The 110,868-nt window shown below is 63.8% G+C and carries 115 protein-coding genes and 2 tRNA genes (2 of these 117 running past the window's edge); 43 read left to right on the forward strand and 74 right to left on the reverse strand.

Annotation, left to right across the window (positions count from 1 at the left end; genetic code table 11):
- From DXH78_RS02515 to DXH78_RS02530, 4 genes are all read right to left on the reverse strand, one after another.
- A protein-coding gene (locus DXH78_RS02515; RefSeq protein WP_147292561.1) for a hypothetical protein crosses the window boundary here: on the reverse strand, positions 1–220 show its start. Its footprint begins 488 nt before the window's first position; the window shows 220 of its 708 coding nt (coding positions 1–220); its start codon is at positions 218–220; its stop codon lies off the left edge, out of view.
- A 77-nt stretch (positions 221–297) separates the two neighbouring features.
- Positions 298–1,317, reverse strand: a complete 1,020-nt coding sequence (locus tag DXH78_RS02520; RefSeq protein WP_115515582.1) for an Hsp33 family molecular chaperone — start codon at positions 1,315–1,317, stop codon at positions 298–300.
- A gap of 157 nt (positions 1,318–1,474) precedes the next feature.
- Entirely contained in the window at positions 1,475–2,410 is a 936-nt protein-coding gene (gene argF, locus DXH78_RS02525) for an ornithine carbamoyltransferase (RefSeq protein ID WP_115515583.1), read from the reverse strand.
- Complete coding sequence (locus tag DXH78_RS02530; protein ID WP_245416838.1) at positions 2,407–3,633, reverse strand: aspartate aminotransferase family protein; 1,227 nt, start codon at positions 3,631–3,633, stop codon at positions 2,407–2,409. The genes argF and DXH78_RS02530 overlap by 4 nt, the downstream gene beginning before the upstream one ends.
- A 507-nt stretch (positions 3,634–4,140) precedes the next feature.
- On the opposite strand from DXH78_RS02530, the gene DXH78_RS02535 reads away from it, so the two are divergent.
- Complete coding sequence (locus tag DXH78_RS02535; RefSeq protein WP_115515585.1) at positions 4,141–4,629, forward strand: GcrA family cell cycle regulator; 489 nt, start codon at positions 4,141–4,143, stop codon at positions 4,627–4,629.
- 90 nt (positions 4,630–4,719) lie between these two features.
- Here the strand turns inward: DXH78_RS02535 and phoB are convergent, their stop codons facing one another.
- The 8 genes from phoB to DXH78_RS02575 all read right to left on the reverse strand — a co-directional run bounded on the left by phoB (position 4,720) and on the right by DXH78_RS02575 (position 12,689).
- Entirely contained in the window at positions 4,720–5,424 is a 705-nt protein-coding gene (phoB, locus tag DXH78_RS02540) for a phosphate regulon transcriptional regulator PhoB (RefSeq protein ID WP_115515586.1), read from the reverse strand.
- Positions 5,425–5,438: 14 nt separating this feature from the next.
- Positions 5,439–6,155 carry a phosphate signaling complex protein PhoU gene (gene phoU / locus DXH78_RS02545; RefSeq protein ID WP_115515587.1) on the reverse strand — a complete coding sequence of 239 codons (717 nt, stop codon included), beginning with the start codon at positions 6,153–6,155 and terminating at the stop codon, positions 5,439–5,441.
- Positions 6,156–6,188: 33 nt separating this feature from the next.
- The gene (pstB, locus tag DXH78_RS02550) at positions 6,189–7,004 is read right to left on the reverse strand and encodes a phosphate ABC transporter ATP-binding protein PstB (protein ID WP_115515588.1); all 816 of its coding nucleotides are present in this window, start codon (positions 7,002–7,004) and stop codon (positions 6,189–6,191) included.
- On the reverse strand, positions 7,001–7,864 hold the full coding sequence (gene pstA / locus DXH78_RS02555) for a phosphate ABC transporter permease PstA (protein ID WP_210209497.1): 864 nt from the start codon (positions 7,862–7,864) through the stop codon (positions 7,001–7,003). The genes pstB and pstA overlap by 4 nt, the downstream gene beginning before the upstream one ends.
- A gap of 2 nt (positions 7,865–7,866) precedes the next feature.
- Entirely contained in the window at positions 7,867–8,889 is a 1,023-nt protein-coding gene (gene pstC / locus DXH78_RS02560; RefSeq protein ID WP_115517684.1) for a phosphate ABC transporter permease subunit PstC, read from the reverse strand.
- Between the two features lie 164 nt (positions 8,890–9,053).
- Positions 9,054–10,103 (reverse strand): phosphate ABC transporter substrate-binding protein PstS, encoded by a 1,050-nt coding sequence (gene pstS, locus DXH78_RS02565; RefSeq protein WP_115515589.1) that lies wholly within the window; start codon positions 10,101–10,103, stop codon positions 9,054–9,056.
- Between the two features lie 249 nt (positions 10,104–10,352).
- Positions 10,353–11,561, reverse strand: coding sequence for an ATP-binding protein (locus tag DXH78_RS02570; protein WP_115515590.1), 1,209 nt, complete (start codon positions 11,559–11,561; stop codon positions 10,353–10,355).
- Positions 11,562–11,630: 69 nt separating this feature from the next.
- Complete coding sequence (locus tag DXH78_RS02575) at positions 11,631–12,689, reverse strand: putative bifunctional lysylphosphatidylglycerol flippase/synthetase (protein ID WP_115515591.1); 1,059 nt, start codon at positions 12,687–12,689, stop codon at positions 11,631–11,633.
- A gap of 310 nt (positions 12,690–12,999) precedes the next feature.
- Between DXH78_RS02575 and DXH78_RS02580 the strand changes: the two genes are divergently transcribed.
- Positions 13,000–13,983 (forward strand): PDR/VanB family oxidoreductase, encoded by a 984-nt coding sequence (locus DXH78_RS02580; protein ID WP_210209498.1) that lies wholly within the window; start codon positions 13,000–13,002, stop codon positions 13,981–13,983.
- 6 nt (positions 13,984–13,989) lie between these two features.
- Here DXH78_RS02580 and DXH78_RS02585 read toward each other — a convergent pair whose 3' ends face one another.
- From DXH78_RS02585 to DXH78_RS02600, 4 genes are all read right to left on the reverse strand, one after another.
- Complete coding sequence (locus tag DXH78_RS02585; RefSeq protein ID WP_168192685.1) at positions 13,990–14,292, reverse strand: c-type cytochrome; 303 nt, start codon at positions 14,290–14,292, stop codon at positions 13,990–13,992.
- A gap of 99 nt (positions 14,293–14,391) precedes the next feature.
- A complete protein-coding gene (gene hutX, locus DXH78_RS02590; protein WP_245416709.1) occupies positions 14,392–14,913 on the reverse strand; it encodes a heme utilization cystosolic carrier protein HutX in 522 nt (173 codons plus the stop codon).
- Between the two features lie 34 nt (positions 14,914–14,947).
- The gene (hmuQ, locus tag DXH78_RS02595; protein WP_115515593.1) at positions 14,948–15,292 is read right to left on the reverse strand and encodes a heme-degrading protein HmuQ; all 345 of its coding nucleotides are present in this window, start codon (positions 15,290–15,292) and stop codon (positions 14,948–14,950) included.
- A gap of 74 nt (positions 15,293–15,366) precedes the next feature.
- On the reverse strand, positions 15,367–17,589 hold the full coding sequence (locus DXH78_RS02600) for a TonB-dependent hemoglobin/transferrin/lactoferrin family receptor (RefSeq protein WP_115515594.1): 2,223 nt from the start codon (positions 17,587–17,589) through the stop codon (positions 15,367–15,369).
- A gap of 277 nt (positions 17,590–17,866) precedes the next feature.
- On the opposite strand from DXH78_RS02600, the gene DXH78_RS02605 reads away from it, so the two are divergent.
- The 4 genes from DXH78_RS02605 to DXH78_RS02620 are packed head-to-tail and all read left to right on the forward strand — an operon-like array spanning position 17,867 to position 20,925.
- Positions 17,867–18,073 (forward strand): hemin uptake protein HemP, encoded by a 207-nt coding sequence (locus DXH78_RS02605; protein WP_115515595.1) that lies wholly within the window; start codon positions 17,867–17,869, stop codon positions 18,071–18,073.
- A gap of 16 nt (positions 18,074–18,089) precedes the next feature.
- Positions 18,090–19,046, forward strand: coding sequence for a heme/hemin ABC transporter substrate-binding protein (locus DXH78_RS02610; protein ID WP_115515596.1), 957 nt, complete (start codon positions 18,090–18,092; stop codon positions 19,044–19,046).
- Entirely contained in the window at positions 19,043–20,131 is a 1,089-nt protein-coding gene (locus DXH78_RS02615) for a FecCD family ABC transporter permease (RefSeq protein WP_115515597.1), read from the forward strand. Before DXH78_RS02610 ends, DXH78_RS02615 begins: the two co-directional genes overlap by 4 nt.
- A complete protein-coding gene (locus DXH78_RS02620) occupies positions 20,128–20,925 on the forward strand; it encodes a heme ABC transporter ATP-binding protein (protein ID WP_115515598.1) in 798 nt (265 codons plus the stop codon). Before DXH78_RS02615 ends, DXH78_RS02620 begins: the two co-directional genes overlap by 4 nt.
- Before the next feature lie 17 nt (positions 20,926–20,942).
- Here the strand turns inward: DXH78_RS02620 and DXH78_RS02625 are convergent, their stop codons facing one another.
- Positions 20,943–21,875 (reverse strand): LysR substrate-binding domain-containing protein, encoded by a 933-nt coding sequence (locus DXH78_RS02625; protein WP_115515599.1) that lies wholly within the window; start codon positions 21,873–21,875, stop codon positions 20,943–20,945.
- Positions 21,876–22,090: 215 nt separating this feature from the next.
- On the opposite strand from DXH78_RS02625, the gene DXH78_RS02630 reads away from it, so the two are divergent.
- Genes DXH78_RS02630 through DXH78_RS02645 form a run of 4 tightly spaced genes read left to right on the forward strand, consistent with a single transcriptional unit; the run spans position 22,091 to position 26,591 of the window.
- A complete protein-coding gene (locus DXH78_RS02630; protein WP_115515600.1) occupies positions 22,091–23,755 on the forward strand; it encodes an FAD-dependent monooxygenase in 1,665 nt (554 codons plus the stop codon).
- Between the two features lie 12 nt (positions 23,756–23,767).
- The gene (locus tag DXH78_RS02635; RefSeq protein WP_115515601.1) at positions 23,768–24,799 is read left to right on the forward strand and encodes a TRAP transporter substrate-binding protein; all 1,032 of its coding nucleotides are present in this window, start codon (positions 23,768–23,770) and stop codon (positions 24,797–24,799) included.
- Positions 24,796–25,287 (forward strand): TRAP transporter small permease, encoded by a 492-nt coding sequence (locus DXH78_RS02640; RefSeq protein WP_115515602.1) that lies wholly within the window; start codon positions 24,796–24,798, stop codon positions 25,285–25,287. The genes DXH78_RS02635 and DXH78_RS02640 overlap by 4 nt, the downstream gene beginning before the upstream one ends.
- Positions 25,284–26,591 (forward strand): TRAP transporter large permease, encoded by a 1,308-nt coding sequence (locus tag DXH78_RS02645; RefSeq protein ID WP_115515603.1) that lies wholly within the window; start codon positions 25,284–25,286, stop codon positions 26,589–26,591. The genes DXH78_RS02640 and DXH78_RS02645 overlap by 4 nt, the downstream gene beginning before the upstream one ends.
- A gap of 116 nt (positions 26,592–26,707) precedes the next feature.
- On the opposite strand, the gene DXH78_RS02650 is transcribed toward DXH78_RS02645, so the two are convergent.
- The 10 genes from DXH78_RS02650 to DXH78_RS02695 all read right to left on the reverse strand — a co-directional run bounded on the left by DXH78_RS02650 (position 26,708) and on the right by DXH78_RS02695 (position 37,454).
- Positions 26,708–27,400: a 4-carboxy-4-hydroxy-2-oxoadipate aldolase/oxaloacetate decarboxylase gene (locus DXH78_RS02650; RefSeq protein WP_115515604.1), complete on the reverse strand. Its 693-nt coding sequence runs from the start codon at positions 27,398–27,400 to the stop codon at positions 26,708–26,710.
- Between the two features lie 144 nt (positions 27,401–27,544).
- Positions 27,545–28,267, reverse strand: a complete 723-nt coding sequence (locus tag DXH78_RS02655; protein ID WP_115515605.1) for a PIG-L deacetylase family protein — start codon at positions 28,265–28,267, stop codon at positions 27,545–27,547.
- Between the two features lie 27 nt (positions 28,268–28,294).
- Positions 28,295–28,966, reverse strand: coding sequence for a GntR family transcriptional regulator (locus tag DXH78_RS02660; RefSeq protein WP_115515606.1), 672 nt, complete (start codon positions 28,964–28,966; stop codon positions 28,295–28,297).
- A gap of 75 nt (positions 28,967–29,041) precedes the next feature.
- A complete protein-coding gene (locus DXH78_RS02665; RefSeq protein ID WP_115515607.1) occupies positions 29,042–29,464 on the reverse strand; it encodes a GlcG/HbpS family heme-binding protein in 423 nt (140 codons plus the stop codon).
- Between the two features lie 36 nt (positions 29,465–29,500).
- On the reverse strand, positions 29,501–30,202 hold the full coding sequence (locus DXH78_RS02670) for a response regulator (protein WP_115515608.1): 702 nt from the start codon (positions 30,200–30,202) through the stop codon (positions 29,501–29,503).
- The gene (locus DXH78_RS02675; protein WP_115515609.1) at positions 30,199–32,865 is read right to left on the reverse strand and encodes a sensor histidine kinase; all 2,667 of its coding nucleotides are present in this window, start codon (positions 32,863–32,865) and stop codon (positions 30,199–30,201) included. Before DXH78_RS02675 ends, DXH78_RS02670 begins: the two co-directional genes overlap by 4 nt.
- 22 nt (positions 32,866–32,887) lie before the next feature.
- A complete protein-coding gene (locus DXH78_RS02680; RefSeq protein WP_115515610.1) occupies positions 32,888–33,490 on the reverse strand; it encodes a K(+)-transporting ATPase subunit C in 603 nt (200 codons plus the stop codon).
- A 71-nt stretch (positions 33,491–33,561) separates the two neighbouring features.
- Entirely contained in the window at positions 33,562–35,634 is a 2,073-nt protein-coding gene (gene kdpB / locus DXH78_RS02685; RefSeq protein ID WP_115515611.1) for a potassium-transporting ATPase subunit KdpB, read from the reverse strand.
- Positions 35,635–35,651: 17 nt separating this feature from the next.
- Positions 35,652–37,355 carry a potassium-transporting ATPase subunit KdpA gene (gene kdpA / locus DXH78_RS02690; RefSeq protein ID WP_115515612.1) on the reverse strand — a complete coding sequence of 568 codons (1,704 nt, stop codon included), beginning with the start codon at positions 37,353–37,355 and terminating at the stop codon, positions 35,652–35,654.
- Positions 37,356–37,364: 9 nt separating this feature from the next.
- The gene (locus DXH78_RS02695) at positions 37,365–37,454 is read right to left on the reverse strand and encodes a K(+)-transporting ATPase subunit F (protein ID WP_115515613.1); all 90 of its coding nucleotides are present in this window, start codon (positions 37,452–37,454) and stop codon (positions 37,365–37,367) included.
- Positions 37,455–37,733: 279 nt separating this feature from the next.
- Between DXH78_RS02695 and DXH78_RS02700 the strand changes: the two genes are divergently transcribed.
- A complete protein-coding gene (locus DXH78_RS02700; protein WP_115515614.1) occupies positions 37,734–38,150 on the forward strand; it encodes a DUF2177 family protein in 417 nt (138 codons plus the stop codon).
- Here the strand turns inward: DXH78_RS02700 and DXH78_RS02705 are convergent.
- Genes DXH78_RS02705 through DXH78_RS02715 form a run of 3 tightly spaced genes read right to left on the reverse strand, consistent with a single transcriptional unit; the run spans position 38,147 to position 40,192 of the window.
- Positions 38,147–38,953 (reverse strand): DUF1295 domain-containing protein, encoded by an 807-nt coding sequence (locus DXH78_RS02705; protein ID WP_115515615.1) that lies wholly within the window; start codon positions 38,951–38,953, stop codon positions 38,147–38,149. The genes DXH78_RS02700 and DXH78_RS02705 overlap by 4 nt on opposite strands.
- 4 nt (positions 38,954–38,957) lie before the next feature.
- Entirely contained in the window at positions 38,958–39,617 is a 660-nt protein-coding gene (locus DXH78_RS02710) for a ChrR family anti-sigma-E factor (protein WP_115515616.1), read from the reverse strand.
- Complete coding sequence (locus tag DXH78_RS02715; protein ID WP_245416710.1) at positions 39,614–40,192, reverse strand: sigma-70 family RNA polymerase sigma factor; 579 nt, start codon at positions 40,190–40,192, stop codon at positions 39,614–39,616. The genes DXH78_RS02710 and DXH78_RS02715 overlap by 4 nt, the downstream gene beginning before the upstream one ends.
- Before the next feature lie 193 nt (positions 40,193–40,385).
- On the opposite strand from DXH78_RS02715, the gene DXH78_RS02720 reads away from it, so the two are divergent.
- From DXH78_RS02720 to DXH78_RS02730, 3 genes are read left to right on the forward strand one after another with little or no spacing between them, the layout of a single operon-like run.
- Positions 40,386–41,735, forward strand: coding sequence for an NAD(P)/FAD-dependent oxidoreductase (locus DXH78_RS02720; protein WP_115515617.1), 1,350 nt, complete (start codon positions 40,386–40,388; stop codon positions 41,733–41,735).
- Positions 41,732–42,565: a DUF1365 domain-containing protein gene (locus DXH78_RS02725; RefSeq protein ID WP_115515618.1), complete on the forward strand. Its 834-nt coding sequence runs from the start codon at positions 41,732–41,734 to the stop codon at positions 42,563–42,565. Before DXH78_RS02720 ends, DXH78_RS02725 begins: the two co-directional genes overlap by 4 nt.
- Positions 42,558–43,883 carry an SAM-dependent methyltransferase gene (locus DXH78_RS02730; RefSeq protein ID WP_115515619.1) on the forward strand — a complete coding sequence of 442 codons (1,326 nt, stop codon included), beginning with the start codon at positions 42,558–42,560 and terminating at the stop codon, positions 43,881–43,883. Before DXH78_RS02725 ends, DXH78_RS02730 begins: the two co-directional genes overlap by 8 nt.
- 113 nt (positions 43,884–43,996) lie before the next feature.
- On the opposite strand, the gene DXH78_RS02735 is transcribed toward DXH78_RS02730, so the two are convergent.
- The 12 genes from DXH78_RS02735 to DXH78_RS02790 form a co-directional block, all read right to left on the reverse strand.
- Positions 43,997–45,028: an ABC transporter substrate-binding protein gene (locus DXH78_RS02735; protein WP_245416711.1), complete on the reverse strand. Its 1,032-nt coding sequence runs from the start codon at positions 45,026–45,028 to the stop codon at positions 43,997–43,999.
- Positions 45,029–45,063: 35 nt separating this feature from the next.
- Complete coding sequence (locus tag DXH78_RS02740; RefSeq protein ID WP_245416712.1) at positions 45,064–45,387, reverse strand: hypothetical protein; 324 nt, start codon at positions 45,385–45,387, stop codon at positions 45,064–45,066.
- A gap of 3 nt (positions 45,388–45,390) precedes the next feature.
- Positions 45,391–46,149: an ABC transporter ATP-binding protein gene (locus tag DXH78_RS02745; protein ID WP_115515620.1), complete on the reverse strand. Its 759-nt coding sequence runs from the start codon at positions 46,147–46,149 to the stop codon at positions 45,391–45,393.
- On the reverse strand, positions 46,146–46,955 hold the full coding sequence (locus tag DXH78_RS02750; protein ID WP_245416713.1) for an ABC transporter permease: 810 nt from the start codon (positions 46,953–46,955) through the stop codon (positions 46,146–46,148). Before DXH78_RS02750 ends, DXH78_RS02745 begins: the two co-directional genes overlap by 4 nt.
- Positions 46,952–47,728 (reverse strand): ABC transporter permease, encoded by a 777-nt coding sequence (locus tag DXH78_RS02755; RefSeq protein WP_115515622.1) that lies wholly within the window; start codon positions 47,726–47,728, stop codon positions 46,952–46,954. The genes DXH78_RS02750 and DXH78_RS02755 overlap by 4 nt, the downstream gene beginning before the upstream one ends.
- Positions 47,725–48,510 (reverse strand): FadR/GntR family transcriptional regulator, encoded by a 786-nt coding sequence (locus tag DXH78_RS02760; RefSeq protein WP_115515623.1) that lies wholly within the window; start codon positions 48,508–48,510, stop codon positions 47,725–47,727. The genes DXH78_RS02755 and DXH78_RS02760 overlap by 4 nt, the downstream gene beginning before the upstream one ends.
- 502 nt (positions 48,511–49,012) lie before the next feature.
- The gene (locus DXH78_RS02765) at positions 49,013–49,744 is read right to left on the reverse strand and encodes an ABC transporter ATP-binding protein (protein WP_168192686.1); all 732 of its coding nucleotides are present in this window, start codon (positions 49,742–49,744) and stop codon (positions 49,013–49,015) included.
- Positions 49,725–51,533 carry a branched-chain amino acid ABC transporter ATP-binding protein/permease gene (locus tag DXH78_RS02770; protein ID WP_115515625.1) on the reverse strand — a complete coding sequence of 603 codons (1,809 nt, stop codon included), beginning with the start codon at positions 51,531–51,533 and terminating at the stop codon, positions 49,725–49,727. Before DXH78_RS02770 ends, DXH78_RS02765 begins: the two co-directional genes overlap by 20 nt.
- Positions 51,533–52,390, reverse strand: coding sequence for a branched-chain amino acid ABC transporter permease (locus DXH78_RS02775; RefSeq protein ID WP_115515626.1), 858 nt, complete (start codon positions 52,388–52,390; stop codon positions 51,533–51,535). Before DXH78_RS02775 ends, DXH78_RS02770 begins: the two co-directional genes overlap by 1 nt.
- A gap of 15 nt (positions 52,391–52,405) precedes the next feature.
- Positions 52,406–53,596 carry an ABC transporter substrate-binding protein gene (locus DXH78_RS02780; RefSeq protein ID WP_115515627.1) on the reverse strand — a complete coding sequence of 397 codons (1,191 nt, stop codon included), beginning with the start codon at positions 53,594–53,596 and terminating at the stop codon, positions 52,406–52,408.
- Between the two features lie 57 nt (positions 53,597–53,653).
- Entirely contained in the window at positions 53,654–54,736 is a 1,083-nt protein-coding gene (locus tag DXH78_RS02785; RefSeq protein WP_115515628.1) for a mandelate racemase/muconate lactonizing enzyme family protein, read from the reverse strand.
- The gene (locus DXH78_RS02790; RefSeq protein ID WP_168192687.1) at positions 54,733–55,857 is read right to left on the reverse strand and encodes a mandelate racemase/muconate lactonizing enzyme family protein; all 1,125 of its coding nucleotides are present in this window, start codon (positions 55,855–55,857) and stop codon (positions 54,733–54,735) included. Before DXH78_RS02790 ends, DXH78_RS02785 begins: the two co-directional genes overlap by 4 nt.
- 125 nt (positions 55,858–55,982) lie before the next feature.
- Here DXH78_RS02790 and DXH78_RS02795 point away from each other — a divergent pair, with 125 nt between their 5' ends.
- Positions 55,983–56,879: a LysR family transcriptional regulator gene (locus tag DXH78_RS02795; protein WP_115515630.1), complete on the forward strand. Its 897-nt coding sequence runs from the start codon at positions 55,983–55,985 to the stop codon at positions 56,877–56,879.
- A 382-nt stretch (positions 56,880–57,261) separates the two neighbouring features.
- On the opposite strand, the gene DXH78_RS02800 is transcribed toward DXH78_RS02795, so the two are convergent.
- The 10 genes from DXH78_RS02800 to DXH78_RS02845 form a co-directional block, all read right to left on the reverse strand.
- A tRNA-Phe gene (locus DXH78_RS02800) sits at positions 57,262–57,337 on the reverse strand.
- Between the two features lie 147 nt (positions 57,338–57,484).
- A complete protein-coding gene (locus DXH78_RS02805) occupies positions 57,485–58,087 on the reverse strand; it encodes a thiamine pyrophosphate-dependent enzyme (RefSeq protein WP_115515631.1) in 603 nt (200 codons plus the stop codon).
- Complete coding sequence (locus tag DXH78_RS02810) at positions 58,084–58,608, reverse strand: thiamine pyrophosphate-binding protein (protein WP_115515632.1); 525 nt, start codon at positions 58,606–58,608, stop codon at positions 58,084–58,086. Before DXH78_RS02810 ends, DXH78_RS02805 begins: the two co-directional genes overlap by 4 nt.
- Entirely contained in the window at positions 58,605–58,814 is a 210-nt protein-coding gene (locus DXH78_RS02815; protein WP_210209499.1) for a DNA gyrase inhibitor YacG, read from the reverse strand. The genes DXH78_RS02810 and DXH78_RS02815 overlap by 4 nt, the downstream gene beginning before the upstream one ends.
- Positions 58,815–58,839: 25 nt before the next feature.
- Complete coding sequence (locus DXH78_RS02820; RefSeq protein WP_115517691.1) at positions 58,840–60,348, reverse strand: AMP-binding protein; 1,509 nt, start codon at positions 60,346–60,348, stop codon at positions 58,840–58,842.
- Positions 60,349–60,504: 156 nt separating this feature from the next.
- Entirely contained in the window at positions 60,505–61,134 is a 630-nt protein-coding gene (locus tag DXH78_RS02825; RefSeq protein WP_115515633.1) for a Maf-like protein, read from the reverse strand.
- A gap of 125 nt (positions 61,135–61,259) precedes the next feature.
- Positions 61,260–61,715 carry an arsenate reductase ArsC gene (locus DXH78_RS02830; RefSeq protein WP_115515634.1) on the reverse strand — a complete coding sequence of 152 codons (456 nt, stop codon included), beginning with the start codon at positions 61,713–61,715 and terminating at the stop codon, positions 61,260–61,262.
- Between the two features lie 127 nt (positions 61,716–61,842).
- On the reverse strand, positions 61,843–62,337 hold the full coding sequence (locus DXH78_RS02835) for a UPF0262 family protein (protein WP_115515635.1): 495 nt from the start codon (positions 62,335–62,337) through the stop codon (positions 61,843–61,845).
- A 1-nt stretch (position 62,338) separates the two neighbouring features.
- Positions 62,339–63,640, reverse strand: coding sequence for a histidinol dehydrogenase (hisD, locus tag DXH78_RS02840; protein WP_115515636.1), 1,302 nt, complete (start codon positions 63,638–63,640; stop codon positions 62,339–62,341).
- A gap of 91 nt (positions 63,641–63,731) precedes the next feature.
- Positions 63,732–64,187, reverse strand: a complete 456-nt coding sequence (locus DXH78_RS02845) for a DUF2948 family protein (RefSeq protein ID WP_115515637.1) — start codon at positions 64,185–64,187, stop codon at positions 63,732–63,734.
- A 141-nt stretch (positions 64,188–64,328) separates the two neighbouring features.
- Between DXH78_RS02845 and DXH78_RS02850 the strand changes: the two genes are divergently transcribed.
- Positions 64,329–64,781 carry a pyridoxamine 5'-phosphate oxidase family protein gene (locus tag DXH78_RS02850; RefSeq protein ID WP_115515638.1) on the forward strand — a complete coding sequence of 151 codons (453 nt, stop codon included), beginning with the start codon at positions 64,329–64,331 and terminating at the stop codon, positions 64,779–64,781.
- A gap of 55 nt (positions 64,782–64,836) precedes the next feature.
- On the opposite strand, the gene murA is transcribed toward DXH78_RS02850, so the two are convergent.
- Entirely contained in the window at positions 64,837–66,126 is a 1,290-nt protein-coding gene (gene murA, locus DXH78_RS02855) for a UDP-N-acetylglucosamine 1-carboxyvinyltransferase (RefSeq protein WP_115515639.1), read from the reverse strand.
- Positions 66,127–66,341: 215 nt separating this feature from the next.
- Positions 66,342–66,518, reverse strand: a complete 177-nt coding sequence (locus DXH78_RS19760) for a hypothetical protein (protein WP_168192688.1) — start codon at positions 66,516–66,518, stop codon at positions 66,342–66,344.
- A gap of 148 nt (positions 66,519–66,666) precedes the next feature.
- Here DXH78_RS19760 and DXH78_RS02860 point away from each other — a divergent pair.
- Positions 66,667–66,741, forward strand: a tRNA-Thr gene (locus DXH78_RS02860).
- A 16-nt stretch (positions 66,742–66,757) separates the two neighbouring features.
- Here the strand turns inward: DXH78_RS02860 and DXH78_RS02865 are convergent.
- On the reverse strand, positions 66,758–68,884 hold the full coding sequence (locus DXH78_RS02865; RefSeq protein ID WP_115515640.1) for a hypothetical protein: 2,127 nt from the start codon (positions 68,882–68,884) through the stop codon (positions 66,758–66,760).
- A 130-nt stretch (positions 68,885–69,014) separates the two neighbouring features.
- On the opposite strand from DXH78_RS02865, the gene DXH78_RS02870 reads away from it, so the two are divergent.
- The 6 genes from DXH78_RS02870 to hemA all read left to right on the forward strand — a co-directional run bounded on the left by DXH78_RS02870 (position 69,015) and on the right by hemA (position 75,288).
- Complete coding sequence (locus DXH78_RS02870; RefSeq protein WP_115515641.1) at positions 69,015–69,764, forward strand: class I SAM-dependent methyltransferase; 750 nt, start codon at positions 69,015–69,017, stop codon at positions 69,762–69,764.
- Entirely contained in the window at positions 69,761–70,834 is a 1,074-nt protein-coding gene (locus DXH78_RS02875; RefSeq protein ID WP_115515642.1) for a Gfo/Idh/MocA family protein, read from the forward strand. Before DXH78_RS02870 ends, DXH78_RS02875 begins: the two co-directional genes overlap by 4 nt.
- 15 nt (positions 70,835–70,849) lie before the next feature.
- Complete coding sequence (locus DXH78_RS02880; protein ID WP_115515643.1) at positions 70,850–71,833, forward strand: NAD-dependent epimerase/dehydratase family protein; 984 nt, start codon at positions 70,850–70,852, stop codon at positions 71,831–71,833.
- A 135-nt stretch (positions 71,834–71,968) separates the two neighbouring features.
- Positions 71,969–73,240 carry a class I SAM-dependent methyltransferase gene (locus DXH78_RS02885; RefSeq protein ID WP_210209500.1) on the forward strand — a complete coding sequence of 424 codons (1,272 nt, stop codon included), beginning with the start codon at positions 71,969–71,971 and terminating at the stop codon, positions 73,238–73,240.
- A gap of 113 nt (positions 73,241–73,353) precedes the next feature.
- On the forward strand, positions 73,354–73,929 hold the full coding sequence (locus tag DXH78_RS02890) for an NUDIX hydrolase (RefSeq protein ID WP_115515645.1): 576 nt from the start codon (positions 73,354–73,356) through the stop codon (positions 73,927–73,929).
- Positions 73,930–74,058: 129 nt separating this feature from the next.
- Positions 74,059–75,288, forward strand: coding sequence for a 5-aminolevulinate synthase (gene hemA / locus DXH78_RS02895; RefSeq protein ID WP_115515646.1), 1,230 nt, complete (start codon positions 74,059–74,061; stop codon positions 75,286–75,288).
- A 38-nt stretch (positions 75,289–75,326) separates the two neighbouring features.
- On the opposite strand, the gene DXH78_RS02900 is transcribed toward hemA, so the two are convergent.
- Together DXH78_RS02900 and DXH78_RS02905 are read right to left on the reverse strand one after the other, a co-directional pair.
- The gene (locus tag DXH78_RS02900) at positions 75,327–76,406 is read right to left on the reverse strand and encodes an AbrB family transcriptional regulator (RefSeq protein ID WP_115515647.1); all 1,080 of its coding nucleotides are present in this window, start codon (positions 76,404–76,406) and stop codon (positions 75,327–75,329) included.
- Between the two features lie 104 nt (positions 76,407–76,510).
- Positions 76,511–78,631 carry a DUF294 nucleotidyltransferase-like domain-containing protein gene (locus tag DXH78_RS02905; RefSeq protein WP_115515648.1) on the reverse strand — a complete coding sequence of 707 codons (2,121 nt, stop codon included), beginning with the start codon at positions 78,629–78,631 and terminating at the stop codon, positions 76,511–76,513.
- Between the two features lie 192 nt (positions 78,632–78,823).
- On the opposite strand from DXH78_RS02905, the gene DXH78_RS02910 reads away from it, so the two are divergent.
- A complete protein-coding gene (locus DXH78_RS02910; protein ID WP_115515649.1) occupies positions 78,824–82,381 on the forward strand; it encodes a hybrid sensor histidine kinase/response regulator in 3,558 nt (1,185 codons plus the stop codon).
- Between the two features lie 46 nt (positions 82,382–82,427).
- Here the strand turns inward: DXH78_RS02910 and DXH78_RS02915 are convergent, their stop codons facing one another.
- Positions 82,428–83,102 (reverse strand): response regulator transcription factor, encoded by a 675-nt coding sequence (locus DXH78_RS02915; protein WP_245416714.1) that lies wholly within the window; start codon positions 83,100–83,102, stop codon positions 82,428–82,430.
- Between the two features lie 201 nt (positions 83,103–83,303).
- The gene (locus DXH78_RS02920; RefSeq protein WP_115515651.1) at positions 83,304–83,912 is read right to left on the reverse strand and encodes a hypothetical protein; all 609 of its coding nucleotides are present in this window, start codon (positions 83,910–83,912) and stop codon (positions 83,304–83,306) included.
- A 297-nt stretch (positions 83,913–84,209) separates the two neighbouring features.
- Here DXH78_RS02920 and DXH78_RS02925 point away from each other — a divergent pair, with 297 nt between their 5' ends.
- The 6 genes from DXH78_RS02925 (at position 84,210) to DXH78_RS02950 (ending at position 88,235) form a co-directional block, all read left to right on the forward strand.
- Positions 84,210–84,494 carry a DUF4212 domain-containing protein gene (locus DXH78_RS02925; RefSeq protein WP_115515652.1) on the forward strand — a complete coding sequence of 95 codons (285 nt, stop codon included), beginning with the start codon at positions 84,210–84,212 and terminating at the stop codon, positions 84,492–84,494.
- A gap of 10 nt (positions 84,495–84,504) precedes the next feature.
- Positions 84,505–86,478 carry a sodium:solute symporter family protein gene (locus DXH78_RS02930; RefSeq protein ID WP_115515653.1) on the forward strand — a complete coding sequence of 658 codons (1,974 nt, stop codon included), beginning with the start codon at positions 84,505–84,507 and terminating at the stop codon, positions 86,476–86,478.
- Positions 86,479–86,591: 113 nt separating this feature from the next.
- A complete protein-coding gene (locus DXH78_RS02935; protein WP_115515654.1) occupies positions 86,592–86,894 on the forward strand; it encodes a YggT family protein in 303 nt (100 codons plus the stop codon).
- Between the two features lie 4 nt (positions 86,895–86,898).
- Positions 86,899–87,225 (forward strand): hypothetical protein, encoded by a 327-nt coding sequence (locus DXH78_RS02940; RefSeq protein ID WP_115515655.1) that lies wholly within the window; start codon positions 86,899–86,901, stop codon positions 87,223–87,225.
- A 173-nt stretch (positions 87,226–87,398) separates the two neighbouring features.
- Entirely contained in the window at positions 87,399–87,779 is a 381-nt protein-coding gene (locus DXH78_RS02945; RefSeq protein ID WP_115515656.1) for a hypothetical protein, read from the forward strand.
- A gap of 96 nt (positions 87,780–87,875) precedes the next feature.
- Positions 87,876–88,235 carry a hypothetical protein gene (locus tag DXH78_RS02950; RefSeq protein WP_147292563.1) on the forward strand — a complete coding sequence of 120 codons (360 nt, stop codon included), beginning with the start codon at positions 87,876–87,878 and terminating at the stop codon, positions 88,233–88,235.
- A gap of 10 nt (positions 88,236–88,245) precedes the next feature.
- On the opposite strand, the gene DXH78_RS02955 is transcribed toward DXH78_RS02950, so the two are convergent.
- Entirely contained in the window at positions 88,246–88,707 is a 462-nt protein-coding gene (locus tag DXH78_RS02955) for a secondary thiamine-phosphate synthase enzyme YjbQ (RefSeq protein ID WP_115515658.1), read from the reverse strand.
- Between the two features lie 10 nt (positions 88,708–88,717).
- Positions 88,718–89,224 (reverse strand): hypothetical protein, encoded by a 507-nt coding sequence (locus DXH78_RS02960; RefSeq protein WP_115515659.1) that lies wholly within the window; start codon positions 89,222–89,224, stop codon positions 88,718–88,720.
- Positions 89,225–89,509: 285 nt separating this feature from the next.
- On the opposite strand from DXH78_RS02960, the gene DXH78_RS02965 reads away from it, so the two are divergent.
- The 6 genes from DXH78_RS02965 (at position 89,510) to DXH78_RS02990 (ending at position 92,894) form a co-directional block, all read left to right on the forward strand.
- A complete protein-coding gene (locus tag DXH78_RS02965; RefSeq protein WP_115515660.1) occupies positions 89,510–89,860 on the forward strand; it encodes an AtpZ/AtpI family protein in 351 nt (116 codons plus the stop codon).
- Between the two features lie 10 nt (positions 89,861–89,870).
- Positions 89,871–90,620, forward strand: coding sequence for a F0F1 ATP synthase subunit A (locus tag DXH78_RS02970; protein WP_115515661.1), 750 nt, complete (start codon positions 89,871–89,873; stop codon positions 90,618–90,620).
- A gap of 32 nt (positions 90,621–90,652) precedes the next feature.
- Complete coding sequence (locus DXH78_RS02975; protein WP_115515662.1) at positions 90,653–90,880, forward strand: F0F1 ATP synthase subunit C; 228 nt, start codon at positions 90,653–90,655, stop codon at positions 90,878–90,880.
- A 32-nt stretch (positions 90,881–90,912) separates the two neighbouring features.
- Entirely contained in the window at positions 90,913–91,449 is a 537-nt protein-coding gene (locus tag DXH78_RS02980; RefSeq protein WP_115515663.1) for a F0F1 ATP synthase subunit B, read from the forward strand.
- Positions 91,450–91,460: 11 nt separating this feature from the next.
- The gene (locus tag DXH78_RS02985; RefSeq protein ID WP_115515664.1) at positions 91,461–91,952 is read left to right on the forward strand and encodes a F0F1 ATP synthase subunit B family protein; all 492 of its coding nucleotides are present in this window, start codon (positions 91,461–91,463) and stop codon (positions 91,950–91,952) included.
- Positions 91,953–92,237: 285 nt separating this feature from the next.
- A complete protein-coding gene (locus DXH78_RS02990) occupies positions 92,238–92,894 on the forward strand; it encodes an HAD family hydrolase (protein WP_115515665.1) in 657 nt (218 codons plus the stop codon).
- A 3-nt stretch (positions 92,895–92,897) separates the two neighbouring features.
- Here the strand turns inward: DXH78_RS02990 and DXH78_RS02995 are convergent, their stop codons facing one another.
- The 12 genes from DXH78_RS02995 to coxB all read right to left on the reverse strand — a co-directional run bounded on the left by DXH78_RS02995 (position 92,898) and on the right by coxB (position 103,569).
- Positions 92,898–93,566 (reverse strand): hypothetical protein, encoded by a 669-nt coding sequence (locus tag DXH78_RS02995; RefSeq protein ID WP_168192689.1) that lies wholly within the window; start codon positions 93,564–93,566, stop codon positions 92,898–92,900.
- 144 nt (positions 93,567–93,710) lie between these two features.
- Complete coding sequence (locus DXH78_RS03000) at positions 93,711–94,292, reverse strand: GNAT family N-acetyltransferase (protein ID WP_115515667.1); 582 nt, start codon at positions 94,290–94,292, stop codon at positions 93,711–93,713.
- A gap of 34 nt (positions 94,293–94,326) precedes the next feature.
- On the reverse strand, positions 94,327–95,598 hold the full coding sequence (locus DXH78_RS03005) for a M16 family metallopeptidase (protein WP_115515668.1): 1,272 nt from the start codon (positions 95,596–95,598) through the stop codon (positions 94,327–94,329).
- The gene (thrC, locus tag DXH78_RS03010; RefSeq protein WP_115515669.1) at positions 95,595–97,010 is read right to left on the reverse strand and encodes a threonine synthase; all 1,416 of its coding nucleotides are present in this window, start codon (positions 97,008–97,010) and stop codon (positions 95,595–95,597) included. Before thrC ends, DXH78_RS03005 begins: the two co-directional genes overlap by 4 nt.
- An 82-nt stretch (positions 97,011–97,092) precedes the next feature.
- A complete protein-coding gene (locus tag DXH78_RS03015) occupies positions 97,093–97,839 on the reverse strand; it encodes an SURF1 family protein (RefSeq protein ID WP_115515670.1) in 747 nt (248 codons plus the stop codon).
- The gene (locus DXH78_RS03020) at positions 97,836–98,219 is read right to left on the reverse strand and encodes a DUF983 domain-containing protein (protein WP_115515671.1); all 384 of its coding nucleotides are present in this window, start codon (positions 98,217–98,219) and stop codon (positions 97,836–97,838) included. Before DXH78_RS03020 ends, DXH78_RS03015 begins: the two co-directional genes overlap by 4 nt.
- Before the next feature lie 69 nt (positions 98,220–98,288).
- Complete coding sequence (locus tag DXH78_RS03025; RefSeq protein WP_115515672.1) at positions 98,289–99,140, reverse strand: cytochrome c oxidase subunit 3; 852 nt, start codon at positions 99,138–99,140, stop codon at positions 98,289–98,291.
- A gap of 65 nt (positions 99,141–99,205) precedes the next feature.
- Positions 99,206–99,820: a cytochrome c oxidase assembly protein gene (locus DXH78_RS03030; RefSeq protein WP_115515673.1), complete on the reverse strand. Its 615-nt coding sequence runs from the start codon at positions 99,818–99,820 to the stop codon at positions 99,206–99,208.
- Entirely contained in the window at positions 99,817–99,996 is a 180-nt protein-coding gene (locus DXH78_RS03035; protein WP_115515674.1) for a hypothetical protein, read from the reverse strand. Before DXH78_RS03035 ends, DXH78_RS03030 begins: the two co-directional genes overlap by 4 nt.
- A 14-nt stretch (positions 99,997–100,010) precedes the next feature.
- Positions 100,011–100,991, reverse strand: a complete 981-nt coding sequence (cyoE, locus tag DXH78_RS03040) for a heme o synthase (RefSeq protein ID WP_115515675.1) — start codon at positions 100,989–100,991, stop codon at positions 100,011–100,013.
- A 29-nt stretch (positions 100,992–101,020) separates the two neighbouring features.
- The gene (ctaD, locus tag DXH78_RS03045; RefSeq protein ID WP_115515676.1) at positions 101,021–102,640 is read right to left on the reverse strand and encodes a cytochrome c oxidase subunit I; all 1,620 of its coding nucleotides are present in this window, start codon (positions 102,638–102,640) and stop codon (positions 101,021–101,023) included.
- Between the two features lie 65 nt (positions 102,641–102,705).
- Positions 102,706–103,569, reverse strand: a complete 864-nt coding sequence (gene coxB, locus DXH78_RS03050; protein ID WP_115515677.1) for a cytochrome c oxidase subunit II — start codon at positions 103,567–103,569, stop codon at positions 102,706–102,708.
- A 417-nt stretch (positions 103,570–103,986) separates the two neighbouring features.
- Here coxB and DXH78_RS03055 point away from each other — a divergent pair, with 417 nt between their 5' ends.
- The 5 genes from DXH78_RS03055 (at position 103,987) to DXH78_RS03075 (ending at position 107,247) form a co-directional block, all read left to right on the forward strand.
- On the forward strand, positions 103,987–104,529 hold the full coding sequence (locus tag DXH78_RS03055; RefSeq protein ID WP_115515678.1) for an invasion associated locus B family protein: 543 nt from the start codon (positions 103,987–103,989) through the stop codon (positions 104,527–104,529).
- Between the two features lie 14 nt (positions 104,530–104,543).
- Positions 104,544–105,098, forward strand: coding sequence for an asparaginase domain-containing protein (locus DXH78_RS03060; protein ID WP_115515679.1), 555 nt, complete (start codon positions 104,544–104,546; stop codon positions 105,096–105,098).
- 17 nt (positions 105,099–105,115) lie between these two features.
- Positions 105,116–106,090 carry a threonine dehydratase gene (locus DXH78_RS03065; protein ID WP_210209557.1) on the forward strand — a complete coding sequence of 325 codons (975 nt, stop codon included), beginning with the start codon at positions 105,116–105,118 and terminating at the stop codon, positions 106,088–106,090.
- Between the two features lie 18 nt (positions 106,091–106,108).
- A complete protein-coding gene (locus DXH78_RS03070; protein WP_115515681.1) occupies positions 106,109–106,816 on the forward strand; it encodes a 2-keto-4-pentenoate hydratase in 708 nt (235 codons plus the stop codon).
- A 71-nt stretch (positions 106,817–106,887) separates the two neighbouring features.
- Positions 106,888–107,247, forward strand: coding sequence for a carboxymuconolactone decarboxylase family protein (locus DXH78_RS03075; protein ID WP_115515682.1), 360 nt, complete (start codon positions 106,888–106,890; stop codon positions 107,245–107,247).
- A gap of 78 nt (positions 107,248–107,325) precedes the next feature.
- On the opposite strand, the gene DXH78_RS03080 is transcribed toward DXH78_RS03075, so the two are convergent.
- Positions 107,326–108,414, reverse strand: a complete 1,089-nt coding sequence (locus tag DXH78_RS03080) for a TRAP transporter substrate-binding protein (RefSeq protein ID WP_115515683.1) — start codon at positions 108,412–108,414, stop codon at positions 107,326–107,328.
- A gap of 302 nt (positions 108,415–108,716) precedes the next feature.
- On the opposite strand from DXH78_RS03080, the gene DXH78_RS03085 reads away from it, so the two are divergent.
- Positions 108,717–109,394, forward strand: a complete 678-nt coding sequence (locus DXH78_RS03085) for a spermine/spermidine synthase domain-containing protein (RefSeq protein ID WP_115515684.1) — start codon at positions 108,717–108,719, stop codon at positions 109,392–109,394.
- An 85-nt stretch (positions 109,395–109,479) separates the two neighbouring features.
- Positions 109,480–110,868: the 5' portion of a metalloprotease TldD gene (tldD, locus tag DXH78_RS03090; RefSeq protein WP_115515685.1), read on the forward strand. Its footprint extends 33 nt past the window's final position; 1,389 of the gene's 1,422 nt are visible here — the first part of the coding sequence; its start codon is at positions 109,480–109,482; its stop codon lies beyond the right edge, outside the window.

Genomic DNA, 110,868 nt, shown 5'->3' on the forward strand with positions numbered 1-110,868 from the left:
CACCACGGCCGATCGTCGCCGTGACCGGCTCCGCATCGGCACGCCACGCTGCGCCGGCGGATGTACGCGTGAAACGCCGCAGCGTCGCCGTGGTGCTCGTGATGGTGTCGGGCGTCACCAGCACCAGCTTGCGCGCATTCGCCAAAGGCACCGGGCAGGTTTGCGCGAGAGCCAACGACGGCGCGAGCAGCAACAGGATGGCCATAACAAAGCAGCGCATCGCGGAGACTCCCGATCGATCATCGAGGAGTCGGGCCGCGTTACGCGGTCAAGCGCAAGGTTAATGCAGGCGCAGAGTTAATTCGCCTTCGCGCCGACGTCTTCCGGCTGGAACACATAGGTCGAGCTGCAGAACTCGCAGGTCACCGAAATGCGGCCGTCCTCGACCATGTGATCGCGGTCGTCCTGCGAGAAGCTCTTGAGCATGGACTCGACGGCATCGCGCGAGCACGAGCACTGCGCCTTGACGTCCTGCGCGTCGAACACGCGCACGCCCGGCTCGTGAAACAGCCGATAGGCCAGACGCTCGCTCGACAGGTCCGGATCGATCAGCTCGATGTCCTCCACGGTCTCAAGCAGCGCCCGGCCCTGCACCCACGCATCATCCTCGATCACCGGTGCGACCTCGAGGCCTTCCGGGGCGTCACCCGGATGCAAATCGGTCCGTGCCCTCTCCTGCGACTTCGGCAGGAACTGCAGCATCACGCCGCCAGCCCGCCAGCGGTGACTGGCGGCGCCGGTGCCGGGCTTGATTTCTTCGGCCACAGCCAGGCGGACACGCGTCGGGATCTGTTCCGAGCGCAGGAAATATTCATGCGCGGCGTCTTCAAGCGAGCGGCCGTCGAGCGCCACCAAGCCCTGATAGCGCTGGGTGTTCTCGCCCTGATCAATGGTCATGGCGAGATGACCCTTGCCGAGCAGATTGCCCGACGTCGCCTCGCCGGCCGCGACCAGCGCCTCGACGCCCGGCGCGCCATAGCGGGCGCAAGCGCGGACATGGCCCGGCGTGGTGTAGTCGACGACCAGCAAGCCCACGGGACCGTCTGTCTGCGCCTGCAGGATAAAGCGGCCGTTCATTTTCAACGCCGAACCAAGCATCACGGTCAGCACGATGGCTTCGCCAAGCAGCTTGGCAACCGGCAGCGGATAAGCGTGCTTCGACAGTATTTCATCGACCATCGGGCCGAGCCGCACCAGACGGCCGCGCAGATCGAGGCTCGCCACCTCGAACGGCGTCACCGCGTCATCGACCGACACGGCGGACGGGGCGCGTTCGGGCAGGGAAATGTTAGGGAAATTCGTCATGGCTTCGGTCATGCGGGCTTATGTAGTCGACGATCGGCGAAAGGCGAGTCCTCTGGCCGTCATTCCGGCGCGCGACAAACGAGCCCCGGGAATCCAGCCACGCTCGCAGCATCTTCCGTCTGGACCCCGGGTTCGCTCGCTGATGCAACCGCCCCGGAATGACGTGTTTTTACGCGTGCTCGGCGTGCAGGCACCAGGCAAGCAGGCCTTTTTGGGCGTGCAGGCGGTTCTCCGCCTCGTCGAACACCACCGACTGTGGCCCGTCCATCACCTCGTCGGTGACTTCCTCGCCGCGATGCGCCGGCAGGCAGTGCATGAACAAGGCGTCGGGCTTGGCCTTGGCCATGAGCGCGGCGTTCACCTGGTAGCGCTTGAGGATATTATGGCGGTGCTTGGCCTCGCGGTCGCCCATCGACACCCAGGTGTCGGTGAACACGCAATCGGCATCCTTGACCGCCGCTTCCGGATCGTCGCCGATCTTGATCTTCGCACCGGACGCCTTGACCCAATCGACCAGCCACTTCTTCGGCTTGAGTTCCGGCGGACAGGCCACGCGCAATTCGAAATCAAAGCGCTCGGCGGCATGCATCAGCGAAGCGCAGACATTATTGGCGTCGCCGGTCCATGCAATAGTGCGGCCGGTGATCGGCCCGCGATGTTCCTCGAAGGTCATGACGTCGGCCAGCACCTGACACGGATGCGAACGGCGCGTCAGGCCGTTGATTACTGGCACGGTGGCATTGGCTGCGATCTCGGCGACCTCTTCATGGCTCAGCGTGCGGATCATGATGGCATCGACGAAGCGCGACAGAACGCGCGCGGTGTCGGCCAAGGTCTCGCCGCGGCCGAGCTGCATTTCCTGAGCGGTGAGCATGATGGCTTCGCCGCCGAGCTGGCGCATGCCGACATCGAACGACACGCGGGTCCGCGTCGATGGCTTGTCGAAGATCATCGCCAGAGTCTTGCCGGCGAGCGGCTTGACGCCCTCGCCCCGCTTCTGCGCGGCCTTCATGGCGCGGCTGTGCGTGATCATCTCCTTCAGCGTCGGCTTCGGGATATCGGTCAGATCGAGGAAGTGCCTCACCTGATTGTTGGGGTCGCTCATGCCGCCGCTCCCGGCTTGCCGGCCTGATCGCCTTGCCGCGGATGCGCCTGCGCCAGCTTGGCGCAGGCGCGCTCGATGCGGTTCACCGCTTCGCCGATCTCGTCGTCACTGATGATGAGCGGCGGCAGCAGTCGAACGACATTCTCGCCGGCCGCAACCGTGATCATCTCTTCGTTACGCAATTCATCGACCATCTCGCCGACCGGCGGCACCATGCGCAAGCCGATCAGCAGGCCCTCGCCGCGCACTTCGGCGACGACGGAGGAATAGCGATCCCTGATCTCTGCGAGCCGCTGTTTCAGCAGCAGGCCCTTGCGCTTGACCTCGTCGAGGAAAGCCTTGTCTGCGACGATGTCGAGCACGGCATTGCCGGCGGCCATCGCGAGCTGGTTGCCGCCAAAGGTCGAGCCGTGCGAGCCGGCGGTCATGCCCTTGGCCGCTTCCGCGGTTGCCAGGCACGCGCCGATCGGAAAGCCGCCACCGAGCGCCTTGGCCAGACCCATGATGTCGGGAGTCACCCCGGTATGCTGATAGGCGAACAGATCGCCGGTGCGGCCGACGCCGGTCTGCACCTCATCAAAGATCAACAGCAGGCCGTTGTCGTCGCACAGCTTGCGAAGTGCGCGCAAAAACTCGTGAGGCACGACGCGCACGCCGCCCTCGCCCATCAGCGGCTCGGTGACGATCGCGGCGGTCTCGGCGGTGATTGCCTTCTTGACCGCCTCAAGGTCGCCGAACGGCACTTGGTCGAAGCCCTGCATGTTAGGGCCGAAGCCTTCGAGATACTTCTTGTTGCCCGTCGCGGCAAGCGCCGCCAGCGTACGGCCATGGAAGGCCCCTTCGAAGGTGATGATGCGGTTACGTTCCGGCTTGCCGGACGCGTATTGATACTTCCGCGCCATCTTGATGCAGCATTCCATCGCCTCGGTGCCGGAGTTCTGGAAGAACACGAAGTCGGCGAAGCTATGCTGGCACAGCCGCTCGGCGAGCTTTTCGCCTTCCGGAATGCGGTAGAGGTTCGAGGTGTGCCACAGCTTGCCAGCCTGCTCGGTCAGCTTCGCAACCATGTGCGGGTGCGAATGGCCAAGCGCGTTGACGGCAACGCCGGAGGTGAAGTCCAGATAGCGCTTGCCGTTGGTCGCGGTTAGCCAGACACCATCGCCCCGCTCGAAAGCGAGGTCCACACGGGCATAGGTCGGCAACAGATGCGAGCTCACGGCCAGTCTCTTTCCACGAAACGACAATCGGAACGCCCGGCGGCGCCAGTTCGGAAAACGGCAACGAGCCCCGGGGCAGAACCCGAGGACGTTCAATACCATTCGCCGATGACTAGCCCACGGCCGGCTACGGAACCGGACCTGGGCTAAGCGTTTTCCCGGCTGGCAGCGCCCAAAACGAAACGTGCCGCCTCGCCGGGCGGCACTTGGACGGCATTTTATTGGAGGCCGGGGCCAAGTCAACCGAACCACCTCGGCCGATTCGCGACTCAAAATCACCGCAGTCGCGGATTCTAAAGGAAAACCTGTGGGAGGAGAGTTTTAGCCGATTGCAAATGCTTGCGGCCGAGTCAACCCATAGTGTAGTTTTTTGGTCAGGCGATACGACATATCGCGTGCCGCCGCCTAAATCTGGTTCATCCCTGAAGCGTACACGTTCAGGTGCGGAAAAGCCGCGCCGGACGACGGGGGTGGATTCTGTCCAAACGCCTGGATCGCCGAGGGAAATACCCCATGAGCTGGACCGATGAGCGGGTCGAACTGCTGAAAAAGCTCTGGTCCGACGGTCTGTCGGCCAGCCAGATTGCCGCCGAGCTCGGCGGCATCACCCGCAATGCCGTGATCGGCAAGGTACACCGGCTCGGCCTGTCGGGTCGTGCCAAAAGCCCCACTTCGAGCGCGCCGCGCCCGCGCAAGGCCCGTTCCTCCGGCCACATGATCCGGGTGCAGCGGCCTCAGGTGCGCGGCAATACCGCGCTGGCCTATGACTACGAGGTCGAACCCGAACCCGAACTGCTGGAAATCCCGCTCGAGCAGCGCAAGACGCTGCTGCAGCTCAACGAAAAAACCTGCCGCTGGCCGGTGGGCGATCCGTCGGGCCCGGATTTCTTCTTCTGCGGCGGCGAAGCTGCTGAGGACCAGCCCTATTGCAGCTTCCACTGCCGCGTCGCCTACCAGCCGGCAAACGATCGCCGCCGCCAGAAGCCGGCGTTCAGGGGCTGAGACACTGACATCAATGGGATGACGAAGGCCGGGGCAAAGCTTCGGCCTTTTTTGTTGGACGCCTAGGCTCCGGCGCGCGGCGCTGCGCAGTTAGCCGGCGGCCCGACCGAAGCGGTCGTCGAGCGCATAGCCGGCACCGCGCACAGTGCGGATCGGGTCGGCTTGCTGGCCACGGTTGATGGCCTTGCGCAGGCGGCCGACGTGAACGTCCACGGTCCGCTCATCGATATAGATGTCGGAGCCCCAGACACCGTCGAGCAATTGCTCGCGTGAGAACACACGGCCGGGCCGTTCCATCAGGAATTCGAGCAGACGATATTCGGTCGGGCCGAGATCGATCGGCTTGCCGCTGCGCGACACGCGTTTTTTGTCCCGGTCGAGTTCGATGTCGCCGATGTTGAGCACGGTGGCAACGCGATCCGGATGGGCCCGACGCAGCAGCGCGCGCACGCGGGCAAGCAATTCCGGCACCGAGAACGGCTTGACCATGTAGTCGTCGGCGCCGGTGGCGAGGCCGCGGATCTTCTCGCTCTCCTCGCCGCGCGCGGTCAGCATGATGATCGGCAGATTCTGCGTCTCTGGCCGCGCCCGCAGCCGGCGGCACAATTCGATGCCCGACAGCCCCGGCAGCATCCAGTCGAGCACCACGAGATCCGGCACACGCTCTTTCAGCTTGGTGTCGGCGTCGTCGCCGCGGGCCGCGGTCTCGACCTCGTAGCCTTCCTTCTCGAGATTGTAGACGAGGAGCATCGTGAGAGGCTCCTCGTCTTCGACGATCAGGATTCGCGCGCTCATGCTTCGGTGGCTCGTCAGGCGTTGGTGCCGGTCAGCGCGGAGATCTCGGTCTCGCCCTTCGGCCGGCGTTCGGTGATCGGTGCGCCATCCACGATGTAGTGGACGGTTTCCGCGATGTTGGTGGCATGGTCGCCCATGCGCTCGATGTTCTTGGCGCAGAACATCAGGTGAATACAGAAGGTGATGTTGCGCGGATCTTCCATCATATAGGTGAGCAGCTCGCGGAACACCGAGGTGCAGACCGCGTCGATTTCCTCATCGCCGCGCCACACCGCCATCGCCTTGGCATCGTCGCGCCGGGCGTAGGCATCGAGCACCGCCTTGAGCTGGCCGAGCACGAGATCGGTCATGTGTTCGACGCCGCGGATCAGCTTCGGCGGCGGGAACTCGGCGTTGAGCGCAATGACGCGTTTGGCAATGTTCTTGGCCAGGTCGCCGACGCGCTCAAGATCGTTGGCAAGCCGCAGCGCGCCCACGATTTCGCGGAGGTCCACCGCCATCGGCTGGCGGCGGGCAATGGTGAGCACCGACTTTTCCTCGATTTCATGCTGGAGGACGTCGATGGCGTTGTCGGAAGCGGTGACCCGCTGCGCCATGGTGGTATCGCGCTTGGCCAACGCGTCAACGGCATCGGCAACCTGCTTCTCTGCCAGGCCGCCCATCTCGGCGACCATCCGCGACAGTTCCTGCAGGTCGACGTCGAAAGCCTTGGCGGTGTGCTGTTCGTTCATAATCCTGATCCTTCAATCCTTGCCGGCGCCGGCCTAGCCGAAGCGGCCGGTGATGTAATCCTGGGTGCGGCGGTCGTTCGGCGCGGTGAAGATCTTGGTCGTCTCGCCGTATTCGACGAGTTCGCCGAGATACATGAAGGCAGTGAAGTCGGAGACGCGCGCCGCCTGCTGCATGTTATGGGTGACGATGGCGATGGTGTAGTCTTCCTTGAGCTCGTCGATCAGCTCTTCGATCTTGGCAGTCGAGATCGGGTCGAGCGCCGAGCACGGCTCGTCGAACAGGATAACCTCGGGCCGCACGGCGACAGTGCGGGCGATGCACAGGCGCTGCTGCTGGCCACCCGACAGCGACTGGCCGTTGGCGCCCAGCTTGTCCTTGACCTCGTTCCACAACGCGGCGCGCTCCAGCGCGTGCTGCACGCGACCGTCGAGTTCGGACTTCGGCAGCTTCTCGTAGAGTCTGATGCCGAAGGCGATGTTCTCATAGATTGTCATCGGGAACGGCGTCGGCTTCTGGAACACCATGCCGACCTTGGCGCGCAGCAAATTGAGGTCCTGCGACGGCGCCAGGATATCGTCGTTGTCGAGGCGCACGGTGCCGGTCGCGCGCTGGTTCGGATAAAGGTCGTACATGCGGTTGAGGATGCGCAGCAAGGTCGACTTGCCGCAGCCCGACGGACCGATGAAGGCGGTGACCTTGCCCTCGTACAGCGAGACATTGATGTTCTTCAGGGCGCGGTGATCGCCGTAGAAGAAATCGAGATTCTTCACGGTGACCTTGTCGACCAGGCCTTCGGCCGGGTTCACGGTGTTGGTGACGGTCGGGACGGTAAAAGTGGCCATGGTCATGACGATTTACTCTGCGAAGCGAGGGCGCGGGCGACGATGCTCAAGGTCAGAACCGACAGCGTGATGATAAGCGCGCCGGTCCAGGCGAGCTCCTGCCAGTCCTTGTAGGGGCTCAATGCGAATTGGAAGATGACAACCGGCAAACTGGACATCGGAGCATTCATGTCGGTGCTCCAGAACTGGTTGTTCAGCGCGGTAAACAACAGCGGTGCGGTTTCGCCGGAGATACGCGCCACCGCGAGCAGCACGCCGGTGATCATGCCGGCGCGGGCGGCGCGGTAAGCGACACGTCTGATCATCAGCGAGCGCGGCAGCCCGATCGAAGCCGCAGCTTCGCGTAGCGTATCCGGCACCAGGATGAGCATGTCTTCGGTGGTACGCACCACGACCGGCACCACGATCACGCCGAGCGCGACGGCGCCGGCCCAGCCCGAGAAGTGGCCCATCTGAGCTACCATGATCTCGTAAACGAACAGGCCGATCACGATCGACGGCGCACTGAGCAGGATGTCGTTGATGAAACGAACCACGGAGGACAATTTGTCGTAACGGCCGTACTCCGCCATGTAGGTGCCGGCGAGGATGCCGAGCGGCGTGCCGATCAACACCGCCAGCCCGGTCATGACCACGCTGCCGAGGATCGGATTGAGCAGGCCGCCGGCCGAACCAGGCGGCGGGGTCATTTCAGTAAAGACGCGCAGCGACAGACCGCTGAAACCTTCCCACAGCAGCACGGCGAGAATGAGGACCAGCCAGGTCAGGCCGAAGGCCGTTGCGACGTAGGCAAGGGCCATTGTGATGCCATTCTTGCGCCGACGCTGGGCGTAGAGCGGGCTTTGCGCGCCAGAGATCAATGCCATGATCAGGCTCCCACGCGGGCGTTGAGGCGCATCAGCATGATGCGGGCGAACGCAAGCACGATGAACGTGATCACGAACAGGATGAGGCCAAGCAAGATGAGCGAGGACGTGTAAACCGACTCGACGGCCTCGGTGAACTCGTTGGCGATGGTCGCCGATATCGTCGTTCCGGGTGCAAGGATCGAGGCCGATATGCGGTGGGCGTTGCCGATCACGAACGTGACTGCCATCGTCTCGCCGAGCGCGCGGCCGAGGCCCAGCATCACGCCGCCGATGACGCCAACGCGGGTGAACGGCAGCACGACGTAGCGCGACACTTCCCAGGTGGTGCAGCCGAGACCGTAGGCCGCCTCTTTCAGCACCGGCGGCACGGCCGAGAATACGTCACGCGAGATCGAGGTGATGAAAGGCAACACCATGATCGCGAGGATGAGGCCGGCGGTAAGAATGCCGATGCCGTAAGGCGGGCCGGCGAACAGGCCGCCAATGCCAGGCACATTGCCGAGCGTATTGATCAGCAGCGGCTGGACGTATTGCTGCAGGAACGGGGCGAAGACGAACAGGCCCCAAATGCCGTAGATGATCGAGGGGATGCCCGCGAGCAGTTCGATGGCGATGCCGATCGGGCGACGCAGGAACATCGGGCACAGTTCGGTGAGGAACAGCGCGATAAACAGACCGATCGGAACGGCGATCACCATGGCGATGATCGATGTGACGATCGTACCGTAGATGGGCGAGATGGCGCCGAACTGTTCGGTGACCGGATTCCAGCTTTCGGTAATCAGGAAGGCGAAGCCGAATTTGCCCATGGCTTCCCATGAGCCCCAGACCAGCGAAACGATGATGCCACCGAGGATCAACAGAACCGTGATGGCTGCCCCGCGCGTCAGCAGGCGAAAACCGATATCGCCTATGCGTAGTTTTTGAAGAACCTTGCTGCGATCGGATGCTTCAGCAACCGAGAGGCTTCCACTTTGCAACGCCACATCCGCCACAGGCCGTCTCCCCAAGGTCTTCTTCATCAGACACGCTCCGAAGCCGATGTTTGCTGCGGGCGGCCACACAAATGCCTGACGCTGTTCAACAACCGCCAGACCGACACCGGCCGCCACCTTATGATGACCGCCAGACAATAACGTGAAGGAGAAAGGGGCGCCAGAACGGCGCCCCTTTCGAAGCGATACGCTTAGTTGGTCATCGAGTAGATCGGCTTACCGTTGGCGTCGATCACTTCCTTCGCCCAGTAGCCTTCGACGTCCTTTACGACCTTCGCCGGCATCGGAACGTAGTGCAGTTCCTCGGCCATCTTGTCGCCCTTGGTGTAAGCCCAGTCGAAGAACTTGAGGGCTGAGGCGGTGGCGGCCGGGTCGACCGGCTTCTTGTACATCAGGATCCAGGTCGCGGCGGTCATCGGCCACGACTGGTCGCCAGGCTGGTTGGCGAGAATGACGCCATAGCCGGGCTGCGACTTCCAGTCGGCATTGGCGGCAGCGGCCTGGAAGGCTTCCGAGGTCGGGCCGACGTTCTTGCCGTTCTTGTTGATCATGTTGGTATGGGTCAGCTTGTTCTGCAGCGCGTACGCGTACTCGACGTAGCCGACCGAGCCCTTGGTGTTGCCGACGTTGTTAGCAACGCCTTCGTTACCCTTGGCGCCGATGCCGACAGGCCACTGCAGCGCGGTGTTCACGCCAACCTTCGACTTCCAGTCCGCGCTGACTTCAGCGAGGTAGTAGGCGAAGTTGAACGTGGTGCCCGAACCGTCCGAGCGGTGCACAACGGCGATGGCCTGATCGGGCAGCTTCACCTTGGCATTGAGCTTGGCGATGGCCGGATCGTTCCAGGTCTTGATTTCGCCCAGGAAGATCTTGGCCAGCGTCGGGCCGTCGAGCACGAGCTCACCCGGCTTGATGCCTTCAAGGTTCACGACCGGCACGATGCCGCCCATGACCATCGGGAACTGAACAAGGCCGGTTTCGTCAAGGTCCTTGCCGGTGAGCGGCGCATCCGACGCGCCGAAGATCACGGTCTTGGCTTTGATCTGCTTGATGCCGCCACCCGAACCGATCGACTGATAGTTCAGACCGATGCCGGTTTCTTTCTTATAGGCGTCCGCCCACTTGGCGTAGATCGGATAAGGGAACGTGGCGCCGGCACCCGAGATGTCGGCGGCATTGGCCGGAAGCGACACGGCGGCGGCGAGAAGGCCGGCGGCTGCCAGTACGGTCCAGTGTTTCAAGGAATCTCTCCATGTTTGCGGCCTTTGACGTACGAACCCGCAGGGTCGGCACGGTCAGTGCTTGAGTCCTGCAGATGGGCGGCCGCTGTTGTTTAACGCACCCCGAATGGGCTTCGGTTCGGGAGTTTTTCTTGCGTTGGCTCAAGTCGTTTCCGAAGCCCGTGGTCAGCCATAGAGTTGGCGTGTCATCGTTTTATAAAGCTTCGATGACAATCACATGACAACGTAAGATATTGAAATATAATAAGATTATTGACCGGCGGGGATTTCGCCTGTGCGCAGAGGCAGGTGCATTGTGAAGGTCGCTCCCTGACCCAGAACGCTCTCCACCGCGACGCGGCCGCCGTGCCGGTTGAGGATGTGCTTGACCAGCGCAAGACCCAGACCGGTGCCGCCCTGCGAGCGGCTGTCGGCGACATCGACGCGGTAGAAGCGCTCGGTGAGCCGCGGCAGATGTTCGGGCGCGATACCCGGGCCGAAGTCGCGCACCGCGATGCGCGCCTCCGGGATGCCGGCCCGGGTGTGCCCCCGCGACAGGGTGATGTCGACGCGCTTGCCGGCCGCGCCGTATTTGAGCGCGTTCTCGACCAGATTTTCCAGGGCACGGATCAGTTCGTCGCGGTCGCCGAGCACGGCCAGCGACTCGGGCGGCATCACCAGACGGATTTCGACTTGCCGGTCGCGCGCCAGCGTCTGCAACCCGTCGGCCACCTGCCGCACCAACGACGCCAGTTCAACCGGTGTACTCGGTGCCATATGTGCGTTGAGTTCGATGCGCGACAGCGACAACAGATCGTCGATCAGCCGCGCCATGCGCGAGGCCTGCTGCTGCATGATGGCGAGGAATTTTTCGCGCGCGACGGCATCGTTCTTGGCAGGCCCCTGCAGCGTCTCAATGAATCCGAGCACCGCGGCCAGCGGCGTGCGCAATTCGTGGCTCGCATTGGCCACGAAATCGGCGCGCATTTCCTCGACGCGGCGCAGCGGCGTCAGATCGTTGAATGTCATGAGCAATAGATCGATCTGCCCGCCGTCGTTCTCGGGCAGCGATACCGGCGTGACGAAAGCCTCGAACCAGCGGTCATAAGGCACGCGCTCGAAGAACTCGACGCGCTGGGCTTCGCGCCGTTTGGTGGCGCGGCGTACCGCGTCGACCAGTTCCGGCATGCGTAACGCGATCAGCGCCGGCTCGCCCGCGCGCAAAGCCGGCGCGATGCCTTTGGCGGCGTGATTGAAGGCGACGACGCGGCCATCGCGGTCGAGGACGATCGCGGCTGCCGGCAGGCCGCCGATCAGCGCATCGATAAGACGGACCCGGCGAGACAACCCACCGCGCCGCGGCAGTGAGGCCGGACGCGCCAGCGCACCCTCTTCAGCGACGCGGCCGGTCAATGCGCGCCAGGCGCCGCGCCAGCGGCCTTGCCTGCTCCTGTCGCTGGAATCGTTATCGCTCGTCATGGCGCCATGCCGTGATCAACGCGCGCATCCTAGTGCCTTTCCGGCGCTGATGGAATCCAAGCCAGTACCCTAGGCGTTCGACTTGGGGCCGTCGCCTTCGAGTTCAGTCACGATCGGCTTGGTCACGGTCGCCACGGGATGCAGCTCGATTTTCGACCGCGTACCCTTGAGGCTCAACCACACTTCACGCACACCGACGATCGTAACTGCGAGCGCGAACGGCACAAGATAATAGAGCAGCCGGAACAGGAGCAACCCGGCGAGCAACTGCTCCTTGTCGTATTGCCACAACGCCACCAGCATCGCCGCGTCGAACACGCCGAGACCACCGGGCGCGTGGCTGGCGAAGCCGAGCAAAGTCGCGGTGACGAAGATGACCGCAAGCGTAATGAAATCGATGTGTGGCTCCGCCGGCACCAGCATGTACATCGCCAGCGCGCAGAACATCAGGTCGAAAATGCCGATGACGATCTGCAGCAGAGTCGTCGGCCCATTTGGCAGGTTCACGGTCCAGCCACCGCGGCCGATCTCGCGCGGCGCGGTGAACACCCAGGCCAGGTATCCGGCGAGAATAGCGAGCAGGCCGATTCCGATAGCACGGTTGACGCCGGGACCGAGCTGATCGATGGCGCCGGCAGCCTCCGGGTGAATGGTGATGCCAATACCCAGCACGGTGACATTGCCCAGCCAGAAGGTCAGGCCGGCAACGAAGCAGATCTTGGCGACGTCAATGGCATCGAGGCCGTACATCGAATAGATGCGGTAACGTACCGCGCCGCCGGTAAACACCGTAGCGCCGATATTGTGGCCGATCGAATAGCTGGTGAAACCAGCGAGCGCCGCGATGCGATAGGGGATGTGCGTCTTGCCGATGGTGCGCAGCGCGAACAGGTCGTAGAAAGTCAGCGTGAAATAGCCGCCGGCCACGAACAGCGCGGCGATCCCGATATCGCCTAGACTGGTGGCATGGACCGCCCGCCACACTTCATTGATGTCGATCTTGTGCAGCATCCGGTACAGGACGGATACGGCGGTCCCGATGATGACCAGGCTGAGCACAAAGCCGACGCGCTGCCACCCGATATAGCGATGAAAAAGACGCGCCACTGCGCGCAAGAATTCCAGCATCGGCCCTCCGCGGCGTCGTCCCCTACCGGCACATGGCGTGTTTTTTGAGGCCCCAGAGTCTCAAAATGAGGCGACCGGTCAGACCGCCCCATTGCCGCCACGCGCCTTTTCCGCCAGCGCGGGCTCCCCCGTAGCAGAACTGGAAGGCCGGCGCGAGGGGCGGCGCATCGGCGGCGGGGCCCATTTCCACGTCGGATCGACGCACCGCCGGTTCGCGCCTTAGGTAGGACGGCAATGCGGCGACGGGCCTTGTCGCCGCGGCCGACAACCGCCACCTCTTGCTTTCGATTCCGACCCGACCGGAGTGCCCGTGAGCCAGAACTTGAGCCAAGGCGAGACCCAGGACCCGCGCATGATGCCGCTGCGCGTCACCCGCAACGAACCCATCGCCGACGGTATCCATTTGTTCGAATTCCGCGAACCTGGCGGCCTGGCTTTGCCCGAATTTTCCGCCGGCGCTCATATCGCCGTGCGCGTGCCGGGTGGCGCGATCCGGAAATATTCGCTGTGCAACGACCCGACCGAGCGCGACCGCTATCAGGTCGCGGTCAAGCGCGATACGAAGGGCAGCGGCGCCTCCGGCGACCTGATCGACAAGGTCAAGGCCGGCGACACCATCATGATCGGCGAGCCGGTCAACGATTTTGCGCTGCCGCCACGCGCCCAGGACTTCCTGTTCATCGCCGGCGGCATCGGTATCACCCCGATCATGGCGATGATCCGGCAGGTGCGCCGCGACGGCAAGCGCTTCCGCCTGGTCTATATTGCGCACTCGCCGGGAACGGCAGCCTTCCGCGAAGAGCTCTCAGCGCCGGAGCTCAGGGATGCCGTCACCATTCATTACGATCATGGCGACCCTGCCCACCTGTTCGATCTCAAGCCGTTTCTCAAGGAACGGCTGAATCGCGAACATCTATATTGCTGCGGCCCGCGCTCGCTGATGGAAGCGGTGCGCGAGATGACCGATCACTGGTCGCCGGCGGCCGTTCACTTCGAGGCCTTCACACCGGCAGCAAGGCCGACCGGCGGCGATCGCGCCTTCCGCGTCAAACTGGCGAAGACTGGCACGACGCTCGACGTGCCGGCGGACAAATCCATTCTCGAGGTCTTGCGCGCGAACGGCCTCGACGTGCCGAGTTCCTGCGAGACCGGAACCTGCGGCACCTGTCGCGCCAAGGTTCTGGCCGGCGAGGTCGATCACCGCGACCTCGTTCTGTCGCACGCCGAAAAAGCAGACACGATGATGATCTGTGTCTCGCGCGCCAAAGGCGACGAAATCACGCTCGATCGCTAAACGCCGTTACTGCTGGATCGTGCGCAAATACGCGACGACGGCATCGGCGTCGTCGGCGCTGAAGCGGAATTCCGGCATGTCCGGATGCGACGAGGCCAGCCCCTGGCGCAGGCGGCGCGCGAACTGATCGAGATCGAAACTCTCGCCGAGGACTCGGAACGGCGGCGCCGCCGGCCGCGCACTCCGGTCCAGCCGGTCGATGGCGTGACAGGCCGCGCAATTGTCCTTGAGCAGGGCACGTCCGCGCACGGCCGGTTCCTGGGCATGCGCGGAAGCGGCCAGCGCCGCAATGGCGATCCCGGCAGCCAAGACAGCGCTAGTGTGTCGTCCTCGACTCATGGTGGCGACACCTCTAGCAGAAAGACGGGCCGCCGCCTTGACCTTTGTCAGGCGGCGGCCGGACCTCTCTCAGCACATCTTGTCGGCGAGCTTGCGGAACGCCGCAAGCTGGTTGGGAAGCAGTTCGCGCTTGTCGTCGCGACCGACGAAAATCTTGAACATGATACCGCCGTCGCGATTGAACAAAAGGATCGACGCCGACAGCCGGCCGAAGAACGGCCGCTCCATGAAGCAGATGCCGGCACAGCGTTCCGCACGCAGATGGCCGTGCAGCCCCTTCGCGCCGGAAAGATTGTAGTAGTTGCGGGCTTCCGAGCCCGGCGGAATTGGGCCGCCGAACTCGAAAATGCCGTCATCGGTGTGAATGATGAAGGTGACGTCACCCCAGGTGGCGACCTCACCCATCACTTCGACGAAAGCCGCGGTGTTGCCGAAGTTGTCTTTGACGAAACGGATCATCGAGGCTGGCATCGCCTCGACAACGTCGCGACAGCTAACGCCGTTTTCCTCGGCAAAGGTTTCAATGACGACGCCCGGTTCGGCCTCGAGCTTCGAGCGCAAATCGGACGCCGCCGTCATTGTGTCGGACATGATGTGTTGTCTCGCGCGGGGCAAGGCGCCGCCGTCAGGCGACGGCGGCCTTGTTGGTCTGCGTGAGCTTCACTTCAAAGCCCTCGAACTGCGGGTGCCCAAGATAGAGCGGCGCATTGCTCGAATTGTTGCCCGCGCGCGCATGGGCGGCACGAAACTCTTCCGACTTGGTCCAGGCTTCGAAATTGGCTTTCGACTGCCACACCGTGTGCGACGAATAGAGCGTGTGGTCTTCCGCTTCCGGGCCCTTGAGCAGATGGAATTCGACGAAGCCCGGCATGCGGTCGAGATAGGACTCGCGGCTCGACCAGACATTTTCGAAAGCTTCCTCGGAACCCTTCTTCACTTTGAAGCGGTTCATCGCGATGAATTGAGACATGGCATTACCCTTTTGGCTGGCGCTTGCTGGCGCGGGTTGGAATGGAAGGATCTTCAATCCGGCTTGTGATCAAATCAGACCCCGCCGAAGTGAACTTTGATAGCGGCTTTGTAAGTGATGCCGGGTCCCGGACTGGTCCACAGCATGTCGTTCTGTGACGTGCCGTCGGTCGAGGAGCCCGGAATGGCGTAAGGCCGGTAGTATTCGTTGAAGACGTTGTCGATGCCGAGGTTGATCAGGACATCCTTCGTTGCCTGATAGGTCGCGTAGAGATTGACGAGATTGTAGGACGTCGAAGGGATGTAGCCTGCCGGCAGATCGTTATTGGCGGCGACCGCAGACCACTGCGCCGACAATGTCAGCTTACGATCGATGAGACGCAGACCCGCCGTCGTTGTGACGCGTGCCGGCTGGATGCTGGCGAGGCCGGCGCCGGTTTGGGTGTTCTGGCCCTTCTGCAAGGTGCCGTTGACCCCGACGAACCAGCCGCCAGCATCGTAGTTGGCTTCCAGCTCCAGGCCACGAATGCGTGCGCTCGGGATGTTCTGGTACTGGTAGAATTGCGAGAACGTACCGAACGGCGGCACCGCGACCGGGGTCGAGGCCACCAGATCGATATAATCGTCAACGTCGTTCTGGAAGGCGTTGATCTTGGCGCGGAATGCATCGCCCTTGGCAAACAGACCGTCGAACTTGAAGTTGATGCCGACTTCCTTGTTTTTACCAACCTCAGGACGCAGATTTGGGTTCGGCAGGAAGCAGAACAGACCGGTGGTTCCGTCCGGACAGGTAAAGAAGGCAGGACCGCCACCGGTCGCATGCGCGCCGGCGATTAGTGTTTCGGTAACCGACGGCGCACGATAGCCTTCGGCATAGCTAACGTAAGGCTGGATTCCGCGCACCGGCGTTACGCCGACAGTGACCTTCGGCGACAGGCGACTGCCGTCGGTCGTCGTGCTCGCCGACTCCAGCTTGTAATGATCGTAGCGCGCGGCGCTGACGACTTCGAGCCAGCTCGCATAGTTCGCCTTCCACTGCAGGAAGCCGCCCGCCACCGTGCGCTTGCCGCCTGGCGTGGTGATGTTGGAATTGCCACGCGAATCCGACGACGAGACATCGTCCTGGAAACCGTCGACGCCGTAGGTGAAGGCGTTCTCCCAATTGCCGATCGCAACCCGCGATGTGTTGTTGAAATCGAACCCGATGGTGTTGATGGCATAGCTGCGCGGATCGCCAACGCAGCCAGAGATGTTGTTGCCGGTGCCGCCGTTGCAGTAAGCGCCACCCGATGTGCTGTAGTGATAGATTTTGTGCTGGTCGGTTTCGGTCCGCGAGGCATAGAGACCGAGATCGAAGTCGAACAGACGATCTTCCGGCCGGCTGTATTTCCAGCGCAAGGTGCCCTGATAGTTCTGGGTGTTGCTGTCGTAGGCTGACGAGCCCTGATAGAGCGCGCGTTGCTGAGCGGTCGCGACCGGACCGCGGTTGAGCTGGCCGTTCTTGTAGAGATCCTCCTGGAACAAGCCGCTCAGCTTGACGACATGGCCAGTGGCCGGGCGCGCCGTCAGCTTCAGCACGCCGCTCGACGCGTTCAACCCCGTATTGCCGATCTCGGTACCGCTGCCATCCTTGTAGTTCTGCTGCGAGCGATAGACGGCGCCACCGAACACATCGAAGTTCGGATTGACGCGCACGCCGGCGAAGGCCGAAGTGTCGCCGCGCAACTTATTGGAGCCGATGCTGCCGCCGACATCCATGCCCCACTTCTCGCCGGGACGAACGACATCGTCGATATCCTTGGTTTTGAACGACACGACACCGCCGATCGCGCCCGAGCCGTAGATGTTCGCGGTCGGGCCGCGCACCACGTCGACGCTGCCGATCAGGTTCGGATCGAGGAAGAATGAGCCCTGTGCGCCATGTCCTGAGCGCTGATAGTTCTGCCGCGCGCCATCGACGATGGTGGCGACGCGACCGAAGTCCTGCAGACCGCGAACGTTGATGGTGGTGGCCGGATCATCGCCGCGATCCTGCGTCCACAAGCCGGGCACATAATAAAAGAGATCGGAGATCCGCTTCGGCTGAGTTGTTTCGATCTTGTCTTGCCCAATGACGCTGACCGGCGCGAGCGCGTCAGTCGTCTTCTCCGGCGTCTTCGTTGCCAGAACGGTGATCGGATCGAGCACCAGCGTTTGCTGGGCCGTTTGCTGAGCGGAAGCGGGCCGCTCGCCCATGGTCAATGCCAGCGATGAAACCGAAACCAGAAGCGCAAGCGCGCTTCCACGAAGCACAGTCATTCTCAACCCCCAACCCGTTACCGGTGTTTCTTGGATTTTTCGGCGGGCTGGCGAGCGGACCGTGTGCCGGATCCGCGGGGCTGGCTGGCTTTCTGCCGCTTGATCGGCAGCAAGTATTTGCCTTTGTAACCATCGTGTATTACTGAGGTCAAGGCATGAATACCGTAGTTATAATTACTCTAAACTAGCGAACATCCATGTATTCGTAGTTTAAAATGCCTCAAATATACAAGTAATTACATGGAACAACGTAATGAATACGACAAGAGTGCCGGCAATGAATGATGAAAAGCCCCTCGGAGGGGCAAGCAATGGAGCGCCTGGTGCAAGTCAAACCGGCAGTCCGCGCGGCGTTTCACTTCGCGATAACCGCGTCGATAGCCGCGAGCTGTTTAACGGCACCCGCGAAATCACCATCGCGCACGGCGATGAAACTTACCGGCTACGTCTGACGGCACAGAACAAACTGATCCTGACCAAGTGACGCCTGTGAGAAACCGATGAACTGTATCTTTCCAACAACACGCCGCGTGCTGATAGCGCTGGGCGTGCTCGGCGTGCTCGCCGCGCCCGCGGTGGCCGAGACCATGGTGACCGATGCCACCGGCCGCAGCGTGACCATTCGCGACACCAGCCGCATCGTTTCGATCGGCGGCGCCGTGACGGAGATTCTCTACGCGCTCGGTCAGAGCGACAAGATCGTCGGCATCGACACCACGAGCCTCTTCCCGCCGCAGGCGATGAAGGAGAAAGCCAGCGTTGGCTATATGCGCCAGCTGTCGGCCGAAGGCGTGCTTGGGCTGCGCCCCTCTTTGATGATCGCCATCGCCGGCGCGGGGCCGAAGGAGGCGATCAATGTGCTGGAGGCGGCCAAGGTGCCGCTGGTAGTCGTGCCGGAGACCTTTTCCATTGAAGGCGTCGCGCAGAAAGTGGCGGTCATCGGCAAGGTCGTCGGCGAAGAAGCCCGCGCGCAATGCATCGTCCGCCGCCTGAATGCCGACAAGGATGCCCTGACGAAGATCCGCGCCGGCATTCGCGCACCCAAGCGCGTGCTGTTCGTGCTGTCTTTCATCAACGGCCGCGCCATGGCCGCCGGCAAAGGCACCGCGGCCGACGGCATTATCGACCTGGCCGGCGGCGTCAACGTGATGAGTGATTACGAAGGCTATAAAAGCATCAATGACGAGGCAGTGATCGCAGCAAAGCCCGACGTAATCCTGACCATGAAGCGCGGCGGTGCCGACGATCTGACTGCCGAGACGATTTTCGCCGGCCCCGCTTTTCAGACAACACCCGCGGCTGCGACGAAGGCGTTCGTCTCCTTCGACGCAGCCTACATGCTCGGTTTTGGCCCGCGCGTCGGACGCGCGGCGCGCGACGTCGCCGATGCCCTTTATCCCGAACTCAAATCCGCTCAGCTGCCGTCGGAACAGCCCAGCGGCCCGTGCATCGAATGACCGCGCTTGCCGTCACCGGACCGTCCGCGTCGTTGACGCGGCTGCTGCGCCAGCTGTTGCGGGGGCCGCTGCTGTTCCCGCTGTTGCTTCTGCTATTGGCGACAGTGGCAGTTGCGGCAATGGCGGTCGGCGCTGCCGGCATTCCTCTCGACCGGATTCCCGCCGCGCTCGGGCTGACGTCGCATGGCGACATGACGCTGATCGAGCGCGACCGGCTGGTGCTGCTATCGGTGCGGCTGCCCCGCATCGCCATTGCCATTGTCATTGGTGCACTGCTCGCCTCGAGCGGCGCCATCATGCAGGGCCTGTTTCGCAATCCATTGGCCGATCCGGCGCTGGTCGGCGTCTCGAGCGGCGGCGCGCTGGCCGCGGCGGCGGCCATCGTGGCCAGCGATCGGCTGGCGGCAAACTTCAAGCTGCCCTTCGCTCTGCTGCCGCTCGCCGCATTTTGCGGCTCGCTCCTGACGGCGCTGATCCTCAAGCGGATCGCGACTCGAGAACGCACCACGTCGATCGCCATTTTCCTTCTCGCCGGGCTCGCGATCGGCGCCCTGGCCGGCGCCGGGATCGGACTTCTGGTGTTCGTTGCCGACGACCGGCAATTGCGCGACATCACCTTCTGGATGCTCGGCTCGCTCGGCGGCGCCACCTGGGAAAAGGTCGGATTGCTGACACCGTTCCTGCTGGCGCTGCTCGCCGCGATCCCCTTCATCAGCCGGGGCCTCGATCTGCTCGTGCTCGGCGAGGCCGAAGCCTTTCACGTCGGCATTCCGGTTGAACGATTGAAGCGCATCGCGATCGTGCTGGTTGCGGCGTCATCCGGCGCGGCGGTGGCGTTTGCCGGCGTCGTCGGCTTTGTCGGCATCGTCGTGCCGCATCTGCTCCGCCTTGTCATCGGGCCGGCGCACCGCAACCTGCTGCCGGCCTCTGCCGTGCTCGGTGCGATCCTGTTACTTGCCGCCGACACCGCGGCCCGCACCCTCGCCGCCCCGGCCGAAGTGCCGATCGGCGTGCTGACGGCTCTGGTCGGCGCGCCGTTCTTCCTCGCGCTCCTGTTGCGCCAGCGCGGATTGGCGGGTCTATGAACGTCGTCGACGTGCAGGCGCTGTCCGTTCGCGTCGGCGCCAAGCGCCTGCTCGATGACGTGTCGTTCTCGGTTCGTCAGGGCGAGACCGTCGCTGTCATTGGACCGAATGGCGCCGGCAAATCGACGCTGCTGCGTACCGTCTCGGGCGAGATCGCACCGAGCACGGGCACCATCCTGCTCAAGGGCCGCGCTCCGCAAGCCTGGCAGCCGCGCGACCTCGCGCTACAGCGTGCCGTGCTGTCGCAAAACATCACGGTCACCTTTCCATTCACAGTGATCGAAGTTGTGCGCATGGGGGCAGGCGACCGCCGCGGCAAGGCCATCGACGCCATGGCCGAAGCAGCGCTAGCCGCTGTCGATCTCGCCGGCTTTCACGACCGCATCATCGGCACCTTGTCGGGCGGCGAACAGCAGCGTGTGCATTTCGCCCGCGTCATGGTGCAGCTTGCCTGCGGAGAGGAAGCGCACGGCCCCGGCCTCCTGCTGCTCGACGAGCCGACTGCGAGCCTGGATCTGCGGCATCAGCTCGATCTGGTGGCGGTGGCCCGGCAATGCGCCGCGCGCGGCACCACGACCATTGCCATCGTCCACGATCTCAACCTCGCCGCGCTGATGGCCGAGCGCGTGATCGTCCTCAGCCAAGGCCGCCTCGCCGCCGACGGCACGCCCTCAGACACCATCAACGACGAGACGCTTAGCCGCGTGTTCGGCGTGTCCTCGGTGGTCGGCCGCGCCCCCGCGGCAGGAGTCCCGTTCGTTCTGCCGCACCAGGCTGAACGCTTGCGCGCCTGATCCTCAGCGCGACACGCTCAACGCACCTTGGTGGCGCGCTCCTTCCGGGCCTGCTTCACCGCGCCCGGAACGTTCCGCCGCATCAGATCCAGCAGATATTCCGCGGCCGGCGTCAGCGGCAGGCCGGCGCGGCGGATGGTGACAATCGATGGCGCGCGCAGGGTTTCGCGCACCGGGATACGCGCGAGTTGATCGCCGATCCAGGGAGACTGGATCCACTGGATTGGCACCATCGCCAGCAGATCGGAAGCGGCGAGCGACGCCATCAAGGTCAGCGCCGACTGGCTGCGCAGCGCCAGCTTGGGCGCCGGCAGATCGAAGCGGGTGAACAACTCGCTGAATTCCTCCTCCGCCTTGAAGGTGACCGACGTGGTCGCCCATTCGGCTTCGATGAGCTGCGACAGTGAACGCGCGTCGCCGAGCGGATGCCCCTTGCGCCCCAGCACGATGCGGACATTCTCGAACAGCAGTTCCTGCACGAGATCGGACGGCGGCGGCTGTACCGGCTCAGGACCGACGTAGAAGTCCATGCTGCCGTCCTTCAGCGCATTCTCCAGCGTCGGATACCAGCCTTCGATGAGATGAAGCTGCACATTGGGATAGCGCGTGCGGAACAACGACAGGGCCTTCGGCAACAGCGCAATCAGCGCGACCATCGACAGACCGGCGACCACCTCGCCCCGCGTGCCGCCATGCAGCTGCTCGAACTCCTCGCGGGCGCGGCGCACCTCGCTCAGCACGGCATTGGCACGGCGCACGAAGGCCGCGCCCATCGGCGTCAGCACCATGCCGCGAGCCCGGCGCTCGAACAAAGGCGCGCCGAGTTCGCGCTCGAGATCGCGGACGCTGCGGGTGAGCGCCGGCTGGGCAAGTTCAAGATGACGGGCCGCCGCGCGCAGGCTGCCGCGCTCGGCCACCGCCACGATGTCGCGCAACTGATTGAGCTTCACGCGCCCTCTCGCCTTCGGCCAACGATACCGTTTTGGTATCGGGCGGACGTATCTCACATCTATCCGTGATCCCTGTCCAGCGGTATCGCTTGAACCAAGAGAACAACGAAAACAGCGGGACGGAACGTGAGGGCACCGGAAAAGCGGCCTGTTTGGCGTGCTTTAGCCGGACTCTTCCGATCAGCCCCGCCACGGGCGAGGGAAATCGGGACGCCATGAGCGGCTCATACGATACCGAGGTGCTGATCGTCGGCGCCGGACCCGCGGGCCTGTCGCTCGCCACCGAACTCACCATGCGCGGCGTCACCACTATCGTGGTCGAGCAGAACGACCGCGTCGGCGTGCAGCCCCGAGCCAAGACCACCAATGTCCGCACCATGGAGCACATGCGGCGCTGGGGCCTGTCCGCCAAGGTGCGCAGCCTGTCGCCGATCCCGGCGGAAGTGCCGCGCCGCGTGCGCTTCGCCACCTCACTGTTCGGCGGCGACCTCTGGCTGTTCGAGAACTCGTTCTGCGCCGCACGGCAGCGCGACGATCGCTTCTCCGAAAATGCCGAGTGGATTCCGCAGTACACGATCGAGAAGGTGCTGCTCGATCACGTCATCAGTCAGCCGAACGCGACGGTGAAGCTCAGGCACCGCTTCATCGACTTTACCCAGGACGATGACGGCGTCACCACGCACGTTGCCGACCTCGCCAGCGGCGAGACGCGTACGATACGGGCGCGCTATCTGGTCGGCGCGGACGGCGGACGCTCGCCGGTGCGTGCGCAGCTCGGCATCGCCATGCAAGGCCAGTCCGGCATCGCATCTTTCGTGACCCTCATCCTGAAGGTGCCCGGCCTTGCCGCCGACCCCCGACTTCAACCCGCCCTGATGCACTGGCTGGTCGATCCGGCCGCGCCCTGCATCATGGGACCGATGGACCGCGACGACACCTGGTTCTTCAACCCCAGCCCCAAGCCGAGCGGCCCTGGCGACGACGCGCAGATTCACGACGAGATCCGCCACGTCTTGGGCGGCCGTTACGACTACACCGTGCTCGCCAAGGATCTGTGGACCGCGCACAAGCTGCTCGCCGATCGCTACAGCGACGGCCGCGTCTTCCTCGCCGGCGATGCCTGCCATTTGCATTCCCCATTCGGCGGCCATGGCATGAATTTCGGTATCGGCGACAGCGTCGATCTCGGCTGGAAGCTCGCCGCCACGCTGCAAGGCTGGGGTGGACCGGGGCTGCTCGATTCCTATGAGACCGAACGCCGCCCGGTGCATCAGCGCGTGCTCGATTCCGCCACCGAAAATCTGGCGACGCTCAGTGGAAATTTCTCGGCGCCCGAACTGCTCGAGGACTCCGAACGCGGCGAAGAGGCCCGGCGCATAGCCGGCAATGCGGTCGAGAAAGCCAAGACGCCGGAATTCCGCTCGCTCGGCCTCGTGCTCGGCTACAGCTACGCCGGCTCGCCGATCGTGGCGCGCGAAGACAAGGCGCCGCCGCAACCCAATGTCGTCGAACTGCGGCCTAGCGGCTATCCCGGCGAGCGCGCGCCGCATGCCTGGCTCAATGACGGCCGTTCGGTCTATGACACGTTCGGTCTTGGCTTCACGCTGCTGGTGACGGGCGACGCCGCAGCGAGCGATATCGCCGCAGCAAAAGCCGAAGCCGCGCGCCAGAACGTGCCGCTTGACGTCACGACGCCCGACGAGCCACGCCTCAATGCGCTCTACGGCGCACGTTTTGTTTTGATACGGCCCGACCAGCACATCGCCTGGCGGGGCGACAGGTTTGACGATTTTGCCGCGGTTCTCAACATGGCGCGCGGCAGCTACAAGGACGACAAAGAACAGGCGTCTCCACAGACGGGACGCCGGCAAAACGGATAAAGGGAGGACACTATGATTTCACGCCGTACACTTCTCGGCACGGCTGCGGCCGGTGCTGCTGTTGTCGCCATGCCGGGCGTGCTGCGCGCTGCGCCGGTCAAGCTGAAGCTGTCGCACTATCTGCCGCCGAAGCATCAGATCAACACCGAGCTCAACCGCTGGGCCGATGAATTGCGCAAGACCAGCAATGGCGAGCTGGACATCGAGGTGTTCCCCGCCGCGCAAATGGGTCCGCCGCCGCGGCAGTTCGATCTGGCGCGCACAGGCGTGTCGGATTTGTCCTTCTTCTTCACCGCGCTGGTGCCGGGACGCTTCCCGCTGTCCGAAGTTCTCGGTGCGCCGTTCCTGTTCACCAATGCCGCCGGCAAGCCGCTCAGCGCCGCACAGGCATCCTTCATCGGTACTAATCTGCGCGAGGATCTCGCCGCCGAATTTGCCGGCACCGAATTGCTCTACTCCGTGCTCTCGCCCACGGTCGGCTTCTTCATGCGCGACAAACTGGTGAAGACGCCCGACGACGTGAAGGGCCTGAAGATCCGCCCGACCTCGGTAACCATGGGCTCGCATCTGAAGGCCTGGGGTGCCGCGCCGACCACCATCGCGCCCGCCGAAGTCTCCGACGCCATCGCCAAAGGCGTGATCGACGGCGCCATTTTCAACTGCGAAGGCGGCGCCGCATTCCAGCTCCAGCAGTCCGCGCGCAAGGTATCGATGTTCGGCGACTCGGCGGCGCCCTTTGCGCTGGTGATGAACTCCGGCGTGCATAAGGGCCTGCCGAAGGACATGCAGAAACTGATCGCCGACACCACGGGTCCCGAAGGCGGCCGCCGCGTCGGTCAACTCTATGACGACGCCGAGGCTGCCGGCCGCAAGGTGTTCGAGCAGGCCGGCGTCGAGATCATCGACATCCAGGGCGCGGCCATCGAGCCGTTCAAGAAGCTGGCCGACGTGCCGACCGAGGAGCAGATCGCGGCGCTCGAAGCCAAAGGCCTGAAAGCACGCGCCTTGCTGTCCAAGGTCCGCGGCATGGTCGCGCAGGCATGAGCCTCGAGCGCGCGCTCGCGCACACCGCAAGAGCCTGCACCGCGCTCGGGGCGCTGGCGCTCGCGGTGATGATGCTTTCGACCAGCTATGACGTGGTGGCGCGGACGCTGTTCCGCGCCCCGCTGCATGGCGCCGTCGACATCGTCGAAATGATGGTTTTGTGCAGCGCCTTCCTCGGCCTGCCCGAAATCTGCCTGCGCGACGAGCAGATCCGTGTCGATATCGTCGACAGCTTCGTGCCGCCTTCGGTCCTGGCGGCGCTCAAGGTGCTCGCGCTGCTGGCGACGATCGTGTTCCTGGGAATTCTCGCTGCGAATGTCACACATCCGATGATGGACTCCTGGCGCTTCGGTGACATCAAGGCCGACACCGGTTTCCCGACCTATCCGCTCTACGCATTGACGCTGTTCACCCTCGTTGCCGCGTTGGCGGCGACGGCGGTCGTCCTCATCCGCACCTTCCGCGCCAAGCCGGCGGCCCAGCCATGACGGCAACGACCATCGGCGTCATTGGGCTCGCCAGCCTCGTCGTCCTTATCCTTTTGCGTATTCCGGTCGCGGTCGCGCTCGGTCTCGTCGGCTTCTTCGGCTATGCGGCGCTCGACGGCTTCGGCCGGGCCAATTTGATGATCAGCGGCGTGCCGGTCGAGTTCGCCTCGACCTATACGTTGTCGGTGGTGCCGCTGTTCACACTGATGGGCGCCGTGGCGGCGAGCGCCGGCCTGTCATCCGACCTGTTCCAGGCGGGCCGGGTATTGTTTCGCGGCGCGCGCGGTTCTCTGGCCATTGCCTCGATCTTCGCTTCGGCGATGTTCGGCGCGGTGTGCGGCTCCTCGGTCGCGACCGCGCTGACCATGAGCAAGGTGTCGATTCCGGAAATGCTGCGCGCCAAGTATCCTCCGGCGCTGGCGGCCGGTGCGGTCGCCGCAGGCGGCACGCTCGGCATTCTCATTCCACCGTCTCTGATCCTGATGATCTACGCCATCATCGCCCAGCAGTCGGTCGCCAAACTTTTCATGGCGGCGCTGATCCCCGGCATCATCCTGACCGTGCTCTACAGCATCACGGCGCTGATCTACTACCGCTGGCTCACCGGCAATGCGCCGGAACCGGAATATGCCCAGCGCCAGAGCGACACGCTGGTGCGCTCTTTCGCCCGCATCTGGCACGTCATTCTGCTGTTCGGGATAACGCTCGGCGGCATCTATGCCGGCTGGTTCACGCCCACCGAAGCGGCCGCCATCGGCGCGCTCGGCGCCATCCTGCTTGGCCTTGTGCTGGGCCGCCACAAGATGTCCGACACCGTCGCCTGCTTCTTCGAGACCATCAGCCTGGTGTCGAGCCTGGTGTTCATCGTCATCGCCTCGGCGGTGTTTTCCTATTTCGTGGTGCAGACCGGCGTGTCGAACCAGCTCATCGGCGTGGTCAAGGGCATCGGGCTGGGAGCCATCGGCATCATCACCGCAGTCTGCGTCTTGTACATCGTGCTTGGCGCCTTCCTTGAAGGCATCGGCATGCTGCTGATTACGGTGCCAATCACGCTGCCGCTGGTTCTGTCCTATGGCTACGACCCGGTCTGGTTCGGCGTCCTGCTGGTGATTCTGATCGAGCTCGGGCTCATTCATCCGCCGATGGGCATGAACCTTTTCGCCATCAATGCGGTCACCAAGGACATCGGCATCCTCGACATCTACAAGGGCTCTGTGCCGTTTCTGATCGCGCCACTCTTGCTGATCGTACTGATGATCATGTTCCCGCAGATCGTGCTCTGGCTGCCGGCGCAGTTGCACTGACTATCATTCCGGGACGCGCGTGAAACGCGCGGGCCCGGAATCCAGCCGAGCATTCCGAGGCCGACTCTGGATTTCGGGTTCGCGGGCGAGGCCCGCGCCCCGGAATGACGGAAAGCTCACACGTCTTCCGGGTTATCGACGTAGACGAGGCCTGCTTTCGCCAGTGGCTCGCGCATGTTGTACATGTCGAGGCCGAGCACGCCGGAGGCCAACTTCTGGCGCTTGGCATCTTCGTCGTCGAAGCGCTTCTGCGCCTTGGCCGCAACGTCGGCGCAATATTTCTTCGGAATAACGACAACGCCGTCGTCATCGGCAACCACGGCATCGCCGGGCTCGACATTGACGCCGGCGCACACCACCGGAATGTTGACCGAGCCGAGCGTCGCCTTGACGGTGCCCTTCGATGAAATCGCGCGCGACCACACCGGAAAACCCATCTCCTTGAGCGTCGCCACGTCGCGGCAGCCGGCGTCGATGACGAGGCCCTTGACGCCGCGGGCCTTCATCGATGTCGCCAGGAGATCGCCGAACATGCCGTCGGTATTATCAGCGGTCACGGCAAGCACGACGACGTCGCCCGGCTGGCACTGCTCGACGGCGACATGGATCATCCAGTTGTCGCCGGGCTGCGCCAGGATCGTCACCGCCGGACCGGCAATGCAGGCGCCGGGATAGATCGGCCGCATATAGGGCTTCATCAGGCCGTAGCGGCCAAAGGCTTCGTGCACGGTCGTGGCGCCGAGCTTCTCGAAGGTCGCGATGGCTTTGGGATCGGCGCGCTTGATGTTGCGGACGACGACGTTTCTCATTTCGATAGCTCCGCTTGCCTGTCCCGGGCGCGACGCAGCACGGAGTGATGCGGCGCAGAACCGGGACCTTCACAAATTCTGAATGCGTAACGGTCCCGGTTCTGCGGAGCGGCATTTCATGCCGCGCCGCGCCCGGGACAAGAACTAACCCAGCTCGAACGTCACGCGCGGGAACAGGGTCTGATACGCCTCGCCATAGGTCATCGGGATGCCGGTGTTGCGCGAGCCCTGAATGCCGCGGTTGAGCGCGACGCGCTCATAGTAGCCCCAGAGATGCTTCTGCGCCGCGAGGATCTGGAACGCCTTGTATTTCTGTTCCCAGACGTCGTCGATCTTGAGAATGAGATCCGGCTTGTAATTGCACTGCTCGGGCTGATGCGGCTCGAACATGTAGAACGGCGGCGCCGAATACTTGTACTGCGCGCCCGGCTTGTGCCCCATGGCCTGCGCCACGACGCGGGTTTCCTGCGCGAAATGGCAGGCGTTCGGATGATCGAAATTGTACGGGTCTTCGAGCGCGTGGCTGAGCACGAAGCTCGGATTGAGCTCGCGGTAGATATCGACCATGCGGTCGAAATGTGCCTCGTTGAGCTTGAGGGGATAATCGCCGCAGTCGAAGAATTCGATCTCGGCGCCCAGCAGCTCGGCGGCGCGCTGCGCCTCGTCTTTGCGGCCGGCCTTCACGCTTTCCAGCGTCGCGCCCTTTTCCTTCCAGGCGAACTGGCTTTCGCCTCGCTCACCGAAGGACAGGCAGACGATCTTGACCTTGTAGCCTTTTTTGGCGTGCAGCGCGATGGCGCCACCGGCGCGCCAGACGAAATCACCCGGATGGGCGGTAACGATAAGACCTGTCTTCTGATCCGGCATGGACGCTGTACTCCGTTGCGAAATGGCTCAGAAACCGCCGTGTCTGGCGGCGTCGATGGCCTGCCGCAGCAGGCCGATGAAACTCGTTAGATGCTGGCGCATCGCGCGCTCGGCGGCATCGCCGTCGCCGGCGCAGACGGCGGCGACAATGGCACGATGTTCGGCCAGCGACGCCTGCGGCCGCCCGGGCAGCAGGATAACGCGATATTGCAGCCGGACGAGATGCGATTTCAGCGTATCGAGAATGCGGTCGGCGGTAGCATTGCCGGCCATCGACTGAAGCTGCCGGTGCAAGGCGGCGTTGAACTGCGAATAACGCATCGTGTCGCCCTGCGCGATCGCCTGCTTCATGTCCTTTTCGATGGCCTTGAGGCGGGCGCGGCCTTGCGCATCGCCGCGCAGCGCCGCCCGCCCCGCCACCATGACTTCGATGGCGAGCCGCGTCTCGGCAATCTCGATGGCTTCGTCGTCGGACACGGCACGCACGCGGGCGCCGCGGTTCGGCTCGCGGACGACGAGCCCTTCCTGATCGAGCATGGCCAGCGCCATGCGGATATTGGCGCGATTGACGCCGAACTGTTCGGCCAGATCGACCTCGATCAGCCGCTCGTTCGGCGTCAGCCGGCCGCGCGTGATCGCATCGCGCAGGCGCGCGGTGACGTCGATTTCGGCGACTTTGGCAGCGCGGGCGGCGGACATCGGCGAGCAATCCAGTTGACAGGATTGTTAACAATTCAGCGAGGCGCTCGTCAATCGGCTCGCAGCCGCATTCTTCTAGAAAATCGCCGCGCCGGGCAGCGCCTTCAGCGCCGCATTGGCAACCTCAAGATCCTGCTCGCCGGTGCCGGAGCCGACGCCGATGCCGCCGATCACCTGCCCCCCGACGATGATGGGCAGGCCACCCTTGAGGTTGACCATGTCGCCGTCGGTGGCGAGTGCCAGCTTCGTCTCGATGTCGGCACCGAGCCCACCGGTCGGCCGGCCGCTATTGGCCGCGGTCATGGCCTTGCGCTGCGACGAGCGGATGCTCATGAACCGGCCGCCGTCCATGCGCAGGAACGCCACCAGATTGCAGCCCTCGTCGACGATGGCGATGCATTGCGGCACGCCCATCTTGCGGGCATGCGCGACCGCCGCGTCGAGCAGCAGGCGGGCGCCTTCGTCGGTGAGCTTGATGGCGGAGCGGGTCGTGGTCATGGTCGCGTCCTTGTGCGATTGCCGGTGGCCGGACGGCTATTTTGCCGCCGCCTCGTCGGCAATGCGATAGCCGATTCCCGGTTCGGTCAACACGATCCGTGGATCGTCCGGCTTGTCCTCGATCTTCTGCCGGAGCTGTCCGATATAGACGCGCAGATACTGCGTGTCCTCGGTGTGGGCAGGGCCCCAGATCGCGGCGAGGATCTGCTTGTGGGTGAGCACCCGGCCGGCATGCCGCGCCAGGAACGAGAGCAGGTCGAACTCCTTGGGCGTCAGCTTGAGTTCGGCGCCGGCGCGGGTGACGCGGTGGCGCACTGCATCGACTTCGAGATTGCCGACGCGCAGCACCGGCACCTCGGCCTTGCGCTGCAGGCGGTGGCGCAACGCGGTGCGCATGCGCGCCATCAGCTCGCCGACGGTGAACGGCTTGTTGACGTAGTCGTCGGCGCCGAGATCCAGCGACTCGATCTTCTCGGCCTCGCGCTCGCGCGCCGACAACACGATGATCGGCACGTCCGACCACTCGCGCACGCGGCGGATCACGTCCTTGCCGTCGCCGTCCGGCAGGCCGAGGTCGAGCAGCACCACGTCCGGCGGGTGCGCGGCAATTGTCTTGATCGCCTCGGCCACCGTGCCGGTGCTGTCCATGACGTAATCATTGGCCTCCAGCGCCGGCTTGAGGAAGCGCAGGATCGCGGCCTCGTCATCGACCACCAGAACCGAAATCTTGCCGCTCATGGTTGCCGACCCTCGCGCGGGAAAGTGAGAACGAAACGCACGCCGCCGCCCGGCGGGCTGTCCACCGCGATCGACCCGCCATGCGCCTCCATGATGCCCTTGGCAATCGCCAGCCCCAAACCCGTGCTCTGGCGGCCGTCGGCGCGGTCGCCCTTCGGCGCCATGACGAACTTGTCGAATATATGCGGCAGAACCTCGGCGGATATACCCGGCCCGTTATCGGTCACGCGCAAGATCGGCACGCCGGCCACGCCGTCGATGACGATGCGTGCATCCTTCGGCGTATGCACCAGCGCATTAGCGACGACATTGCCGATTGCCTGCTCGGCCAAGGTCGCGTCGGCGCGCACAAGCGGCAGATCGTCCGGCAGCGCGACCTCGATCGTCTGCGCCGCGCCGCGCCGACGCGCCGCACCGACGATGCGCTCCACGATCTCGCGCAGGTCGATCCAGTCGCGCCGCAATTCCAGCGCACCCGCGTCAATGCGGGTGATGGCGAGCAGGTTGCGCACCATGTCGTCGAGGCCTTCGGCCTCCTGCTTGATCTGGCCCAGCAGGTCTTTCTGGGCGGCGGCGTCGAGCCTGTCGCCATAGTCGATGAGGCTGGTGGCCGAACCGAGGATCGACGACAGCGGCGTGCGGAAGTCGTGCGAAATCGACGCCAGCAGGGTGTTGCGCACCCGCTCGGTTTCGGTCGCGGTCCTCGCGCTCACCATTTCACGCGCCAGCGAGGCGCGATCGAGCGCCGCCGCCGTCTGCTCCGACAAGGTCGTCAGCAGCGCCTTCGATTCCGAATCGAGCGGCGGCGACCCCGCTTCCTTGGCCACGCCGATGACGCCGAGCGTCCGGTCGCCGATCCGCAGCGGCACGAAGTACCACGGCAGGATTGGCAAGGTGCCGGTATCGGCGCCGGCCGGCTCATCGTGATGATAAGCCCACCGCGCCGCGGTCATCGCGGCGGCGTCGAGTTCGTCCTCCGGCGGCCAGGCCGCGGCGAGCACGAGGTCGTCGCCTTGCGCCAGCAGCACCACCACACCGCGGCCGAGCCCGGTGTGAATTTCGCTGGCGGCGCCTTCGGCCAGCGCATCCTGCGTCGCCAGGCGCGACATGCGGCGCGTGAATTCGTACAGGCGCCGCATCGCACGCATGCGGTCGGCGGCAATGCGCGCCTGCTCGCGCACGCGCCCGGCCATGGCCGACGACACCATGGCGACGACGAGAAAGATCACCAGTGCCAGAAGCTCGTAAGGTTCGGCGATGGTGAAGGTGTAGAGCGGCGTAATGAAAAAGAAATTATAGACAGCGAAGGACAGCAGCGACGCAAAGATCGCCGGCCAGATGCCGAAATTGATGGCGGTGAACAGCACCGCCAGCATGAAGATCATCGACAGGTTGGGCAGCGGCGTGAACAGCGTAATGGCCTTGCCGACGCCCAGCGCCATCGCGACGGCGGCCACGGCATAGACGAAATGCAGCGGCTGCGGCGGCAGCCATCGCCGCGCAGGCTTTGCCTTCACCACGGCCGCTTCCGCCTCGCGCGTGATCAGGTGGATGGCGATGTCCTGCGTTCGCCGCACCAGCTCGTGCGGCAGCGAGCGACGCAACAATTCGCTGAAGAAACCGCTGCGCGAGCGGCCGATGACGATCTGCGTCACGTTTTCGAAGCGAGCAAAGCGCAGCAATTCGGCCGGCAGATCGGCGCCCGTCAAGGTCTGCGTCTCGGCGCCCAGGCTCTGCGCCAGGGCAATGGCGCCGTCGAGCCGGGCCCGCGCCGCGTTGTCGAGCACCGTCCCCGGGCGTTCCACGGTTACCGCAATCCACGGCGCGTCCATGAGATCGGCCAGGCGCTTGGCTGCCCGCACCACCATCGGTGAACCCGGATCGGGCCCGATGCACGCCAGAATGCGTTCGCCCGCCGCCCACGGCCCTTCGATCGCTTGCGCCTGCATCCTTTCGACGAGTGACGCATCGACGCGCTCGGCAGCGCGGCGTAGCGCCAGTTCGCGCAGTGCCGTCAGATTTTGCGGCTTGAAGAAATTCTCGACCGCGCGCGCCGCGGTCTCCTCGACATAGACCTTGCCCTCGGCGAGCCGTTTGAGCAGTTCGTCGGGCGGGAAATCGACCAGCACGACCTCGTCAGCCTTGTCGAAGACACTGTCCGGCACGGTTTCGCGCACGCGGACCTTGCTGATCTTCTGCACGACGTCATTGAGGCTTTCGAGATGCTGGATATTGAGCGTGGTCCAGACATCGATCCCGGTTTCGAGAATTTCATCGATATCCTGCCAGCGCTTGGGATGGCGGCTGCCCGGCACATTGGTGTGGGCATATTCATCGACCAGCAGCAGCCCGGGTCGCCGCGCCAGCGCGGCGTCGAGATCGAACTCGCGCATCACCTGGTTGCGATAGACGATCGGCTTGCGCGGCAAAACCTCCAGATCGCCGATCAAACGCTCGGTCTCGCGCCGGCCGTGGGTTTCGATCAGGCCGGCAACGACATCGCGGCCGCCGTCGCGCTCGCTGCGGGCGCCTGTGAGCATGGCGAAGGTCTTGCCGACACCCGGCGCCGCGCCGAGAAAGATTTTCAGGCGGCCGCGGCCCTCTTTCCGGGCCAGGGCCAGCAATGCATCGGGCGATGCTCTTTGCGCTTCGTCTTTAGCCATCCGGCTCCTCGCAGGAGCCAATCTAGGACTTCATCGCATCGAGCGCGAGGTTAAGCTTCAACACATTCACACGCGGCTCACCCAGAAAGCCCAGGGTCCGGTCCTCGATATGGGAGCCGATCAACGTCCGCAAAGTCTGCTCCGGGATACCCCTCGCCTTGGCGACCCGCGGCACCTGAAACAGCGCCGCCTCCGGCGACAGGTCGGGATCAAGGCCGCTGGCGGACGTCGTCACCAGATCGACGGGCACGGCCGTGCCCGGGTTTTCCTTCTTCAGCGTCTCGACGTCGTCCTTCAGCCGGTCGGCCAGCGCCTTGCTGGTGGGGCCGAGATTGGAGCCGCCCGAATTCGCCGCGTTGTAGGGCGTCGAAACGCTCTTGGTCGCGTCCTTCGGGTCAGGTCCCATCGTCGCCGACAGACGGCCATGGAAATACTTGTCGCTGGTGAAGGGCTGGCCGATCAGCGCCGAGCCGATCACCTTGCCATCCTTCTCGATCAGGCTGCCCTGCGCCTGAACCGGGAAGATGGCGCCGGCAATGCCGGTCATGGCCAGCGGATAGATGAGACCCGTGACGATGGTCAGTGCGACCAGCAGCACGATGGCGGGGCGAATTTCCTTCAACATGAGTTGTCTCCATATTCTCTGGCGCGCGATCTTTTCCGAAAGCCGGTGCGTACTTTTCGGGATCGCGCGCGTTAGGCCAGATGCAAGGCGGTGACGATGATGTCGATCGCCTTGATACCGATGAATGGCAGGGCGATACCGCCAAGTGCGTAGATCAGCAGATTGCGGCGCAGCAGCGCCGCGGCGCCGACCGGGCGATACTTCACGCCCTTCAGCGCCAGCGGGATGAGCGCGATGATGATCAGCGCATTGAAGATGATCGCCGACAGGATGGCGCTCTGCGGCGTCGACAGGCCCATGATGTTCAGAACGCCGAGTTGCGGATAGAAGGCCGCGAACATCGCCGGAATGATGGCGAAGTATTTGGCGACATCGTTGGCGATCGAGAATGTGGTCAGCGCGCCGCGCGTCATCAGCAACTGCTTGCCAATTTCGACGACTTCGATGAGCTTGGTCGGATCGCTGTCGAGATCGACCATGTTGCCGGCCTCGCGGGCGGCCTGCGTGCCCGACTGCATGGCGACGCCGACATCGGCCTGGGCCAGCGCCGGCGCATCATTGGTGCCGTCGCCGCACATTGCGATCAGGCGTCCTTGAGCCTGCTCGTTGCGGATGTAGCGCAGCTTGTCCTCGGGCGTGGCCTCGGCGATGAAATCGTCAACGCCGGCTTCGGATGCGATTGAGGCCGCGGTCACCGGATTATCGCCGGTAATCATCACGGTCTTGATACCCATGCGGCGCAGCGCCGCGAAGCGATCTTTCACATCCGGCTTCACCACATCCTTGAGATGAATGACGCCGAGGATGCGGCCGTCCTCGACGAGACCAAGCGGCGTGCCGCCGGCGCGGGCGATCTTGTCCACGGCCGCGCGGAACGCCGGCGGTTCGGCGACGTCGCGCCCCGCCTGCTCACGCGCGAACTTGAGCACCGAGTCGATGGCGCCCTTGCGCAGCTTCCGGCCGCCGACATCGACGCCGGACAGGCGCGTCATGGCGGAGAACTCGATGAACTTGGCACCCTCAGGCACGCCCTGGCGCTTCACATTATATTTGTCCTGCACCAGCGTGATGATGGAACGGCCTTCCGCCGTCTCGTCGGCATCGCTGGCGAGCAATGCCGCCTCCGCCGCTTCTCGCTCGGTGACGCCCGGCACCGGGATGATCTCGGTCGCCAGCCGGTTGCCGAAAGTGATGGTGCCGGTCTTGTCCAGCAGCAGCGTATCGACGTCGCCCGCCGCCTCGACGGCGCGGCCGGACATGGCCAGCACGTTGAAGCGCACCAGGCGATCCATGCCGGCAATGCCGATGGCCGAGAGCAACGCGCCAATGGTGGTCGGAATGAGGGTCACGAACAGCGCAACCAGGACCAGCACTGAAATCGCGCCGCCGGCATACATCGCATAACTCGGAATGCTCGCGGTGGCGAAGACGAAGATGATGGTGAGGCCGACGAGCAGAATGTTGAGAGCGATCTCGTTCGGCGTCTTCTGCCGTTCCGCACCTTCGACCAGCTTGATCATGCGATCGAGGAAGGACGAACCCGGCGACGAGGTGATGCGAATGACAATACGGTCCGAGATAACGGTGGTGCCGCCGGTCACGGCCGACCGGTCGCCGCCCGACTCGCGGATCACCGGCGCGGATTCGCCGGTCACGGCGGCCTCGTTGACCGAGGCGATGCCTTCGATGATATCGCCGTCGCCGGGAATGATGTCGCCGGCTTCGCAGACCACGAGATCGCCCGCTTCCAGTTCCTCAGCCACCACGCCTTCGTAGAGCTCGTGATTGTCGGCCGAAAGAAGACGCTTGGCGCGGGTCTGTGCCCGCGTCTGGCGCAGCGTATCGGCCTGCGCCTTGCCGCGCCCTTCGGCCACGGCTTCGGCGAAATTGGCGAACAGCACGGTGAACCAGAGCCAGACGACGATCTGCAACTCGAAGGCAATGCCGGCCACCCCGGTGACGATGTCGCGGACCAGCAGCACGGTGGTCAGCGCCGTCACGATCTCGAGCACAAACATCACCGGATTCTTCGCCAGCGTGCGCGGATCGAGCTTGATGAAAGCCTGACCGATCGCCGGCAGCACAATCGTCGGGTCGAGCAGCGACGAGGCCGACATCCGCTTGCGGACTTTGGACGTTTCCATGGACGTAAACTCCGGAATTAGAAGAGCTGGCCGGCCTGCATCGCGAGATGCTCGACGATGGGGCCAAGCGCGAGCGCCGGGAAGAAGGTGAGACCGCCGACGATGAGGATGACGCCGACCAGAAGACCGACGAACAAGCCACCCGTCGTCGGGAAGGTGCCGGCCGAAACCGCGACCATCTTTTTCTGCGCCAGCGACCCGGCAATCGCCATGGCCGGCACGATCATCCAGAAGCGGCCGATGAACATCGCGATGGCGCCGGTCACATTGTAGAACGGCGTATTGCCGGTGAGCCCCGCGAAGGCCGAGCCGTTATTGCCGGTCTGCGACGAATAGGCGTACAGCACCTCGGTGAAGCCATGCGGACCGGCATTGGCCATCGACGCGACCGCGGGCGGATAGACGACGGCAATGGCGGTCCAGCCGAGGATCATCAGCGGCAGGATCAGGATGGCGAGCATCGCCATCTTGACTTCGCGCGCCTCGATCTTCTTGCCGACATATTCGGGTGTGCGGCCGACCATCAGGCCTGCGACGAACACCGTGAGGATGACGAACAGCAGCATGCCGTAAAGGCCGGCGCCGACGCCGCCGATGACGATCTCGCCGAGCTGGATATTGATCAGCGGGATCATGCCGCCGAGGGCCGTGAAGCTGTCATGCATGGCGTTGACGGCGCCGCACGAGGCCGCGGTGGTTATAACGGCGAACAAGGCCGAGCCGACGATACCAAAGCGGACTTCCTTGCCCTCCATGTTGCCGCCGGTGAGACCGAGCGCGTTCAGCGTGTTCGTGCCGTAGGCTTCGGCCCAGTAGCAGAACAGGACACCGGCCAGGAACAGCACGCCCATGGCGGCAAGGATCGCCCAGCCTTGCTTCTGATTGCCGACCATGCGGCCGAACACATTGGTGAGCGCCGCGCCGAGCACGAAGATCGACAGCATCTGCACGAAGTTGGACAGCGCCGTCGGGTTCTCGAAGGGATGCGATGCGTTGGCGTTGAAGAAGCCGCCGCCATTGGTGCCGAGCATCTTGATGGCCACCTGCGAGGCGACCGGGCCGACGGCGATGGTCTGCTGCGCGCCTTCCAGCGTGGTGGCGTCCACATAGGCGCCCAGCGTCTGCGGGATGCCCTGCCAGACCAGGAACAGCGTGAAGACGATGCAGATCGGGAGGAGGATGTAGAGCGTACAGCGGGTGATATCGACCCAGAAATTGCCCACGGTTTTCGCCGAGGCGCGCGCAAAGCCGCGGATCAGCGCGACCGCCAGGACGATGCCGGTTGCGGCCGACAGGAAGTTCTGGTGCGTCAGACCGAGCATCTGGGTCAGATAGGACAGCGTGCTTTCGCCGCCGTAATTCTGCCAGTTGGTGTTGGTGATGAAGGAAATCGCGGTATTGAAGGAGAGATCCGACGGTACCGCCGTCATGCCGGCCGGGTTGAACGGCAGCACGCCCTGCAGGCGCAGCAGGGAGTACAGAACGAGGAAGCCGGCGACGTGGAACAGCAGCATGGCGACGGTGTAGGTCAGCCAATGCTGTTCGCGGGTCTCGTCGACACCGCCGACCCGGTAGAGCAGGCGCTCGACCGGGCGGAGGACGGGCGACAACAGCGTGCGCTCGCCGTTGAAGACGCGAGTCATATAGCCGCCGATTATGGGGGTGAGCGCCAAGATGATGGCGCAGTACAGCGCGATCTGAATCCAGCCGATAATTGTCATGATACGGCCTCAGAACCGTTCCGGGCGCATGAGCGCGTAGGTGAGATAGATGAGGATGCCGGCGGTAACCGCAGCGGCGAGCGTGTAATCCAGATTCATGACCGAAGGTCCTATAACCGGTCGCAGGCGACGGCGTACCCCACCGTCCCCCCAAACAAGCAGAGGGCCCCGGCCAGCATGATGAGATCGAACATTGGAAGACCCGTTTGTGCTTCGTGTGCCAGAACGGATTTAGGCGGGGGCGTGTAAGGAAGCGATGCGGAATGCCGCTGCCGCGCATCAAGAAGCCATAAATGTCAGCCGGATGTTCGGCCCGATGATCCAGCAATCCCCTCCATCCGTATCACCTGTGGGGATTTTCGTATCTGGAGCGCGACCATGACCTACGCCGTCGCCTATCTCGCCATTCTTCTGCCGTTCGGTCTGCTCGACGCCGTCTGGCTCAGCCTCATGGGACCTCGGCTCTATAAGCCAACGCTCGGCGACATTCTGCTGGCGAACGTCAATGTCCCTGCCGCGATTGCCTTCTATCTGATTTATCCGATCGGCATTCTGATATTCGCTACCCTGCCCGCTCTGAAGGCCGGTTCGGTGGCACCCGCCCTGATCTATGCCGCGCTGTTCGGTGCTCTGGCCTATGGCACCTACGACCTGACCAACCAGGCCACCTTGCGCAATTGGACGCTGCAATTGACGCTTGCCGACATGGCCTGGGGCACGATCGCATCCGGCCTGGCCGGCGCCGCCTCGTACTATCTGACACGCACGATCAGCGATTGGCTCGGTATCGCCTAATCTCGGGGCGGGCCAGGGAAGAAGGCATTGGTGCGGCGCTGATAAGCGCGGAAAGCTTCGCCACGCGAACGCAGCATATGTTTTTCAAGAAGCGGGATGCCCGAGACGTAAACCAGCAACCAGTACATACAGGCCGCTCCGGACAACGCTATAAATCCCCACGGATACCCTCCGGTGAGATCGATGGCGATCAAGGGATAGGCCAACCAGCCGAGAGCCTCGAAGAAGTAATTTGGGTGACGCGATAATTTCCACAAACCGGCCTCGTTTACACCGCCGTTGTTGGCCGGGTTCGACTTGAAGCGATTAAGTTGCCAATCGGCAATACCCTCGCCGCAAACCGCGATAATCATGACCAGGATCGCCACGGCATCCCAGACGCTGAGCCGGGCGTCCGGCCGATGCGCCGCAACAAATATCGACATCACCAGCGGCAGGCCAGCCATCGCCTGAACCTGCAAGAACCAGAACATCTGGCGCGGCGCATCACTGCCCCAGGCCTCGATTTTCTCGGCATAACGTGGATCGTTCGAGATTCCTGCGGAGCGGCTGGCGATATGAACACCGAGCCGCAAGGCCCAGATCGCGGCGAAGGAAGCGACCAGAATTTGCCGCGTCGGCCACCCACTGCCCATCGGAACGAGCGCACCGGCCATGCCGGTCAAACCGACACCGAACGTCCAGATCGTATCGACCCAGCCGGAATTGCCGCTGCGCTGCTGAACAAGCCACGCCACCGTCATGATCGCCGACAAAGCGATCGACATCGCCATGAGAGCGACAAGAAACTCAAAAACAGTCATGGCACTAGATGCGCACGAATGGCTGCATCATCCTTCCGATAAGACCGGACAGCTTCAACTCGCCCTGCATGGCAACAAGACAAATACACTCCTCGTCGCCATCGATTACCGGCGAGTGCCCGTCATCATGATCGGCATCGTCGCAATCGCCGGCGGCGTAGCGGCCGCCTTCGTGAATGAAGGCGCCGGACAAGACGCAGGTCAGCTCGGTGCCGGTGTGACTGTGTTCCGGAATTCTCAAGCCCGGCGCCGCCTTGAGCATGAATACGCGCGCGCCGCCCTCGGAGGGAACCTTCACCACACGATGATGCAGTCCGGGCGCAACCCAGCGCCAGGGGCCCAGTTCGTATCCGAGCAAGTGCTTCTGTTCGGGCTGCCAGACCGGCACAATCGTCCGCTTTTCGTTTCGATTGCGAGTCTGCCCGCGTGAGCTATTCGCTTCGCGATCGAGCAGCGCCAGCGCATGCAGCGCCGCTCCCGGCGCCATTGCCACCGGATCGATCTCGGCCAGCATCTGACCGCCGGCTTCTTCCAATGCCGCTATATATTCGCGGCAATTACCACACATCGCGAGATGACTGGCAACGACCAGACTGCGGCCCTCGTCCAGGGTACCAGCGGCGAATTCCGCCAGCGTCGTATTCTTCGGATGGTGTCGGCTCATGTCAGGTCACCAAGACAATCTTTCAGGCGGTTCATCGCAAGTCGTATTCTCGATTTGACCGTCCCGAGCGGGATCTTAAGTTCGCGCGCAATGTCGCCATGCGCTTGGCCTTCAAAAAACGACAGACGTACCACCTTGAGCTGGTCATCCGTCAGATGAGACAGGGCGGCACGGACACGCCGTTCACGCTCGCTAGCATCGAGCTCCTCGTCTGGCTGCGGCGGCGCGTCCAGAAACTCGTTTGATTCAAGGTCGAATAGTTTGCTGCGCTGCTCGCGACGAGCAACATCGATGCGCAGGTTGCGCGCTATGGTAAAGATCCAGGCTGAAGCGCCCGCGCGCGCGCGGTCAAATTGCTCGGCCTTGCGCCATACCGTAAGCATGGCCTCTTGCGCCAACTCCTCGGCGGCGGCAGCCGGCATATTGGATCGCATCAAGACGGCTTTGATGCGCGGCGCGTAGTAATCGAACAAGGCTGTAAAGGCCTCACGGTCGCGCGTGGCGGCGACCGCCTCGATCAGACGAGCCAGATCGGCGGAACATGTGATCTCGTAAGCCCGGGTCGGCATGTTCATCGCCTGCGAAAACTCCGCCCGAATCTGGTGTGATTTGGCGCCACTCTCCACGTCGCTCCGATACACTACTTGCATCGGCAATATACGTGATCCGGCCCGGTTTGGATCACGGTGATCCAGCCGGTATTCCGGACCGTACTTGTTCCTGACAGCGAGCGACCCGACCGGTCGCGGCCAGAGGCAGTTGGGAATCATGTCTGAAAACGGCACGCAGCCCCTAAAAATCGCAATCATTGGCAGCGGAATTTCGGGAATGGCCGCGGCCTGGCTCCTGTCTGGCCGTCATCAGGTGACGGTCTACGAGCGCGCCGACCGGATTGGCGGCCACAGTAATACCGTCGACGCTCGCACCCCAAATGGCACAGTGGCGGTCGATACCGGTTTCATCGTGTACAACCGGCAGACTTATCCAAATCTGACCGCACTGTTCGAGCACCTCAATGTGGCTTCGGAGGCGACCGAAATGTCCCTCGGCGTATCGCTTGAGGGCGGCGCCCTGGAATATGCCGGGGAGAATCTGGCCACCGTGTTTGCGCAAAAGCGCAATCTGTTTAGCCCGCGTTTCTGGTCGATGCTGCGCGATCTGCGACGCTTCTATAAAGACGCGCCGGACGACATGCGTCGACTGGGGCAGCAAGCGACACTCGGCGATTATCTCAAGCTCGGCGGCTATGGCGAAGCCTTCCGCGACGATCACTTGCTGCCAATGGCGGCGGCGATCTGGTCGGCGCCAGCGCAGGCCATGCTCGATTACCCGGCCGCCGCCTTTATCCGATTCCAGGAGAACCATGGCCTGTTGAAGTTGAAAGACCGGCCGGTATGGCGCACCGTCAAGGGTGGCAGCCGCAGCTACGTAACGCAGCTGACCAAGCCGTACGCCGAACGCATCCGGCTCAACCAGACGATTCTGTCGATCACACGCCACGTCGATGGCGTGGATATCACGAGCGCCGGCTCCGGCCCCGAACGTTTCGATCACGTCGTATTGGCGACGCACGCCGATCAGGCGCTGGCCTTGCTGACGGAGCCGAGCGCGGCCGAGCGCACATTGCTGACGCCGTTTCGATATAGCCGCAATCTGGCTGTGCTGCATAGCGATCAACGACTCATGCCGAAGCGCCGCAAGGTGTGGTCAAGCTGGAACTACATCAGCGGCGCCCAAAACGCAGACGCGCTGACCGTTACTTACTGGATGAACCGGCTGCAGAACCTCAGGACAGATACACCTCTGTTCGTGACGCTCAATCCGGCGCAGCCACCGCACGCCGGCACGATCTTCCATTCGGAGATCTACGAGCACCCCCTGCTCGATACGGCAGCCATGACAGCGCAAACCAAATTATGGTCGCTGCAAAGGCGCCACCGCACATGGTTCTGCGGCGCCTATTTTGGCGCCGGATTCCATGAAGACGGACTGCAATCGGGCCTGGCAGTCGCCGAAGCGCTTGGCGGCGTGCGACGGCCCTGGAATGTGGAGAATGAATCGGGGCGCATTCATATGCACGTCAATGAGCTGGCCGCCGTGTCGGAGCAGGCCACATGAGCACCGAAGCGCTCGCGGCTGTGGGGCATTCCTGCCTCTACACAGGGACGGTTATGCACCGGCGCCTCAAGCCGCATGCGCATCGGCTGAACTATCGAGCGTTCTGGTGTCTGCTCGATCTCGACGAATTGCCTGACTTGTCCGCCCGGCTGACATTTTTCTCGCTCGAAAGATTTAACCTGTTCGGATTCCGTACCACCGATCACGGCGACGGCTCCAACCGCCCCTTGCGCGCTCAAGTCGACGCTCATCTCGCCACAGCCGGGATTGATCTTAAAGGGGGCGCCATCCGGCTTTTATGCATGCCGCGCTTTCTCGGCTTTGTGTTCAATCCGATCAGCGTTTATTATTGTTATGATCGTTCGGGTGCGCTCAGGGCTCTGCTTTATCAGGTGCATAACACGTTCCGGCAGCGCCACAGTTATCTGATCCCGGTCGATAGCAGGCCGGGAGAACCCATCGAGCAGCGCTGCCTAAAGGCGTTTTATGTGTCACCGTTCATGGACATGGATATCGCCTACCGCTTTCGTGTGCAGCCGCCGGACGAACGCGTTGCGCTCGTCATCGAGTGCTCAGACGCGGATGGCCCTGTGTTGATCGCTTCACTCGCCGGCGAACGTCAGGCGCTCACCGATACGGCTCTTCTGCGCGTCTTCCTTTCGTTTCCGCTGATGACACTCAAAGTCGTTGCCGGCATTCACTGGGAAGCGCTTAAACTGTGGATCAAGGGCATGCGGCTGCGTCCGCGCCCGCCAGCCCCCTCACCCATCACTATTGCAACGCAGCCGCTGCCGAATACGTCCCAAGCTTTCGGGAATAGCCATGACTGACCTGACATCCGACGTTGCCAGAGCCATTCAAGCGCCGGCGGCGCACGCATCGCGACCACGAAGAGTGCCGTTTTTCTCACGGCAATTGCAGCGGCTGCTGGCTCAGGTCACCTATGGCGATATCACCATCGTGCTACCGAACGGCGAAACGCTTCGCCGGCAGGCGTCCAGTCCGGGGCCTAGCGCCAAACTTGTGATCCGCCGCTGGCGCGCGATTTGGCGGCTGATCAACGGCGGCGAACTCGGATTTGCGGAGGCCTATATTGCCGGTGACTGGTGGACACCCAATCTTGCAGCGTTTCTGGAATTCGGCGCCCGCAATGACACCGGCATGCCGCACGCAATATCCGGCTCGCTGGTGCATCGCCTCATCGTACGGCTGCGGCATCTGAGAAACCGCAATACCCGACGCGGCAGCCGCCGCAACATTGCAGCGCATTACGATCTCGGCAATGCGTTCTACAAACTATGGCTGGACCGCGGCATGCAATACTCCGCCGCGCTGTTCACGGACAACGACCAAACGCTCGAAGCCGCGCAGAACGCCAAGCTCGCACGTATTTTGCAACTTCTGGATATCAGCGGCGGTGAGCGCGTGCTGGAAATCGGCTGCGGCTGGGGCGCGTTGATGGACCGTCTCACGTCGCATTGCGATGTGACCGGCATCACGCTCTCTGCTGAACAACTCGCCTTCACCCGCGATCGCATCGCGGGAGCGCCGAATGCTCAGGCGCGGCTGCAGGATTACCGCGACATCGCCGAAACCTTTGACCGCATCGTCTCGATCGAGATGATCGAAGCCGTCGGCGAGCGCTATTGGCCTGTCTATTTCGAGAAATTGCGCAGCGCTTTAGAACCTGGCGGGACGGTGCTTCTGCAGGCGATTACCATCGATGTGGCGCGCTTCGACAAGTATCGGCAGCAGCCCGACTTTATTCAACGCTATATCTTCCCCGGCGGCGTATTGCCCACCGTCGACATCATCCGCCAGCAGGCGGCGGGCGCAGGCCTCGAACTGACGATACACCAGCCATTCGGTTCAAGCTACGCGCAAACGCTCGCCATCTGGCGCGAACGGTTTCTTATGGCCTGGCCGCAGATCAAGCAGCTCGGTTTTGACGACCGCTTCAAGCGGATGTGGCACTATTATCTCTGCTATTGCGAGGCGGGCTTCCGTTCCGGCGCCATCGATGTGGGCTTTTTCAAATTCAAACCCGCTGTCGCCGACGCTGCGCGTTGCGGCCAGTTCATGACAGCGCCGGCGGCATCTGTGAGTGCTGCCAGAGCCGAAAAATCGAGCGTAAGGATCGCTCCTTAATTGCAAGCCTTAACTGCACTCATTGACCTTCACTGCACTCATTGAACCCGCGGCCAATAGCGGACGGAGAGACAGTTGCCGCGCAACAGTAACAGGCGCGCGGCAACTTGAGGTCATGGCTTAAATACGAAGCCAGGTTTAATCTCCACATCCGCGGGTATGGGCTGGAGGTCGGAGAACAGGTCCGGGTATGTCTTCATCACGCTGAGGATGAACTTAGGCTCGATATGCTTGTTCACATCGAACACCGACTTGATCACTCCCAGCCGTTGCAGCGTATCCTGAGCCTTCCACAGCGCACGATAATTATGTGCGGAAATGCGGCGGTCTACTTGCTGAATGTTATATTGCATCGCAGTCTCGGCCACGTCGAGCTTCAATCCGGGAATCCAGCGCGTACCGATACCGGCGGCCTGTTTGGGATTCTTACGCATCCACTGGTCGGCCTCCGACACGGCCGCCAGGAATTTCTCGATCGTCGGGCCATTCTTCTCCATCCACGGCCGCAGCGCGACATTGAAACCGAGATAAGAAATGACGTCGCCGCCGCGAATCACCTCGATTGCGCCCGGCACATCCTTCATGCCGATCACCGGTGCCGGGTCCCAGCAGACGAACGCATCCACGCCTTTGGCAAGCAACGCCACCGTCATTTCCGGAGGCGGCGTGTTGACAAGCGTGACATCGGTGGGAGCGAGGCCCGCCTTCTCGAGCAAGCCGAGAATGTAGAGATGATTGATCGTGCCGAACGAGGTTGCGATCTTCTTGCCCTTAAGACTTTTTAGGTCGCCTTTAACGATGCCTGAATCCCCGTTGGCAACCAGCGCAAGCGTGGCATCAGATCCGAGTTTGGTGGCGTTGCCGCTAAAGTTGCCGAAGAACACAAGATCCATGCCGCGCAGAATGGCGCCGATGGAGGGCACGCCCGCCTGCACCATATCGGTTTCACCCGCCTGCAAAGCGTTGAGCGCATCGACGCCCGTGGCATAGGGGCGCGCGATGGTTACGTCGAGCCCGTATTTCTCGAAGAAGCCGCGCTCGACCGCAATTGGCAGCGCCAGCATGTCTACCGCAGCGACCATGCCGACCTTGAGTTTTACCGGATCCTTGGCCTGAGCCAGTGCCGGCGATGGCAACAGCAGCAAGGCGAAAAGCAGCGTCATCATCCGTCGCATCTCATTCACCCTCCAGGTTGAAGCGGCTCGACGCGCGTAACCCAGTAAGGACGGGCGACGGTTGTCAGGTCCGCTCGTTTCACTCCACGAACTTCAACGGCATTTTCTTGTGTTCCAGACACCCTGCCATAGGTCTGGAACAGCTGAACGTGGAAACGCTCCGGCGGGAACGGCAGGGTAATCAGCACGTTTACTTTTTCCGGAGCGTTTCCAAAGTCGGCAATCTTGCGCGGCGCTGCGATTGTGAGCCAAAGCTGCCAAGCAATGTAGCAGCCGGCCACCGCCAGCAGGATGTGCGCCTTTCGCGATTTGAGGGCGTCGCGCAACATGACTCACGCCGATCTCACGAGTTGGAGAACGCGGCCAGTCAGAGATTTGAACCGATCGTTTTCGTTGAGATCGTCCCAGACACGAGGCCGCGGCAGGTCCACGGCGATCTCGTCGAGTACCCGGCCCTTTGACAGCGCCACAACTCGATTGGCGAGAAAAACAGCCTCGGCAACGTCATGGGTAATGAAGATGACCGTCGGCCGTTTCGCTTCCCATATCCGCGTCAATTCCTCTTGCAATGTCATGCGGGTTTGCGCATCCACGCTGGCGAAGGGCTCGTCCATCAACAAAACGTCCGGCTCGTTGGCGAGCGCCCGCGCCACGCCAACACGCTGCTGCATACCGCCGGATAGCTCGTTGGGATAACGCCCTGCAGCTTCTGAAAGCTTGGCGAGCGCGAGATATTCACGCGCGATCTTCTCGCGCTCCGCCCGGCCAACGCCGCGCATTTTTGGTCCGAACGCGACATTTTCTAGGACGGTCCGCCACGGAAACAGCGCGAAAGACTGAAATACCACGCCGCGATCTGGCCCCGGCCCTTTTACAGGCTTGCCACCGACAAGAATTTCCCCGCTGGAGTGCGGGATGAAGCCGGCGATCAGGTTGAGGATGGTCGACTTGCCACAGCCCGACGGGCCCACAATGGAGATGAAGTCGCCCTCGGCCACGCTCAGCGAAACATCGTGCACGGCCGTCACCTGCGTGCCGGCATAGGCGTCGAAGTAGGTCTTTGACAGATTGCGAATGACCAGATTCTTCATCGCGTCACCAGCCCCCAGCGTTGCCCGGTGGCTCGTTCGACCGGCGCCAGGATCCAGCTGTCGACGATGTACCAGAGGATCCCGAGGATAATCATTCCAAGCAGTATCTCGACCACCGAGCCGGCGCGCCGCGCATCGAACATCAGAAAGCCGATGCCGCTGGTGCCGACGATGATCTCGGTTGCGATCAGTGCGCGCCAGCCGTAGCCAAGGCCGTTGCGTAACCCGGTCATGATGTTGGGAAGCGCGCCGGGCAATATCACTTCCCAGACCATTCGGGCGCGCGAGGCTCCGAGGCTCAGAGCAGCCCGATGCATGGTAATCGGGATCGAGCGCACGCCCAGTACCGTGTTGAGGACCACGGGGAAGATCACTGTGTAGACTATGACAACGGTCATGGTGACGAGACCGTAACCGAACCAAATCACGAGGATCGGCAGCCATGCGATGTCGCCAATGGCCTGGAAGAACAGCAACAGCGGCCAGAGCGCACGGTGCGCTCGCGGGCTGAGCCCTACCAAGATGCCGAGTGGAACGCCGAGCGCAACGCCCCAGAACGTGCCGACAGCAAGGCGCACCACGCTGTCTTGCAAGTACTCGGGAAGGATGCCCGTATAAACCAGCGAACGGAACGAATGCATGACCTCCCCAGGTCCTGGCAGGAAGACGCGTGGAAATATCTGTAGCTCGGAGATGATCCACCAGGCTGCGATCACGGGCAGGAACGGCGCAATGGAGCCGATCGATGGCCAGCGCGCCGTCAGGCGCACGTAGTGGCTCCATAGCTTGAGCGGAAATTCCATCATGCGCGCTGCACCATTCCCCAGCGCTCGATCGTGCTGCGCTCGATCGGTGCCAGCAACAGTCGGTCGAGCATCAGCCACAGGACGCCGATGATGACCATGCCGAGGACAATCACCTCGGTCTTGTAGTAGTCGCGCGCCACAAAGAGCATGTAACCAAGCCCCGCATTGGTGGCGATCATCTCGGCCGCGATCAAGCCGCGCCAGGCAAAGCCCAGTCCGGTGCGTATACCGGTGACGATGTTGGGAAGCGCGCCGGGCAGCAGTACCTCGGTCAACATCGCCCATCGGCTTGCACCGAGCGATGCGGCCGCGTTGCGCACATGTAGGGGAATGGTCGAGACGCCGAGCAGAGTGTTGTACGTCACGATGAAGAACACGGCATTGAAGATGACGAAAGTGATGGCGCCAAAGCCATAGCCGAACCACAACGTCGCGATGGGGATCCACGCGATGCCTGCTAGCACCGAGAAAAACCTGAACAACGGCGTCAGGAATGCGGAAACAACAGGACTGATGCCCATTGCCACACCCATCGGAATGGCGACCAAGAGCGCAAGCACCGTGCCGACCGCGACACGCAGGAGGCTCGCGCCAATGTGCTGAATAAGAGTGCCGTCCTGTATTCCCTCAACTCCAGCCCGAACCACAGAGATAAGGTGGGGAAACAGCCGAGGATTGACGTCGAAGTAAGGCACCAGAACAGCCCAAAGGACGAGCAGCACTGCAAAGGGAGCGCAAAACCAAAGCACTGAAGAGAACCAGTGTCGCTTCATTGCCTTTGCCTCAGGTCATAAGGATCGCTTCGACGAGCTTGCCGACGCCGCGGTCCATTACTTCGCTTGGCCAATTTGGATTGGGTGTAGCCAAGGACCTGCTCCATGGCGTTGCGAGCTTTTTCGGCGTCGCCTTCTTCGATGGCGCGGGCCGTGGCGGCATGATTGGGAATATTATCTTCGAACCAGCCATCGACTCTGTCGACCGCGACGACGAAAACCGCGCTCAGAATCGTGTCGATGGCGCCACGGAAGCCTTGCAATACCGGATTGTGCGTGGCGTCCAGAATAGCGAGGTGAAAGGCCTTGTCCGCGGCGGTTGCGCTGATTTGACTGTCGGCGCTTTCCATTGCTCGCAGGGCTGAACTAATCCGCTGCCGGTCTGCTTTAGTTGCACGCGCGGCAGCAAGCGCAGCGGCGGCTGGCTCAATGATCGAGCGAACTTCCTGGACGGCCAATAGCAATTGGACGTCGGGCTTGTCCTGGCCGATCAGCCAACTCAACACGTCGCGATCAAGCAGGCTCCAATCGCGCCGCGGCAATACGCGGGTGCCGTGGCGGGGCTGAACGCTGATGAGTCCTTTGCCTGACAGCGTTTTGATTGCCTCACGAATCACGCCGCGACCCACGCCGAAGCGGATTTCGAGGTCGTTTTCCGGGGGCAGTACCGCGCCGGCCGGAATGATTTCTTGGGCGATCTCGCAGCCGAGTGTCGTCAGCACCGCGTGGATACGGCGCGGCTTCGAGCGCTTTCCGCCGGATTTGGCGCGCTTGGTACGCACGAAATGTTCGCTCCCCGCCGTCAGTTCTGGGCTGACTGGCACTTCAAAATATACATCGATTCAATTACCGGTGCAATCATCCGATATTAAACATCCGATGAATGAGTTATCGTGCAATGCAACAAATTGCGAAGGTCGCATACCCGGAGCGCATCTCCATGCGCACTTTGCCGAGTCAAAAACGATCGCAAAAGTTCGATGAATTAAGCGCAGCGGATGAACTGCGATGAGTGTCAATGCGAAGGAGGTGCAAGGACCGGAAGCCCCCCCGATTGGTTACGAGCTCGAACGCGCCGCTGGTTACGCCCAGGCCGAAAAGTCTAAGGCGACACAGAAAGCCTATATGAGCGATTTCCGGCACTTCGGCTTGTGTGGGTGCAGGAGCGCGGCCTGCGCATCCTCCCGGCTTTGCCTGAGACCATCGCGGCTTATCTGGTCGACCAGGCTGCACGCGACGCCAAGCCCTCGACGCTCGGCCGGCGCGCCGTGCACATCTCTGGCGTTAGCCTTTTCCGCCGAGGTAGGCGTGCTCGAGCTGAGCCACGATATCGGGCTCGCTGGTGGACGCCTCGAAGACGATACGGCCCTGCGTCAAGGCGTAGACCCGGTTGGCCGTCGCCAGGGCTTTTTCGATCAACTGCTCGACCAGCAGTACCGCCGTGCCCGCGCTCGCCAAGCGGCCGAGCACGTTTAACACGCGATCCACGAGGATCGGCGACAGGCCGGCCGACGGTTCATCGAGCATCAGGAGCCGCGGCCGCTGCACGAGGCCCTGCGCCACGGCCAGCATTTGCTGCTGACCACCGCTCAGCGCGGCACCCTTTTCATGCCGCTTCGCCGCGATTTCGGGAAAGTACTCGAGAGCTTCCTCGATCCGGGCGGCGCGTTCCGCGCGCGGCAGGTAATAGCCGGCCAGCAACAGGTTGTCGGTGACGCTCAGTTGCGTGAAGACGCGGTGGCCTTCGATGACATGGGCGACGCCCGCCCGCACCATCGCACGGGCATCCGAGCCCCGCACATCACGGCCGTCGAGCCGGATCGTGCCATCGCTCGCCGGCAGCAGACCGGAGATGGTGCGCAGCAAGGTCGTCTTGCCGGCGCCGTTGGGGCCGAGCAGCGCCACCACCTCGCCCTTACCGATGGCCAGGCTGACGCCATGCAGCACGCCGATCTTGCCATAGCCGCTGGCGAGGTCCTTCACTTCGATCAGCGTTTCAGCCGCCGAGATAGGCACTGACCACCTCCTTGTGCTGGCGGATTTCCGACGGCGTACCGGCCGCGAGGACCCGGCCGAGATTGAGCACGGTAATCTGATCGCAGATGTCGAAGATCAGGTCTGCATGGTGCTCGACCAGCAGCACGCCGACACCCTGCCGACTGATCTCTCTTATCAACTCGCCGAGCCGCGCGATCTCATCGACCGAAAGACCTGCCGCCGGTTCATCCAGCATGAGAAACTGCGGACGCAGCATGAGTGCGCGCGCAATCTCCAGAAAGCGCAGTTCGCTGTGCTGCAAACGGTCGGCGCGTACCGCGGCAAGGCTCTCCAGCCCGACGACGCGCAAGGCAAGCCGACCGGCCTTCTCGAGCTTGCGTTCATCGTCGCGGTGACGCGGCAGCGCGAGCATCGACTCGACGAGCGTTCCCTGCCCCGAAATCGTGCCGCCGATCATGACATTCTGGAGTACCGAGCCCTCACCCACGATTCGCGGCGTCTGAAATGTGCGCGCGATGCCATGTCCGGCACGGGTCTCCGATCTGCCGGGCTCAAGCTCCGCACCGCCGAGCATGACAGTGCCGCTTTGCGGCCGGTAATAGCCGGAGATGACGTTGAGCATGGTTGTCTTGCCGCTGCCGTTCGGACCGATGAGGCCGTGAATGCGGGCAGGCTCGACGTTGAGGTCGACGCCGTCGATAGCGCGGACAGCGCCGAAGCTCAGGGCGATGCCCCGCACGGCAATGCTCGTCTTCACGCGCTCTTGCGACAGGATGTCCGGCAGCAGCGTCGGCCGCGGCACGATGGCGCGATTGGACTGCAGCGGTCGCCGGTTCTTGAAATCCAAGAGCGCCGCGATGCCGCCGGGCGCAACGAGAACCACCGCGAGCAGCAAGACGGCATAGAGGAATGTCGACCACGCCGCGAGCGGCGCAGCGAATTCCGGCAGCAAGGTCAGGATGACGGTCCCCAGCAGCGGTCCGAGGATCGAACCGCGGCCGCCGATGAGTATGGCGATGAAGAACAGGACGGACAGGTCGAAGTTGAAGGCTTCCGGCGTGATGTAAGTCTGCAGGGTCGCGAACAGGCCCCCGGCGAAGGCTGCAAAGGCGCCGGCCAACAGAAAGACCGAAACCAGCATCTTTGGCTTAGAAATACCGAGTGACTCTGTTGCCACCTCGGCATCCCGGATGGCGATCAGGGCACGGCCGAAGCGACTGTGCGCGACATTCGCGGTCATCCAGGTGCTGAGAACCGCACAACCCAGGCAAAAATAGAGAAAGCCCTTGGTGGTGTTGAACGGAGCGGGAAATTCGGGACCGGGAAGGCCGATGCCGCCGCCGGTGACGCTCTGCCAGGCAAGCGCGATCTGCGTGACGATTGTCGCGAACCCGAGTGTCGACATGGCGAAATAGAAGGTTCGCAGACGAAGGGCCGGAAGGCCGACGATAACGCCGAAAATGGCGCCGAAGAGCGCCGCCACGCCGAACGCCACAAAGAGCGGCATCGGCGGCAGCACATTGCCGCCGACCAGCACGCTCGTCGTATAGGCGCCGAGCGTCAGCAGCGCGACATAGCCGATGGCGAGTTGTCCGGCGAAGCCGACGATCAGGTTAAGACCTGACACCAGCATCCAGTAGATTGCCGCCCGCGTGGCTATCAGCGCCCAGTAGTCGTTGCTGACCATGGGAACGAGGGCGGCAAAGCCGAAGATCGCAAGGAACGGCAAGACATGGACCGCCGTGTCGCGCCAGGCTGGCTCGGCCCGGGAAGCCGGAATTCCGGTGGCCTGCGTGTCGGCCTTCATCAAACCCTCCGGGCCGAGGACGAGCCGAACAGGCCTTGCGGCGCCGCCAGCAGCACAACGATGAACATCACGAAGACCGCGACCGATGAGAAGATGCCGCCGACGAGGAAATTGGCGGTCTGCTGGAACAGCCCGAGTGCGAAGCCGCCCACCACCGCGCCGCGGTTGTTGCCGAGCCCGCCGAGCGCGACCGGGACGAAGCCGTAGAAGTTGAGCAGAGGCCCGTTGGCGACGAAGGCCAGCAGCAACTGGCCGCCGGCGAAGCCGGCAAATCCGCCGATCGCAGCGGCCAAAGCATAGCTGGCCATTCGCAAATTGCGCTCCGGCAGGCCAAGTGCGCGCGCGGCGAAATTGTCTTCGGCAATCGCCACGAAGGCGTGGCCGACCAGCGTTCGCCGATAAAGGAACTCAAGGCCAAGGATGGTGACCGCGCAGGCCACGATCGGCAGCCAGAACTTCTCGTCGAAGATGCCCGAGCCGATCCCGAAAATCTTCGGGAAAGGCTGGGGCTCGGTGCTCCATTCGATGGCCGTGACCTGCTGGATCATCAGCGCCAGCGCCAGCGTCGACAGCACGTAGAGGTGCTGGTCCAGGCTCTTGAGCACCGGGCGGACAGCGACGATCTCGGTGATGACCCCGATCACCGCACAACACAGCAATGTCGCGATCAGCCCCGGGATGAACGGGAAGCCGAGCCGCACCATGAACAGCGAGCCAAAGACGCCGCCGAGCATACCAAGCTGCCCGGCGGTGAAGCTCATGACGCGCGATGTCGAGAACATCGTGTTGTATGTCACGCCGATGAGCGCATAAACCGCGCCCACCGCGAGACCTGACGCCAGTATCGAGGCCAGCATTGTGTGCCGATATCCTTACGCGTAGCCTGGCGCGAGGCGGAACGTTCCGTCCTTCGCGCTGCTGGCGTCGGACATCACCACGTCCTGGCCCGGATAGCCGTTATGCTCCGTGGGCGTGAATGTATATTCCCCGAAGTAGCCCGGATACTTCTTCACGCTGTTCCAGTATTTGATGATGTCCTCGTGGGACGCGGCGCCCTCCTGGAAAGCCTTCGCGACAAGATTGATGGCGTCGTAACCGCCGGCGACCCACCACAGCAGGGTGTCCTTGAGATCGACCTTGCTCTTGAGCTTCGCGACGAACTCCTCGCTGCGCGGCGGCAGCTTGCCGGCAGCATCGTAGCTGCAACTCCGGTAACCGACCGCGTAGACCTTTTCCCAGTTGGCGGGCTTTTCGATCAGCGCCTTGATCTCGCCTGACGACATGGACGGATGGCCGACGAAAGCCACGTCCCAGCCCATATTGGCGCGCGTATTGAAAAGGCGTGCATCCATGCCGGTCGACGTGCTCCAGACGACGATGGCTTCCGCGCCGGCGTTCTTGGCGCGCAACAGGTCCGGCGTCATGTCCGGCTGCGTGGCGTCGATATTGGCCTGATAGACCACGTCGGCGCCGTCCTTCTTGAGCCCGGCGACCGATGCATTGAGGGCGGCGACCCCGTAGCCTGTGGTGTCGCCGATAACGGCGACCTTCTTGGCTTTAAGAATCTGCAGGGTATAGCGCCGGACGGCGTCGTCCCACTGCGTATTGGACGGCGACAGCCGGAAAGCGTTCGGGAACTTCTTTTCGTCTATCAAGCTGTCGATCACGCAAGGATGAATGTTCGGCATCTTGGCGCGCGACATGATCGGGGTGATCGCCAGCGACTCGCCGGAATTCGTCGGACCCCAGACGGCATCAACCTTCAACTGGCTAATCATCTCCTGCGTGGCATTGACGGCCTTGGTCGGGTCCCCTTGCGTGTCGCGGGTGATGATTTCGATCTTGCGGCCCTTGACGCCACCGGCGGCATTGATCGTCTCGGTGGCGAACTTGACGCCACGGTCGAAGCCGATGGCGGGCGCCGAGCTTGGACCGGTCAAGGCGGCCAGCCAGCCGATGCGGATCGGACCGGACTGCGCAACGGCCGGGCTGGCAAGCCCGAAAGCGGCGGCGCCGGCGGCGGCCGCCGTTCCCTTCGTGAAATCGCGGCGAGTAATCCTCATGACTTCCTCCCTATGTTTTTGTATTTAGTGCTTCTTCGTCGCCGCCGGCTCAAGACATCAGGTCCTGAGCCGTTCGACGTAATCCATATTGAACGTGAACCCCCATCCCGGTCGTTCCGGAACGATCGCATCGCCGTTCTCGAATTCAAGCTGCTCGCGATACAGCTCGGAAAACCACGGCATGTATTCCAGATAGATGGCGTTCGAGAGCCCGCCCAGCACCTGGATGCTGGTCTCGGGGAACAGATGGCTCGACACCGGCACGTCATGGCTTTCGGCCATGTGTCCCACGCGCATGAATTCGCTGACGCCGCCGGCACGCTGTAGATCCGGCATCAGAATGTCCGCAGAACGCAATTCCAGCATGCGGCGAAATCCGTAACGCGTGTATTCGGTTTCACCACTGGCGATCGGCGTATCGAGCGCGGCCGAGACGCGCGCCAGACCGTCGAGGTCCCACGCCGGCAGGGGCTCCTCGAACCATGTCAGATCGAACTCTTCGAGCAACCGGCCGAGTCTTATCGCCTGGTTTTCGTTCAGTTGCTGGTTGGCGTCCACCATCAGGCGGATTTTGGGACCAATCGCCTTGCGCACGGCGCGCACGCGCGCCGCATCGGTCACCGGATCTGCGGCACCAATCCGCATCTTCATCGCCTTGAAGCCCGCCGACATGAAACTCTCGGCTTCGGCCGTGAGTTCATCGATCGTGCTCGTTAGCCATAGCCCGCCGCTATGATAGGCCGGCACCCTCGCCTGCGCGCCGCCGAGAAGGCGATAGAGCGGCAGATTGACGGTCTTGCCCAGCGCATCCCAGAGAGCGCCGTCGAGCGCCGAGATGCCGACAACCGGCACGCCCTTATGACCGAGGAAATTTATGTCCTTCCAGGCCCGCGCCCAGAACTCCGCGATGTGTCCGGCGTCGCGGCCGATCAGAAGATCGGCAAGCTCGTCGATCATCTGGCATAGAACTTTCGTACGCCGATTATTCAGCGTGAAGACCAAGTTTTCGCCGATCACTCCGGTGTCGCCGTGAACAAAGATCAGGATGCAGCCAAAGGAATGGATCTGCCCGAACGCTGTGCCGATCGGCTTCTTCAGCTTGACAACGACCGGGGTCGTCTCGACGCGAGCGATCTTCATCGGCGCACCTGACCGGATGTCGCCGCGGCGGACGAGTACTGCGCCACCAGATCGAGATCGGGATCGCAGCCGAGTCCCGGTCCCTGCGGCACTTGCACTTTGCCGTTTTTTGCCGTCACCCAGGAACCGAAGGGGTTGCCTTCCATCTCAAGCCACAGCACCTCGACCAGCGGTCTGTCGATCAGCGCCGCCGTAATGTGTAGCGTCGCGATGAAGCCAGGGCCGAAATACGGACTGTGCGGAGCGACCTCAACGCCCTGCGACTGGCAATAATTGATGACACGCAGCATCTCGCCGATGCCACCGATCTTTGTCACGCTCGGCTGCGCGACATCGATCGCCCCGGCTTCGATCAGCGATTTGAAGCCGAATAGCCCGGCGACATTCTCGCCTGCAGAAATCGGGATGCCGCGCTCGCGCACCTGCGCCAGGCCATGGCAATCCTCCGGCGGCCAGACCGGTTCCTCCAGCCACATTAGGTCATCTTCGGCCAAGGCGTCGGCCATGTCGCGTGCCACCGGCACCGACCAAGCGCAATTCACGTCGAGCATGATGCGCGCGTTGGTGGCGCGCGCGGCCTCTTTCGAAGCGAGCACGGCTTCGCGCGTCGTCTCATGCAGCTTGATGTAACGGTAGCCACTGGCGCAGGCCGCGGCCGTGTTCCGGGCGACCAGCTCCTCGCGGTTACTGTAGGCCAGAAGGCTCGCATAGGCCTCAAGTTCGGTCCGCTGCCCACCGCCGAAGAGCTGATAGAGCGGCCTGCCGCAGCGCTTGCCGAGCAGATCCCACAGCGCGATCTCGATGCCGGAATAGGCAAAGACGAAGGGACCGTTGCGGCCGAGCAGATGCACGGCGTGCTGGATGCTTCGAGTCAGAGCGTTGATGTCGCTGGCGTCACGCCCGATCACGAGCGGACCGACGATGGTGTCCAGCGCCGCCTTGGTGGCGGGGATCGAGGCATGGCCGAAAGCCTCGCCCCAGCCGACGAGCCCGTCTTCGGTCGTCACCTTGACCAGCAGGATTTCGAGATGCGTCCAGGGCTTGCCGGCGAAAAGCGGCGGCGGGCCGCCCATGTCGCACGGCAGGGCGACAATGAAGCTCTCGACAGACGTGATCTTCACGGAACTAGCCATGATGTGTCGTTCGATCCCGCCCTGCTTGGCTTTTCTATCCTTGGGGTCCGGACGCTACCGTGGCGTTAGATAAGGTCAATTGACCAGAGCTTACATCTATATCAGTATTTCTTATGTCCTTGAGTTTCCGCCAGTTGCAGGTGGTGCGAGCCGTATGCCGGCATGGCTCGGTCATCGGCGCCGCGAGTGCGCTCGGGATTTCCCAGCCGGCGGTGAGCATGATGCTGCGCGACTGTTCACGCGCCGCCGGCTTTCCGCTTTTCCTGCGCAAGCAGGGACGCCTGCAGCCGACCATGGAAACGTCGGCGCTCATGACCGACCTCGATCGCATCTTCGACGGCGTCGAGCGCGTCGGCCGCATGCTCGAAGACATGAGGGATACCAAGGTCGGCTCGATCCACATCGCGGCGACGCCGACGCTGGCGGAAAACCTGCTGCCGGTGGCGGTGACCGCGTTCAAGCAGACCCGGCCGCACGTTCAGATCACGATACACACGATGGACAATATCAGCGTCGTCAACAGCGTCATTGACGAGCATGTCGATTTCGGGCTGGTGCTCTCGCCCTTGTCGCATTTCGATGCGCAGCTCTTCGAGCTGTGTTCCGCCGAACTCATCTGCGTCGTGCACCCCGACAATCCCCTGGCCGCGCGGTCGCAGGTCACGCCGAAAGATCTGGAGTCCTACCCCCTCATATCGTTCAGCCGCAGCCTGCCGCTCGGAGTACTGGTCGAAAAGACGTTCCGCGATGCCGGGGTAGCGCGCCGTATTACGCTCGAGGTCAACCAGTCGTCTGTCGCCTGTGCGCTCGCGCGAGCGGGCGCCGGTGTCGCCATTGTCGATCCGTTCTGGCTGATGGACAATCGCGATCACGGTCTCGTGCGACTCAAGGTACGGCCGCGGACGGAAGTGGTCGCCCAGGTTCTGGTGCCGAAGAATGCAACCTTGTCACGTCCGACACGCATCATGATCTCCGCGCTCCGCAAAGCCGCCAAGAGCGCCAAGGTGTGACCTGCGCCGCGCCAACGCCGCAAACGACGCTCTTTGCAGCGATATCGCTATGCGGCACCGCTCTGCACACAAGGTTACGGTTATGGCCTGCCAGTACCCTTGAGAAGATGTCCGTCGTCGTCGCCCCTTAGGACCTAACCCGCGGATCGCCGCAGCGTAGGGCACGCGTCAGCCGGTCGAAAAGCCTGCGCGATGGACAACGTTCCAGTCTTCCCGACCCCTCCGGAACATGAACGGTTACGACACGGCTCTCGCTCTTTAACCGCTTTGCGAGCGCGTATGCCGCTTCTTGGCCTGCAAAGCTCTCATCGTTATCCGCGACGATTGCGATGTGCGTAGCGTCAACGGATGACGGCGAACAGAACAGAGGTAAACGGGGTGTTGGTGCCCAGGGGCGGGATCGAACCACCGACACTGCGATTTTCAATCGCATGCTCTACCAACTGAGCTACCTGGGCCCACGCGCTTCCGGACGAGAGTTGGCAACGTCCGGAACCAGACTTGAGGGGCGTCGGGAAACAATCCGTTCGCGGCCGGTCAAGTCGAGCGCCGCGTTATAGAGGGACTGCCAGCCCCTGTCCAGAACCGTGGGTACGAAAATTCCTCTACGGTTTCAGGCCGATAGCCGCCCGAAAACGGTTCTTGAGGACAACGCCGTCGCGCTCGGGCAGCACCCGGGGCGCCTCCGCTGCGGAAATCGCCAGCCGGGCAAAAAGCGGCCCCGTCCCGGCCAGCGTTCTGACGCGCGCCACCAGCGCGGCCAGCCCCGCCTCGTCCCGGACATCCATCGCGGCGTCGAAGCCGCACCCCCGCGCCACCGCCACCAGATCGACGCCGCCGCCCTGGGTGTGGCTCGGCTGCATGCCGGTTTCGCCGTAATGGCCGTTGTCGAAAACCACGACCGCCAGATTGGCCGGCTTCTTGATGCCGATGGTGGCGAGCGAGCCCATGCCCATCAGCATCTCGCCGTCGCCGGTCACGACCAGCACGCGCCGCTCCGGCTGCGCCAGCGCAAGACCCAGCCCCACCATCGCCGCGCCACCCATGGCGCCCCAGAGATAGAAGTTGCGGTCGCTGTCGCCCGCCGCGGCGAGATCCCAGCAGGTCGAGCCGAGGCCGGGAATGGCGACGAGGTCCTCGCCGTGATCGGCGAGCAGCGCCGCCATGGCGGCGCGGCGATCGAGTCCGCCTGTCGGTTGCGCCGTCATTTGGTCCAGACCTTCTTGCCGATGAGTTGCTGCGACAGAATCAGCGCCGCGATGCGTTCGTCGCCGAACACATGCTGCACGGCGCGCTCGGCGAGGCCTTCGACTTCGTCCGGCTTCGTCGCGCGATAGATCTCGGCCTCGTTGAGCTTCATCACCGGCTCGACGATAGAGCCCATCGGCTGCTGCCACGGATTGAACTCTTCCCACTCGCCGCGCATGGTGATCATCATCAGCAGGGGAAAGCGACAGGTGCGCGCCAGCGACAGCATGTTGACGCAGTTGCCGACGCCGCTCGACTGCATCAGCAGCACCGCACGCTGGCCACCGAGCCAGGCGCCGGCGGCCAGCGCGATGCCCTCCTCCTCGGTCGACAGCACGACGTCGTGGATATCGGGATCGGCGCGAACGCGGTCGATCAGCCGCGCGTGGCCGGCGTCCGGCACATAGCCGACCTGCCGGATATCCGCGCGCTTGAGCGTGGCGTAAAGCTGTTCCGGCCAGTCGATCGCGGCGGCATTCATTCGTTGCGTTCCTCGATGCCGTCGGACGGGCGGGTGCCGTCCTCGTCTTCTTCCTCTTTCACCGGCACGGCATAGACGCCGGTGAGCCAGCGGTTGAGGTCGATATCGGCGCAGCGCTTGGAGCAGAACGGCTTGAAGGCGACATCGGTCGCCTCGCGGCAGATCGGGCAGCGCATGGTGGCGGTCTTTCGGATCGGCTTGTTCATGGGGTCGCTCGTGGGCCCAATATAGTCACTGCCGCTGCGCGTCGCGCGCCCGCAATTCGGTTTTCAGGATCTTGCCGTAATTGTTCTTCGGCAGGGCGTCGACAAAAACATAGTCCTTCGGCCGCTTGAAGCGGGCAATGCTGGAAAGACACAGCGCGTCGAGTTCCGCCGGCGGCGCCGCGCCGACCACATAGGCTACCACCGCCTCGCCCCATTCGGCGTCCGGCCGGCCGATCACCGAGACTTCGCGCACGGCGGGATGGGTGAGCAGCACTTCCTCGACCTCGCGCGGATAGATGTTGGAGCCACCGGAGATAATCAGATCCTTGGATCGGTCCTTCAGCGTCAGATAGCCGTCGGCATCGAAGGCGCCGACATCGCCGGTGTGCAGATAGCCGCCGCGCAGCGCGGCGGCGGTCGCCTCATCGTTGCGCCAGTAGCCTTTCATGACCACATCGCCGCCGACCAGGATTTCGCCGGTCTCTCCTGGCGGCAGCGGCCGGCCATCATCGTCCGCGACGACCACATCGACGCAGGCATAAGGGCGGCCAGCGGAGCCGAGGCGCTCGCGCCAGCGCGGATGATCACGATCGGCGATATCCTGCTTCGACAACGTGGTGATGGTCATGGGCGACTCGCCCTGCCCGTAAATCTGCGCCAGCTTCGGGCCGAAACGGTCGAGCGCCTTCAGACAATCCTCGACATACATCGGCGCGCCGCCCCAGACCAATGTGCGGATATTGGCGGCATGGCCATCGGCGGCGCTGTCAACGAGGCGCTTGATCATGGTCGGCGCGGCGAACATCGAGACGTTCGGCCAGCGCTCGAACAGCGCGAAGATTTCATCCGGCTCGAAAGCGCCGCTTTCCGGCACGACCTGCACGCCAAGCCGCGCAACATGTTGCATGATATAGAGACCGGAGCCGTGGCTCATCGGCGCGGCATGGAGAATGGCATCACCGGGCGACACGGGATCGACTTCCGAACCATATGCATGGCTCGCCCAGGCGATATTGCGATGAGTGAGCATGGCGCCTTTCGGCTTGCCCGTCGTACCCGAGGTGTAGAACAGCCAGGCCAGGTCGTCGCCCGCGCGCGACACGACATCGATGGCATCGGCCTCGAACAGCGCGTTGTACTCGGCGCTGCCGATGGCGATGAGGCGTTCCAGGGACTTGGGCGCATGCGGCGCAATCTCGGCGTCGAGGCCCTTGGAGGCAAAGCAGACGCGCGCGCCGGAATGCTCGAGAATGTAGCCGAGTTCGGCGCCATGCAGCTTGGCGTTGGCCGGCACAGCGGCAAGACCGGCGTGCCAGATGCCATAGAGCAGCACGAGAAAGTCCGGAGAATTCTTGGCAACGATGGCGACGCGGTCGCCGGGCTCAAGCTTGAGCTTGTTGCGGAGCGCGCCGGCGAGCCTTGCCGCGCGCAGCGCCAGTTCGCCATAGGTCATCGCCACGCGCGGGCCCAAAGCCGCGGCGGGCATATACGGATGCGACAGACCGGAGCGGGAAAGCCAGGAAGCGAGGTTCATGTCGTTCACCCGTCATGCCGGGCGCAAACGAAGTGAGCGAACCCGGAATCCAGAAACTTGCCCAGCGTTTGCGGCTGGATTCCGGGTTCGCGCACAGCACGTCGAAGACGCGCGTTAACGCGCTTTTGCGCGCGTCCCGGAATAACGGCACATGAATTAAGCCAACACCGTGTTCAGCCAGCCGAAGCGGATCGGATAACCTTCGCCGCCCAGCAACGCCATCGTCTCATAGAGTGGCAGGCCAACGACGTTCGAGTAAGAGCCCACCAGCTTGACGATGAACGTGCCGCCAATGCCCTGCGCGGCATAGCCGCCGGCCTTGCCGCGCCATTCGCCGCAGGCGAGATACGATTCGATGTCTTCCGAGGTCAGGCGTTTGAAGCGCACGCGCGTTTCGACCAGACGCTGGCGGAAACTCTCGCGCGGTGTCACCAGACAGATCGACGTATAGACGCGGTGATTACGGCCCGACAGCAGACGCAGGCACTGCTGCGCCTCATCGAGCAACTCCGCCTTCGGCAAAATGCGGCGGCCGACGGCGACGACCGTATCGGCGGCGAGGACGTACGCGCCGCGCAATTCGTCATCGAGGCGCACATTGTCGAGCGCGACTTGCGCCTTCTCCTTGGCCAGCCGGTTGGCGTAGGCGCGCGGGATTTCGCCGCGCTTCGGCGTCTCGTCGACGTCGGAGGGTTTCAGCGCATCGGGTTCGATGCCGGCCTGGTTGACAAGCGCCAGGCGGCGCGGCGAGCCGGAAGCGAGGACGAATTTCGGACGGCCGATCATGGGGTTAGAGATACCGTCTGGAAAATGAACAAAGCGTTCGAATGGCCGCGGAAACTAGCGGATGAAGGGTGGGAGTGCAAACTTGCCGCTTGTCCCTCCCCCTTCGGGGGAGGCATAAGAAAAAATCACTCATTCCCGCCACCATCCGCGCCGAAGCGTTTGCGGATCTGCGCCATCAACTGATCGCGCACCGCGCGATAGGCATCCAGCTTCTGTTCGCGCGAACCTTCGATGCCGGTCGGATCGACCGTCGGCCAGTATTCGACATTGACGGCCGCGGTACGCGTGAGATCCAGCGCCTTGTGATGCGCCGGCGGCGACAGCGTCACGATGAGATCAAAGTTCAGGCCTTCGAGGTCTTCAAGCTCCTCGAAGTCTATGGGCTTGTGCCGCGAAATATCGATGCCGAGTTCATCCATCACCGCCACGGCGAAGGGATCGAGATCGCCCTTCTGCACGCCGGCGGACTGCACATAGACCGTCTTGCCGTAAAGCTGCTTGAACAGGCCCTCGGCCATCGGCGAGCGCACGGCGTTGTAGCCGCACGAGAACAACACGGCTTGCGGCCGCGTGGGCGCCATTACCCGTCATTCCGGCGCGCGCGTGAAACGCACGAACCCGGAATCCATCCGCTGGATTCCGGGTTCACGGGCCTACGCCCGCACCCCGGAATGACAATGATCTGGAAAAGGACGCAACGCATCGGCGTCACCCCTTCCAGTGCAACACGCAGATCAGCGTGAACAGGCGGCGCGCGGTGTCCATGTCCACCGTCACCTTGTCCTTCAGCCGCTCGATCAGGATGCGCGAGCCTTCGTTGTGAATGCCGCGCCGGCCCATGTCGATCGCCTCGATCTTGTCCGGCGTCGCCGTACGGATCGCCTGATAGTAACTGTCGCAGATCATGTAGTAGTCCTTCACGATCCGGCGCAAAGGCGACAGCGAAAACAGATGCGCGACCACCGGCGTGCCGTCCTCGAGGCGAATGTCGAAGACCAGACGATTGTCATTGATGCTGAGACTGAGCGTGTAGGGGCCGCCCTCGTGCTCGACCGGCTTGAAATGATTCTGTTCGAGCAGATCATAAATGGCGATGGCGCGCTCGTGCTCGACGTCCGGGTTGGCGCGGCCGATCGAGGCCTCATCCAGCGTGACGCCCACCAGGCGTTGCTTCATCGCCGCGGGCTTGGCCTTGTCGGTCATGTCAGCTCCCGGGCAGGTTCAGTCTGATCGCCACCGAGCGCGCATGAGCATCCAGCCCCTCCGCCTTGCCGAGCGCAATGGCGGCGGGCCCGAGCGCGCGCAACTGGTCAGGGCCGCACTTCAGCAAAGACGTGCGCTTCATGAAATCGAGCACGCCGAGGCCCGACGAGAACCGCGCCGAGCGCGCCGTCGGGAGCACGTGGTTGGAGCCGGCAACATAATCGCCGATGGCTTCCGGCGTATGCGCGCCGATGAAGATGGCGCCGGCATTGCGGATCGCCGAGACGAAACGTTCAGGATCTTCCGCCGCGATCTCGAGATGCTCGGGCGCCAGACGATCGACGAGCGGAATGGCATCGTCCAGCTTGCCAACCATGATGACGGCGCCGAAGTCACGCCACGACTGGCTGGCGGTTGAGGCGCGCGGCAAGGTCTTGAGCTGCGACTCGACGGCCTTCTCGACCGACGCGGCGAGCGCAGCGTCGTCGGTGATGAGGATCGACTGCGCGCTGACATCATGCTCGGCCTGCGCCAGCAGATCAGCGGCGATCCAGTCCGGGTTGCCGGTTTTGTCGGCAATAATCAGCACTTCGGACGGGCCGGCGATCATGTCGATGCCGACCTGACCGAACACGACACGCTTGGCGGCGGCGACATAGGCGTTGCCCGGGCCGACGATCTTCGCCACCGGCTTGATGGTCTTTGTGCCGTAAGCAAGCGCGGCCACCGCCTGCGCGCCGCCGATGCGGTAGATCTCATCGACGCCGGCGATCTTCGCTGCCGCCAGCACCAGCGGCGACAATTTGCCGTCCGGAGTCGGCACCACCATCACAAGACGTTCGCAGCCGGCGACCTTGGCCGGCACGGCGTTCATCAGCACCGACGACGGATAGGCGGCGGTGCCGCCGGGCACGTAAAGACCGACGGCCTCGATCGCGGTCCAGCGCGTGCCGAGCTCGACGCCGAGCGCGTCGGTGAAGCAATCGTCCTTCGGCTTCTGGCGCAGGTGATAGGCCTCGATACGGTCGCGCGCCAGTTTGAGCGCGGCGAGCGCCTCCGGGTCGCATAGGGCCATCGCAGCGTCTATTTCGGCATCGCCGACACGAAGGCCGAACGTCGACAGATCGACACGGTCGAATTTGGCGGTCAGCGCGATGAGCGCCTCGTCGCCGCGGGCCTGCACGTCGGCGATGATGCCGCGCACGGCGGTCTCGACATCGGCCGAGGCTTCGCGCTTGGCGCCGAGGAAGGCGCGGAAGCGCTCGTTGAAATCGGCGTCGCGGGCGTCAAGGCGCAGGGGCATGGGGTCATCCGGCCGGAAGGCAAGGCTTCAGTAAAGACCCAAGGTCAATGGCGTGCAGGGGCCGATCCGTCAACCGGGCCGGCGCCGGGCGTCAGTCCTTGGCCTCGACGGCATGGACCGGGCGGCCGGTGCAGTTCCAGACCGGGCCGAGATCGACCAGCTCGGCCTCCAGGCATTCGACCTCAAGCCGCATCGCGGCGTCGCCGGAGAAGATGAGGGTCACGGCGCCCGACGGCGCCTCGGTTTCGCTGAACTCGACCGTCAGCAGGTTGAGAACGCCGTCCTTGGCGGCCGGATCGACGCCGCGGCACTTGAAGGACTGCACGCGCTCGAAGCGCAGGGCCGAACGGCGGCGGCAGGTCTGCGGCTTGTCGGCAACGGCCTGTTCCCAGTCGAAGCGGTTGAGCCCGATCACCAGGCGCTTGGCCTGCGGCTGCCAGATGACGTCGGCAACCTTGATCACCGCGTCCTGCAGGTGGGTCGACACGACTTCGAGGTCCTCTTCGTCGAGGACGGTGAATTTCAATGGCTGGGCTACCCGATCCATGGCGGTCGCTCCCCTTGCTCACAAGCTAGGCAGCGGCGGTGCATGCCGCAAGATCACCTTTCGCCCGCAATTGACGCCGATCAACGCTGCGGACGGCCTCGGGTTCTAGTTTGCCGCCGAACCGGTTTCGGGAGGCTTATCATGCAGAACGCGCTCCGGACCAAGATCAGGGCGCTGCTCGACGGCCACCGCATCATGACCGTGGCAACGCTGCGGCCGGACGGCTGGCCACAGGCGACCACCGTCGGCTACGTCAATGACGGCGACAGGCTCTATTTCCTCTGCGGACTCGGCAGCCAGAAGGCCGCCAACATCGCCCGGGACAATCGCGTCTCTGCGACCATCGACCGCGATACCGACGACCTGATGGGGATCACCGGGCTATCGATGGCGGCGCATGCCATCCGCGTCGCCGACCGTACAGAGGCCGCGCGGGTCCTGAGCCTGCTGCCGGCGAAGTATCCGCCCGACACCAGGGTGCCGTTCGCCATGCCAACACCGGACGAAGTCGCCATCTTCCGCCTCGAGCCGACGGTGATCTCAGTGCTGGATTACACGAAAGGCTTCGGCCACACCGATCTGGTGAAGCTGTAAATCTCATCGTCATTCCAAGGCGTTTATGCGCGGCGTCCGGAATGACGTGGCATAATCATCCGCTGATGCGCTCGATCCTGGCGCCGCAGCGGCCGAGCTTTTCTTCGAGTTTCTCGAAGCCGCGGTCGAGATGGTAGACGCGGTTGACGATGGTCTCGCCTTCGGCGGCGAGCGCGGCGATCACCAGCGATACCGAGGCGCGCAGATCGGTCGCCATCACCGGCGCGCCCTTCAGCTTCTTGACGCCCTCGATGGTCGCCCGCATGCCGTCGAGCTGGATGCGGGCACCGAGGCGCGCCAGTTCCTGCACATGCATGAAGCGGTTTTCGAAGATGGTTTCGGTGATGTGCGAGGTGCCTTCGGCCCGCGTCATCAGCGCCATCAGCTGCGCCTGCAGATCGGTCGGAAAGCCCGGGAATGGCGCGGTCGTCACGTCCACCGGCTTGATGCCGGCGCCGTTGCGGGTGATGCGGATGCCTTCATTGGTCGTCGTCACGGTGGCGCCGGACTGCGCGATGACGTCAAGCGCCGCCTGCAACAGTTCCGGCCGCGCATTCTGCAGCAGCACGTCGCCGCCGGTCATGGCCACAGCCATGGCATAGGTGCCGGTCTCGATGCGGTCGGGCAGCACGGTGTGGCGCGCGCCGTTGAGCCGGGCCACGCCCTCGACGACCAGACGCGACGTGCCGATGCCGGACACCTTGGCGCCCATCTTGTTGAGGCAATCGGCGACGTCGCCGACTTCCGGCTCCTGCGCCGCGTTGTCGATCACCGTGGTGCCGCGCGCGAGCACGGCGGCCATCAGCGCCGTATGCGTGCCGCTCACCGTCACCTTGGGAAACTTGATTTCGCCGCCGCGCAGGCCGTTCGGAGCGCGGGCGATGACATAGCCGCCTTCGATCTCGATCTCGGCGCCGAGTTTCTCGAGCGCCATGATCAGCAGATCGACCGGCCGCGTGCCGATGGCGCAGCCGCCCGGCATCGACACCTTGGCGATGCCCATGCGGGCCACCAACGGCGCGATGACCCAGAAGCTGGCGCGCATGGTCGACACCAACTCGTACGGCGCGGTGGTGTCGGCGATGGTCGCGGCGGAGAGTTCGATGGTGCGGCCGGCATTGGCGTCGGCGCCGGCACGCTTGCCGGCGATCATGACGTCGACGCCGTGATTGCCGAGGATGCGCTGCAACTGGATGACGTCGGCAAGCCGCGGCACGTTCTCGAGGACGAGCTTGTCCTCGGTCAGCAGGCTGGCGATCATCAGCGGCAAGGTGGCGTTCTTGGCGCCGGAAATCGGAATGGTGCCGTTCAGCTTTTCACCGCCGACAATACGAATTCGGTCCATCGTCGCCCCGTTTCCCAGCCCGCAGGCCCTACGGCTTCCGTCAAAAGCCGGCTCACGTCAAAAGAATGCGTGGCTGGATATAGGGGCGATCTAGACCGCCCGCCCGACCGCCGCAAAGCCAAATTTGGCCGAGGGTTACCGCCCCCCGGCCGCCAGCCCTCATGGCCCGGCAATAAGGCGAAAGTCCGGTTCCGGTTCCGCCCGGCCGGGGTCCGCTAGCCGTTGTCCTCCGATTCGCCGGCGCCTTTGTCCCTGGCGCCGCCCTGGCTCTTGGCTCGTTCCTGGGCTTTGCGGCGCTTGAGATTTTCCCGCAACGCAGCCGCCAGCCGCGCCTCGCGCGCGGCATTCTGGGCATTCTTGGCCGATTTCGGCGGATCGTCAGGGCCGGTCATGGGCAGGTATGTATCGGGCCCGGTTCGACTTTCGCAAGTTCACGTTATCTTCAGGCCTTGTGCCCAAGTTGCCTTGCGTTTAAAGGGGCGCCTGTGGCAGTTTCCGCCGCGTTCGCGAACCGGGCCTTCGGCCCTTCGTGTCCCTTCAGCTGCCGTAGCTCAGTGGTAGAGCACGTCATTGGTAATGACGAGGTCGAGTGTTCAATCCACTCCGGCAGCACCATCCTTCAGCCTGATCCTTAGCCAGCCTTGCCGTCTAGCCGCTCAATGCCCGCCGCCAGCCGCGGCGGCCAAAGGACGCGCGTGACCCGCGTCATCAGCGCCGGATAGCGGCGTTCGAGCCACGCAAAGCCGATCTGCTGCATGAAGGCGGCGGCAACCAGCAGCGTCAGGAACCAGGTCAGGAAGTGGTAGCGCGCGGTGGCCACGTAAAACAGTGCCACTGCATGCTGAGCCAGCGCCGCGCCGCCAACCAGCCGCAGCCACGGATCGAAGCGACGGCCACGCACCACGACATAAACGAGCATCGCGACGCCGGCGGCGTTGAGCGGCACTGTCCAGTATGATTCGGCCGGCCCGGACAGCCAGTTCGGAATCTGCATCATCGCGCGATGCGTCAAGCCCCCGCTGAAGTCGAGCGTCAAGACTTCGCGCAACGCGCCGATCCATGCCGATGGCGGCATGACCAATACCAGCGGATGGCCGGCATTGTCGCTGAACAGCACGAAGCGGCCGCCGAACACCCAGTTGTGCCAGGCCATCGAGAACACCGGCAGGAAGCCGATGCACATGCCGGCGAGACGCGACCATTGCCGCCAATACAAAGCGGCAAGCCCGGCGCCGCCGAGAAGCACCGCCGCGGCCGGCGCCACCAGAGGCTTCATGCCGATGCCGAGCGCAATCAGCAGCGCGCCGAAAAAGGCCGGCCAGAAGCGGTTGTCCGGGCCTGATCGTCGCGGGCCAAGAAGCGGCAGCAGCCCGGCCATGAACAGAATGTAGCAGGCGGGATCGGCAAAGCCGCGCGCCGCCCATTTCGAGTAGTCGATGAAGCTGGTGCCGAAAATGGTGCCGATCGGAATCAAGAAAAGGATGGCAAACGCCAGAGGCCATGGCGACGGCAGAAAGCGCCGGAACAACGCGAGCACAATGAACGACAGCACCAGAACGAGCGATAGATACCCGAGATAAGTATCGCCGAACACGATGTGTTCGAGCGCGCGGAAATAGCGCAGCGCCGGTCCACCGTAATAGAAAATACTCTCGCCACCTTCGAGGAAGCCGCGCCAGTGTCCCGCCAGCATCGCCTGCAGCATGTCGCGGCCGACGCTGTCGTAGAACATGCCGTCGTCGCCGCCGTCGAAGGGACGCACGCCGCCAAGGAAACTCGCATCGTCGATGGCGATCACGGCAATCGCCAGCGCGAGCAGAAGCAGCGGCGCGGTTGCGCGGCACGGCCGCAGCCGGATCAGCAACAGCACGATCTCGGCGATGGCGGCGAATTTGATCAGCGGCTGCAGCCATTGCTTGAGCCGCACGCCAAGCGGCCCTTCAAGGTGCATCGTTAGCGTGTCCGGTTTGATGCCGACACCGACGACGCGGCGGCCGGCATCGTCGGGCACGATGGTGCGGCAACCTTTTGCGGCTTCGGGCGCGAAGCGTTCACCCGCGCCTTCCCACAGCACATCGCCGGTCCAGCACAATTGTCCGCCGACATAAGCGGCCGGCAGCCGGATCATCGTGAACCACGGCATAGTGAGATGCCAGCGATCATAGCCTTTCCAGGCCCGGCCATCGCGGCGCGCGCGCTGCACATCGCTCACGGGGTACCAGTTGAAGCGCATCTCGTTGATGAAACCGAGCCGGTGCCAGATCGGATCGGCGACATCGAAGCGCGTCACCGCGCGCGACAGATCGGACGTGTGAAAGATGCCATCCGCAGAAAAGGCATAGACGCGATCGGGCATGACGCCCGCGCGCCAGCAGCCCGACGCCGCCGGATCGCAGCGCTTGTCAGGCGGATATTGCTTGTCGAACGCGCCTGCCATGTGGCGATAGACATCGGCTGGCAGATCGCGCTCCAACACGCCGCCGGGCAGGAAGACATTGAAGCCTTCGTCGATGCGCGGCGGTGCCAGCGCCACCTGCGCGCCGATGGCCACGGCGACAACCGCAGCGGCGGCACCCCAGCGTCTGGGGTCGACGCGAACGGTCCCGGTGAAGATGGCAACCGCGGCCAGCGCCAAAGCCGCATAGATCGCGACGTCATTGATCGGCAGGCCGGCCACGGCGACTGCAAGCGCAAACACGGCAAGCTTCACCCCGGTCCGGGAGGTCTGCGACTCGGCTTCGGGGCTTATGTCCTGCATGGCGCTGCCATAGCATCACGGCGCCGCCACCGCCACTTGCCGGCTGCGGTTAACCGGCTTTAAAAGCTCGGTAAATCGCCGCGGGGCGAAACATTGTCGGGGCCGAAAAGCCCGTGCTAGAAGCCGCTTCATGTCGGTCATTCTGTCGCAAAATAAAGAGAGAGAAATCGCGTTCTTCGACAGCCACGGGGCGTCGAAGGCCTATGACGTTTTCACGCCCGACACCAACGAGCGCATTATCGACATCGTGGCGCGGCTCGGCGGGTTTACGCCCGGCGCCCGGATCGCCGACCTCGGCTGCGGCTCGGGGGTGTTCACCGGCCTGCTCAACCGCCGCGGCTTTGCCTGCACCGGCGTCGATCTCAGCCCCAAGCTGATCCGCATCGCGCGTGAGGCGCATCCCGGCATCGACTTCCAGGAAGGCGACATCGAGCGGCTGCCCTTTGCCGATGACAGCTTTGACGGTGTACTGCTGGCCGGCGTGCTCCACCATCTGCCCGAATTGTCGAAATGCGCCGCCGAGATCAAACGAATTCTGCGGCCGGGCGGCCGTTTCGTCGCCTTCGATCCGAACCGCATGAATCCGGCGATGTATCTTTATCGCGACCGGTCTTCGCCGCTTTATTCCTCGGTCGGCGTTACCGAGAACGAGCGCCCGGTGATCGCGCGCAATCTGACCGAGGCGTTTACCGCCGCCGGCTTCAAGACCGGCACCGAATTTCATTCCGGCATGAAGTATCGCTATCTCGCCTCCGGCGCGCTGCGCTGGCTGCTGCCGGCCTACAATCTCGCCGATAGCGTGTTGTTCGCACCCGCATTCATGGCGCCCTGGCGCTCCTTCGTCTTCACCTACGGCCAAAAGCCGAAGGCGGCGCCGTGATCCGGCAACATCCGATCAGACTTGGCATTGTCGGCGTGAATTACGGACGCACCGTGCTGATGCCCGCGTTCCGCGCCGATGCGCGCTGCGAGGTCGCAGCGTTCGCCGGCAGCAACGAGGCGCGCGCCGCCGACCATGCCCGTGCCGCGAATGTGCCGAAAGCCTATGGCGACTGGCGCGCGCTCATCGCGGACACCGACATCGACGCGGTGGCCATCGCCACCGTGCCCAGTCTGCAGACCGAGATCGCGCTGGCGGCCTTGAGCGCCGGCAAGCCGGTGTTCGCCGAGAAACCGATGGCCTCGACGCTCGACGAGGCGCGCGCCATGTTCGAGGCCGCGACGGCAAGCGGCCTGCCGACCGGCATCGATTTCAATTTCCATCAGATCATGGCCTGGCAGCGCGCCAAGGCGATGCTGGACGACGGCGCCATCGGCAAGCTGCGCCACGTCACCGTGCACTGGCATGTCGAGAACTATTCGATCCAGAACCGCATGCGGAACTGGAAGACCTTGCGCGACGATGGCGGCGGCGTGCTCGGCAACTTCATCTCGCATTGCTTCCACTATCTCGAATGGTTCGCCGGCCCCCTCGCCGGTTTGCAAGCCCGCGTCGGCGGCCTGCCGGGCAACAACGAACTCGACACCACGGTGGCGATGGCGCTGCAATACGCCAGCGGGCCGCTCGCCAGCCTGAGCATGAGCTGTGCCTCGTTTCGCGGCACCGGCCATCGCATCGAGTTCTATGGCGAGGACGGCACCTTGGTGCTGGACAACCGCACCGCCGATTACATGCGCGGCTTCGTTCTGAGCCATGCCAAGCGGCCGGGCGACCTGACGCCAGTCCCGGTCGAGGACCCGGCCGACGCCGGCCAGAGCGACGGCCGGGTCGCCCCAGCGTCGCGGCTGGCGGCCAAGTTCATCGATGCCATCGCCGGCAAGCCCCGCTATAAGCCCAACGCCGCGCCCGATTTCGCGGCCGGCTTCCGCGTGCAGCAACTGATCGACGCCGCCCAGCGCTCAAACCGCGACGGGCGGTTCGTCGACGTGGCACCGGACGAGATGAAATAAGGACAAGGATAGAGAATGAGCGCGCGCAAGGTTCTGGTCACCGGCGGTTCGGGCTTCATCGGCTCGGGTCTGGTCAAGGCGCTGGTGAAATCCGGCGCGCAGGTGCGCGTGCTCGACGACAATTCGCGCGGCCGGCCGCGCCGCCTGCACCGCGTCGAGGAAGAGATCGAGTTCATCGGCGGCGATATCCGCGACGCCGACACCGTCGCCAAGGCGACGGCCGGCATGGACGAGGTGCATCACCTCGCCTTCGTCAACGGCACCGAATTCTTCTATTCGCAGCCCGACCTCGTACTCGACGTCGGCGTGCGCGGCATGATCAATGTCATCGACGCATGCCGGAAGCACAGTGTCGGCAATCTCATTCTCGCATCGTCGTCGGAGGTCTATCAGACGCCGCCGACGATTCCGACCGACGAGACTGCGCCCTTGTCGGTGCCGGACGTGCTGAACCCGCGCTATTCCTACGGCGGCGGCAAGCTGATCAGCGAACTGATGGCGATCAATTACGGCCGCAAGTATTTCGAGCGCGTGCTGATCTTCCGCCCGCACAATGTCTACGGCCCCGACATGGGCTTCGAGCACGTCGTGCCGCAATTCGCGCTGCGCCTGAAGAAACTCGCCGACGCCCAGCCGCAGGGCAAGATCCGCTTCGAGATCCAGGGCACCGGCAGCGAGACGCGCTCATTCTGCTACGTCGACGACCTCGTCGCCGGCGTCATGGTGATGCGCGACAAGGGCGAGCATCTCGGCATCTATCACGTCGGCACCACGGAAGAGCTGTCAATCGCCGACGTCGCGCGCATGGTCGCTGCGGAAGCCGGCCGCGAGATCGAGATCGTGCCGGGCCAGTTGCAGGCAGGCGGCACGCCGCGGCGCTGCCCAGATATTTCCAAGCTCGGCGCTCTCGGCTACAAGCCCGCCGTGCCGCTCCGCGAGGGCCTCAAGCCGACGCTGGACTGGTACTGGAAGAACGCCGATCTGGCGCCGAAGAATTAAACTCTCAGTCATTCCGGGGCGCGGCCGCAAGGCCGCGAGCCCGGAATCCATAACCCGCAGCGCTGCGGAGTATGGATTCCGGGCCTGGCCTAAGCAGGCCGTCCCGGAATGACGTCGTAAACAATGGAGACTCACTTGGTAGGCCCCACCAAAATCGCGCGCGGCGCTGGCACCGGCGCCAGCGTTCCGGTCGAGCAGTGCCAGATCTGCGGCTCCGAGAAGCTCGATTACGTGCTGTCGCTCGGCTACATGCCGCCGGTGAACCAGATGGTGCCGATCGGCCAGGTGCCGCGGCAGCAGCCGTGGTTTCCGACCGACCTCCTGCACTGCCGGCAGTGCGACCTGGTGCAGCTCGGCCTCGCCGTCGATCCGGTCATCATCTTCCCGCCGGAATATCCCTACACCTCGGGCACGACCAAGCTGCTGCGCGACAACTTCGCCGACCTGCAGCGCGAAAGCGCGGCGATGCTCGGGCTCACCGACAAGGACCTCGTCGTCGATATCGGCTCGAACGACGGCACGCTGATCTCGAACTTCCAGAAAGCCGGCAACCGCATCCTCGGCATCGAACCGACCGACGTCGGCGACATCGCCAATTCGCGCGGCATCCCGACCATCAAGCGCTATTTCGGCAAGGCCGCGGCGCAGGAAGTCGTCGCCTCGCACGGCAAGGCCAAAGTCATCACCGCGGCGAACTGCTTCGCCCATATCGAGGACGTCCATGCGATCGTCGAAGGCATTCTCGAAATGCTGGCCGACGACGGCGTGTTCATTTCGGAATCGCACTATCTCATTCCGCTGCTCGACACGCTGCAATACGACACCGTCTATCACGAGCACCTGCGCTATTATTCGCTGACCAGCCTCAAGTATCTGCTGGAAATGCACGGGCTCGAAGTGTTCCACGCGAGGCCGATCCCGAGCCATGGCGGCTCGATCCGTGTCTATGCCGGCCGCAAGGGCAAACGCCCGGTCCAGGACAGCGTCGCCAAGATGCTCGCCGCCGAGCCGAAGGGCGACGCGATGGCGAAACGCCTCAAGCAGTTCAAGCACGACGTGCTGCTGACCAAGCTGCGCCTGCTATCGATGCTGCGCGACCTGAAGGAACAGAACGCCCGCGTCGTCGGCATCAGCGCGCCGTCGCGCGCCTCGACCTTGTTCAACTATGTCGGCCTCGACGACGGCATCATCGACTATGTCTGCGAAATCCAGGGCTCGCTGAAGATCGGCAAATGCATGCCCGGCACGTCGATCCCGGTCGTCGATGAAAGCCGTCTGTTCGAAGACCAGCCGGAAGCGGCGGTCATCTTCTCCTGGCACATTGCCGACGAACTGGCGCCGAAGCTTCGCGCCAAGGGCTACAAGGGCAAGCTGATCTCGCCGCTGCCCGAGCCGCGGTATCTGTAGGCCACCCGGTCATTCCGGGGCGCGCTGACAGTGCGAACCCGGAATCCAGATTTTTGCTCCGGCCTTGCTATCAGTCCGGATTCCGGGTTCGCTTGCTGCGCACGCGCCCCGGAATGACGGAGATCGGCATGGGCGAATATCCCAAGATCAAATCGCGCCGCGAGATCGACATCTCGCCCTGGATGAAGGTGATCGAGCGCGAGGTCGAGTTTCGCGCCGGCGCCAAGCCCGAACTGTACCACGCTGTCGGCCAGCAGGATTACATCGCCATCGTTGCGCTGACGCCCGACGGCCGCATTCCCATCGTCCAGCAATATCGCCCCGCTTTGGAGCGCAAGACCTGGGAACTGCCGGCCGGCATGACCGAACCGGGCGAAGACCCGGCCAAAACCTGCGAGCGCGAATTGCTTGAGGAGACCGGCTATCCGGCCAAGGCCGTGCATGCGCTGGGCACATTCTCGCCATGCACCGCACGGCTGTCGAACAGGGTGCACTCGTTTTTCGTCGAAACCGGCATACGCCCGCCGGGACAGTCGATCGAAGCCGGCATCGAGGTCAATCTGGTCAGCCCCGGAGAGCTGGGCGCCATGATCTATTCGGGCGAATTCACGCTGCAACTGCACATCGGCGCGCTGATGCTGGCGGGGATGCGGGGTTATCTCGACCTGTCGTCATTTTCCGGCCCGTGAGCGAAACCAGCCGGACGTTTGACCTCGGTCAATACCGCCAGACTGGAATTGGACGAATCTCGCCTCGACAACCTACCTGGAAGCCCTCTAAAAAGGGCCGACCGCTCGCGGCGAGAGAGTAGAAATTCTATGGATTACAACGCCTTCTTCGTGTCCGCCCTGGATCAGTTGCGCCACGAACGCCGCTACCGCGTCTTTGCCGATCTCGAACGCATCGCCGGCCGCTTTCCGCACGCCTACTGGCACGCACCCGAAGGCAAGCGCGAGGTCGTGATCTGGTGCTCGAACGACTATCTCGGCATGGCCCAGCATCCGCAGGTCATCGGCGCCATGGTCGACGTCGCGGCGCGCATGGGCACCGGCGCCGGCGGCACCCGCAACATTGCCGGCACCAACCATCCGCTGGTCGAGCTGGAGCGCGAGCTCGCCGACCTGCACGGCAAGGAAGCCGCCCTCGTTTTCACCTCGGGCTATGTCTCGAACCAGACCGGCATACCGACCATCGCCAAGCTGCTGCCGAACTGCCTGATCCTGTCGGATGCGCTGAATCACAACTCGATGATCGAGGGCGTGCGTCAATCCGGCTGCGATAAAGTCATCTGGCGCCACAACGACCTCGGCCATCTCGAGGAACTGCTCAAGGCCGCCGATCCTGATCGCCCGAAGATCATCCTGTTCGAAAGCCTCTATTCGATGGACGGCGACGTCGCGCCGCTGCATGCGATCTGCGATCTCGCCGACAAATATAACGCGATGACCTATGTCGACGAGGTTCACGCCGTCGGCATGTACGGCCCGCGCGGTGGCGGCGTCACCGAGCGCGACAAGGCCGCGCATCGCATCAACGTTATCGAAGGCACACTGGCCAAGGCGTTCGGCTGCCTCGGCGGCTACATTGCCGGCTCCGCCGCCATGATCGACGCCGTGCGCTCCTATGCGCCGGGCTTTATCTTCACCACCGCGCTGCCCCCGGCGATCTGCGCCGCCGCAACCGCGGCGATCCGCCACCTCAAGACGTCGCAGTGGGAGCGTGACCGCCATCAGGACCGCGCCGCGCGCGTCAAGGCGGTGCTCACCGCCGCCGGGCTGCCGGTGATGCCGTCGGATACGCACATCGTGCCGGTGCTGGTCGCCGATCCTGAGAAGGTCAAGATCGCGACCGACATGCTGCTTGAGGATCACGGCATCTATATCCAGCCGATCAACTATCCGACCGTGCCGCGCGGCCTTGAGCGCCTGCGCATTACGCCGTCGCCCTATCACGACGACGTCCTGATCGACCGCCTCGCCGAGGCGCTGGTCGATGTCTGGGAGCGGCTGCAACTGCCGAAGAATCGCCAGGCGCTGGCGGCGGAGTAAGTCTCTTTTTCCTTTCCCCTTAGGGGGAGGGATGACAATCAATCGTCGCTCGAATCGGCCGACCGCTTGACGGGCGGGCCCTTGTCGCTGCCGCCGGCGCGCAGCCGCACAAGGAAAGGCATCGCCCCCATCACGAAGAAAATGCGCACCAGATGGTGCGTGCCGACATAGACCGGGTCGAAGCCGAGCGCGAGCGCCAGCAGCAGCATGGCGTCGGCCGCGCCGGGCGCATAAGCGATCATGACCTCGGCGGCCGGAATATCGAGCAGGCCCAGCAGCAGCCCGGCAAATCCTGCGGTCACCACCACGGCGACCACGAAAACGCCGAACGCCGCCCCGGTATATTGCAGCAACAGGCGCAGCGGCGTGTTGGCGAAGCGGGAGCCGGTCACCGCGCCGAAAGCGATCATCACCGTATAGGACAGCCACCACGGCATAACGACGCGCAGCGTGTCGGTGCCATGCAGCACCGCCGACGTCACCATGGCGCCGAACAAGAGGCCGCCTGGAAAATTGATGCGAAAGGCAATGACCGCCGCCGCGGTCGACACCGCCACCAGAATCGCCAGTTCGCCGATCTGCGACGGATCGAAGGCGGCGCGCGCCGGCGCGGCAACCCGGTCGACAAGACCCAGCCCGGCGAACAAGGCCGGCAGGCCGACAGCGAGAATGATGATGCGGGCGGTCTGCACGATGGCGATGGCGCGCACATCGGCCTTGTATTCGATCGCCAGCGCCATCACCTGCGACATCCCTCCCGGCACGGAACCGAGATAGGCCGTGAGCTTGTCCCAGCCATGGACCCATCGCAGATACACCGTGCCGGCGACACTGATGGCGACGGTGGCGGCAAGCAGCACGGCCACGCTGAGCGGATAGGTGGCAAGGCCGCGCAATGTTTCGGGCGTCACCACGGCGCCGAGCGAGATGCCGATCAAAACGATCAGCACCCGCATCATCGTTGTCGGCACGCGCATCGGCCGCCCGGCGAGCGCGGCAATAGCGACAACGATGATCGAACCGGACAGATAGCCGGCCGGCATGCCGAGCAGGCCGAAGGTCAGGCCGCCGATGGCGGCAAACATCATCGTTTCCGCAATGTTGCGGAACAACGTCATCCGGTCGGGTTTCGGCGAGGCAGACAAGGCAAGACTTCCAGAACACGCCGCGACGTGCAGCGCATCCTGTCAATGCGCCAGTCCGGCGGCGGCGTCAAACCGCTTCAGTACAACAGATCCTGTGTCAGCGTGCCGAGATGCTGGACCGCGCCGAGCGCGGCTTTCAGTTGGCCGCGCTGCTCAGCGTTCAGCGCCTTGACCTCCACCTTGTTGCCCGGCGGTTGACCGGCATGCATGTCAGCCAGTTGCTGCGCGAGGATCAGATCGAGGAAAACCGCCTGCGCGCGATCGAGCGCTTCGAGATCGGCGACGCTCCGCCCGAGCGTAACGGCGGCCGCGAGCCGCGCCGGCGTCGAGCGTTCGACCAGGTGATGACGAACGGCCAGCACGCGCGCGAGCGTGACGACGCCGAACAGGCCGGCGCGTTTCAGATCGATACGGCCGTTCTCGGTGCGGATTCCGCCGAGCAATGTCAGGCTGGGCGTGACCTCGCCGCCGGCTTCGGCGAGCAGCTTGGCGAACATGACGTTGCCTTGCGCAGCGTCGAAACCATCGCGCCAGATCTCGTTCGCCAGCCGCGCGTCGCCATAGACCGCAAGCAGGTCGAAGAAGATATCGACTGCGAGCAAGTCGGCCGGCGACGACCGTGTCAGCCACGACGCCAGCCGCGCCCGCCACGTAGCGAGCGAGCCGCGCCAGGACTCGTTCTTCGCCATCACGCCGCCGGTGCAATAGGGCACGCCGACTTCATGCAGGATGTCGGCGACGATGGTGGCGAAGTCCTTGAACCAGAGATCCTCAGTGCCGCCCGGCTCACCCTCGGCAAAGATGAGGGCATTATCCTGGTCCATCGCCAGCAGACTTTCGCCGCGCCCGGCCGAGCCGAGCACGCACAAGGCATAACGGCAGGGCGGCGCGCCTTTGCCTTCAGCCTGCATGCGCTGCTCGGCGAGCACGCCGGCACGCCGCGTCAGCGCGCCGAGTTCGCGCGAGATCACGGCGGCGATATCGCGCGCGCCGACGCCCTCAGCCAGCAGTCCTTCTGCCGCGCGCGGCAGCCGCGCCCAGGCGGCGCCAAGCTCGTGAACGTCCCCGGCGGTATCAACCGCATCGCCAAGAATGGTCAGTTCCTGCGCGCGCAACTTCAGGAGGTCGCGTGAACTGACGATGCCGCACACTTCGCCATCCTCGTTTTCGACCACGAGATGGCGCAGCTTGTGGCGGCTCATGCGGCCGAGCGCACGATAAACGAAAGCCGCGCGCGGCAGCGCGATCACCGGGCGGCTGGCGAAATGAACCACCGGTTCCTTGAGCGCATCGGGGCCTCGTTCGCCGAGTGCGCGCATGACGTCGCGTTCGGTGACGATGGCAGCGTCCGCAACGCGCAAGGGCGCGCCGGTCGCATCCGGCGCGATCAGCAGCGACGAGATCTTGTCGCGCACCATCACAGCGAGCGCATCCGACAAGGGCGTTGCCGCTGCAACGGTCTTGACCACCGGCGTCATGACATCGGCGACGCGATGCCGGTACGGATAGGTGTCGATACGATCGAGCGAGCCGCGCACGCGGCCGCGCGGTTGCGCCACGGCCTGCTCCCAGCCGGCGCGATGCTGATCGTCCAGCACTTCGGTCAGTGCGAAGCAAGCCTTCTCCGCTTCCGCCAGCGTGCGGATATTGCCTTCGCGCAGTTTCGGCAGCAGCGCGAGGAAAATACGCGCGGTGAGGATGGCATCGCCCACCGCCGAATGCCGGTCCGTCACGGTGACGTTGAGCCAGCTCGCCAGGTGTTCGAGCGTGTAGCCGCCGAGCCGCGGCTCCACTACCTGCGCCAGCAGCCGCGTGTCGAGCGTGCGCGGCGCGCGCCATGTCAGTCCGGCGCGTTCGCATTCGCGCTTGAGCACGGCCAGATCGAAGCCGAGCGTGTGACCGATCATCACCGCATCGCCGAACCGTTCGGCGAGCTTCGGCCAGACACCGGCGAAGGCCGGCGCGCCGGCAACCATGGCGTCGTCGATGTTGTGAATTTTCGTGGTCGCCGGCGGGATCGGCTCGCCGGGATTGACCAGATCGCGGAGGGCGCCAGGCTCGTCGAGCTTGCCGCCCTTGAGCGGCACCAGCCCGATCTCGACGATGCGGGCCTTGGCCGGATCGAGCCCGGTGGTCTCGGTGTCGACGACCACGGCATTCAGCGCAATCAGCGGCGTTGCATTGCCGGTTATCGCCATGTGCGCCCTCCCAAGCGATTCTGGTGACACGCAGCGTAGACCGGCCGTGAACCATCGCTAAATGATCCAGATCAGTCTGATTGCCGCAGGAAGACCGGCGTACCGCCCCGGAATCGGCCGCTACCCTTCTACGGTCAAGGCAGATAAAATAGCCAGTCAACGAGGGGCTTAGGCCCCTGTCCGGAGCGCCTGATGCTGCAAGGCTGGGTCGTTATAGCGGTTGCACTGGGCTATATCGGCCTTCTGTTCCTGGTCGCGAGTTACGGCGACCGCTTGCGCGGGCGCAGCCGCGTGCTGGGCACCGCCGCGCCGGGCGCCCCGGGCCTGGGCGCCGCCGGCCGCACCCGGCTGATGATCTACCCGCTGTCGCTGGCGATCTACTGCACGTCCTGGACCTTCTTCGGCTCGGTCGGCTCGGCCTCGCGCACCGGCTATGAATTCCTGACTATTTATATCGGCCCGGTCTTGATGATCGGCCTGTTCTCGCCGCTGCTGGTGCGCATCGTGCGGCTGGCCAAGGCGCAGAACATCACCTCGATCGCCGACTTCATCGCCGCGCGTTACGGCAAGGGCCAGGCGGTGGCGGCCACGGTGGCGCTGATCGCCATCGTCGGCACCATTCCCTATATCGCGCTGCAGCTCAAAGCCGTGTCGGCGTCGCTGGAAACCATCCTCGCCCACGTCACGCCGGCCGATGACATGTCGCGGCCGCTGCTCGGCGACATTGCGCTGTTCGTGGCGCTGTCGATGGCGACCTTCGCGGTCCTGTTCGGCACGCGCCATATCGACGCCACCGAACATCAGGACGGCCTGATGCTGGCGATCGCCACCGAGTCCATCGTCAAGCTGTTCGCTTTCCTCGCGGTCGGTATCTTCGTCACCTTCTGGATGTTCGACGGGCCGGACGCCCTGTTCGAGGCCGCGCGACAACACGCGCAGACCGCCGGCTTGCTGACGCGAGAACCGGCCTTCGACGTCTTTATCGCCACCACCTTCCTGTCTTTCATGGCAATCCTGCTGTTGCCGCGCCAGTTTCACGTCGCGGTCGTCGAGAACAACAACGAGGGCGAGATCCGCCGCGCCGCGTGGATGTTTCCGCTCTACCTCGTTTTGATCAACATCTTCGTGGTGCCGATCGCCATTGCCGGATTGCTCACCTTCAAGGGCAGCACCGTCGACAGCGACATGTTCGTGCTGGCGCTGCCGCTGCAAACCGGCTCCTACGTCCTGACCATCGCCGCCTTCGTCGGCGGCCTTTCGGCGGCGACCGCGATGGTGATCGTGGAGTCGGTGGCGCTGTCGATCATGATCTCGAACGATCTGATCATGCCGCTGGTGCTGCAACGGCGCAGCACGCTGCTGTCGGGACGCGACAATCTCGGTTCGCTGCTGCTGACGGTGCGGCGGCTGTCGATCTTCGCCATCCTGATCTTCGCCTATTTCTATTACCGTGCCGCCGGGCCCGCGCAGCTCGCCTCGATCGGCCTGTTGTCCTTCGCCGCGGTGGCGCAACTGGCGCCGGCCTTCTTCGGCGGCCTGTTCTGGCGGCGCGCCACGGCGAGCGGCGCCATCGCCGGCATGGTCGCCGGCATCGTGATCTGGGGCTACACGTTGCTGCTGCCGACCTTCGCCGACATCGGCGTCATCGGCCAGCGCATCCTCACCGAAGGGCCGTGGGGCATCGCCATGTTGCGGCCGCAGCATTTCCTCGGCCTCGATCTGTCGCCGCTGGTGCATGGCGTGGTGTGGAGCCTCGCCGTCAATGTCCTGTGCTACATCGGCTTCTCGCTGCGGCGCGAGCCCTCGCCGATCGAGCGCCTGCAGGCCAACACTTTCGTGCCGTCGGACCTGACGCCGATCGCGCCGAGCTTCCGCCTGTGGCGCTCGGCGGTGACGGTCGAGGAACTGACCGGCACCGTGGCGCGCTATCTCGGCGAGGAGCGCACCCGCACCTCGTTCGAAGTCTTCGCCAATACGCACCGCATCAGCCTCGACGCCAAGGACGAAGCCGACTTCCGCCTGGTGCGCCATGCCGAGCACATTCTCGCTTCCGCCATCGGCGGCGCGTCGTCGCGTCTGGTGCTGTCGCTGTTGCTGCGCAAGCGCACGGTGTCAACTAAGGCGGCGCTCAAGCTGCTCGACGACGCCTCGGCCGCGATCCAGTACAACCGCGAAATCCTGCAGACCGCGCTCGATCATGTGCGCCAGGGCATTGCGGTGTTCGACCGCGACCTGAAACTGATCTGCTGGAACCGGCAGTTCGGCGAAATTCTCGACCTGCCGCCGAGTCTGATCCGCGTCGGCAACGGGCTTCCCGACATCCTGCGCTTCAACGCCCAGCGCGGCGACGTCGCGCCGGACCGCATCGAAGGCCTCGTGCGCGCGCAGATCGAGCGCTACATCTCCGGCAACGACGTGTTCATGGAGCGCTCGGCCAACGGCGACCTGGTGATCGAGGTGCGCGCCAACCACATGCCCGACGGCGGCATCGTGACCACCTTCACCGACATCACCGCCAGCGTCGAGGCCGCCGAGGCGCTGGAGCGCTCCAACGAGACGCTGGAGCGCCGCGTGCGCGAGCGCACCGAAGAGCTCGAGCTGCTCAACGCCGAACTCGCCCGCGCCAAGGGCGAAGCCGACGCCGCCAACATCTCGAAAACCAAGTTCCTGGCCGCGGCGAGCCACGACATCCTGCAGCCGCTCAACGCCGCGCGGCTCTACGTCGCCAGCCTGATCGAGCGCGGCAGCCGCGACGACCGCAAGCTCGTCGACAATATCGATGCCTCGCTGGAAGCCGTCGAGGAAATCTTCAGCGCGCTGCTCGACATGTCGCGGCTCGATACCGGCGCCATGCGGCCGGAACTGTCGTCGTTCCGCATCGACGACATCATGCGGCAGATCGAACTCGAATTCGCGCCGCTGGCCGCCGCCAAGGGGCTCGAGCTCAAATTCGTGCCGTGTTCGCTGGTGGTCGGCTCGGATCGCCGGCTGCTGCGCCGCCTGGTGCAGAACCTCGTCTCCAACGCCATCAAATACACGCCGGCCGGCAAGGTGCTGATCGGCTGCCGCCGCATGGGCCGCGACCTGCGCATCGACGTCTACGACACCGGCGTCGGCATTCCCGAGTCCAAACGCCGCGACATCTTCATCGAGTTTCATCGCCTCGACCATGGCGCGCGTATCGCCCGCGGTCTCGGCCTCGGCCTGTCCATCGTCGAGCGTATCGCGCGCGTGCTGTCGCTCGCCGTCGATGTCGACGGCACGAAACGCGGCGGCTCGCATTTCGCCGTCACGGTGCCGCGCTCCAATGCCACGCCGGTGGCGCTGCCGGCGCGCAACGAAAGCCGCGTCGATCCAAGCCAGCTCGCCGGCACCACCGCGATCTGCATCGACAACGAGCCGGCGGTGCTCGACGGCATGGGTGTTCTGCTGCGCGGCTGGGGCTGCGAAGTGATCAAGGCCGGCGATCTGGAAACGGCGCTGCAAGCCCTCGGCACCAACACAACGCCGCCGAACGGGCTGCTGGTCGATTATCATCTCGACCAGGGCAACGGCATCGATGCGATCATCGCGCTGCGCGAGAGACTCGGGCCGCTGCCGGCGATCCTGATCACCGCCGACCGCACGCCCGCGGTGCGCGACCGCGCCCGCGCCGAAGACATTCAATTGCTGAACAAGCCGGTGAAACCGGCGGCCTTGCGCGCCTTGCTCGCGCAATGGCGCATGCTGCGCGTCGCGGCGGCGGAATGATTCTTTCTTGCTGATCCCTCCCCGTCTTAGGGGGGGATCAGAAAAATTACCCCTCGACGCCCGCGCCGTGAGGGAAGTGGCCGGCTTCGATCTTGGCAGCGGCGATCACGGCCTGGGTCCGGCTTTCGACACCGAGCTTCTGCAGAATCGCCGAGACATGCGCCTTCACGGTCGCCTCCGACACGCCGAGCTGGAAGGCGATCTGTTTGTTGAGCAGACCTTCGGACAACATCATCAGCACGCGAACCTGCTGCGGCGTCAGCGTCGCCATGCGCGCCATCAGCGCCGCCGTCTCGGCGTCCGAACCGGCGGACAGATCGACATCGCCCGGCGTCCACACACCGCCCTTGAGAATGTCGGAGATCGCGGTGCGAATGTCCTCGACCGGCAAGGTCTTCGGGATGAAGCCGGAAGCGCCGAACTCCATGCAGCGGCGGATCGCCGCCGGATCGTCATTGGCCGACACCACGATCACCGGCACCACCGGATATTCGGCGCGGATATACATCAGCCCGGAAAAGCCGCGCGCGCCGGGCATGTTGAGATCGAGCAGCACCAGATCGGTGTCGCCGCGATCGAGCAACGCCACCACTTCATCGAAAGAGCCGGCTTCCTGGATGTCCGCCGGATTGAGCAGCCCGGATACCGCCTCGCGCAATGCGCCGCGAAACAGCGGATGGTCATCGGCAATGACCAGCCTGTAGGTCTCGGTTTTTTCCACAGTCCGCTCTTTCTCTCGCAAATACGGCAACGGCCCGTGACCGCGGCCGAAGGCCTGAAATCGTCCGCCCCTTTTTCCCTGTTTAAGCGCCGCCTCGGCCGCCGCAAGGGCCTTCGGCCCGCGGTCCAGCCGGGCAAGCGTCATTGCGCCGCAAGCTAGCGGAAATACGTTTTAGTATCAACGCGATACCGAGGAACCCGATCAGACGGCCGTCGCCAGTGCCGGAAAACTCAAGCCGCCGGAGGCTTTGGTCAATTCGTCATGGATGTTGCACAACGTGACCATGAGATAGTTGCGCGTGGTTTCGAGATCGCGTCCGCGCAATTTCTCGTGGATCGGCATCAGGTCGAAATAGGGCTTGGCGTAGGGCTCGGGAATATCCATCGCCCGCTTCGGCGGATGCAGTGCGATCTGCTTGAGCCGCTGTGCGAGATCGGCCCGCAGCGCTTCCCACTCGGCCGGGCCCAAGGCCTGCGGCACGGGATAACGATCGAACACGGACAGCACCAACGACTCCAGACCGTCGAACTCGTCCTGCGCCGGGTGCGCGCCCTCGCGGCAAAGCACCGCATAGACGACTTCCGTCACCATCAAGAGGCCGAGCGGATAAGCGCGCCAGCGCGACACTTCGACCGCCGCATGGAAGCTCGGCTCCTTGAACAGCACCTTGGAGTAATGGCCGGCGCGCGCCCGTGAATATTCGTAGATCGCCTTCTGAATCAGAAAAGCGGCGTTGCGATCAATGAAATCGGCAAGTTCGTCACGGTCGCGAACAGCGGGACGACGACGGAAGATATCCAGGAGGGCCATTTGTTTGTTTTTCTATGCGCCCGCGAGGGCTGTTTTACTTCGCAGTTGCGAAATGAATTCTACCAAAAAACACAAGTTGAATCATAGGCGAAATCCCGCTGGATAGTCCTAAAGTAGTATAAAGACTCGCTAAGTCGCAGTGTTACCTTTGGTTTACGACAAATCCGCCGAAAGAGCGGAAGCGAGCGGCAGCTTGGGGGGATGTCGCGCCACTTTTTTCGTCGGCTCCCCTCAGAACGTCATCAACACCCGATCCGCCGTCCGGCGGACGGCCTTTCGAGGGAGAGGCAACGACCCATGAACTCACCAACAAACTCGACAACAAGCGATAACGACAAGGCGCACTGGGACAAGACCACCCGCCTGATGTTCACGCATCTCGGCCTGTGGTTCTTCTTCGGTTACGTGGTCCACATGTTCGTGGTCCCGCTGAACAAGATCACCATCCCGATCCTCAACTTCCCGCTCGGCTTCTACATGGCCGCGCAGGGCTCACTGATCGCCTTCGTGGTGATGCTGTTCATGTTTGCCAAGCAACAGAACGCCATCGACCGTGAATTCGGCGTCGCTGAAGACGAATAAGGGGGCGAACATGACAACAGCAACGGGCGGAAGCTCGGATTTCATCAAAAACCTGGGCCGGATGTACGCCACCTATACGGGCGGCTTCCTGGCCTTCATCATTCTGCTCGCCATCCTCGAACAGGTTGGCGTTCCGAACCGCATCCTCGGCTATCTGTTCGTGGGCTTCACGATCGTGGTCTACGCCGTCATCGGCGTTATGTCGCGCACCGCGGAAGTGTCCGAATACTACGTCGCAGGCCGCCGCGTTCCCGCGCTCTATAACGGCATGGCGACTGGCGCCGACTGGATGTCGGCGGCATCGTTCGTCGGTATGGCCGGCACGCTCTTCCTGCTCGGCTATGACGGCTTGGCCTGGGTGCTCGGCTGGACCGGCGGCTTCGTGCTGGTGTCGATCCTGATCGGCCCCTATCTGCGCAAATTCGGCGCCTACACGGTTCCGGACTTCATGGCGTTCCGCTTCGGCGGCAACGTCGCCCGCGGCATGGCCGTGCTGGTGCTGGTGTGCTGCTCGTTCACTTACGTGACCGCGCAGATCTTCGGCACCGGCATCATCGCTTCACGCTTCCTCGGCATGCAGTTCGAGGTGGCGGTGTTCGCGGGTCTCGCCGGCATTCTGCTGTGCTCGATGCTCGGCGGCATGCGGGCGGTGACCTGGACGCAGATCGCCCAGTACATCGTGCTCATCATCGCCTACCTCACGCCCATCGTCATCCTGTCGACGAAGCAGTATGGCATTCCGATTCCGCAGCTGACCTACGGCAACGCGATTGCGGAAATCACGGCTCGTGAAGGTGCGATGCTGGCATCGGGACTGGCGACGGCGGGCAACCTCAAGCCGCACATCCAGCCGTTCCTCAACTACACGCCGCTGAACTTCTTCGGCATCGTCGTGTGTATGATGATCGGTACGGCGTCGCTGCCGCACATTCTGATGCGCTACTTCACCACGCCCACCGTGCGTGAGGCGCGTCAGTCGGTCGCCTGGTCGCTGCTGTTCATCTTCCTGCTTTACTTCTCGGCGCCCGCTTACGCCGCGTTCTCGAAGCTGGAAGTGTACACCAACATCATCGGCCGCGATTTGACGCAGGTCCGTCCCTGGATGTTCTCATGGGGCGAACTGGGTCTGATCCAGATCTGCGGCAAGAACGCCGCCTCGATCGATGCCATCGTCGCCGCCTGTAAGGCGATCGCCGGGCATCCGGGCGTCGTCCGTCTGCAGGACTTCGTGATCAATACGGACGTTATCGTGCTCTCCACGCCGGAGATCGCGGGCCTGCCGTACGTGATCTCGGGTCTGGTCGCCGCCGGCGGTCTCGCCGCCGCGCTGTCGACCGCCGACGGTCTGCTGCTCGCCATCGCCAACGCGCTCTCGCACGACGTCTACTACAAGATGGTCGACCCGAGCGCGCCGACGGTGCGCCGTCTGCTCGTCGCCCGCATCCTGTTGCTGGTCGTCGCCGTGGCTTCCGCCTACACCGCTTCGACGCGGCCGGGCGACATCCTCGCGATGGTCGGATGGGCGTTCTCGCTCGCCATGGCCGGCAACTTCCCGGCGCTCATCATGGGCGTCTGGTGGAAGCGGACCACGGCGGCCGGGGCAGTGTGGGGCATGATCGCCGGCTTCGGCCTGTGCGTGTTCTACCTCGTCGTGACCCGTTACTTCCCGGGTGCGGGCGTGGCGTACTTCGGTATGTCGTCGCTCACCAACCCGGCCACGGGCGCGCCGCTGGTCGACCTCGCCAAGGCGATGGCCGCTCCGGGTGCGATGGACTCGTGGGTCCTCGTCTCGCATCCGCTCGCGAGCAAGGTCGGCTGGTTCGGCCTGACCAACATCGCGGCGGGCCTGCTCGGCATGCCGGTCGGCTTCCTCGTGATCTACGTGGTCAGCCTGATGGGCAAGGAGCCGTCCAAGGAAATGCAGGCTTACGTCGACGAGATCCGCAAGCCCCGTGGGCGTACGGTTCTCCAGGAAAAGACCTGATCGAACGCAAACGATCCGGACTGGAGCGGGGCCCTTCGGGGCCCCGCTTTTTTATCGGTTGCGGCAACGCGTAGCGCTTGCCATTGTCGGCCAAAGCAAGAGGAAGCGGCTCAGTGGATTCAAGCAACCCATCCTACTGGATCTATACCCTGCCGAACTTCGCGCTGGCCGTGGTGATGTACACCATGCTCGGCCGCGTTCTGCTCAGCCTGTTCGTCGATGCCGACTCGACGAATTACATCTGGCGTTTCTTCTGTCGCCTGACCGATCCGTTCGTCGCTGTTTTTTCTTATGTGACGCCGAAGGCAGCGCCGCCGGTGATCGTGTGGCTGTTCGGCTTCGTCTGGCTGTTCTGGCTGCGCGTCGGGCTGCTCTATCTGTTCCTGATGATGGGCGCGATCCCGAAGACGGGCTGACACCATGAACCGTAATTTCTTCTTCATCGGCATCGCCTTCTTCGGCATGGTCAATGGCATCTTCAATCAGATCGCCATCCTGTTCGCGCTCATTCATGTTCAGGTCCTTGCGCCGGCGCTGCTGTTCGGCTCGACCGGGCTGACGCTGATGTTTTCCTCGCTGATGGTGTCGACCGCGACCATCATTCTCGCCGGCATTCCCGCCGCACTCTACGAACGATTTTCCGGCGCCACGGACGACTCGACGCCGGTGTCGCTCTGGATCTGGCTCACTGGTACGGCGTTACTGACGCTGCCGGCGATGGGCAATTTCCTGGAATACGGTCTTTAAGGCCGGGCTCCGGGCACCGGATTAAGCCGCCGAAGCCGCGGAACAGAGCCCCGATCACAGGGTTGTGCTCGCCGAAGCTTGCCCGGGCCAGAGGCTCGCTGGCATACATATTGCTATTCTGGCTGCACAGAGGCGGGAGGATTCGTCAGGGGGCTCTTCACAGGAGAGACACCATGATCCCTTGCGAGCGTTACGCTCACTTCACATTGGTCCGCGATGCCAGCCTGTTCGCCGTGGCCGCGGTGATGTTCATGATCGGCTTCAGCTTCGAGCCGGCCCTGGCGTTCGACCTGGCCGCCACGGTGGCACTGGTCTTTGCCGTGTTGCAGATCGTCCGCGTCTCGCGGCTCACGGAAGATCGTTTTCGCCACAGCGAAGTCTGGCAGGCGCTGCGGCCCGACGAGCGGCCGGCCGGCGACAACGGCATCCGGATCGCGTGCGACGCCATGCAGAACATGATGCTGCGCTTCGCCAAGACGGCGGCCGGCACCTCCGTCATGCTTTATGGTGCTGGCCTGCTGCTGTCTCTGACCATCGGCTTCGACGGTCTTTGACGCCGCGCACACCTATTTGTGACAACAGAGCCGAACCTGGCGCGTTAGTCTTGGTGCGACGAAACACGGATTTCTGACGAGCATCCTATGGAGCCGATGCGGCGGGTCGCCTACGAGGTCGTGCAACGGGCCTGTCTGTTCGGCACACTGGCCATCTTCTGCGTCATGGTGGGAATGTCGTTCGACGCCCGGCTGGCCTTCCAGACCGGCGGCACGATGACCGCGGTGATGGCGCTCACGCTGATCTACAAGGCGCGCGAAGCACTGACCAAGCCCTACAACAAGACCGAGCTGTGGCTGTACCTGCCGGAGGACAAGCGTCCGCCGGCGGCGCAGGCGCAATGGGCGAGCGCGACCGTGCTGCGCGAGACCTACCTCACCTTTGCGCTGTGGACCGCGGCCATATCCATCGGCATGTGGGTGCTGGCGCTGGTCTTCCGGCTCGCCGGCTTTTGAGCGGCGATACTTATTTCCGGCTGCCGACAAACTGGAAGATCACCTCGCGCGAATGCGGCGCGCGGCGGTGTTCGATGAGATAGATGCCTTGCCAGGTGCCGAGCGCAAGCTTGCCGTCGGTCACCGGCACATGCAGCGTCACGCCGTTGAGCATCGCCTTGACATGCGCCGGCATGTCGTCGGGGCCTTCGGCGTCGTGGATCCACGGCGCCGCTTCCGGCGCCAGACGCTCCAGCGCCGTCGTCAGATCGGTCTGTACGTCGGGATCGGCGTTTTCCTGGATGGTCAGCGACGCCGAAGTGTGGCGCAGAAAAGCGAGGAACACGCCTTCGCCGGCGCCCGCCTGCGCCAGGAAGTCCCGGGCCGCGAAGGTTATATCGGTGAATCCGGTGCCGTGGGTGTCGACCCGCAGCGTCGCACTAAACACCGACTGCACGGCAGCTTCGCTGATGGGGGAAAGACGATCCGGCATAAGGAAGAAGCTAGTCCTTTTTCATCACGTCTTTCTGAAAGTCATAGACCATGTCGACGAAATGCCGCCATGCCCGCTCGACAGCGGCGCGGGCCCTCTCCATTTCGTCGCGCGTCGGGAAGCGCAACCGGCTGTCGTCATTGCCGGACCGCGGCGTCAGTTCGGCCTTAGGCCGCGGCGGCTCGGCGTTGGCCGTCCCCGACTTCAATTTCTCGATCTCGCTCTGTAGCCTGGCAATCTCGGCATCGAGCGCGGCGCGGTCATCCGGCGCCAGTTGGCAAGTCCAGCCTGCACTGCCCAGGCTGCAGAAACTGACCTGCCCGGTCGCACTGTCGAGCCTGAGATAGCCGCCTTCGGCGGGAGCAAAGCTGAAGCGACCGGCGCCGTGCGGCATAAGGTCCTTTGGCGCCTCGGCCGACGGCGGCTCCTTCGGTGGCTCTTTTAACGGCTCTTGCGCGAAGACAGTGCCCGCACCGAGAGCGACGCTGATGGCCAGGGCACGGAATGCAGTTCGCATCGCGAATATCCTCACGGTTCGAGGCGAAAAACCTGTCCGTGTCTAAATGCTAGCACCACAACAAGGCAGGCTCACGTCATCGGGCAGTCCGGTTGTCCCCGGGTAGCTTCCGCAGCGCACCCAATACCCCGGTTGATGCCGCTACGAATCGCGACTTTCCGACGCAATATCATAAGCTTATGACGGCGCCCCGCTTCCTTGACTCGGGGTGGGTCGATCAGTATGGTCCGCGCGGCTTTAAGGGCGGCGGTCGCTAAAATTCCCACGAAATCGCGGGTCAGAAGCATGTCTGATGGCTCGCGGAATCAGGACACACCGCCGGACGACGAGGCCGCTCTCTCCGCGAGACTCCAGCGTCTCGGCGACCGATTGGCGCAAGCCGACCGGCCTTCCGAACAAGAAACTGGTGCTCGGCAGACCGCGAATAACGCCGCCGGGTTCGCCCGCGGTTTCAGGCTGTCTTCCGAACTGGTCGCTGGTGTGCTTGTGGGGGCGATGATCGGCTGGCTTCTCGACCGCTGGCTCGGCATTTCGCCCTGGGGGCTCATCGTATTTCTGCTGCTCGGCTTCGCCGCCGGCGTCCTCAACGTGATGCGGGCTGCGGGTGTTATCCGCGATCCAAACCGGAACGACTAGAAGACCAGACATGGCCGACCCCATTCATCAATTCCAGATCGTGAACCTGTTTCCCGTCGCCAAGGTCGGCGAGACGCAGATCATGTTCACCAACTCGGCCGCCTTCATGGTCGCGGCCGTGACGGTCATCTCCATCTTCCTGATCGCCGGCGCCGCCAGCCGCAGCCTGGTGCCGGGTCGCCTGCAGTCGATGGCGGAGCTCAGCTACGAATTCGTCGCCAACGCCATCAGAAGTACCGCCGGCTCCGATGGCATGCGCTTCTTCCCGTTCGTATTCTCGCTGTTCATGTTCATTCTCACGGTGAACCTGATCGGCCTCATCCCCTACACCTTCACCGTGACCTCGCACATCATCGTCACCGTGACTTTGGCGATGTCGGTCTTCCTGACCGTGCTGATCTACGGCTTCTACAAGAACGGCCTGCACTTCTTTAATTTGTTCGTGCCGAAGGGCATTCCGATCTACATCCTGCCGCTGATCGTCGTGATCGAGGTCATTTCGTTCCTCTCGCGGCCGATCTCGCACAGCGTGCGTCTGTTCGCGAACATGCTGGCCGGGCACATCACGCTGAAAGTGTTTGCCGGCTTCGTCACCCTGCTCGGCAGCGCCGGCATCGTCGGCATCGCCGGTGCGGTCCTGCCGCTCGGCCTCGTCATCGCGCTGACCGCACTGGAGCTTCTGGTCGCGTTCCTGCAGGCTTACGTCTTCGCCATCCTCACTTGCATCTATCTCAACGATGCTATTCACCCGGGCCACTAAGGGCCCGACATACCTCGAAAGGGAGTCTTCCTATGGATCCAGTCGCAGCAAAGTACATCGGTGCCGGCATCGCTTGCATCGGCATGGCGGGCGCCGGTCTCGGCCTCGGCAACATCTTCGGCAGCTTCCTTCAGGGCGCGCTGCGTAACCCGTCGGCCGCGCAGAGCCAGTTCGGCAACCTGATTTTCGGCTTCGCCGTGACCGAAGCGCTCGGCATCTTCTCGCTGCTGGTCGCCCTCATCCTGCTGTTCGCCGTCTAAGCGGCGTCAAGCCGGCCGTTTAAGGGACCGTCATGGCAACCTCGACACACACCGAAGTGCCGTCTTCGCATGGAAAGGGCGTGTTTCCGCCCTTCGACCCGACGACGTTTCCTTCGCAGTTGGTGTGGCTCGTCCTGACCTTCGCCATCCTCTATGCGTTGATGGCGAAGGTGGCGCTGCCGCGGATCGGCGGCATCATCGAGGACCGGCAAAAGCGAGCCGCCGACGACGTCGCGGCGGCCGGCAAGCTGAAAGCCGAATCGGAAGCGGCGGTCGCCGCCTACGAGAAGGCGCTGGCCGAGGCCCGCGCCCGCGCCCAGGTGATCGCGACCGAAACCCGCGACAAGCAGGCGGCGGAAGCGGAAGCCTCGCGCAAGGCGCTTGAAGATCAGCTCAACGTCAAGCTGGCCGATGCCGAAAAGACCATCGCCAGCACCAAGCAGAAGGCGATGGCCGAAGTTCGCGGCATTGCCACCGACGCCGCCAAGGCGATCGTCGAGCGTCTGACCGGCAAGGCGCCGGCCGATGCCGCGATCTCTTCCGCCGTCGACACCGCGCTCAAGAGCTAAAGGACGGCGCCATGCATCTTCTCGCTGAAGCCGAAACCTGGGTTGCCGTCGCCTTCGTGATCTTCCTCGGCGTGCTGGTCTATATCGGCGTGCCGAAACTGATCGCCAAGGCGCTCGACGACCGCGCCGCCCGCATCAAGGCGGAGCTCGACGACGCCCGCAAGCTCAAGGAAGAAGCGGCCGCCCTGCTTGCTGAATATCAGCGCAAGCGCTCGGCCGCCGAAGCCGAAGCCGAGAGCATCATCGCCGGCGCCAAGGACGAAGCCGTCCGCATGGCGGCGGAAGCCAAGGCCAAGATCGAAGAGTTCGTCGCCCGCCGCACCAAGATGGCCGAAGCGAAGATCGCTCAGGCGGAGGCGCAGGCGACGGCAGATGTTCGTGCCGCCGCCGCCGACGCCGCCGTCGCCGCCGCCGAGAAGATCCTCGCGGCCGAGACCAAAGGCGCGCTGGCGGGCGAGCTGATCGCCAAGGGTATCGAGGACGTCCGCAAGAAACTCAACTGAGCGGCGTTCCCCCTCCCGGGATTGAAAAACGGCGCCCCTGCGGGCGCCGTTTTTGTTCGGGACGCCTCAAGGCAAGCCCCTCTTTTACCACGGTAAAACGAGTCCGAGCCGTTGCGATTGGGGCGAGTTCCGCTCCTTGCATACCGATTCGGGCGGATTAAGCTCACACCGAGCGATTCGTTTGTGGCGTCCCGCGTTGCGGCCTTTTCCGGCCGCCCTTTGTAAGCGTCAGCATCAACACAATTCGAGCTATGCCGGAGAGTCCGGCCACGTTTCGGGGGACCCGTGGTCATCTTCGATTGCAATGGCGTGCTCGTGGACAGCGAGCCGCTCGCCACCGCGGTCGTGTCGCAGGAATTCATGCGCGCCGGCTTCGCGCTGACGCCTGACCTTGTCGCGCGCTATTTCGCCGGCCGCCGGCAATCGGACATGTTCGCCGAAGTCGAGATCGCGGCCGGCCGCAAGCTGCCCGCCGGCTTCGCCGAGACCGTCACCGCCGCCACCTTGCAGAAGTTCCGTACCGAACTGCGCGCCACGACCCATGTCGCGCATGCGCTGTCCTGGTTGCGCGGACCGAAATGCGTGGCCTCGTCGTCACCGATCGAGCGCATTCGCGCCAGCCTCGAGACCACCGACCTGTTGCGCTTCTTCGAACCGAACCTGTTCTCCGCCAACGACGTGTCGAACGGCAAACCGGCGCCGGACCTGTTTCTTCATGTCGCGGGCCGGATGCGGGTCAATGCCGGCGACTGTCTGGTCGTCGAGGACTCGCCGGCCGGCGTCACGGCCGCGGTCATGGCTGGCATGACGGTGATCGGCTTCGTCGGCGGCAGCCACGCCGGAGCACGTCTCGGCCAGCAACTGAGCGAGGCCGGCGCGCGCGCCGTGATCTCCGACATGCGCGCCCTCAAGAGCACGGTCGTCGATCTCCGCGGGTGGTGAGACCTACCGCCGCTTGCGCGGGGCCGGCTTCTTTTGCTGCGCCGCCAGCGTGTCGAAGCCGATATAGACCACATAAGCATCAAGCAGCGCCGGCGGTGACGGCACAGGAAAGCTCAGGCCTTCCTCGATATGCGTGAAGTTGACGCGATCCACCGCCGAGGTGATCTCGACAGGGATTGATACGAATTTCGAAGCAACCGGCTTCGGCGTCACGCCTTCCTGCACCACCGCCATGCGCAGCGGCACGTCGACTTTGCCGGGCCCGCCGACGGGTCCGGTGATGACGCGGCCTTCAACGCCGACCTTCATGGTCATGACGCCGGCGGCGACGTGACACTCACGGGCGAAGCGGATGATCGTGCCCTGGTAACGCAGGTTGACCGCGCCCGGCTCGCCTTCGGCGGTGGCCTTGGTTTCGTTGCCGATCGACAGCACCGCGGCGCCGGTGCGGACCTGAACCGCCGGACACTCGTATTCGGTATTGGCGGCGGCAGCATTAGTCGGGGCGCCATCCAGCGCGGCTTCGGTGGTCGCCTTGTTGGAATCGAAAATATTGAGCGACGACAGGTTCGCGCCGCAGCCGGCGAGCAGCAATGTCAGCGCCGCGGCGGCTGGCAGCGCAGCACGCCGCCGGATTGTCCCCTGCCCTCGTTCGTTCATGTCCCCAGCCATCGTTGCGCTCGCGTCTTCTTCAGGAGTGATATTAGGCGGCCCCTTGCCGGGCTGCCGGCCCGGTGGGCTAACGCCCTGCGCTCTATAGCAAATCAAGCGTGGCAAGCCCAAGGCGGCAAAAAGGGCGGCCAGTCGCCGCAGCCCTCAAGGATCGTCCGACACCCGGGCATAGAGCAGGTGGTCGTGCCAGACCCCGTTGATACAGAGATAGCGTCGGGCATAGCCCTCGCGGGTGAATCCGCACTTCTCGAGCAGCCCGATGGAAGGTTTGTTGGTCGGGATGCAGGCGGCCTCGACCCGGTGCAAACGCAGGGCGCCAAAGGAGTAGGTCAGCAGGGCGCGGACCGCCGCGCTCATGTGGCCGCGATGGGCGAAAGGGGCCCCGATCCAGTAACCGAGGCTGCCGGCCTGGGCGACGCCGCGCCGGATATTGGCCAGCGTCAGGCCGCCGACCAGCGCGCTATCGCCGGCGCGGAACACCAGGAAGGCGTAGGCCAGATCGTTGCGCTGGTCGTCCTGATAGCGGCGCAGCCGCCGGCGGAAGGAACCGCGGGTCAGGTCGTCGGGCGGCCAGATCGGCTCCCAGGGGGTGAGGAATTCGCGGCTCTGCTCACGCAAGGCGGCCCAGGCGGGGAAATCACCAAGCTGCGGCATCCGCAAATAGATGCCCTCGCCGGTGATGGCCGGTGTCGTGTCAGCAAATCCGACAGTGCGGAAGAACGCCATTCGCCTTGATCCGCGTCCGGCCCGCCTGAACGGCTCAGGCGGCCGGACGAACCAGACTTTCGGCAATCGCGGCGGTGCTTTCAAGCCCATTGCCGGGGCCGAGCGCGGCAATAGCCGGGCGGCCACGGCCGATCAGGGCCCGGCCCGCTGCGCGGGCGCTGTCCACGGTGACGGCTTCGACCCGGGCCACGATCTCGTCCAGCGGCACCGGACGGCCATAGGCCAGCATCTGGCGCGCGAGCTGGCCAAGCCGGGCTTCCGAGCTTTCCAGCGTCATCAGCAGACCCGCCTTCATTTGCGCCTTGGCGCGGGCCACTTCAGCCTCGTTGAGGGTTTCGGTGGCGCTCTCGATCTGATCTATGACGACGCGCATCAGCTCCGGCGCATCGGCTTCATCAGTGCCGGCGTAAAGCCCGAACAAACCCGTATCCGAATAAGGCATGTGGAACGCCTGAATGGTGTAGCAGAGGCCGCGGATCTCACGCACTTCCTGGAACAGGCGCGAGGACATGCCGCCGCCGAGCACGCTGGTGAACACCTGCAGGCTGTAAAGCTGGGGGTCCTTCACCGGCACGCCTTCAAGCGCCAGCGCGATATGCACTTGCTCGAGATCGCGCGACTCCACCCGGGTGCCGCCGCCGAAACGCGCCGCCTGATGGTCGGGCGCATCCGGGCCAGCGAAGCTGTCGAAGCGCTTCACGACATCATCGACGATCTGCTGATGATCGACCGCACCGGCCGCTGCGACCAGCATGTTCGGCGAGCGGTAATTGCGGTTGAGATAGGCGCGCAGGCTCTTGGCGCTGAAGCCGCGCACGGTCTCGGGCGTACCGAGAATGGAGCGGCCGATCGGCTGGTCCGGAAAGGCGGTTTCCTGCAAGCGGTCGAACACCAGATCGTCCGGCGCGTCTTCGGTTGCGCCAATCTCCTGGGTGATGACGTTCTGCTCGCGGCGCAGTTCTTCCGGATCGAAGGTCGGCTCGGACAGGATGTCCGACAGCACGTCGAGCGCCAGCGGCACGTCGGCCTTCAGCACGCGCGCGAAATAGCCGGTGTTCTCGATCGAAGTCGCGGCGTTGAGATCGCCGCCGACCGCCTCGATGGTTTCGGCGATCTGGCGCGCGGTGCGGCGCTTGGTGCCCTTGAAGGCCATGTGTTCGAGAAGGTGCGAAATGCCGTGTTCGTCCGCCGCCTCGTCCCGGCTGCCGGCGCCGACCCAGACGCCAAGCGATGCCGATTCCAGATGCGGCATGCGATCGGTCACGACAGCCAGACCGGACGGCAATTTCGTAACTTCAACGGTCATACACCAGCTCCATCACGCGCCGCGCGAGAGGCGCTGGCGACGAATTGCTCGATTTTGGCCTGATCGGCCGGCAGCACGGTAAAACGCTCGGCCTTGTTCGGCAGGTCAGACAGCCAATCTGGGAGCCCGGGCTCGACACCGCAAGCCGCCTTGACCGCATCCGGGAACTTGGCCGGATGGGCGGTCGACAGCACCACCATGGGCACCTTGGGGTCGCGTGTCTCTTTCTCGGCCACCGCCAGCGCCACCGCGGTGTGCGGATCGGCGCAATAGGAGGCCTCTTTCATCCAGGCGCGGATTTCGGCATCGACTTCCTGTTCGTCGGCGCGGTCGGCCGAGAACAGCGTACGCATTTCCTTCAGCGCCTCGCCCGGCACCGAGAAGCGGCCGGACTGCGCCAGCGAACCCATCAGCGCATTGACCTTGGCGGCATCGCGGCCGCAGGTTTCATACAGCAGGCGCTCGAAATTCGACGACACCTGGATATCCATCGACGGCGACGAGGTGGCCACCACCTGGCGCGTCTCGTAATCGCCGGTGGCGAGCGTGCGCGCGAGGATGTCGTTGACATTGGTGGCGACGACCAGGCGATCGACCGGCAGGCCCATCTTGCTGGCGACATAGCCGGCATAGACGTCGCCGAAATTGCCCGTCGGCACCGTGAACGCGATGCGCCGGTGCGGCGCGCCGAGCGCGACAGCGGCCGTGAAGTAATAAACGGCCTGCGCGACGATACGGCCCCAGTTGATCGAGTTGACACCGGACAGGCGCACGCGATCGCGGAAGGCGTGATGATTGAACATCGCCTTCACCAGCGCCTGGCAATCGTCGAACGTGCCTTCCACCGCAATGGAATGAACGTTGTCGTCGGTCGGCGTCGTCATCATGCGCCGCTGCACGTCGGAGATGCGGCCATGCGGATAGAGCGCGACGACATCGACCTGATCCCGTCCGCGGAAAGCTTCGACGGCGGCGCCGCCGGTGTCGCCGGAGGTCGCGACGACGATCGTCGTGCGCTCGCCGCGCTGCTTCAGGACATGGTCCATGAGCCGCGCCACGAGCTGCATGGCGAGGTCCTTGAACGCCAGCGTCGGGCCGTGGAAGAGCTCGAGAACGAACAGGTTGTCGCCGAGTTGCACCAGCGGCGCGACCGCCGGGTGGCGGAAGGAGCCGTAGGCCTCATGCGCGATGCGGGCGAGATCGACCTCGGCAATGGCGCTGCCGACGAAGGGCTTGATCACCTCGACCGCAACCTCGGCATAGGGCCGGCCGGCAAAGCCGGCGATGGTCGCCGGCGACAGCCGCGGCCACGAGTACGGGACATAAAGCCCGCCGTCGCGAGCCAGACCGGAAAGCATCGCCTCGACGAAATCGAGCCGGGCGGGCGCGCCCCGAGTTGATATGTAATGCATTGATTTTGTTGACTGTCTCGGAAAGCTGGGATCGTCGAGGGCACCCTAGCCTTGGCCCGCGGCCGGCACAAGCAAGGCCCGCTCAGCGCCGGCGCAACCGGCCGGCCAGCCAGACGCCGTAGACCCAGAGCAATGCGAGCGCCAGACCGTACCAGGTGAGCGCATATTGCCAGTGATTATTCGGCAGCTTGACGTCGATTGCGCCGGGCTTCGGCAAGCCGCCGGCCGGCACCGGCAGTTCCTGATCGATGTAGAACGGCGCATCGACCGTCCAGCCATTGGCGGCGGCCATGGTCTTGGGATCGCGGGTGAAGAAGACATTGGCCTTCACGTCATCCTCCGGCGCGAACAGACCCCGGCTCTCGGGCCAGCGTATATAGCCGACGATCTCGACCGGCCCCGCCGGTGTTCCTTGCGAACGCGTCGCCGCGTCCTTGCGACCGGTCGGCACGAAACCGCGATCGACCAACACGACGGCACCGTCGGCGAGGCGCGCCGGTGCGAAGACCCAGTAGCCCTGGACCGTGACATCGGGCCGGAGCGACGAACCCGCGGTGTAGACGAAGGCTTCGCCGGGCAGCCATGTCGCGGTGAACTTTACACGCGCATATTCGCTGTCCGCCTCGGTGAGCGCCGGCCACTGCGCGCGCGGCGGCAGCGCCTGCGGCGGCTGATCGATACGCGCCGTCAGCGTGGCGATGAGATTTTCTTTCCACGCCTTGCGCTGCAGCTGCCATGTACCCAGCGACAGCAGCAGCAACAGGCCCAGCGCCGCGGCGATGCTCGCCGTGACGATGTTGCGCCTGCTGACTGCCTTGGCGTCGGTCACTGATCGTCCTTGCGCGTGAGCTGACCCGGCGCCGCCTTGTGATGGAACTGCAAGGCGATCAACAGGCCCTTGATCAGGCGCAGCGGCGGCAAGGTCAGCAGCAGGATCAGCGGCAGCCACAGTGCGGCATGAAGCCAGTAAGGCGGCTGATAGACCACTTCGACGATCAGCGCCGCCATGACGACAAGAGCACCGCCGATCAGGATGACGAACACGGCAGGACCATCGCCGGCATCGGCGAAACCGTAGTCGAGCCCGCATTTGTCGCAGGCCGGCCGCAGCGCCAGGAAGCCATCGAACATCTTGCCCTCACCGCAGCGCGGACAGCGCCCCATCAGGCCGCGCTTGATCGGCAACCCGATCATGGAATTGTCGGACATCTCAATACCTCCAAAGCAAAAGGGCGGCGTCGCCGCCGCCCTTCGCTGAGTGTGATCGCTCGCGCGGACTCAGTGAGCCGCGGCGTGGCCGCCGCCGTGACCCCAGACATAGATCGCGGCGAACAGGAACAGCCAGACGACGTCGACGAAGTGCCAGTACCAGGCGGCAAACTCGAAACCGAGATGCTGCTTCGGCGTGAAGTGACCTGCCAGCGCCCGGAACAGACAGACGATCAGGAAGATCGTGCCGATGATGACATGCGCGCCGTGGAAGCCGGTCGCCATGAAGAAGGCGGCGCCGTACATGTTGCCGCTGAAGGCGAAGGTGGCGTGCATGTACTCGTAGGCCTGCACGCAGGTAAAGATCAGGCCGAGGCCGATGGTGAGGATGAGACCCCACTTGAGGCCCTGCCGGTCGTCTTCGAGCAGCGCGTGGTGCGCCCAGGTCACGGTGGTGCCCGAGGTCAGAAGGATCAGGGTGTTCAGCAGCGGCAGGTGCCACGGGTCGAAGGTCTCAATACCCTTCGGCGGCCAGACGCCGCCGGTGAAGGCCATGCGGGCGACATCATGCGCCTCGTTGGGGAACAGGGCCGTGTTGAAATAGGCCCAGAACCAGGCGACGAAGAACATCACTTCGGATGCGATGAACAGGATCATGCCGTAGCGGTGCGAGATCTGCACGACGCGGGTGTGGAAGCCGCCGAACTGGGCTTCGCGCACCACATCGCGCCACCAGGCGATGAAGGTGTAGAGCACCGCCAGCGTGCCGGCGCCGAACACAAGCGGAGCCGCCGCATAGAGGTGGTGCATCCAGCTGATGGCGCCGAAGGCCATGACGAAGGCCGCCAGCGAACCGACCGCCGGCCACGGCGACGGATCGACCAGGTGGTAGTCGTGTTGCTTGGTATGTGCCTCGGCCATTGTCGTCTCCGTTCAAATCGCGTCGGTTTGTCACGGGCGCCGTGGCGCCCCCCAGATGTGTGCCTTTAAAGTCGCTTCTGTTCCTTCGTCTCGGTGGTCGCGACCGGCTTCGGCGGCGTCTCCAGCGGGAAGAAGGTGTAGGACAGTGTGATGGTGTTCAGCGGATCCTGATCGGAATCTTTGACGATCGCCGGATCGACGTAAAACACCACCGCCATTTCGCGGGTTTCGCCGGGCTTCATGGTCTGCTCGGTGAAACAGAAACAGTTGATCTTGTGGAAGTAGAGGCCGACCTGCGGCGGCGTGACGTTGTAGCCCGCCTGCGCGGTGATCTCGCGCTCCGCCATGTTGATGACTTTGTAATAGACCGTCTTCACCTCGCCGATGCGAACGGTGACCGTGTTCTGCTCGGGCACGAAGCGCCACGGCAGACCCGGCGCCACATTGGAATCAAAACGAATATTCAGCTGTCGATCGAGCACCTCGACCGGCCCGGCGACGGACACCTGCGTCGTGCCGCCGAATCCGGTGGTGCGGCAGAACCAGTTGTAGAGCGGCACCGCGGCAAACGACATGCCGACCATGCCGGCGGCAACCGCGCCGCAGATTGCGGCGACGAGCGTGTCGCGCTTGACCTTGCGCGCGGGAACCGAGCGATCGGTTTGCGGGGCTTGCGTCATAGCGGGCGCACCAACACGGCCGGGCCCTTCACCAGGGTCATGGCATAGAACAGGACGACGAGCACGAACAGCGCCACCGCAATCGCGACCGAGCGCGAACGGCGGGCGCGCTGCTGCGCTTCGGTCAGCACGATGCCATCGGGGTTCTGGCCCTCGGGCTTCTTGTTGTCGTCCATGGTCATCTCCGCCTTCACGCGACCACCCTGGCGATCAGCCCGCCCCAGCCGCGATCGACCAGTAGCACCGCGTAGAGCAGGAACAGATAGAGGATCGAGAAGGCGAAAAGATGCCGGCAGGCCCGGTTGGCGGGCGAGGCCTCGCGATAGACCTGCAGCGCCAGAAAGATCATCGCCGCACCGGTGACGACCGCCACCGCGCCATAAAGCACGCTGGCATAGCCGAACAACCAGGGCGAGACGCCAAGCGGCACCAGGATCAGCGTATAAAGCAGGATCTGCAGCCGCGTATGGGCGTCGCCGGCGACATTCGGCATCATCGGCACGCCGGCGCGGCCATAGTCGCTCTTCTTGTAGATCGCCAGCGCCCAGAAGTGCGGCGGCGTCCAGAAGAAAATGATAGCGAACAGCAGCACGGGCTCGAGCGACAGCGAACCGGTCACAGCAGCCCAGCCAATCATGGGCGGGAACGCACCCGCAGCGCCGCCGATGACGATGTTCTGCGGCGTCGAGCGCTTGAGCCACATCGTATAGATGACGGCGTAGAAGAAGATGGTGAAAGCCAGCAGCGCAGCGGAGATGACGTTGACCAGCAGGCCGAGCACCACGACGGCGAAAGCCGACAGCGTGAGCCCGAAGGCCAGAGCCTCGCCCGGCCTCACCTTGCCGGCCGGCACAGGACGACGCGCGGTGCGGATCATGACCTTATCGATGTCGGCATCGTACCACATGTTCAACGCGCCCGACGCGCCGGCGCCGACCGCGATGCAGAGCAGCGCGGTGAAGGCCGTCACCGGGTGGATCGAACCGGGTGCCACGGCAAGGCCGACCAGCGCCGTGAACACCACGAGCGACATCACCCGCGGTTTCAACAGCGCGATGTAATCGCCGACCTCGGCACTGCTCGGCTCGTACAGGGCCGCATCGAAGCCCGGCTCGATGAGCCGAGCCCCGCCGGGGCCGCCGACATTCGCGCCTTCGCTGATGAGCGACATTGCCCGGCTACGCCCTTCTCAATCGCACATCACTTGATGCGCGGCAGAACCTCGAACTGATGGAACGGCGGCGGCGAGGACAGGGTCCACTCCAGCGTCGTTGCGCCTTCGCCCCACGGATTGGCGCCGGCGACACGCTTCTTCATGAACGCCTCAGCGACGCCGATGAAGAAGATCACGAGACCGACCGCGGCGATGTAGGAGCCGTAGGACGAAATCTCGTTCCAGCCATGGAACGCATCCGGATAGTCCACGGTGCGGCGCGGCATGCCGGCAAGACCGAGGAAGTGCTGCGGGAAGAAGACGATGTTGACGCCAACGAAGGTGACCCAGAAGTGCGCCTTGGCGATCGTCTCGTTGTACATGTAGCCCGAAATCTTCGGGAACCAGTAGTACCAGCCAGCGAAGATCGCGAACACCGCGCCGAGCGACAGCACGTAGTGGAAGTGCGCGATGACGTAATAGGTATCGTGCAGCACGCGGTCGACGCCCGCGTTCGACAGCACCACGCCGGTCACGCCGCCGACGGTGAACAGGAAGATGAAGCCGATCGCCCAGATCATCGGCGTGCGGAACTGAATCGAACCGCCCCACATCGTCGCGATCCAGGAGAAGATCTTCACGCCGGTCGGCACCGCGATGACCATCGTGGCCGCGATGAAGTAGGCCTGCGCGCCGGTCGACAGACCGACCGTGTACATGTGGTGCGCCCAGACGATGAAGCCGATGCCGCCGATCGCAACCATCGCGTAGGCCATGCCGAGATAGCCGAACACCGGCTTGCGCGAGAAGGTCGAAACGATCTGCGAGATCATGCCGAAGCCGGGCAGGATGAGGATGTACACTTCGGGGTGACCGAAGAACCAGAACAGATGCTGGAACAGCAGCGGGTCGCCGCCGCCTTCCGGCGAGAAGAAGGTGGTGCCGAAATTGCGGTCGGTCAGCAGCATGGTGATGCCACCGGCGAGCACGGGCAACGACAGCAGCAGCAGGAACACGGTCACCAGCACCGACCACACGAACAGCGGCATCTTGTGCAGGGTCATTCCCGGCGCGCGCATGTTGAAAATGGTGGTGATGAAGTTGATGGCGCCGAGGATCGACGAGGCGCCGGCCAGATGCAGCGACAGGATGGCGAAATCCATGGCCGGACCCGGATGGCCCGTGGTCGAGAGCGGCGCATAGATGGTCCAGCCTGTGCCGGCGCCGAGCGAGCCGGCCTCACCTTCGACGAACAGTGAGCACACCAGCAGCGCGAACGCGGCCGGCAGCAGCCAGAAAGAGATATTGTTGAGGCGCGGGAACGCCATGTCCGGCGCGCCGATCATCAGCGGCACGAACCAGTTGCCGAAGCCGCCGATCATCGCCGGCATGACCATGAAGAAGATCATGATCAGGCCGTGCGCAGTGCCGAACACGTTGTATTCGTGCGGGGTCGAGAAAATCTGCAGGCCGGGGTTCTGCAGTTCCATACGAATGGCGATCGACAGGACGAAACCGATCACGCCGGCGAACATCGCGAACACCAGGTACATCGTGCCGATGTCCTTGTGGTTCGTCGAATAAACGTAACGACGCCACCCGGTCGGGTGACCGTGATCGTGCCCGTGGGTGTCGTGCGCGCCGTGTGCTGCTGCGTTCTCGGCCATTGTCAGTTTTCCTCGACCCTGATTTCTCGTGTCGCCCACGAACTAAATTCGAATTCCGCTACGTATCACTTGACGGTGGAGAGCTCGGCCGCCGCAACCGCGTTCTTCGGGGCGTCGTCGACGGTGGCGAACTTCTTCTTCGCCGCCTCAAGCCACGCCGCATAGTCCTTTTCGTTCAGGACCTGCACCGAAATCGGCATGAAGGCGTGATCGCGGCCGCAAAGCTGCGAGCACTGGCCGTAATACATGCCTTCGCGCTCGGCCTTGAACCAGGTCTCGTTCAAACGGCCGGGGATCGAATCGATCTTCACGCCGAAGGACGGAACGGCCCAGGAGTGGATGACGTCGGCGCCGGTGGTAATGACGCGCACCACCTTGTTCACCGGAACGACCAGGCTGTTATCGACCGCGAGGAGGCGCGGCTCGCCGGGCTTGAGATCCTTCGCCTGCTTCATCAGCGAGTCGAATTCGATCTTCGCGTCCGGATAATTGTAGGTCCAGAACCACTGCTTGCCGGTGGCCTTCACGGTCAGGTCGGCCTGCGGAACCTTGAGCTGGTAGAACAGCAGGCGGAACGACGGAACGGCGATCGCCACCAGGATGAGGACCGGCACCACCGTCCAGACGACCTCGATCATGGTGTTGTGGGTGGTGCGGGAGGGGACCGGGTTGCTCTTGGAATTGAACTTCACGATCACGATGAGGAGCAGGATCAGCACGAACACCGAAATGAAGGCGATGATCCAGAGCAGGAAGTCATGAAACCACACGACATCGTGCATGACCGGCGAAGCGGCGGCCTGAAGGGTGACCTGCCACGGGTGCGGCTGTCCGGTCGCTGGACCGGCAGTTTGGGCGATCGCTGATCCGGCAGACAGAATGGCCAAGCTTGAGGCCACGAAAGCGATCAACCGCTTGAGCACGAGCATTTCTTATGCGCTCCTCGACGATAAACGGCCTTGGACAAGGCCCCTTTTTGCCCCTGCGCGCCGCCTGCCCGGTCAGGCAACCGGTACGGCTACTGACGGCTTTTGCCACGGGCGTGGCGGAGCTTGCGGTGCAGCGGCCCTAGGGGAAACCTCGCCTCTCAAACCACAAATCCAAGCCTGCCGCAATGTACCTCATTAGAACAATTCTGCGACAAACTGCGAATGCCGGAAGACGCCGGATTTGCCGTATTTCCGCCAAGCCGGAGGCGTTCACGGTATGCGATACCGCACGCCGGAATTTTTGGAGCCGGCAAAACGGCATGTTCCGGGGCGACCGTCTACAATGGTTGCCGCGGGTGATTCGGGCCGCACAAGCCGCCTCCCTGCCCCCGCGAATTCGTGCTAAAGGATTGAAGTATGAGCAATTTCAGGCAGGGCCAGCGGACAACCGCGAAGGCCGCGAGACTGGCGCTGGGCTGTGTTGCAGCTATGGCCGCGGTTTTTGCGGGATGGTCGAGCGCGGCGCTGGCGCAAGGCGCGGTGAAGTCGGTGCACAGGGATTGGCAGATTCGCTGCGACACCCCGCCTGGCGCCAAATCCGAGCAATGCGCGCTCATTCAGAGTGTGACGGCGGAAGACCGCGCCAATGTCGGCCTGACCGTGATTGTGCTCAAAACTGCCGATCAGAAGAGCAAGTTGATGCGGGTGGTTGCGCCTTTGGGCGTACTGCTGCCGTCCGGACTCGGCCTCAAGATCGACAATGCCGATATCGGCCGCGCCGGTTTCGTACGCTGCCTGCCCAATGGCTGTATCGCCGAAGTTGTGATGGACGACGAACTACTCAAGAAATTGCGCACCGGCAAGACGGCTCTGTTCGTCATTTATCAGACGCCCGAAGAGGGCATCGGCTTCCCGATGTCGCTTGCCGGGTTCGGCGAGGGCTACGACAAGCTGCCCTAGCGGACGGCAAACCCATGGCCAAAGACCTCCTCATCCTCACCACCGGCGGCACCTTCGACAAGCGCTACCCGGAGGGGCAGTGGGTGACGGAATTCACCTTTCCGCCGGGCCAGGAATCGGCCGTCACCGAAATTCTCCGGCGCGCGCGCATGGCCCCGGAGGCTTTCGCCTGTGAGTGGCTGTTCGCCGAGGACTCCACCAAAATCACCGACGCGCAGCGCGACATCATCGCCAACCGCTGCGCCAGTGCGACGCAGCGGCGAATCGTCGTCACCCATGGCACCGACACCATGACCCGGCGCATCGATCCCGAAACCGGCAAGGTGGCGGCCACGCCGAACACCGCGGCAACGATAGCCGCCCGCAAGCTGGACAAGACCGTCGTGCTCACCGGCGCTGCACAGCCGGCCGTGCTGCGCGACAGCGACACCGACTTCAATCTCGGGCTGGCAATCGGCGCGGCGCTCATGGCGCCACCAGGCGTCTATATTGCCATGAACGGGCTGGTCGCGCCGTGGGATGCCGTGGTCAAGACGGTCGTTGGCAGTTTCCGAAAATTCGAAGCGTGAGCCGATCGACCATGGCGCTGTTCAGCATCGACGAACTTGAAACCACCAGCCGTCTTGTCTACCGACAGATGAAACCGACACCGCAATATGCTTGGCCGCTTCTGGCCGAGCGCACCGGCGCAACGGTCTGGGTCAAGCACGAAAACCACACGCCGGCCGGTGCCTTCAAGGTGCGCGGCGGCATTACCTTCATCGACTGGCTGAAGCGCTCGCATCCAGCCACGCCGGGCATTGTCACGGCGACGCGCGGCAATCACGGCCAGTCCCAGGCGCGCGCCGCAACCGCGGCCGGACTACGCGCGAAGATTTTGGTGCCGTTCGGCAACTCCGTCGAGAAGAATGCCGCGATGCGCGCCTTTGGCGCCGAGCTGATCGAGTTCGGCAGCGACTTCGACGAGGCCAAAGTCGAAGCGATGCGACTCGCGGAGACCGAAGGGCTCTTTCCGGTGCCGCCGTTTCACCGCGAACTGGCGCGCGGCGTCGCCACCTACGCGCTGGAATTCTTCAACGAGGCGCGCGATCTCGACACTGTCTATGTGCCTATCGGCTGCGGCTCCGGCATTTGCGGCGTCATCGCAGTGCGCGACGCGCTCGGTCTCAAGACCGAAGTCGTCGGCGTCGTCTCGACCGAGGCGCAATGCGCCAAGCTGTCCTTCGAAGCTGGCAAGCTCATCGAAACCAATTCAGCCAACACTATCGCCGATGGCATGGCGGTGCGCGTACCGGTGCAGGAGGCGTTCGACATCTATTCCAAAGGCGCGAGCCGCATTGTCGCCGTGAGCGACGAAGAGGTCGCCGAGGCGATGCGGATACTCTATCGCGACACGCACAACATTGCCGAAGGCGCCGGTGCTGCGGCGCTTGCTGCATTGCTCAACGAGAAAGACCGGATGCGCGGCAAGAGAATCGGCATCATCCTGTCCGGCGGCAATGTCGACCTGCCGCTCTATGCCCGAATCCTGAACGGCGATCTCAACAAGCCGGCACCATAATCCGGAGGACTTGCGGCGATGAACGCCTTCGACCATCCACTCATCAAGAAAGGCATGCCGCTGCAACTGGCCAAACGGCGCGCGCGCATCGCCGCCGGCGAGAAACCTCTCGGTTGGAAAGTGGGGCTCGGCGCGCCGGCGATGATGGAGAAACTCGGGCTGCAAGCGCCGATCGTCGGCTATCTGATGCAGAGCGCGCTGATCGCCTCCGGCGGCACGGCATCGCTCAAGGGCTATACGCGACCGGTCGCCGAGCCGGAAATTGCCGTGCGCATGGCGGCGACGCCGAAGCCCGGCGCCTCGTCCGACGAGGTGCGCGCCGCGATCAAGGAGATCATGCCGGCCATCGAGATCGCCGATATGGACGTGCTGCCGACACCGGACAATCTCGACGTCATCCTCGACGACGGTGTGTTCCAGCGCCACGTGATCATCGGTGACAAAACGCGCGCCGGCGGCAGCATCGCGAACCTGACGTCGCGCGTGACGCGGCGCGGCGCGCTCATCAACAGCACGACCGATCCGGAAGCGCTCACGGGCAAGGTCGTCGACATCGTCGCCCATGTCGCGGCAACGCTGGCGGCTTACGGCGAGACGCTCCGGCCCGGCGACATCATCATCACCGGCTCGATCACACCGCCGCAGATGCTGGATGCCGGCGACACGGATTTCGGTCACGCGCTCGAACCGGTCGGCGCGGTGAGTATCGCGTTCCGTCACGACTAGCGGCGCTTGATTTCCATCAAGGTTCTCCCGGAGGCCGCGACTATGGTCGCCGCCAACCGGAGGATTGAGCGATGAAACAGTGGTCCACACATCTCGACGAGATCAAGGCGCTGATGCGTACCTTGCGCGGCGATACGCCGAACGTGATGAAGGCGTTCTCGGGCTTGGCGCAGGCTGCATCGACGCCGGCGGCGCTCGATGCCAAAGCCAAAGAGCTGATCGCGCTCGGCATCTCGGTGGCGATCCGCTGCGACGACTGCATCGGCTTCCACGTCAAGGCGGCACTCGATCATGGCGCGAGCCGCGAGGAGATCGTCGAGACGTTAGGCATGGCGATTTATATGGGCGCCGGGCCGTCGGTGATGTATGCCACCCACGCGCTCGAGGCCTACGAGCAATTGAAGCCGGAAGCCGCCAGCACCGCGGCGTGACGGCATCGCCCGGCGGCGGCGACAACAAGATACGGCCCCACAACGGACGGCGTTGCGGGGCCGCTTCTCATTCAGACCTCAGGAGCGCGTGCGCATCCTGACCTGGAAGCTGTCGAAACCGAGCTCCGCGACCTGCAGCCAGGCATAGGAGTTCGAGCGGAACGGCACCAGACTTTCATACATCGTCTTGAAGTGCGGATTGGTCTTGGACAGGTCATCGTAAATGGCGTTCGCCGCCTTGTAGCAATCCTCAAGCACAGGCTGCGGGAATGCGCGCAGCTGCGCGCCGGCCGCAATGAGCCGCAACAGCGCCTGCGGATTGACGGCGTCGTACTTCGACAGCGTCCAGATCCACGCATCGTTCGAAGCCGTGATGATGGCGGACTGGTAGTGCTTCGGCAGTTCGTTCCATTTGGCCATGTTGACGAGGTTGTGGGCCTGGCCGCAGCCTTCCCACCAGCCGGGATAGTAATAGTACTTCGCGACTTTCACGAAGCCGAGCTTCTCATCGTCGTAAGGCCCGACCCATTCGGCCGCATCGATCGTGCCCTTCTCGAGCGCGGGATAGATATCGCCGGCCGCGATCTGCTGCGGCACCGTACCGAGCTTCGACAGGATCATGCCGGCGAAGCCGCCGACGCGGAATTTCAACCCCTTGAGATCTTCGGTGGTGTTGATCTCCTTGCGGAACCAGCCGCCCATCTGCGCGCCGGTGTTGCCGGCGGCGAAGCCGATGCAGTTGAATTCCTTGAGCAGGTTGTTGAGCAATTCCTCGCCGCCGCCGTGGCGGACCCAGGAAATCATCATGCGCGGATTGAGCCCGAAGGGCAGCGCCGTGCCGAAGGTGAAAGCCGGATTTTTACCGAAGTAGTAGTAGAGCGCGGTGTTACCCATCTCCACCGTGCCATTCTGCACGGCATCGAGCACTTGCAATCCAGGCACGATTTCGCCAGCCGCGAACGGCTGCACCTGGAATTTGTTGTCGGTGATCTCGCCGATCCGCTTGGCGAAATACTCGCAGCCTCCGTACAGCGTATCCAGCGACTTCGGCCAACTGGCCGTCAGCCGCCATTTAATGGTCGGCGACGATTGGGCAATGGCAGGCGCAGCGATGGCCGAACCGGCGATCCCAGCGCCGGCGGCTTTCAGGAATTGACGACGTTTCATGGCGAGTCCCCTCTGTTGAACCGGTCCGCCGACCCGAGGGATTTCAGCCGTGATTGGCCGTTCTTATTGTCCGACTGCTATTTCCGAGAGCGCATTCCCATTCCGCATTTCATATTCTTTATTGCGTATTCCGACTTCCGCAGTCACCCACGAGCCGGCGCGGCGGCGCCAATCTTAGGGTTTTCCCGAGAAAGCGAAAGCCGAAGAATTGTTTGCAGTGCGGGAGCAATTGTCCAGACCGGCTGGTCAAATGCAGAAGTCCACGCCATAAGCGCCCTGCTTTTGTTTATGGCGAAAGACGAATGCTTCCCTGGAAAGTTCTCGACACGGCCAAGGTGCCCGGCGGCAGGAGCGAACTGCGCCTAAAGCAGCGCGGCAGCGAATTCGTCATCATGCTCGACAAACAGGAGCTGATGAGCAGCCGGCTCAGCGCGACCGAGCAGGCGCTGGCGACCATGGGCTGCGATAGCATCAAATTGCGCGACAGGCCGCGCGTACTGATCGGCGGTCTCGGCATGGGCTTCACCTTGCGCGCCGCATTGAAGGTTCTCGGCGACAAGGCCGAGATCGCCGTGGCCGAGCTGGTGCCGGCGGTGGTCGCCTGGGCGCGCGGCCCGATGGCGGAGCTGTTTGGCGGCAGCCTGACCGATCCGCGCGTCACCATCCACGAAACCGATGTCGGCGAACTGATCCGTGCCAAGCGGGTCGTCTATGACGCCATTCTGCTCGATGTGGACAATGGCCCCGAAGGCCTGACGCGCACGGCCAACGACGCGCTGTACGATACAAAAGGTCTCGCCGCCGCACATAAGGCGCTGCGCCCGGGCGGCGTGCTCGCGGTGTGGTCATCGGCACCCGATCCGAAATTCACGGCGCGGCTGAAAAAGACCGGCTTTGCCGTCAAGGAAAACCCCTTGCGCGCCAAAGGTCCGCAAGGCGGCGCCAAACACTTCATCTGGACGGCCACCAAAGGCGCGTAGGGCCACCCTCGCCAAATCGCCTTATTGTGCCTATCTCTTGGGGGCCGCTCGCTGCATGATGCGGACTTCTCAGGAGATTTTGGCCATGGACCCCGCTGCTTCCTCTTTGATCGACCGCGCCGGGCTCGACAAGGCCAAGGTGCGCGAACTCACCAGCCGCGGCCTCGAAGGTGCCGACGACGGCGAACTGTTCCTCGAATACAAGCAGACCGAGGCGCTCGCTTTCGACAATGGTCGCCTCAAGCAGGCGACTTATGACACGACGCAGGGCTTCGGCCTGCGCGCCGTCAAGGACGAAGCCGTCGGCTATGCCCACGCCTCGGACCTCTCCGAAGGCGCACTGGCCCGCGCCGCCGATGCCGTGCGCGCGGTGAAGGGCGGCTACACGGGGACCTATGCGGAAGCGCCGGGCCGCACCAACCGCAAACTCTATGACGACGTGAACCCGCTCGGCACTCCGGCCTTCGACCAGAAGGTCAAGCTGCTCGAGACCATCGACGCCTATGCTCGCGCCAAGGACCCGCGCGTGCGGCAGGTGACGGCGAGCATCGCCGCGACCTGGCAGGTGGTGGAAATTCTGCGCGCCGACGGCGAGACCTATCGCGATATCCGCCCGCTGGTGCGCCTCAACGTCTCGGTTGTCGCCGGCGACGGCGACCGTCAGGAGACCGGCAGCTACGGCGTCGGCGGCCGCGAAGGCTACGAGCGATTCATCGAGCCGTCGATGTGGCAGACGGCAGTCGATGAAGCCGTGCGCCAGGCGATGGTCAACCTCACCGCCGTAGCCGCGCCGGCCGGCGAAATGGATGTCGTGCTCGCGTCCGGCTGGCCGGGCGTGATGCTGCATGAAGCCGTGGGGCACGGCCTCGAAGGCGATTTCAATCGCAAGAAAACATCCGCCTTTGCCGGCCTGATGGGCCAGCAGGTCGCCGCCAAGGGCGTCACCGTCATCGACGATGGCACCGTGCAGCAGCGCCGCGGCTCGCTCACCATCGACGACGAAGGCACGCCGACCAACCGCACCGTGCTGATCGAGGACGGCATCCTCGTCGGTTACATGCAGGACCGCCAGAACGCGCGGCTGATGGGCATGAAACCGACCGGCAATGGTCGGCGTGAATCTCATGCCCATGTGCCGATGCCGCGCATGACCAACACCGCGATGCTCGCCGGCGACAAAGATCCGGCCGAGATCATCGCCTCGGTGAAGAACGGTCTCTATGCCGTCAACTTCGGCGGCGGCCAGGTCGATATCACCTCGGGCAAATACGTGTTCCAGTGCACCGAGGCTTACAAAATCGAGAACGGCAAGGTCACGGCGCCGGTGAAGGGCGCCATGTTGATCGGCAACGGGCCGACCGACCTGCATCGCATCGGCATGATCGGCAATGACTTTGCGCTCGATCCGGGTATCGGTACCTGCGGCAAGAACGGTCAGGGTGTGCCGGTCGGCGTGGGTCAGCCGTCGCTGCGC

It is taken from the genome of Undibacter mobilis, from assembly GCF_003367195.1.
Classification (GTDB): Bacteria; Pseudomonadota; Alphaproteobacteria; order Rhizobiales; family Xanthobacteraceae; genus Pseudolabrys; species Pseudolabrys mobilis.

Bases quoted from the DNA above. Each gene is read 5' to 3' on its own strand.
- DXH78_RS02520 (WP_115515582.1), bottom strand. From the start codon at position 1,317: ATGACCGAAGCCATGACGAATTTCCCTAACATTTCCCTGCCCGAACGC.
- argF (WP_115515583.1), bottom strand. From the start codon at position 2,410: ATGAGCGACCCCAACAATCAGGTGAGGCACTTCCTCGATCTGACCGAT.
- DXH78_RS02535 (WP_115515585.1), top strand. From the start codon at position 4,141: ATGAGCTGGACCGATGAGCGGGTCGAACTGCTGAAAAAGCTCTGGTCC.
- phoB (WP_115515586.1), bottom strand. From the start codon at position 5,424: ATGAGCGCGCGAATCCTGATCGTCGAAGACGAGGAGCCTCTCACGATG.
- phoU (WP_115515587.1), bottom strand. From the start codon at position 6,155: ATGAACGAACAGCACACCGCCAAGGCTTTCGACGTCGACCTGCAGGAA.
- pstB (WP_115515588.1), bottom strand. From the start codon at position 7,004: ATGACCATGGCCACTTTTACCGTCCCGACCGTCACCAACACCGTGAAC.
- pstA (WP_210209497.1), bottom strand. From the start codon at position 7,864: ATGGCATTGATCTCTGGCGCGCAAAGCCCGCTCTACGCCCAGCGTCGG.
- pstC (WP_115517684.1), bottom strand. From the start codon at position 8,889: ATGAAGAAGACCTTGGGGAGACGGCCTGTGGCGGATGTGGCGTTGCAA.
- DXH78_RS02570 (WP_115515590.1), bottom strand. From the start codon at position 11,561: ATGACGAGCGATAACGATTCCAGCGACAGGAGCAGGCAAGGCCGCTGG.
- DXH78_RS02575 (WP_115515591.1), bottom strand. From the start codon at position 12,689: ATGCTGGAATTCTTGCGCGCAGTGGCGCGTCTTTTTCATCGCTATATC.
- hutX (WP_245416709.1), bottom strand. From the start codon at position 14,913: ATGTCCGACACAATGACGGCGGCGTCCGATTTGCGCTCGAAGCTCGAG.
- hmuQ (WP_115515593.1), bottom strand. From the start codon at position 15,292: ATGTCTCAATTCATCGCGATGAACCGCTTCAAAGTGAAGAAGGGTTCC.
- DXH78_RS02600 (WP_115515594.1), bottom strand. From the start codon at position 17,589: ATGACTGTGCTTCGTGGAAGCGCGCTTGCGCTTCTGGTTTCGGTTTCA.
- DXH78_RS02605 (WP_115515595.1), top strand. From the start codon at position 17,867: ATGAATGATGAAAAGCCCCTCGGAGGGGCAAGCAATGGAGCGCCTGGT.
- DXH78_RS02610 (WP_115515596.1), top strand. From the start codon at position 18,090: ATGAACTGTATCTTTCCAACAACACGCCGCGTGCTGATAGCGCTGGGC.
- DXH78_RS02615 (WP_115515597.1), top strand. From the start codon at position 19,043: ATGACCGCGCTTGCCGTCACCGGACCGTCCGCGTCGTTGACGCGGCTG.
- DXH78_RS02620 (WP_115515598.1), top strand. From the start codon at position 20,128: ATGAACGTCGTCGACGTGCAGGCGCTGTCCGTTCGCGTCGGCGCCAAG.
- DXH78_RS02630 (WP_115515600.1), top strand. From the start codon at position 22,091: ATGAGCGGCTCATACGATACCGAGGTGCTGATCGTCGGCGCCGGACCC.
- DXH78_RS02635 (WP_115515601.1), top strand. From the start codon at position 23,768: ATGATTTCACGCCGTACACTTCTCGGCACGGCTGCGGCCGGTGCTGCT.
- DXH78_RS02640 (WP_115515602.1), top strand. From the start codon at position 24,796: ATGAGCCTCGAGCGCGCGCTCGCGCACACCGCAAGAGCCTGCACCGCG.
- DXH78_RS02645 (WP_115515603.1), top strand. From the start codon at position 25,284: ATGACGGCAACGACCATCGGCGTCATTGGGCTCGCCAGCCTCGTCGTC.
- DXH78_RS02650 (WP_115515604.1), bottom strand. From the start codon at position 27,400: ATGAGAAACGTCGTCGTCCGCAACATCAAGCGCGCCGATCCCAAAGCC.
- DXH78_RS02655 (WP_115515605.1), bottom strand. From the start codon at position 28,267: ATGCCGGATCAGAAGACAGGTCTTATCGTTACCGCCCATCCGGGTGAT.
- DXH78_RS02660 (WP_115515606.1), bottom strand. From the start codon at position 28,966: ATGTCCGCCGCCCGCGCTGCCAAAGTCGCCGAAATCGACGTCACCGCG.
- DXH78_RS02665 (WP_115515607.1), bottom strand. From the start codon at position 29,464: ATGACCACGACCCGCTCCGCCATCAAGCTCACCGACGAAGGCGCCCGC.
- DXH78_RS02670 (WP_115515608.1), bottom strand. From the start codon at position 30,202: ATGAGCGGCAAGATTTCGGTTCTGGTGGTCGATGACGAGGCCGCGATC.
- DXH78_RS02675 (WP_115515609.1), bottom strand. From the start codon at position 32,865: ATGGCTAAAGACGAAGCGCAAAGAGCATCGCCCGATGCATTGCTGGCC.
- DXH78_RS02680 (WP_115515610.1), bottom strand. From the start codon at position 33,490: ATGTTGAAGGAAATTCGCCCCGCCATCGTGCTGCTGGTCGCACTGACC.
- kdpB (WP_115515611.1), bottom strand. From the start codon at position 35,634: ATGGAAACGTCCAAAGTCCGCAAGCGGATGTCGGCCTCGTCGCTGCTC.
- kdpA (WP_115515612.1), bottom strand. From the start codon at position 37,355: ATGACAATTATCGGCTGGATTCAGATCGCGCTGTACTGCGCCATCATC.
- DXH78_RS02695 (WP_115515613.1), bottom strand. From the start codon at position 37,454: ATGAATCTGGATTACACGCTCGCCGCTGCGGTTACCGCCGGCATCCTC.
- DXH78_RS02700 (WP_115515614.1), top strand. From the start codon at position 37,734: ATGACCTACGCCGTCGCCTATCTCGCCATTCTTCTGCCGTTCGGTCTG.
- DXH78_RS02705 (WP_115515615.1), bottom strand. From the start codon at position 38,953: ATGACTGTTTTTGAGTTTCTTGTCGCTCTCATGGCGATGTCGATCGCT.
- DXH78_RS02710 (WP_115515616.1), bottom strand. From the start codon at position 39,617: ATGAGCCGACACCATCCGAAGAATACGACGCTGGCGGAATTCGCCGCT.
- DXH78_RS02715 (WP_245416710.1), bottom strand. From the start codon at position 40,192: ATGAACATGCCGACCCGGGCTTACGAGATCACATGTTCCGCCGATCTG.
- DXH78_RS02720 (WP_115515617.1), top strand. From the start codon at position 40,386: ATGTCTGAAAACGGCACGCAGCCCCTAAAAATCGCAATCATTGGCAGC.
- DXH78_RS02725 (WP_115515618.1), top strand. From the start codon at position 41,732: ATGAGCACCGAAGCGCTCGCGGCTGTGGGGCATTCCTGCCTCTACACA.
- DXH78_RS02730 (WP_115515619.1), top strand. From the start codon at position 42,558: ATGACTGACCTGACATCCGACGTTGCCAGAGCCATTCAAGCGCCGGCG.
- DXH78_RS02740 (WP_245416712.1), bottom strand. From the start codon at position 45,387: ATGTTGCGCGACGCCCTCAAATCGCGAAAGGCGCACATCCTGCTGGCG.
- DXH78_RS02745 (WP_115515620.1), bottom strand. From the start codon at position 46,149: ATGAAGAATCTGGTCATTCGCAATCTGTCAAAGACCTACTTCGACGCC.
- DXH78_RS02750 (WP_245416713.1), bottom strand. From the start codon at position 46,955: ATGATGGAATTTCCGCTCAAGCTATGGAGCCACTACGTGCGCCTGACG.
- DXH78_RS02755 (WP_115515622.1), bottom strand. From the start codon at position 47,728: ATGAAGCGACACTGGTTCTCTTCAGTGCTTTGGTTTTGCGCTCCCTTT.
- DXH78_RS02770 (WP_115515625.1), bottom strand. From the start codon at position 51,533: ATGAAGGCCGACACGCAGGCCACCGGAATTCCGGCTTCCCGGGCCGAG.
- DXH78_RS02775 (WP_115515626.1), bottom strand. From the start codon at position 52,390: ATGCTGGCCTCGATACTGGCGTCAGGTCTCGCGGTGGGCGCGGTTTAT.
- DXH78_RS02780 (WP_115515627.1), bottom strand. From the start codon at position 53,596: ATGAGGATTACTCGCCGCGATTTCACGAAGGGAACGGCGGCCGCCGCC.
- DXH78_RS02785 (WP_115515628.1), bottom strand. From the start codon at position 54,736: ATGAAGATCGCTCGCGTCGAGACGACCCCGGTCGTTGTCAAGCTGAAG.
- DXH78_RS02795 (WP_115515630.1), top strand. From the start codon at position 55,983: ATGTCCTTGAGTTTCCGCCAGTTGCAGGTGGTGCGAGCCGTATGCCGG.
- DXH78_RS02805 (WP_115515631.1), bottom strand. From the start codon at position 58,087: ATGACGGCGCAACCGACAGGCGGACTCGATCGCCGCGCCGCCATGGCG.
- DXH78_RS02810 (WP_115515632.1), bottom strand. From the start codon at position 58,608: ATGAATGCCGCCGCGATCGACTGGCCGGAACAGCTTTACGCCACGCTC.
- DXH78_RS02815 (WP_210209499.1), bottom strand. From the start codon at position 58,814: ATGAACAAGCCGATCCGAAAGACCGCCACCATGCGCTGCCCGATCTGC.
- DXH78_RS02820 (WP_115517691.1), bottom strand. From the start codon at position 60,348: ATGAACCTCGCTTCCTGGCTTTCCCGCTCCGGTCTGTCGCATCCGTAT.
- DXH78_RS02825 (WP_115515633.1), bottom strand. From the start codon at position 61,134: ATGATCGGCCGTCCGAAATTCGTCCTCGCTTCCGGCTCGCCGCGCCGC.
- DXH78_RS02830 (WP_115515634.1), bottom strand. From the start codon at position 61,715: ATGGCGCCCACGCGGCCGCAAGCCGTGTTGTTCTCGTGCGGCTACAAC.
- DXH78_RS02835 (WP_115515635.1), bottom strand. From the start codon at position 62,337: ATGACCGACAAGGCCAAGCCCGCGGCGATGAAGCAACGCCTGGTGGGC.
- hisD (WP_115515636.1), bottom strand. From the start codon at position 63,640: ATGCCCCTGCGCCTTGACGCCCGCGACGCCGATTTCAACGAGCGCTTC.
- DXH78_RS02845 (WP_115515637.1), bottom strand. From the start codon at position 64,187: ATGGATCGGGTAGCCCAGCCATTGAAATTCACCGTCCTCGACGAAGAG.
- DXH78_RS02850 (WP_115515638.1), top strand. From the start codon at position 64,329: ATGCAGAACGCGCTCCGGACCAAGATCAGGGCGCTGCTCGACGGCCAC.
- murA (WP_115515639.1), bottom strand. From the start codon at position 66,126: ATGGACCGAATTCGTATTGTCGGCGGTGAAAAGCTGAACGGCACCATT.
- DXH78_RS19760 (WP_168192688.1), bottom strand. From the start codon at position 66,518: ATGACCGGCCCTGACGATCCGCCGAAATCGGCCAAGAATGCCCAGAAT.
- DXH78_RS02865 (WP_115515640.1), bottom strand. From the start codon at position 68,884: ATGCAGGACATAAGCCCCGAAGCCGAGTCGCAGACCTCCCGGACCGGG.
- DXH78_RS02870 (WP_115515641.1), top strand. From the start codon at position 69,015: ATGTCGGTCATTCTGTCGCAAAATAAAGAGAGAGAAATCGCGTTCTTC.
- DXH78_RS02880 (WP_115515643.1), top strand. From the start codon at position 70,850: ATGAGCGCGCGCAAGGTTCTGGTCACCGGCGGTTCGGGCTTCATCGGC.
- DXH78_RS02890 (WP_115515645.1), top strand. From the start codon at position 73,354: ATGACGGAGATCGGCATGGGCGAATATCCCAAGATCAAATCGCGCCGC.
- hemA (WP_115515646.1), top strand. From the start codon at position 74,059: ATGGATTACAACGCCTTCTTCGTGTCCGCCCTGGATCAGTTGCGCCAC.
- DXH78_RS02900 (WP_115515647.1), bottom strand. From the start codon at position 76,406: ATGACGTTGTTCCGCAACATTGCGGAAACGATGATGTTTGCCGCCATC.
- DXH78_RS02905 (WP_115515648.1), bottom strand. From the start codon at position 78,631: ATGGCGATAACCGGCAATGCAACGCCGCTGATTGCGCTGAATGCCGTG.
- DXH78_RS02910 (WP_115515649.1), top strand. From the start codon at position 78,824: ATGCTGCAAGGCTGGGTCGTTATAGCGGTTGCACTGGGCTATATCGGC.
- DXH78_RS02920 (WP_115515651.1), bottom strand. From the start codon at position 83,912: ATGGCCCTCCTGGATATCTTCCGTCGTCGTCCCGCTGTTCGCGACCGT.
- DXH78_RS02925 (WP_115515652.1), top strand. From the start codon at position 84,210: ATGAACTCACCAACAAACTCGACAACAAGCGATAACGACAAGGCGCAC.
- DXH78_RS02930 (WP_115515653.1), top strand. From the start codon at position 84,505: ATGACAACAGCAACGGGCGGAAGCTCGGATTTCATCAAAAACCTGGGC.
- DXH78_RS02940 (WP_115515655.1), top strand. From the start codon at position 86,899: ATGAACCGTAATTTCTTCTTCATCGGCATCGCCTTCTTCGGCATGGTC.
- DXH78_RS02945 (WP_115515656.1), top strand. From the start codon at position 87,399: ATGATCCCTTGCGAGCGTTACGCTCACTTCACATTGGTCCGCGATGCC.
- DXH78_RS02950 (WP_147292563.1), top strand. From the start codon at position 87,876: ATGCGGCGGGTCGCCTACGAGGTCGTGCAACGGGCCTGTCTGTTCGGC.
- DXH78_RS02955 (WP_115515658.1), bottom strand. From the start codon at position 88,707: ATGCCGGATCGTCTTTCCCCCATCAGCGAAGCTGCCGTGCAGTCGGTG.
- DXH78_RS02960 (WP_115515659.1), bottom strand. From the start codon at position 89,224: ATGCGAACTGCATTCCGTGCCCTGGCCATCAGCGTCGCTCTCGGTGCG.
- DXH78_RS02965 (WP_115515660.1), top strand. From the start codon at position 89,510: ATGTCTGATGGCTCGCGGAATCAGGACACACCGCCGGACGACGAGGCC.
- DXH78_RS02970 (WP_115515661.1), top strand. From the start codon at position 89,871: ATGGCCGACCCCATTCATCAATTCCAGATCGTGAACCTGTTTCCCGTC.
- DXH78_RS02975 (WP_115515662.1), top strand. From the start codon at position 90,653: ATGGATCCAGTCGCAGCAAAGTACATCGGTGCCGGCATCGCTTGCATC.
- DXH78_RS02980 (WP_115515663.1), top strand. From the start codon at position 90,913: ATGGCAACCTCGACACACACCGAAGTGCCGTCTTCGCATGGAAAGGGC.
- DXH78_RS02985 (WP_115515664.1), top strand. From the start codon at position 91,461: ATGCATCTTCTCGCTGAAGCCGAAACCTGGGTTGCCGTCGCCTTCGTG.
- DXH78_RS02995 (WP_168192689.1), bottom strand. From the start codon at position 93,566: ATGGCTGGGGACATGAACGAACGAGGGCAGGGGACAATCCGGCGGCGT.
- DXH78_RS03000 (WP_115515667.1), bottom strand. From the start codon at position 94,292: ATGGCGTTCTTCCGCACTGTCGGATTTGCTGACACGACACCGGCCATC.
- DXH78_RS03005 (WP_115515668.1), bottom strand. From the start codon at position 95,598: ATGACCGTTGAAGTTACGAAATTGCCGTCCGGTCTGGCTGTCGTGACC.
- thrC (WP_115515669.1), bottom strand. From the start codon at position 97,010: ATGCATTACATATCAACTCGGGGCGCGCCCGCCCGGCTCGATTTCGTC.
- DXH78_RS03020 (WP_115515671.1), bottom strand. From the start codon at position 98,219: ATGTCCGACAATTCCATGATCGGGTTGCCGATCAAGCGCGGCCTGATG.
- DXH78_RS03025 (WP_115515672.1), bottom strand. From the start codon at position 99,140: ATGGCCGAGGCACATACCAAGCAACACGACTACCACCTGGTCGATCCG.
- DXH78_RS03030 (WP_115515673.1), bottom strand. From the start codon at position 99,820: ATGACGCAAGCCCCGCAAACCGATCGCTCGGTTCCCGCGCGCAAGGTC.
- DXH78_RS03035 (WP_115515674.1), bottom strand. From the start codon at position 99,996: ATGGACGACAACAAGAAGCCCGAGGGCCAGAACCCCGATGGCATCGTG.
- cyoE (WP_115515675.1), bottom strand. From the start codon at position 100,991: ATGTCGCTCATCAGCGAAGGCGCGAATGTCGGCGGCCCCGGCGGGGCT.
- ctaD (WP_115515676.1), bottom strand. From the start codon at position 102,640: ATGGCCGAGAACGCAGCAGCACACGGCGCGCACGACACCCACGGGCAC.
- coxB (WP_115515677.1), bottom strand. From the start codon at position 103,569: ATGCTCGTGCTCAAGCGGTTGATCGCTTTCGTGGCCTCAAGCTTGGCC.
- DXH78_RS03055 (WP_115515678.1), top strand. From the start codon at position 103,987: ATGAGCAATTTCAGGCAGGGCCAGCGGACAACCGCGAAGGCCGCGAGA.
- DXH78_RS03060 (WP_115515679.1), top strand. From the start codon at position 104,544: ATGGCCAAAGACCTCCTCATCCTCACCACCGGCGGCACCTTCGACAAG.
- DXH78_RS03070 (WP_115515681.1), top strand. From the start codon at position 106,109: ATGAACGCCTTCGACCATCCACTCATCAAGAAAGGCATGCCGCTGCAA.
- DXH78_RS03075 (WP_115515682.1), top strand. From the start codon at position 106,888: ATGAAACAGTGGTCCACACATCTCGACGAGATCAAGGCGCTGATGCGT.
- DXH78_RS03080 (WP_115515683.1), bottom strand. From the start codon at position 108,414: ATGAAACGTCGTCAATTCCTGAAAGCCGCCGGCGCTGGGATCGCCGGT.
- DXH78_RS03085 (WP_115515684.1), top strand. From the start codon at position 108,717: ATGCTTCCCTGGAAAGTTCTCGACACGGCCAAGGTGCCCGGCGGCAGG.